Below are 109,126 nucleotides of genomic sequence, written 5' to 3'. Positions count from 1 at the left end.
GCGCCCGCCCCGCGAAAGCGAGCCCCTGCAGCGGAAATCAACTGTCCCGCTCTAAAGTGCATTTTTTGAACAGCTTATTGTCAGGATTTCATTAAAGGACGCATTAATACAAAATGAACATAAAGGTTTTAACTTCTAGCTTTTTTGCCCTTTCGTTATCGTGGGATTTCTCTCTTTCTCATCATTTATTGAAACTCTTCCCAATTCAACATTGCACCTTAATGTTAACAAACCATTAAATTAAAAATACCACTTGCTATAATAGGTGAATCATTGTATATTACCATCTATATCAGTACCCGTTTATCTTTTGCATAATAGGAAAATACAATTATAGAAGAAGAATAAATTTCTCAATAAAGAAAGGATTCTCTCGAATGAAAGTCGGCGCCCGTATGCTGAAAACAGGATTGGCAATCATGCTTGCCTTATTCCTGACCCCCCTTCTCGGCCTAGATTCTCCGCTGTTTGCTGGTATCGCAGCAACATTTGCAATACAGCCATCAATATATCGCACATACAACACATTAATAGACCAGGTGCAGGCCAACATGATCGGCGCCATCGTGGCGATTATTTTTGTTTTAGCATTTGGAAATGATCCGTTTATCGTTGGCCTGGCAGCCATCATCGTCATCGCCATTAACGTAAAACTGCAAACTGAAAACATGATTTCCATAGCCCTTGTTACACTCGTTGCAATCATGCAAAGTCCATCGGAGGATTTTATCAATTATGCACTTGTCCGTTTCGGAGCGATAATGGTGGGGATTTTCTCAGCCTTTATCATTAATCTCGCCTTCATTCCGCCGAAATATGAAAATAAACTCTATCATAAAATCAATGAAAATACAGAAGGAATCATTAAGCTGATCAGATTGCTTACGAGGCAAACGTTGGAACATAATGCGTTAAAAGAAGAAATTGAGCGGCTCAAAGACAGCATGATCAAAATGGATCATTTTTACCTCCTATATAAAGAGGAACGGAGCTACTTCAAGAAACAGCAGTACGCCAAGGCCCGGCGGGTTGTTTTATTCAGGCAAATGCTGGTTGCAACCAATCGGGCGCTTGATATTTTGAAAAAACTCCACCGCTATGAAAATGAATTTTCACAGTTACCCGATAATCTGCAGACGATCATCCAGGAACAGCTCGACAGTTATCTCCATTACCATGAGCAGATTCTAATGAAGTTTGTTGGAAAAGTAAGGCCTGATCTTCCAGATGAAATGGAGAGTCAATATTATGAACGGAGAGAGAATTTAATAGAAGCTTATATAAAGTATTATCAGGAAGAGCAGTCTGTGCACCACGAAGACTCTCTCCACCTCTTTCCTGTCATTTCAGCCATTGTGGAGTACGAAGAACAGCTGGAGCGCCTCAGTAAACTGATGGACAGTTTCCAGACCTATCATAAAGAAGAAAACGAAGTCACCATCACGGACAGGGAAACAGAGTTTTAAAGATAAGAAAAAACCAGCCGCTTCAGGCTGGTTTTTTAATGTTTCATCCGCGGGTCAAGCGCATCGCGCAATCCGTCACCCATCAAATTGAATCCCAATACGGTAAACATGATTGCCAGGCCCGGGAAAATCATTGTCCATGGTGCCTGGATCAAATAAGCTTTTGAATCAGCCAGCATTTTGCCCCATTCAGGCTGCGGCGGCTGTGCACCGAGTCCGAGGAAGCCAAGTGCTGCCGCTTCAATAATTGCTGTCGCAATCGCAAGGGTGCCTTGCACGATAATTGGCGCCATGCTGTTAGGCAGAATATGATGGATCAAAATCCGCCTATCACTCATTCCGATCGCCCTGGCTGCCATCACATACTCTTCCTGCTTGACACTCAGCACTTTTGAGCGGATCAATCGGCCAAAGTTCGGCACATTGATTACCGCAATCGCAATAAGCGCATTTCTTAACGAAGGGCCAAGAACCGCTACAATCGCAATGGCAAGCAAAATGCTCGGGAACGCCAGCATAATATCAAACAGCCTTGAAATCAAAGTATCCACCCATCTGCCATAGTAGCCGGAAATGATACCAAGGACACTTCCCACTACAACCGATCCCAGTACCGCAAAAAAGCCGATTGTGAGGGAAATCCTGGCACCGTAGATGATACGGGACAAAATGTCCCGGCCGAAATCATCCGTTCCAAGCCAGTGTTCCGATGAAGGCGCCTGCAGCCGGTCGCCGAGTTCCTGCTCATTGACCCCTTGCGGTGCAATCACAGGTGCTGCCACCGCCAGGATGATAAAAAACAGAACGATCCCGGCTCCGACGAGCGCCAATTTATTTTTCTTGAATCCGTTCCAGGCTTCACGCCAGGGGGAGGATACCTTTTCCACTTCCGGTTCAGGCTGTACTGGCGGCTGGCTTTGTGCAAGTTCTGCCATGAAGCTCACTCCTTCACCTTTTAGTTGTATTTAATTCGTGGATCAACCGCTGCATATAAAAGGTCGACGATTAGGTTGATGAATACGAAGATTGTGGCGACAACCAGAATACCGGATTGGATAACCGGATAGTCGCGGTAACCGATCGCTTCATAAATGTAACGCCCGATTCCCGGCCAGCCGAAGATCGTTTCAGTCAGGATGGCACCGCCAAGCAATAGGCCCATCTGTAAACCGATGACCGTCAAAACCGGAATAACCGCATTTTTCAATGAATGCTTGTACACAACCCAAAACATGCTCATTCCTTTGGCCCTTGCCGTCCGGATAAAGTCAGAACGCATGACTTCAAGCATGCTTGACCGGGTCATCCGTGCGATAATCGCCATTGGAATCGTAGCCAGGGCAACCCCCGGAAGGATCAAATGCTTGAAAACTTCAGTGAGCTGTTGGGTCCGCCCCTGAATTAATGTATCGATAACATATAAGTGCGTTATGGCATCAACCGGATTTCGAATGTTTTCGCGCCCTGTCGTCGGCAGCAATTCCAGCTTGATGCCGAAAACCCATTGTTCCATCAGACCAAGCCAGAAGATTGGCATGGAAACTCCGATAAGCGCAATGACCATTGCTGCATAGTCAAACCATGAGTTCTGGAACCATGCGCTGATGATTCCGGCGTTGACCCCGATTACAACCGCAATAATCATGGCAAAGAGTGACAATTCCAGTGTCGCGGCCAGATAAGGCCAAATTTCTTCACTAATGGGCGAGCTGGTCCTTAAGGAAGACCCGAGATCTCCTGTCAACACACCTTTCAAGTAGTCGACATATTGGATGTACCAGGGCTGATCGAGACCCAGTTCTTTTGATAAAGCCTCTATCGCCTCTTTGGTTGCCTGCTGTCCCAGAATGACCTGGGCGGGATTTCCGGGAATGGCGCGGATCATCGAGAAAACGATAAGCGTCATTCCCAAAAGGACTGGAATGAGTTGCAGCAGCCTTCTGATTGTATATTGCAGCATCATACCCACCTCTTTTCCTTATATGTAAGAGAAGGGGAGCAATGCTCCCCTCCCTCGCTCCTGGACTTATTCAAATACGACTTTAGTCAATTTGTCAGAGCCAGTTGGATGCGGGAAGAAGTTCTTGATGTTCGCTTTTCCGCCAAGTGCAGGTGTAGAGTGTACAAGCGGAATCCACGGTGCATCCTCATGAATGATTTCCTGTGCTTTTTTATAAAGCTCTTCACGTTTCGCCTCATCAACTGTGGATTGGGCTTCAATCAAGATGTCGTGAAGTTCATCATTTTCATAATATGTGTAGTTGTTGCTTCCGATGTTGTCCTTGTCAAGGAGGACATAAAGGAAGTTGTCGGCATCCCCGTTATCGCCAGTCCAGCCCAGCAAGAAGGAATCCGCTTCACCATTACGTGCCTTTTCAAGGTAAGTGGCCCACTCATAAGACTTGATTTCAGCTTTTACGCCGATTTTTTCAAAACTTGCCTGGATGACTTCAGCCACTTTTTGGCCGTCCGGCATGTAAGGACGCGGAACCGGCATTGCCCACAGTTCCATTTCGAATCCATCAGCATAGCCGGCTTCTTCAAGAAGCTGCTTCGCTTTATCAAGGTCATAAGGATATGCCTCTACATCATCGTTATAGCCTGCGATTACAGGAGGCATCGGGTTTTTAGCCGGTTCTGCCTGGCCTGCATAGAATGCATCAATGATCGCCTGCTTATCAACAGCATGGTTGAGAGCCTGCCGGACTTTCTTGTTATTCAGCGGCTCGCGGTTTGATGTCAAACCAAGGTAGCCGACATTCATGGAAGGACGCTTGAACACTTGCAGGTTGCTGTCGCTTTCAATCTGCGCAACATCTGTCGGGTTGACGCCGTCAGCAATATCAACTTCGCCAGTTTTCAATGCATTCAGACGTGCAGAGTTATCAGGGATCGACTTGAAAATGACGGAATCCAGTTTCGGATATCCTTCCATCCAGTACTCTTCATTCTTTTCAAGGACGATTCTGTCATTCCGCTTCCACTCTTTGAAGACGAATGGACCTGTTCCTACAGGGTTTTCAGCGAACTTGTCACCTTGCTTTTCGATTGCATCCGGACTTGCGATACCGAATGGGGACATGGCAAGGTTTTTCAAGAACGGAGCCTGTGGACGTTTAAGCGTGAACTCAACAGTGTAGTCATCAACAGCTTTCACTTCTTTGATGACATGCCCTTCATCACCTTTAAATCCCCCGAACATGGAAGCATAGTAATAGAACTTGTCTTTCGTGCCGTTCATCCAGCGGTCAAAGTTATAAACGACTGCATCTGCGTTAAAGTCTGTTCCGTCATGGAATTTGACTCCTTCGCGAAGCTTCAGTGTATACGTCAAGCCATCTTCTGAAGCATCCCACTCTTCCGCCAGCGCCGGCTGGATTTCTGTGTCCTGATCGCCGTAGTCTATCAGTGTATCAAATACGTTTTTCGTTACTTTAAAAGACTCACCATCAGTTACCGTAATCGGATCCAGTGCGACAGAGTCACCGCCGCGCCCAAAGATCAATGTTTGCTCCGGGCTGTCACCGCTGCCGGCATCTTTCACCTTGTCGCCTTCACCGGACGTTTCGTCTGAACCGCCGCAGCCGGCCAGTACAAGGGACAATACCAGCGTCAGCATAATTGACCAAACTAAACCTTTCCTCTTTCTCATACAACCCCTCCTAAAAAATATCTATTTATGCTTGCTTCCTGCCTTCATTAAATAAATGGCAGGCGGCATAATGCCCTGGTTCAACTTCCCTGAATTCAGGTGTTTCGGTTTTACAGATATCCATGCACGCCTGGCATCTTGTGTGGAATGCGCAGCCTGCAGGTGGATTTGAAGGACTCGGTATGTCCCCTGTAAGAATAATGCTGTCCCGCTTGAAATCCGGGTCAGGTACCGGCACTGCTGACAGCAGAGCCTGTGTATAAGGATGAAGCGGATTCTTGTACAATTTTTCGCTGTCTGCGAGTTCGACCATCTTTCCAAGATACATGACACCCACCCTGTCGCTTATATGCCTGACGACACCGAGGTCATGGGCGATGAAAATATAGGTGAGATCGAACTCTTCCTGAAGTTTTTGCATAAGATTGAGCACTTGCGACTGGATGGAAACATCCAGTGCCGACACCGGTTCATCGGCAATGATGAGCTTCGGTTTTGTCATCAGCGCCCGCGCAATCCCAATCCGCTGGCGCTGGCCGCCGCTGAATTGGTGCGGATAGCGCTTTGCATGATAACTGCTTAAGCCTACCGTTTCCAGCAGGTCCCGCACCATCTTTTTTCGTTCGGAAGAATTACCGATGCCATGGACGATAAGCGGCTCTTCCAGGATTCTTTCAACTGTATGGCGCGGATTCAATGATGCAAATGGATCCTGAAACACCATTTGCATCTCCCTTCTCAGTTTACGCAGCTCTTTCTTTGATAGACTTGTAACTTCTTTATCTTCAAATCTGACAGACCCCTCAGTAGCTTCGATCAGCTGTAGAAGCAGCCTGCCGGTTGTAGATTTGCCGCAGCCGCTCTCCCCGACAATTCCGAGCGTTTCACCTTTCCGGACTGTGAATGAAACACCGTCAACCGCCTTTACAGCTGCTACCTGGCGCTGCAGGACACCGCCTTTTATCGGGAAGTGTTTTTTCAGGTCCTTTACTTCAAGCAATGTTTCCGTCATGCACCTTCACCTTCCTTGCTGCTCTCTTCATCATGTAAAAAGCATCTGGCGCGGTGCCCGTCCAGCCCGTATAAATCCGGGCTCTCATTCAAGCATCTGTCCATAACATATTCGCACCTTGCAGCAAACCGGCATCCGGTCTTAATGCTGCCCGGCTTCGGCACGTTTCCTGGGATTGAATAGAGGCGCTCCTGTTTTGTCCTCATATCCGGCACAGACTGGATCAGCCCTTTTGTATACGGGTGTTTCGGTTCTTTGAAAATGGTCTGTACATCGCCTTCCTCCACGATTTTACCGGAGTACATGACGGCAATCCGGTCGCAAACCTCCGCGACAACCCCCAGGTCGTGCGTGATCAGGATGATGGATGTATCAAGCTCTTTGTTCAGCTTTTTCATCAAACTGAGGATCTGTGCCTGGATGGTTACATCAAGCGCGGTTGTCGGCTCGTCCGCAATGAGTACTTTCGGGTCGCAGGCCATTGCCATCGCAATCATGACACGCTGCCTCATCCCGCCGGAAAGCTGATGCGGATAATCATTCAGCAGTGCTTCAGCTCGCGGGAGGCCGACCATCTTCATGATTTCAACCGCCCGCTTTGCAGCCTGTTTTTTATTCAGTTTATTATGTAACCTTATTGCTTCGATTAACTGATCCCCAATTGTAAAGACAGGATTCAGTGAAGTCATCGGTTCCTGAAAAATCATCGCAATGTCGTTTCCCCGCAGCTGCCTCATTCGTCTTTCAGTTGCTTTGGTTAAATCTTCATCACGGAACAGGATCTTTCCGCCGACAATTTTTCCTGGAGGACTTGGTACAAGCCCCATGATGGACAGTGATGTTACGCTTTTCCCGCAGCCGGATTCCCCGACAATGCCGAGAATTTCACCTTCGTTAACGTGAAAATCAACATCATCTACCGCTGGCACTTCTCCGTCATCTGTGAAAAATGTGGTACGCAGCCCTTGTACGTCTAATACAGTATTTTCAGCCAACGTTATCACTCCTCTTAGCTGCCCTATTGACAAAATTTTCTCACAAAATTATTTATTTATATTATAACCCGTCAAAATTTAAATACAATAGTGAATTTTAAGAAAGTTTACAGGGTGAAATGTTTTTGTCATACAAGTAATTTAGTCATTTAAACCGTTGATACATTAAAGAAAACTCGCCGTTTGGCGAGTTTTTAAGCGAAGGCAGAGGTGTCCTTATCTATATTCATATAATTGACCGCTGTGTTCGAAATGCTTCCTTGCTGACTATTTATGCCATCCTGAACTGCAAAAAAACCTTGCAGCCATTTGGCCGCAAGGTTCTATTCAAGCTGCTGGACATGGAAGAGGCGTGAATAGCCGCCCGCTTTGTCCATCAGTTCCTGATGTGTCCCCTGTTCTTTGATTTCACCGTTTTCAATGAGGACGATCCGGTCTGCATGCGTAATGGTCGCAAGCCTGTGTGCGACTATGAACGTTGTCCGCTCACTTGCCAACTTTTCAAGCGCCTCCTGGATCAAGTGTTCACTTTCGAGATCAAGAGCAGAAGTGGCTTCGTCGAGGATGAGCACAGGCGGGTTTTTTAAAAACACCCTGGCTATCGCAACCCGCTGCTTCTGGCCGCCCGACAGCTTTACGCCCCGCTCCCCGACTTTTGTATCATAACCGTTCGGGAGAGCCATGATGAACTCATGGGCATTGGCTGCTTTAGCCGCCTCAACAACTTCCTCATCAGATGCATATGGATTCCCCATTTTGATGTTGAACTTGACGGATTCGCTGAACAGGATGTTGTCCTGCAGCACCATCCCGATATTATTGCGAAGGCTTTTGGCTTCATAGTCACGGATATCGTTCCCGTCCATCATAATCCTGCCTTCAGACACATCGTAAAAACGGGGAATCAGGCTGACAAGCGTTGATTTCCCTCCGCCGCTCATGCCTACAAGCGCAACCGTCTCACCCGTCTTTACGTGAAGGTTGATGTTTTTCAGGACAGCCATATCCCCTTCATTATAAGAGAAAGAAACATTTTCAAACCTGATATCGCCGCTTGCCTTTTCGAGCTTTTTAGCATCCCGATTATCGCTGATGTCGTATTCCTCATCCATGAATTCAAAAACCCGGTCCATGGAAGCGATCGCCTGGGTCAGCGTAGTCGAGGAATTGACAAGCCTCCGCAGCGGATTATAGAGCCTGTCCATATAGGTGACAAACGCAACGAGCGTTCCGATTGTAACAGCCCCTGTCACCGCCTGGTACCCGGCGTAAGCCAGCACGATAAGCGGGGCGATATCCGTAATTGTATTGATGACGGCATATGTCATGGCATTCCAGCTTGTATGCGTAAGCGCCTTATCAAGAAAATTGCTGTTTTGCCGGTCAAACTGTTCCTGTTCATAGTCCTCAAGTGCAAAACTCCTGATTACAGGCATCCCCTGGACACGTTCATGAAGATGGCCCTGCACCTGGGCAAGCGCCTGGGAACGCTGCCTTGTCAAACTGCGCAGCCTTCCATAGAAATGCTTGATTGAAAAACCGTATAAAGGAAATAAAATAATGGCGGCAATCGTAAGCTTGATGTCCATGGAAAGCATAATGGCAATAGCGATGCCGATTGTTGCCACATCCAGCCAGAGGTTCATCAAGCCGGTAATGACAAACGACTTCGTCTGCTCCACATCGTGGATAACCCTTGAAATAATTTCACCTGTTTTTACATTGGAATAATATTTCAAACTCAGTTTTTGAATATGGGTAAACAAATGGTCCCTTATATCATAAAGAATTTTGCTGCCTGTCCACTGGGCGTAATATTGGCGGTAGTATTCGATTGGCGGGCGAAAAATGACAAAGACGACAAACGCGATGCCCATTATCGTCCAAAGTTTGGTCAATCGTTCATCTGCCGGCACTTGCGTCGCTCCGACAATGTCATCAATGACATATTTCAGCAGAAGGGGCATCAAAAGAGGGATGCTGAATTTAACCAGTCCTACAATGACTGTGATGATGATTTGCCACTTATACGGTTTAACAAAAGCAAGATAACGTTTTACACTATCCAGAACAACCACCTCGATGTAATCTGTGCCTCGTATCGTGCAGGGAATTTTGGTTCTTGATTCTCTCCAGGCGCTGCCTGCCGCCGGGGTGTGATTTTGGGACTATTGAAAAAACCTGTTGAAAACCAACAGGTTCAGGAACGGTATGTAAGAAACCGTTCATACCATGTATCGATGAAAACCGGGTCGAACGGCCCTTTTCTCTGGCGGATCCAGCCAATCAAATCTTTCACATTCTGCTTAAGGATCGCATCGATAACAGATGGGTAATTCATTTCTCGTTTATGTTTCTCGTATTCATCTTCATCCAGCAGGATATATGTCCTGTCAGGGAAGACCTTGACATCAAGGTCATAGTCGATGTATTTCAGCCCTTCCTCATCTATTGTAAAAGGAGAGCTGATATTACAGTAATAATAGACACCGTCCTGTCTCAGCATGGCAATGATGTTAAACCACTGGCGGGCATGAAAGAAGCAGATTGCCGGCTCTCTTGTCAGCCATGACCTTCCGTCAGATTCCGTTACAATCGTGCGGTCATTGGCGCCGATGACAACATTGCCGGTGCGTTTGAGCAAGGTCGTCTCTTCCCAGGTACGGTGATGTTGGCCGTTATGTTTATAACTATGTATTTGTATGTTTTCTCCTGGTCCGGGAAGCTTCATGTTCTTCTCCCTTCCTAGCGTTTCCGGCTGCTTATTCAAGCTTTGCTTGCGATTCTCATCTATTCATTATAACGTTACTTTTTCCATTTGGAAACAAAAGAGTTACTTGACAGGAAAGAGACTCCATTTGACTCTCCCCTAAAAGCACAGCTGTTAAACCATTGTAAAAGGGATTCCGAACTCTTCCGGCGGCAACCCTGTGACCGCTGGTTTCTTACCCTTTTCTCCTATTCATTCCGGTTAAAAGGAACTGATCACAAGGTTCGTCTGCTTTTCAAATAACTCCTGCAGCCTCTGCAGCTCATTTTTTTTATTTTCGAGATCTTTACATACCGTATCCAGCCTTGCTTCCGTGCTTTCACAAATTCGTCCGGCACGCCTCATATCATCCTTTACGCACAGCAGCCTCTTCATTTCTTCGCTGCAGCTCTCAACCTCTCCCTGCAGACAAAGCAGTTTATCAATAATTTCCATTTGAAGCGCCAAATTACTGGAAAAGTCGCCCATTCACTTTACCCTCCTGGTCTTTGGACTGTCCCCCTTCGTTCAAAAGTATTTTCGGTAAAAACGCTCGTGCTCCCTTTGACTTTATCTGCTGATTTTTAAGAAGTTTTGTCAAATGGGCCGGATGCACTGCGGCGTATCATTTTGCGGAGAATTGACCAGGTCAGATACTTCATAAGCTTCCAGGTTTTCTTCGGGATAGATATCAAGCAAATGCTCTAAATAGCGGGGATCCTGTATGTTCGGATCAAGCCATTCATGTTCAGCCTGCCCGGATAATATGACAGGCATCCTGGAATGAATCGGCTCCATGAACTCATTGGCAGCTCTTGTCAGAATTGTGCAAGTGTAGAGCGCTTCCCCTTCTTCCCGTTCCCACTTCTCCCATAGTCCTGCAAATGCAAAAGGTGCTCCGCTTTCCAGCTGAATTCTCATCGGAATCTTTTTATCGCCGGTTTTCTGCCATTCATAAAAACCATCAGCGATGATCAGGCAGCGCCGCCGTTTGAATGCATTGCGAAAAGCCGGCTTTTCCGATGCAGTTTCAACTCTGGCGTTTATCATCTTATTTCCGATTTTTGGATCCTTTGACCAGGAGGGCACCAATCCCCATTTCAAGAATCCTGCCCGTCTTTTCGCCCCATCATGGATGATGGAAAGGATTGGTTGTGAAGGTGCAATATTATAGGCTGGCTCGATACTCAATTCCTTCATATTCGGCACTTCGAAACGATCTGACAGCATTTCGGCACTCGCTGATAATGTAAAACGCCCGCACATCTGAATCTCTCCCCTTCATTTGGGTTTATCTTTATATGATTTAGTATGCACATAATCCTGCTGGACTTGAAAGTGATATGCATATTCAACAGTTTTTGTCTTGTTGCCTCCTATTTGCGGGGCAACGAGGCCTTTTTCAGGAAACAGGATATCTCCGTTTACAGGTCCAGGGCCTTACTCAGAGGTTCAAACTTACGTCCAGAAAAGCAGTTGCCTGGTGACCATATTTTCGATAACTATAAGGATCAGAGCATTATTTCCCGTGCTTACTGTACAGCGTAACAGGCATGGTGGACCGTCTTGTACGTGCCTATAATCAGAGGGTGTACACCATTACAGGCACGGGCGGACACTTCTCATGCCTATAATCAGAGGGACTACACCTTTACAGGCACGGGCGGACGCTTCTCGTGCTTATAATCAGAGGGACTACACCTTTACAGGCACGGGCGGACGCTTCTCGTGCTTATAATCAGAAGAACTACACCTTTATAGGCACGGGCGGACGCTTCTCGCGCTTATAATCAGAGGAACTACAGCTTTACAGGCACGGGCGGACGCTTCTCGTGCTTATAATAAGAGGGACTACACCTTTATAGGCACGGGCGGACGCTTCTCGTGCTTATAATAAGAGAGAAACCACCATTACAGGCACGCGAGCCTATTTACAGGGACTGAATTGAGGTTCTGCACCTTTATTTTCACCCATCTCCAAATCAAAAAACAACAATATCCCCTGTTGCCAAATCATACCCTGAAAAAAGCACACTCCCTATCCTATACGGATAAGGAGTGTGCTTCGGGTGCTGATTACTGTTGTGGGCGCTGTGCGCCAGCAGAATTTTGCTGCTTTTTAGACTCAGCTTGCTGGTTTTGCTTACGAACTTCCTGAGCGTTCGTCTCGCTTGCAAACTCAGCGCCGAACTGTTGTTGCTGCTGTTGTTGGCCGGCACGAGCAGACTGAGCATTCTGCTGCCTAACTTCTTGTGCGTTAGTTTTGTTTGGCTTTCTGTTCATCAGTATCACCTCCACAGAGGTTAATTTAACCTGAGCGAAGGGTTGTTATACGCAAGAAAAAAATTGGATTTCGAGTGAATTTTTTTACTGTAATAACTTGTAAAAATCCCAGCATTCATGCACTTTGCCGGGTAGTTTATAAAAGCAGTGACCTTCCGCCGTCAACGATGATTGTCTGACCGCGGATCATATCGGCTTGCGGCGACAGCAAAAACAGGATTGTATGTACCAGGTCTCCCGGTGTCACAATCCGGCCGGCCGGTGTCTGGCTTGCGGCATCCGCGAGGACTTCTTCACGGTTCGGGAAATGTTTCAATGCATCCGTATCAACCGCACCGCCGGATACGGCATTCACCGCGATGTTTTTCGGCGCCAATTCGACTGCAAGGTAACGGGTCAATGCTTCCACGGCCGCTTTTGATACTCCGACAGCCGTGTAATTCTCCAGGTACCGGATCGATCCAAGCGAACTGAGGCTGACAATTTTTCCGCCGCCCGTTTTTTCCATTCTGCGGGCAGCTTCCTGGGCATTGAATAAGAGTCCTTTACTGTTGATGTCCATCGTCCAGTCCCAGTGAGACTCCTCTAATTCAACTGCCGGTTTGAGCACACCAGATGCCGCATTATTGACCAGTACGTCAAGGCGTCCGAATTCTTCATCAATCTTTTCGTACATCTTTTTGATTTTCTCCGGATTGCCGACATTGGCTTTGACAATGACCGCTTTCCGGCCAAGTTCTTCAATCATTTTGGCCGTTTCTTCGGCACCGCTTTTACTGCGTGCGTAGTTAACGGCAATATCATACCCCTCACGGGCGAGAGCAATCGCTGTTTCCCTCCCGATTCCGCGGCTGCTTCCTGTAACAAGTGCCACTTTTCTTTCCAATGATTTCAGCCCCCTTTAATTGTTTTTGCCGAATAAGCATCATCCGGCGGGTGAAAAATAATAGTGTTCGTCCTGCTATAGCTCTATGATGATACGAAAGGAGCAACAATCCATGTATGTAGGCCGTGACATGACAGAACTTTCGATGATTTCCAAAACAGAATGGCGTGACAGCGAATTGGCTCATTTTCACCGCAACCTTCAGCAGGTCGTCCCTTACCTGAATCAGGAAGGCGCCTCAATCCAGCGTGAAATTGTAAAGGAAATCGAGCGCCGCGGCGGTTTTCAGCGTAATGAAGCCACATGGACCTCCGGAACAGAGATCATCAGTGATTGACCAATGCCAGGCAATTGCCTGGCATTTTCTTTTTTTAAAAGTTCATTTTCGATTGGCCGCCGTCTGTGTTCAGTGTTGCGCCAATGACCCAGGAGGCACGGCGTGAGGCCAGGAATACGGCGACGTCTGCAATTTCATCGGCGGTGCCGAATCGGCCGGCCGGAATTTGCTCTTCGACAAATCGATTTATTTTTTCCGGATTTTCATCCAGGCGCTTTTGCCAGTTTCCTGTCGGATGCAAAATCGAACCGGGTGCGATGCCGTTGACGCGCACTCCGAATGGAATGCATTCATCAGCGAATGCTTTTGTGAAACTGATCATTGCTGCTTTTGAAGCATTGTAAGTCGGCTTCCCTCCCGATTCACGGCCGAAAATCGATGTGATATTCACGATTGCTCCTGTTTTTTGTCTTTTCATCTCAGCGGCCGCAAGTTTGCTTAAGTGGACGGCCTGCAGGAAGTTCAACTGGATCGCTTCTTCAAACAATTCCACATCTGTTTCCATTGCCGTTCCGCCGTTGCTGCCGCCAGCGTTATTTACCAGTATATCAATTTTGCCGAACCTTGAAACGAAGCTGTTGAAAACATCTTCCCTCACTGCTTTGTCAGTAAGATCACCGGCAAAATAGGCCTCAGCCCCGATTTCCTCACTTGCCGTCTTCAATTCTTGTTCGTCTCGAGCACAAATCCCGACAGCTGCCCCTTCTTCCGCAAACCGTCTTGCAATCGCTTTGCCGATTCCTTTTGATCCGCCCGTAACGAGTACCGCTTTGCCGTTAAGATGTAAGTCCATTTTCATCCTCCTTCAGCACAAGAGCTTTCATTATTTTTTGATGCGAAACCGGAAACGGAAAATTTGTGATGTCCTGTCTGGAAACCCACTTCGCATCTGCAGCTTCCTTCAGGACGCCTTCTGCAGAAGTTCCTTCATAAACCGAAATATGCCAGACAAGATGCGAAAACACATGCTTGATCGCTGTTTTATATTCAAGAGCGCCTGGCTCAACACCATAATCATCAATTAAGTATGAAGTGAGCTGTTCCTGCTGGATCACTTCCGAAGGCTGTGTTTCATGATTAGGGAATTCCCATAAGTTTGCCAGCAGTCCTTTTGCCGGCCGCTTATGGATTAATACTTCACCCTTATCATTCCAGATGACCGCAGCCCCCATCTCAAGCGGACGCGGTTCTTTTTTCTTGCTTTTAACCGGCAATTCATGCTGGACACCTTCATGAAATGCCCTGCAATGTTCTCTCACCGGGCAAAGCAGGCAGCTGGGCGACTTAGGTGTACAGACAAGTGCGCCCAACTCCATGATGCCCTGGTTGAAAGCGGATGGATCTTCCTTTGAAATAACAGATCTGATTGCTTCCTCGAACAGCTTCCTTGTTTTTGGCCTGGCGATGTCATCCCAGATGGACAGCACTCTCGACATAACCCTCATGACATTGCCGTCAACTGCCGGTTCAGGCTTCTGGAATGCAATGCTTGAAATGGCACCTGCTGTATAAGGTCCAACCCCTTTTAAGGAAGAAATTTTACGGGGATCGTCCGGCACATTCCCGCCATATTGTTCCATCACTTCCCGTACGGCACTCTGGAGGTTTCGGGCTCTTGAATAATAACCGAGCCCCTCCCATGCTTTCAGGACTTCTTCCTCTTCAGCCTGTGCAAGAGCAGCGGGTGTCGGGAATTTTTCCATGAACCGGAGAAAATAAGGAATGACAGTATCGACCCGTGTCTGCTGCAGCATGATTTCCGAGACCCAGACCCGGTATGGGTCCCGGTTTTCCCGCCACGGCAGCTGTCTTTGTTCCCGTTTGAACCATTCGATTAAATCATTCTGAAACTGCCCGGCATTAAATGACTCAGGTAAAACAAACATTTCTTGTGACAATATTGTTCCTCCATAATGGAATTTTGTGTTATAAAAAGACTGCTTTCGGGAAAAGAATCTTTACAAATGGCTTTTTAAAACGAGCCATATCAGTTGGCTCATGCACTAGTTCGTTAAGGTTAAAAAGGCATCTCTTGAGAGGCCCGGCATGAGTTCGGATGTTTTTAACATTTTACAGTATTTTCATTAGAATGAATAATGAGGACAGTGCTATACTTAACATATACGGAATCATATACTTGTCCAGGTAAGGAGGCTGACATGCATGGATACTGGCACCCATTTTGTGATGGGAATCGCACTGGGCGGGCTTGCTACATTAGATCCCGTGGTTGCCAGTGATCCGGTAACTGCGCAAACTGTATTGATCGGAACGATTCTTGGATCACAGGCACCTGATTTGGATACCGTTTTAAAACTCGTAAATAACGCTGCATATCTTCGCAATCACAGGGGCATCACCCATTCTATCCCCGCTGTCTTGCTGTGGCCTCTTCTTATCAGCTTCTCTATATACGCATTTATTCCAGAAACGAATTTACTGCATTTATGGCTATGGACATTTTTGGCTGTATTCCTGCATGTATTTGTTGATATTTTCAATGCTTACGGAACGCAGGCTATTCGGCCGCTCAGCCGGAAATGGGTCGCACTCGGCATTATCAATACGTTTGACCCGTTTATTTTCTTCATTCATATTATCGGCATCATCATCTGGCGGTATGGCTATGATCCGGGTTATACCTTCCTCATCATGTACGGCGTCATTTTTGTGTATTACTTATGGCGAACGTACGCACGAATGAAGGTGAAACAGACTGTCAAACAGAAAATCCCTGATGCGGTGGAAATCCTCATCTCGCCAACATTCCGGTGGTCTCAATGGCATGTTGCCGTGAAAACAGACGAGATGTTCTATGTGGCAAATGTAAAAAACAACGACATCGGGATTCTTGATTCTTTTAAGAAGAAACCTGTCCCTGAATTGCCCTCCATACAGGCAGCCAAAGAAGATAAAAACCTGTCCGCATTCCTGTCCTTCTCACCGGTATACCGCTGGGTTGTCCGGGAATACGATGATTTCATTGAAGTGAAGTTCATCGATTTGCGCTATTGGAGTAAAGGACACTACCCTTTTGTAGCAGTTGTCCAGCTCTCCCATACAATGGACATTCAAAGTTCCTATACAGGATGGGTATTCAGTGAGGAAAAACTGCGGAAAAAACTTGACCTGGTACCGGGCTAAAAAGCGATGACAGCATGCTGTCATCGCTTCTTTTAATGCTTTAAGCCCCTGTCTTCAAACAAATGGGAGAACTTCGGGTTATCGCTTTTGAAATCATGAAGCGCAGGTCCATATTGGCGGATCCACTCTCTCACCACGTGCTCCGACACTTCTTTCCCTTTATAACTGCGTCCGGCTCTTGCCCGTGTCGTTTCAAAATCCTCCCACAGCACTTCAACCCATGTCCGGGCCTGATAGTAGGAAAGCTGATTGTTCACATACAGGAGATCGTTGGCAAGCCGTTCAAAAATATCTTCCATAACATTCCCTCCAGTCCAGCTATGCTTACATAAATAGCCGGTTATTTATTCATACTATAAATGAACCCAAATCAAAAGGAGGTTCATGAGATGCGCAATAAAGAGCAGGGTTTCCCTCCAAACATGTCACTTGACGGCGAACCGCGCGCCAAAGCCGAATATTCTTCCCGGCGGGCGGATGGCACAATCAACACCAGGCCGCAGGAACGCATGAGAAAATCAAACCAGACACGCACAAAGGAATAAGGAACGCATCTTAAATGGAGGTGTTTCTATTGAGCAAACAGAAAAAGTTCTTTGACAACATGCACCAAAACCCTTTTCAGTCACCGCGTGCCAATCCGAAGCATGCATTTGAACAGGTAAACGGCGAAACTGAAAAATCCCTCCACAATTATATACTGGAAAAACAAACAAGAAAACGTTCGTGATTTTTTTAGAAATGCGAAGAGCACCCGCTTAGCGGCATATGCATATGCGGAACCTTCTCAGGAAGGGCGGTCTTCCTTCAAAAGGATGAACCGTTTATGCCGCCAGCGCTCGAAATGAGGAGAGCACCCGCTTAGCGGGCCCTGCTCTCCTTTTATTTCTTCCGATTTACTTCGATTGTCTTCAGCAAAGAAATCGGCAGCGCTTCTTCCTTCTTTTTTACATATAGCCGGGTGCCCCATGCAAAGATGCCGTTTAAATAATTTATTTTAAAATAAGAGCCAGGATCATTAGCGATTTCATATACTTCCCCAGGATTGTAATTAGACGGGTCAAGCAAGTACGATTTCGCCATATCAATTTTCCGCTCGTATACGGCAAATTCGTTTACCATTCCCATCTGTTCCGCTTTTCTCGCTTTTTCGGTAAGATTCGCAATTTCCTGCTTTAATTCGTATTCAGTCATCTGGCTGTATCTCTTTTCCATCCTTTATCCCCCCGGATATGATACTGTCGCTTCTTTTTTAGTATAGGGGATAAAGGCCGAGAAACAAACTGTTCTGTGTTAAGATAATGTAGAAGTTTGTCTAATTATGTACATGGATAGGAGGCTTTTCATATGGCAAATATTCTTATTACCGGTGCTGGCACCGGGCTCGGAAAAGAACTTGCCCTTCAATATGCCGTACAGGGCCATACACTTTTTCTTCTCGGCAGGACCAAACAGAAACTGGACACCGCCAAACAGCAAATCGAAGAAAAAGGCGGAAAAGCGAAAGTGGTTGTGTGCGATCTGGCTGACCGCAAGCAGGTTAAAGATACAATCGGCATGATCACCGAAACAGACAGCATTGACTGGCTGATCAATAATGCAGGTGCAGGCCATTTCGGAGCTCTTGCAGATTTAACAGATGATGAAATCGAGAAGATGATTGATACGAACATGCGGGGAACCATCTATATGACCAAAGACTTGCTTCCCCATTTACTTGGCCGTCCTTCGGCAAAGGTCATGAACATCATTTCAACCGCCGGCTTGCGCGGCAAGGTAAACGAATCGGTATACTGTGCCACCAAATTTGCGGTAAGGGGATTCACCGAAAGCCTTGTCAAAGAACTTGAAGACACGCCCGTAGCCGTTACAGCTGTCTATATGGGCGGGATGGACACGCCCTTCTGGTCAGAAAGCGACCATGTCAAAGATCCATCCAGGCTGAAATCACCGGCAGCAGTGGCTGAGATGATTGTCAGTCAGGATGATGGGCAGGCGGAAATTTTTATAGATAAGTGAGCGGGGAAAGATCCTGGCTTCAGGATGCTGCCTCTGTTAGGGGCAGCTGAACGGTGGTTCAGTGCTTGTAATGATGGGGTTCCTGGAATTATGGGCACTGAATGGGTATTCCGTGCTCATTTTGATATGGTTCTCAGGATTATGAGTACTGAATAGGAGTTCAGTGCTCGTATTGATTTGGCTCTCGGAATTATGGGCACTGAATAGTAATTCAGTACTCTTATTGATGGAGTTCCCAGAATTAGGGGCACTGAGTGAAGGTTCAGTGCTCGTATTGATGGAGTTCCCGGATTTAGGGGCACTGAATAAAAGTTCAGTACTCGTATTGATGGAATTCATGGAATCATAGGTACTGAATTGGGGTCCAGTGCTAATAATGATTCTTTTCATTTTCCTCATTACAGGCATTCAATAGTGGTTCAGTACTTTAGATGCCCTCCGGAGGGGTCTTAGATGTCCTGCTGTTCCCTGCTTATGGGATTATCCTCCTCTGTTCAACCGTCCCCTTCCTTTTTTTCCTCAATAAACCTGTCAATCTCCTCCATGGAGAAACCCTTTCGGAATAAGAACTGTTTCATGCGCTTTACATACTCCCACCCTTCATACTTGCTGTACCTGCGATGGGCTTTGTTGCCCTGGTATTCAAGAGCTTCATTGCGTTCTTCTTCCCCTGTGCCGGTATCTGCCTGTTCGGCAGCAGTCCGGATCACTTCAGACGGGTAGCCTTTTTGCATCAGTGCCATTTCAAGTTTCTTGCGTGTTTCTTTCGGGGAATTTTTTTTATTTTGTGCCGCTTTTTTGCGGGCGAGCTTTACGGCGTTTTCAACCTGGAGTTCCGATGGGTATTCGGCTAAGCCTGCCTCAATTTCAGCTTCTGACAAACCCTTTTTAATTAACTCCTGCCTGATCGCGCCCGGACCTTTCTGAGTCGTCCGCATCTGGGTCCGCACGTACGCGACAGCAAACTCGGCATCATTGATGTAGTTCATTTCCGAAAGCTTCTGTATTGCGCGCTCCGTATATACAGCCGGGTACTCCTTTTCCGCCAGATAGTCTTTCAATTCTTTGCCCGACCGCATGCGATGGCCGAGATATCTGACTGCAGCAGTGTATGTTTTTCGATATTCCTCTTCATCATGCAGTTCTACAATTTCTTCTTCTGTCAGCTCTTTCCCTTTGCGCAAGTTGAATTTGATCAGCACATCCTGGTCGACCCCAAATCCGAATTCTTCTCCGCCGCCTTTATCAATATAAACATTAAAACGCTCGTCATTTTTCTTCTGGGCCGTAATTCTAGTTATCTTCGGCATAGCGATTCACCTCATATTTAATCATATCATGCCGTTAAACCCTTCTGTAAAAAGGAATATTACCCTCAGTACAGAATTAAAGAAGAGAAGCAGATTCCGGACAATCACCGCTCTTCCAAAGGAGGAACAAGTATGCGTATCGTCATTGCCGGCGGCACCGGATTTGTCGGGGCTGCCCTTACAGAATATATGGCGTCACAGGGACACAACTTGTTTATTTTGACGAGAAACCCCGCCACTAAAGGGACAAAGAAAAATGCAACCTATGTTAAGTGGCTCACCGGGGACAGCAACCCTGAAAACGAACTGAAAAATATAGACGCTGTCATCAACCTTGCCGGTGAATCAATTAACAGCAGATGGACAAAAGAGCGAAAAAAAGAAATCTACGACAGCAGAATCGAGACAACGGAACGAATCCTCGAACTCATAGAAAGAATGTCAAAGCGCCCGTCCGTTTTCATTAATGCCTCTGCAATTGGATTTTATGGAACGTCGAAAAAAAAGACCTTTACAGAAGAATGGGACGAAGCCGGCGGTGACTTTCTGGCAAGGACCGTTAAGGCATGGGAGCAAACCGCTTCAAAAGCTGCGGCCATGGGAGTCAGGACAGTGTTTGCCCGTTTTGGCCTCATTTTAAGTGATACCGGCGGGGCATTGCCGAAGATGGCTTTGCCTTACAGATTGCATGCAGGCGGGAAAGTCGGCAGCGGCAAGCAATGGGTTTCCTGGATTCATTTACGGGATGCAATCAGAAGCATTGATTTTATCCTGTATAAAGAAAAGATAAGCGGACCGGTCAATATCACAGCGCCTAAGCCTGTAAAAATGAATGACTTCGGCAAAAAACTGGGGGAGGCACTGGATAGAAAACATTGGCTTCCGGTTCCAGGAATTGCATTAAGGCTGCTTCTTGGTGAAATGAGCATGCTGCTGTTATCAGGCCAGAAGGTGCTCCCGAAAAAACTGGAGGACGCCGGCTTTACCTTTCAATTCCCGACGCTGAAAAAAGCGCTGCGTGACTTATTTTAGAGGGGGTTAACTTCTTGATTGATGCGGGTAAGCAATACTCGGCGTGCGCATCTTTGTGATTCCCCGGCATATGGCCGAAGCGAACAGGAACGCATGCAGCACTAGTACCTGTAGTGAAAAGGGCACGTGCAGCGGAGATCGACTCCCTTTTTAAGATTAAATAAAAAAGCCCGGGGATCAGCCGCACTCCTGTAAATATTAACGTGTAACGGTCGAGAAGTTCATCGGCTGATTCCCTCATTAACTGCAATCTCGCCTGAAAAGCCGATTTGAAATCATGGTGATTATTTCATTCCACGAAGGGACGGGAGACCAGATATGAAAACTCTTTTTAAAAACGCAACCGTTATCCCGGTGACTTCTCCGATTATTCAAAATGGAGATGTGCTGATAGATGAAGGAAAAATATCTGCAATAGGCCGGACATTGATTCCGGATGAAAAAACTGAAGTAATCGAATGCCGGGGGAAATACTTGCTGCCCGGCTTCATCGATGTGCATACACACCTCGGCCTGTATGATGAAGGGACAGGCTGGGCCGGCAGCGATGCCAATGAAACAATCGAACCGCTCACACCGCATATCCGCGCAATCGACGGGGTCCAGCCGCTGGATATCGGCTTCCGTGATGCAATCGAACACGGCGTCACTGCTGTACAGGTACTGCCGGGAAGCGCCAATGTTATCGGCGGGACAACAAGCGTCATAAAAACATCCGGCAAAAATATCAGCAAAATGATGTTAAGGGAGCGGTCCGGACTGAAAATCGCCCTTGGCGAAAACCCGAAGCGCATGCACAGTGAATCATCCCGTGATTCAGTTACGAGAATGGGGATAATGGGCATGCTCCGGGAGACATTTTACAATGCCCTTCACACGGACAGACCGGAGGAATTCCGTACAGCTCCGATCGTCGCCGCCCTGAAACGGGAAATACCGGTCCGCATCCACGCTCACCGTGCCGATGATATCATGTCAGCTGTACGTTTCGCGGAAGAGTTCGACCTTGATTTGCGGATCGAGCATTGCACAGAAGGCCATTATATTGCTGACGAACTTTCCGGACTTAAGGTTTCTGTCGGACCGACTTTTACAAGGAAGTCGAAAATTGAACTGAAAAACAAATCATGGAAGACCTATTCGGTTTTGACCGATCATCATATTGAAGTATCGATCATGACTGATCATCCTTATACACCGATTCAATATTTGAACATCTGTGCATCACTTGCCGTTCGTGAAGGCCTCCCTGAACAAAAAGCACTCGAAGGCATCACCATTTTACCTGCCAGGAACCTCGGTGTAGACGACCGGGTCGGCAGCATCGAAACCGGAAAAGATGCAGATTTGGCCCTCTGGAGCGGGCATCCGTTCGATTACCTGGCGAAGCCTGTCCTGACAATGATTAGCGGCGAAAAAATTTATAATAAATTAGGGTAAAAAACAGTTCACTTTTTGTAAGAAATTGAGTAGAATACGATTAGGAAATAATCATTCCCATTATTGAATTGTTGGCCGTTTACAACGACAATCCGAACGTCACATGAACGTTTTGGTAAATACGGGAAAGGCAAATGGTGCGCCACCAGTCTGACTGGTTCTAGTGGGTTCGATTCCCACCCCGAATTTTTTTAGCTTTCATCGAAAAAATTCGAGGGTGGTAAAGCCCGTGGCGTCTGTCCACCCTCGCAGGAGGGATTTTTTTATGCTTAAAAAACGCGACCTGGCAGACTCTCATACCCTGTATGATCTGATGGTGCACCCTGAAGTTTTTCCATACGTCCGTCATAAGGCTTATTCCTATGATGAATTCCTGTTTATGACGAAACAGACAATCGAAGCCGAAGAACGCGGCGAATTGATCTCAAGGACAATTCTTGATGAATGGGGATACCCAATCGGAACGATCAATCTGTTCGACGTCCAGGAGAAGTCCGGCTTTCTCGGCACCTGGATCGGCCAGCCCTATTTCGGCAAAGGCTATAATCAGGAAGCAAAGAAACACTTCTTCAACGAATTGTTCTACGAACTGGACATCGAAACCATTTACATGCGCATCAGATTGCAGAACGTCCGTTCAACTAGAGCCGCCCAAAAGCTGCCTTACGTTGTCCTTGCCAATGAAACAAAAACACACATCTTTGAACAGCTCAACGCAAACGGACTCACCTATAACCTTTTTGAAATCCCAAAAGACCAGTACACACTTCATACGATGCGGTCAATCGAGGAAGAAGTATCCGAACAGCGTCTTGAAGCTTGAAAGCCTGCCCTGTGCAGGCTTTTTTACATTGCGCAAGAAGTATACTTTCCCAGCCGGAGAGAAAAGCTAAAGATAAATCCTACATAAAGGCAGGTTGAGTATATGGAAGCAAAGCGGAAAAAGGAAAAAGCCCAGCGCAAAACATTGCGAAAAACACAGGAAGTCTTATACGGCCATGAATTCAGGGCAGCTGACCGCGCCGGCGGAAAATAAGATTACATCATCAACACGGCGGGTAAAATCATAACATGGACAAAAAATTCCAGGAACTCAATTCCTGAAAAGGAGTGGATATCATGGACGAGAAAAAACGAAATGAACAGGCACCGGATCCGAATGATGTCATGAGATCGAATAAAACCCCCGATGGTAAAGACATCGAATTCTCCCAGGAGTTAGCCGACCAGGAAGACCGCGAAGCGCAGGAACGCTCAAGAGAAGCTGATCAGCGGGCAAAAAAGCATGATTAAGTTAGGAGATAGGTTCCCGTTTCCCGGGGACCTTTTTTGTTTTGTATTCAGGATTCAGAACCAAAACGATTTACGCCTCCACTTCTGTTGATAAAAGTTATCCACAGAGGTGTTAACAATGTGGATAAACCGTTTTCTTTCGTGTTTTAATGCCTCACTTTTATTCGGTGGATTTTTGTGTATAAGACCCCTCTCTATTGTGGATATTGTTAATAACATCGTATAATGCTGTTGATACACAGATGCATTTGTGGATAAGGATGTGTATATCTCTCTGACAGGCAATTATACTATTACCACTGCCCGTGATTTGAAAAACAAACTTCCATTAGAGGCGATCATCCACCGCAGAAGATCCGAGGTTATTGACATTGTCTCAGAATTTATAATAAAGACCATTAACTCAAGACAAAGGCAATATATAAAATGTCAATTTTGCTGAAATAAAATACCAACAGAACACCGGTTTGATAAAAAACTGTCACGGGTGTGCACCACAGCAATATGGGGTCGTATATTGAAGATAAAAAGCCGGACACTCAATGCATATAAGCATGAGTGTCCGGCTTTTTTATTTTCTGGAATATATGCTGCCCCTTTCAGAAAAAACCGGGAGAGCCAAGTTTTTACTTCCGCATCTCAAACACCGCCACCACTTCAATATGCGCCGTATGCGGAAACATATCCACCGGCTGCATGTACTTCACGTCATATTTTTTAGCCAGCTGGGCCGCATTTTTGGCAAGTGTTGACGGGTTGCATGAAATATAGACGATCCGTTTCGGCTTTACTTTCAAAATGGTGTCGATCAGTTTTTGGTGCAATCCGGAGCGGGGCGGGTCGACCATCACGACATCCGGCTTCCAGCCTTTATTGACCCATTCCGGAAGCAGCTTTTCTGCTTCGCCTGTATAGAACTCCGCGTTTTTTATGCCGTGGCGTTCGGCATTCTTTTTTGCATCTTCAATTGCAGGTGCGATCGTATCCATTCCGCGGACTTCTCCGGCTTCATCTGCTACCCACATGCCGATCGTGCCGACACCGCAGTATGCATCGACAACTTTTTCTTTGCCGGTCAGTCTGGCAGCTTTTTTGGCCTCGTTATAGAGGGTGACGGTCTGTTGCGGATTCAATTGGAAAAACGACCGTGCCGACAGTTCAAAAGAAAAGTCGCCGAGCTGTTCCTCTATCACTTCGTCGCCGTGCATGTGGACCATTTCTTCACCGAAAATGACAGATGTTTTTTTGTTATTGACGTTTTGCATGACTGACGTGATATCCGGAAGCCGTTTTTTCACTTCTTCTATGAATAGTTCCTTTTTCGGAAAATCGGTTTTTGCCGTTACCAGGACAAGCTGAGTCTGGCCGGTCGCAAAGCTTACTCTTGTGACGATCGTCCGAACAAATCCACGCCGTTTTTTCTCGTTATAGGCAGGGATATTGAGATCCTGCAAAATGTCTTTCACCACTTCGGTGACCCTGTTTGACTCAGGATGATGAATTTTGCATTCCGTGATGTCCACAAGTTCATGGGAGTTCAACCCATACAGTCCGGCAAGGATTTTCCCTTCTTTGTTCCCTGCTTGCAGCTGGGATTTATTCCGGTATCCCCATGGGTTGTCCATGCCGATTGTCTTCCTGGTTTCAAGCTTGTCGGCCGGGAATTTTGTATAGCGTTCAAACGCCTGTTTCACCATATCCCGTTTCTGATTAAGCTGTCCTTCATAAGACAAATGCTGAAGCTGGCAGCCTCCGCAGCTTTCATAGACCGGACAAGGGGCGGCGACCCTCTCACTGGACCGCTTGCGGATTTTTTTGATTTTGGCTTCGGCGAACTTCTGGCTTACTTTCACAGCTTCGGCCACAACTTCTTCACCGGGAAGCGCGCCGGGAATGAAGACGGCCTGCTTTTTGAAAAAGCCGACGCCTTCCCCATTGATTCCCAGCCGTTTGATTGTCAACGGAAAGGTTTGTCCCCTTTTAAGGGGCTGATTCTTTTCATCCATATTTATAACAACTCCATGTCTATGTCTCGATGCTCCTCCACAAATACAGGGAAGCATAGCTTAGATAAGGTTCCCATTCGGAACCAAGTTCTTCTATTTGGGCAGCATTTGGCTTTTTCTCCATGCCGTAAAGTTTTTTGATCGCATTTTGAATGCCGATATCCGCTTTCGGCAGGAGATTCGGCCGGCCAAGACCGAATAGCAGCATGTTTTCTGCGGTCCAGGGCCCGATCCCCCTATAAGCGGTCAATGCCTTTATAACCGTTTCATCATCCATCTGTTCGAGCTGTTTAAGCTGCAGGCTTCCTTCATATACAGCCTTTGACAGGTCAATCACATATTCAGCTTTACGGCGGCTGAACTGCAGATCCTGCAGGGCTTCATACGGAAGGTCCTTGACTGTTTCTGGCGAAGGATAAAACCAGACGCCGTCTATTTCAAAACCGAATGTTTTTTTGAAGCGCGACGAGAGGGTGTAGGCGAATGACATGTTCAGCTGCTGATGAATGATGCATTTCATCAGGCAGCCGTACAAGCTGAAATCCCGCACGAGCGGTGTGCCTCTGAATGCTTTGAATAACGGTCCGAGTTCTGTGTCCTGGAAATGATCCATGATCGGCCCGAGTGGTGTTTCCCATTGAAAAATGGCAGAAACCTGTTTCAGGGCATCTTCTTTGAGGCTCTTATCGGAACCGGATACTTTAAATTGCGGGCTGTCCGTATCGCCAAGGCTTTGCACTGTTATGACGGCTGGCACGCCGCCTGCGGCGACCGGTACATGAACGATTCTTTTATCTGCATCGTATTTGAGCAGCGGATCGATGGACATCCTGTCCAGTGCCTGGCTGAAATTGTACGGGGCATCCGGCTTTACTGTTTCTTCCCACATTCCTTTTCACCCTTTGCCAATACATAGTAGTTGTATTATAGCATGTCCTCCGTGCTGTTTCCTTTCGAGGAATTTTTCCGCCAAGAAAAAAAGCCCCCTGGTAAGGGCTCACTTATGGCACGAGGATGAGCGGGTCCTGTACCCGCTTGCGGATTGTGAGGTCATCAAGGCTTTTGAACGTATACCCTTCTTTTCTCAGGTCATCAATCGCCTTGCCGAGTGCATCGGCATTGTCACTGGAAACGGTATGCAAAAGGATGACAGCACCAGGATGGATTTGTCTCATGATATTATCATAAGCATACCGCCACCCTCTTTGGGCGTCTGTCTTCCAGTCCACAAAGGCAAGTGACCAGAATACGTTTTGATACCCGAGCTCTTTGCTGATTGCAAGGGTACGTTCGCTGAAAATTCCGCGGGGCGGGCGAAGGTAAGACATCCCTTTTTGCCCTGTCAGCTCCTCATATTTCTTTTTCACTTTATCCAGCTCTTCGCGGACGCGCTCGTCGCTCACTGTCGTCATATCAGGATGGTGCCAGGAATGGTTGCCGACAATATGTCCTTCCGCTGCCATTCGTTTTACAAGCTCGGGCTGGTCCTCCAAATAATGGCCGGTGACGAAAAAAGCCGCCGGGACTTTCTTTTCTTTCAGCACATCAAGGATTTTTTCTGTGTATCCATTTTCATAACCGTTATCGAACGTAAGATAAATATCCTTTTTTTCTGTATCTCCCAGATAAAAAGCATCATACTTTTTCAAGAGTTCATTCAACTGTGCGCCTGCATCAGGGGGCTGGTGATCTGTACTGCGCTTGAAGCCCCAGTGCAGCGCTTTATTTGAATACGTTTCAGCCGCTGCCGGGCTTGCCCCTAAAAGAACAGCCAGTAATAGCGCCATTGCTGTTATGATTGGTTGCCTTGTTTTCATCGATTAACTCCTTTGCCTGTTTTCCCTTATTTTTCTCTGCTGCATCTATGCTCATTCAGCCGATATTTTCCATCCAGGCAAAAAGAAAAACAGACCGATGGCGGCCTGTTTTCAAGATGCGTTATGACTATTTTTTATCTTTTTGGAACCGGTCGACTTTTGTCTGGATATTATCGAGCATTTCCAATAAACGGTCAATATCTTCAACATCAGTTGATTCCGGATCAAGGGAATCAATGACATCCATAAACAGTTCAAGCCGGTTTTTAAGGTAGTTGAGTTGGGATTCGTTATCTTTTACTGCCTTGCCCATAAAATGAAAGCCTCCTTCTCTTCCCCCCATGCTATCCAAATTATGATATCCAGGCAATAGGTCCATCGTGATTTTTTTGGGATTGCAGATTATTTCGGCACATCAGAAGCAGTAAACGAAAAAGAAAGGTGGTCCTGTATCGGAATCCAGGCACCGATTCCCTGCTGGGTCACATTTTTCACGACGATGCTGCGTTTATTGCCTTTCAGCTGCAGATACACTTCCCCATAGGTCACTTTTCCTTTTTCATTCACAGCCGGCACATAGGCGTTCAAATACCCGATTTTTTTCGGAGCGACATTGTAAATTTGATCTTTTTTCGTCCCTTTTCCGATAATCGTACTGAATGAAAGAGGAAGCTTCGACTGCTCCATTGCATGGAGGAGCATCATTTTTTTCACATCATCCGAATGTGGAACCTTCGTTGTAAGTGCCCCTTTTACCGTTTTTTCCTGTTCCTGCTGATAATAAAGGCGCTGTGGAGCCTTGCCGCCCCTATTATCAATCTTGTTGACATTTACTTTATGATATTCCCAGTTTGCGCTCGCTTCATCTGAATCATAGCGGAGCGGCCACTGACCGAGGTAAACAGTCGCCCGGTATCCAAAAGCGAGCGGCGCATTATTAATGGATGTTTCGTTTAAAATCCGGATGAGGTTGGGATTTGTGATTTTTTCATCCGATGTATCAAGCAGCTCCTTGGCCAGATCGCTTGGCTGCAAATACGGAAGTTCCTGGGCAGGATTCGGATACGTGTTTTCCTTGGAAATGTTGATGACGGAATCCGGGACCACCTGCTTGTTCCCGTCCGGTTTTTTGGCGGCTGCCAATGAAGGAATAAGCATCAGCATGCATGATATAAGTAACAGTACCGTTAATTTTTTTCTCATGTTCGTAAAATCTCCTTTCGTGATGGTATTCGTATTTTTTTCGAAAGGAATTGAGTTTATCCATACATGAGAAATAAAATTGGATCAGCACTCGGAAAACAGGATCCTGAAACTTAAGTCCCTTCTCCTTTATCATTGAACACCTTTACGTTTCGCCAGCCCCCATAAACATAGTAACCGGCAGCGATGAAGCTGCTGATGACCAGGCTGATACCCATCCCGATTGCGATGCCTCTCTCTCCGTACCAGTTTGAAAACAGGTACGACAGCGGATAGCGAAGCACCCAGAAAGAGATCAAATTGAGCACAAGCACCTGGAACATAGCACCTGATGACCGCACTACGCCGTTCAACACAAAGTTGATGCCGAGAAACGGATAAAAAAACGCAATGGTTTGCAAATAAAGGGCGCCGAATTCAATTGTCCCCTGATCATCAACGAATAGCCGGATCAAATACTCACCTGTGAAAAAAATGACGGCACTGATGGAAAACATGACAGTAAGGATGAGCATGACAGATTTTTGGGCGATTTCCCCTACTCGGTCCCATTTTCCTGCACCTATGTTCTGACCCGCCATACTATTCACGGCCGAACCGAGAGTAAAAGCCGGAAGCATAATGATACTGTCAATCCGCTGGGCGGCTCCGAAGCCGGCTGTGACATCTTCCCCAAAGCGGGTGACAACTGTCATAATCGCCATAACACCCGCTGAAATGGCCATCATTTGCAGACCCGCCGGCAAGCCTACTTTAAAAAGCGCATAAAGATATTCTTTTTCAGGAACATAAGGCTTGATAAACGGCACCTTTTTCTTCATGAGAGAATAAATAAGCCCATAAAAGAACGCCACTCCCTGGGCGGCAATCGTCGCATAGGCGGCACCTGCGATCCCCATATCATAATAAGAAATGAAAAGCGGATCGAAAAAAGCATTCAGTACGACAGCTGCCGTCACAAACCGGATCGGTGTGCGGCTGTCCCCAAGTGCCCGCAATACGGTTCCTATAAAGTTATAGCCGAACAGCATGATAATACCTAGAAAATTGATATGAAGGTAACTGCGGGCTAAAGGAAGGATGTCTTCTGGAGTTCCCATCAGCCTCAGAATCCAATCTGTCACAGCATAACCAATCAGCCCAAAACTGATAGACATGATTGTAAGGACTACGGTAAAAGCATTTAGTGACTTTTTCAGCCCTATCTCATCTTGCTGCCCCTTTTTCTGGGATAATATCGTCAGCGTTGCGCTGTTAATCCCGATGATAAAGGACAGAACAGTGAAAATGACCGTAGCTGAGATCGAAATGGCACCCAGCGCTCCCGCACCGAGCAAATTCCCGACCCAGATGCTGTCAATAAATTGATAAGAGGTTTGCAAAATGTTTGTTAAAAAGATGGGACCGGAAAACAGGAGCATCTTTTTCCAGATGCTCCCGGTTGTAAAGTCGTAAGCATCGGCCATTTCTCTCCCCCCTTCATTTGATAATGCTGGTGAAACGTGTGTTTGCTGAAAAAAACAATCACAACCGCTCGGCATGAGTTGCCGCCGGTTTTCCTGGCAGTGTAATTTCATTAAGTTTTCCGGCTTATTGCTGCATAACCGGGCTGTTTTATGCTGTGGACCTTGTGATTTCGCGTCACGCAACTTATTTTCATGCTGTTTTCCCGTTCTTTCACGCCGGCTATCCAGGCTTTCTCCTGCGATGGCCGGTTTTCACGCCATAATTATAATTTTTCATGCGGAAAAGTGGATTTTTCACGTCGGAGCCCCGCTTATTCGCGCCGTAACCCGGCCGTTTCACGCCGCAATCCCCGTTTCACGCCGTTACCCGGCGATTTCACGCCAAAACGCCCTATCGGCATCAAACCACAAGAGCACTTTCTCACACCCTGTCACACTTGCTTCCGCCAAGCGACAGCAAGGCCTTTTGCGGCCCGCCCCATAAAGGAAGCAAACGCTATAATCGTCGCAGAATATATTACAAACAGAAAAGCCGGTTCCCAGTTCAGCAAACCGCCTGCAACTGAAACAGGCACTCCGATAAATACGAGTAAAGTAAATACTTTATTCATTGGCTAACCTTTTTCCAACTATTTATTAGATAGCATCACTAAACAGCGAACGCTTAAAATCACCTTACCCCCTGGTTCAAGTTTCGAACCTTCACCTCAAAAAAAGGCTCCGTCATCGACGGAGCATGGGGATCAGCCTTCTATCAATTCAAAAGTTTCGTTAATCATGATGCTGTCTTTAACAGACTGGGCCATCGAACAATTCTTTTTTGCGAGTTCCATTGACCGTTCGATTTTTCGCTGTTCAAGATCCTTTCCCTTAATGATGAAATGGATGTTCATTTTTTCAATCCGGTCGGCTTCCGCTTCATTGCGTTCGACATCAGCCTGGATTGTAATATCACTGATGTCCAGCCGCTTTTTCTCAAGGATTTTTCGAAGGACGCCGCCGCTGCATACCGCTACAGATGCAACCATGAGCTGATAGGGACGAAATCCGTATTCATCCTGCCCGGCCACTTCAAGTGTGCCGAATTCCAGATCTGCCTTAAATCCTACTTCTTCTTTCATTTTAAATTCGATCAACGTCATCACTCCTGAAATTAAAATATAGACTGTGTTAACCTTTTATTTGATAAAAATGCCGGCAAAACCTTCTGCTTTCCTGCTACATGTATAGGACGGTCCGGCCTTGCACGCTACAGGGGGAAACCAGCTCACAGCTTACTGCTGTCAATCAAGCCGTCCCCGCCCTCCCTCGCTCCGCGGTTCATTGAAGAAAGCAGCCCCGCAATGAAATGTTACACAGACAGGATTATACAGTCCCTGCTGCTCCTAACAATCATTTTACCTTACCCAGCGGCCCCTTATATAAATAATGCCTACAGCGGTTCTTTTCCTTGAGGTTCCATATGGATATGGGTCGTTTTGATTGCGTGCTTGTTCTCCATAACTTCTTCAATGCAATCGGTAATATTATGGGTTTCAACAATGCTCAGGGCCGGATCGACTTCTATGACGACATCCACGACAATATCATTTCCATACTTTCGCGCCTTAAGATCATTGATTGTTTTTACCCCTTTAACCTTTTTTATCGTTTCATTATATTCTTCGAGGCGGTCCTGTTCGAATCCGTCACTCAGCATATGTGCGGTCTCCCGGAAAATATCCCACGCCGTTTTGATGATGACTGCCCCGACAACGAAAGCGGCGAGCGGATCAAGCCATACCAGCCTGAACTGGGCGCCGAGAATTCCAACAAGGGCACCGACACTGACGAGGGCATCGGAAAGGTTGTCCTTGGCCGCTGCCATGAGGGCCTGGCTTTTAGTTTTTTTCGCAAGGCTGCGGTTGTATAAAAAGACGCCCAGCATGACAATAAAGCCAATAAACGCGACGAGGGCCGCGGTCATGCTCGGCTCGCTCGCTTCCCCGTAAAACAACGCCTTGCCGGCATCAAACAAAACTTGTGTTCCGATGGAAACCATAATGAAAGAAGCGGCCAGTGACGCGATCGTTTCCGCCCGTGAATGGCCGTATGGATGATCCTCATCCGGCGGCTTTCTCGATATCTTAAGGCCGATTAAAACCGCAACCGAGGCAAGGATATCTGTCGTATTATTCCAACCATCGGCTACAAGTGCTTTAGAATCGAGTGAAAACCCATAAAAGATTTTAAAAATCGACAGGATAATATAGGCGGTAATACTGACCCATGCCCCTCTGTCCGCAAGATGACGATTTTGATTGGATTCAGTCATTTCAAGTCTCTCCCAAAAAAATTTCCTACTAAAATCATCGTAACAAACAATATACAATTGGTGCTACAGCAACCTTTTTGCCGTCGGAAACGGATAGTGGCATAAGGAAACACTTGCCCTTAAGCGAAAAAAAATTTCCCTCACGAAACTTTTGCAGAGGAACAAATGCCTGGCAATTGCCTGGCAATTGCCAGGCACCTCATGTAACATCATAATTGTTACATGAGCAAAAATTTATTCATTTATACATAGGAGCTATTTGATATGACTCATTCTGCTTACCGTTTTTGGATATTGACGATAATTGTGGCGATGTCCGGGTTTTCGCAGGGGATGCTGCTGCCCTTGATTGCCGTTATTTTGGAACAAAACGGTGTTTCATCCTCTATTAATGGATTGCATGCGACCGGCTTGTATATCGGCGTGTTGATCGCCTCTCCATTTATGGAGAAACCGCTGCGCCGGTTCGGGTTTAAACCGGTCATTGTTGCTGGAGGCCTGCTTGTCCTTTTATCGCTTGCTTTTTTTCCGCTGTGGGAATCGCTGTGGTTCTGGTTCTTCCTCAGGCTTTTAATAGGCATCGGCGACCATATGCTCCACTTCGGCACCCAGACTTGGATCACCTCGACTTCGCCGCAGCATAAGCTGGGTCGGAATATTGCGATATACGGTTTCTTCTTCGGTCTCGGTTTTACCGCCGGTCCCGTCATGACCCGCTTCGCAGAGGTGAATCCTGCCCTGCCTTTTTTCCTGTCGTCGGGGGTCAGCCTGCTGATCTGGCTATCTTTGTTCACCATCCGTAATGAACTGCCCCATAAGGATTTCGATGGTACACACGAAGGCGGTACGTTCAAACGGTTTGCCGCCGCCTGGAAAATTGGGTGGGCCGCATTTCTGCCACCATTCGCTTACGGCTTTCTTGAAGCATCACTGCACGGCAATTTCCCTGTCTATGCCCTGCGTACGGGCATTGATGTCAGCAGCGTATCGATCATATTACCCGCCTTTGCCGGCGGCAGCCTCATTTCCCAGCTGCCGCTAGGGGTTCTTAGTGACAAAGTAGGCCGCAGAAAAGTCCTTCTGTATACAATGTTCAGCGGAACGGCCATCTTTTTATCAGCAGGCTTTATCCAGGAGTCCGCTGTGTTGCTGTTTTTGAGCTTCCTGGTGGCAGGCATGCTCGTCGGATCGATTTTTTCACTCGGAATCAGCTACATGACAGACCTATTGCCGAAGCACCTGCTCCCTGCCGGCAACCTGATGTGCGGCATCAGCTTCAGTATCGGCAGCATTCTCGGTCCATTCCTGGGCGGGTTTGCCATCGAACTCATGACAGAAAGTTTCTTTTTTGTCATCAGCAGCCTGCTGCTTATCATCTCACTTCTCCTCCTATTTTATAAAAAAGAGGAACTGCACCATCGAGCAAAGTTGGATCATGTCAGTCACTAGTACAAGCAGCCCGCTTTTGCATAGGCACTATGCCTGGAACATACACTACTTACACTATACCCGTTATTATTTGACATCAAAAGCGTGCGTTACTATAATTAAAAATAGATATTAAATTAAAATAATTATAATTAACTTTCAAAGGAGTCGATGATATGAAACTGCGTGAACAAATGCCTGAACTCGAAGGCGCCACTGAGTGGCTGAATGGCGAATTGACAAAATCGGATCTTACCGGTGAACGTCCGACTCTCATCCACTTCTGGTCGATCAGCTGCGGAATGTGCAAAGAGGCCATGCCGCAGGTTAATCAGTTCAGGGATGAATACAAAGACAGGCTTAATGTCGTTGCGGTCCATATGCCCCGCTCAGAGAAGGACCTGAACCTTGAGGATGTTAAAACAACAGCAGAGGAACACGGCATTACCCAGCCGATTTTTGTTGACAATGGGCACAAGCTGACAGATGCCTTTGAAAACCAGTATGTCCCGGCATATTATGTTTTTGATAAGGACGGCAAACTGCGCCACTTCCAGGCTGGCGGCGGCGGCATGAAAATGCTCACAAAGCGAGTGAATCGTGTCCTCGATGAAGCAAGTAAAGAGGAATAAAAGCACTGCCAAAAAAGGGAATCCGCTGAACTAAGCGGATTCCCTACCATTAAACAGACGGCTGCCGGTTCACAATCACGATGCCCAGCGCTACGAGCACAAGCCCGAGCAAAACAAATGCATGAAGCGCCTCGCCAAGAAGCAGCGCAGATAAAAACACGCCAAAAACCGGAACAAGGAACAAATACATCGATACCTTGCCAACCTTATTAAACTTCATCACATTGTTCCAAATAACAAACCCTGCAGCGGACAAAAACGCCAGATAAATCAATATCATGCCGGATTTCACATTGAAATCAAACGGGAATACCCCTGCTGATGTGATGCTTGCGGCCAAGAGAGCAATGGAACCGAACAGCATCTGGTAAGCAGTCAAATACGGCACGGGCATATGCCTGCTCAAATCACGTGCATATATATTGCCAAATGCAGAAATCATCATCGCTCCCATCAGAAACAGTTCCCCGATTCCAAACTTGAGTTCCAGGGAACCTTTCGTAAGATTGACCAGGATCACACCTGTAAACCCGATGATAAGCCCTATTCCTTTACGGATGCTGAGCGCGTCGTCTTTATACAGGAAGTGGGCAAACAGGATTTGAAAAAACGATGTTGACCCAGCGATGATGGAACCCTGTATACCTGTACTGTAGCTCAAGCCGATATAAAACAAAATGTATTGGAAAAAAGTCTGCAGCGCACCAAGCTTTATAAGCGGAACCACCGTCCCCTGCTTAATTTTCATATCTCGTTTCAACAGCCTGAAGAAAACGAGAATCATAAGAGATGCGATGAAAAAACGATAACCGGCAAATAAAATTTGCTCGGCTGTTTCTTCAGAATGGATGTCCAGTGCCGAATAACTCAGCTTTATAAACGGGAAAGCACTTCCCCATAAAAAAGTGGCGGCAACAGCTGCTGCTACAACACCATATCGATTGGTAAAAAATTTTTCGGCATTCATGACTTACTTCCTTTCCTGCAGTTCGATTAACAAGGGAAAACAGGCATCTGCTGAAACCTTCATTCATCATATAAGCAAACAAATAAAAATACAAAATTAATGCATTTATTTGGATTTATACAAAATTTTCATTCACATATCAAGCATGATAAAGTAATAATGATAATAAAATAAATCACTTGTATACGTATATCGCTGCCATCTCATATGGCAGCGTTCGTTGTTTTATCGGAATATTGATTGTGATTAATATTCTCAATTAGGAGGAAGAAAAATGAGCAGTGAAGCAAGATTAATTGATAATACAACTGAATCACATAGAGCCGCTGCAGACAGCCAAACAAACGACTCTTTTTTCAGCCGGTTCCAGGTTCATCTTGAGCTTATCGCTGCACTATTGAGCGGTGTTCTAATTTTAGCCGGCTGGCTGGTCTCAAATGAAACTGCATCTGTCTCCCTTTTTATTACAGCCTTCATAATCGGCGGTTTTGCCAAAGCAAAAGAAGGCATAGAAGACACGATCGCAGATCGCGAATTAAATGTTGAAATGCTGATGATTTTTGCAGCAATCGGATCAGCCATTATCGGCTATTGGATGGAAGGCGCCATCTTAATTTTCATCTTCTCTTTAAGCGGCGCCCTTGAAACGTACACGATGGATAAAAGCAAACGCGAAATCTCCTCCCTGATGGACCTTCAGCCCGAAGAGGCGCTTCGCATTTCTGCCGGAAAAGAAGAAATTGTCCGGGTGGCCGACCTTTCAGTCGGAGACCATATCCTTGTCAAAGCCGGTGAGCGTGTCCCTTCTGACGGAACGATCATCCGCGGCCGCACCACAATTGATGAAGCTGCCATTACAGGTGAATCCGTGCCCGTCACCAAGAATAAAGACGATGAAGTATTTGGCGGAACTGTCAATATTAACGGATCTATCGCTGTGGAAATCACCAAACCAAACGATGAAACGTTATTCCAAAAAATCATCAAGATGGTCCAGTCAGCCCAGAGTGAGAAGTCACCGTCCCAGCTGTTTATTGAGCGGTTTGAAGGGCGTTATGTAAAAGCCGTACTTATCGTTGTCGTCTTAATGATGTTTTTACCCCACTTCCTGTTAGGCTGGAGCTGGACCGAAACATTTTATCGGGCAATGATCCTGCTTGTCGTTGCTTCACCGTGTGCGCTTGTCGCTTCGATCATGCCGGCAAGCCTGTCTGCCATTTCGAATGGCGCCCGGCACGGCATTCTTTTCAAAGGCGGTCTTCATCTTGAAAAACTCGGAGCGATTACTGCCATTGCATTCGATAAAACAGGCACACTGACAAGAGGCAAGCCGGAAGTGACAAATATACTTGTCAGGGAGGGACTTGACCAAGCTGATTTCATGAAACATATCGTTTCCATTGAAAAACACTCCAACCATCCTCTTGCCCAGGCGATCGTAAACTTTGCCGAAAAATATGAGGGGCTGGAGACAATCGAACCTGAAGACATTGAAGATGTCGCAGGCTGGGGTGTTAAGGCCCGGTTCAGCGGTCAGGAATGGAAAATCGGCAAACCCTCATTTATCGGAAAAGCCGAAACGGATTCCTTTCATGACGGCATTTCCACGCAGCTCGCTTCAGAAGGAAAAACCGTGGTGTTTGTAAGTGATGAAAATGGCGTCGCCGGACTCCTGGCTTTAAAAGACGTTGTCCGCGAAGAGACAAAACAGGCAATACGCGATCTGAAAGAACTCGGCATCTACACCATCATGCTGACAGGCGACAGCCACACAACCGCAAATGCAATCGCTAAAGAAAGCGGCGTGCAAGAATATGCAGCCGAATGCCTGCCTGAATCAAAAGTGGAAAAATTGAAACTGCTGAACAAGAAATACGAAGAAGTTGCCATGGTCGGCGATGGCATTAACGATGCTCCTGCCCTCGCAACTGCCAGTGTAGGCATTGCAATGGGTGAAGGCACAGATGTCGCACTCGAAACAGCGGATGTCGTCCTGATGAAAAACGACCTGCCCAAAATCGCTGAAGCCGTCCGTTTATCGAAACGGATGAATAAAATTGTAAAGCAGAATGTTGTTTTTTCCATCAGTATCATAATGGTTCTCATCGCTTCAAACTTCCTTCAGATTCTTGATCTCCCTTATGGGGTAATCGGACATGAAGGCAGTACGATTCTTGTCATTCTAAATGGCCTGCGGTTGTTGAAATAAAAGATTTTAGAGGTTGGGAGCTGCCCATTTGGGGCAGCTTTTCTTTTGGTTGTTGCGAAGGCATCAGACTCCATATGGGGTTTTGGTGGATTGGAGAGTAATTTCCCGTCACGTCAGAAGAGTTCAGTTTCAAGTGGAACGGTCCTCTTTTCACACCGCTGCTTCGTTTCACTAAACTTGTTTCAGGCTTCACCAGGCAGGAGCGGTTTTTACGCGGAATGTCGGATATTTCATGCGGAATAACAGCCTGCCTGTTTTTTCACGGCGGACATATCCCTTTTTCAACTTTTGCTTTCCTATACAAGAACAAATGCGCAAGGCGCCCGCTTAGCGGCGTACACATAAGCGGGGGTACCCGCAGGGAGGTGCTCTTTCCTCCCGGAGGGGAGCACCGCTTATGATGATAGCCGTGGCGCCTGGAGCTGGACGATTCTCTTCTGGCTTTTTAGCCACAACGCTTACATTTTATAATTTCCTTAACAATATAAAAAGACCGTCTCTAAGGACAGTCCTGTACATTAATGATAGTTGTTCGGCTTGTTGGCGCTGCTGCTTGTCTTTTTGCCTTCACCGCTTTTATTCTTTTTATTGTTTTTATTATTTTTACCCATTGCATGTCACCCTCCTTCAATTGAGAGTTGACACTATTTTGCCACCGGCGCAGGATAATATGCACACCGTTCCGCGGCGGTTTGCCCTGAACCGGCACAGGCCGGAAACCGTCTCCTGCCTAATCGATAATGCCTTCCTTCCTGTTCGTCAACACCGCATTTACTTCTCCGCCGAGTATAATGACCATCCCCGACAGGTAAAACCAGATCATCAGGACGATAATGCCGCCAAGGCTCCCATATGACGCGGAAAAATTTCCGAAGCTGCTTACATAATAGGAAAAAAGAAGTGATGATAACAGCCATCCTGCTGTTGCCACAATAGCCCCTGGAATTACACTCTTCCAGTGCAAATGTTTGTTGGGAGCAAAAAAATAGAGACTGCCAAACACAATAAATAATACAAAAAAGCTAAGTCCCCAGCGCACGACTTCCCATACCCTCAAAAAGCCTTCAGAAAGCCCAAAATAGGCAAATACCATCAAGCCGATTTTTTCACCGAATACCGGAAGGGCCAGTGCGACGATAATGACGACAATCATGCCGAATGTCAATAATATCGCAAGTCCCCTTGCAATGAAGAAATTTCTGCTTTCTCCTACGTGATAGGATCGGTTCAGCGCCCTGATCAAAGCATTGATGGCGTTGGAGGCCGACCAGATGGTGCCGATCAATCCGACCGAAAGCAATTTTCCATTTTGGGATGATAAAATGGCTTCAGTATTTTCCTGAATAAGTGTTTTCGTTTCACCGGGGGCGAACTCACTAATGAAATCCATGATTAATTCACCCGAAATGGGCAAGTAACCGACGAGTGTCATTAAGAAAATTAAAAAAGGGAAAAGGCTCAGCAGAAAGAAATAAGCCAACTGAGCAGCGAGCCCCACCGCTTCATCTTGCAGAAACTTCTTGGCGATCGATTTCATAATTGAGAAGACCCCGGTATTATTGGCAGTTTCCATATACCATTCGCCCCGCTTTTAACTTCATCATATTGAACCCGCCCGGACTTTATGCCTGATACTGCCAGCCTTCCCTTTCGATTATGAAATGGAGAAGCCGCTTCGAGCCTTCCTGGACCAGCGCATATACTTCATCGAAATTCCCCGTAAAATAAGGGTCTGGTACATCTTCAAAACGGCTTTCGGGAACGAAATCGAGCAGCCTGCCGATATATCCGGATTCGCCCATCCCTTTAAGCCTGTGCAGATTTCCGAGATTCTCGGCATCCATGGCAATTATGTAATCATACGTATTGATATCAGCTTTTTCAATTTGCCTGGCTTTAATTCCTGTATAATCAATTTCATGCTCAGCGAGGATATCCCTGGTACCTTCATGAGGCAGCTCACCGACATGCCAGTGTCCCGTACCGGCAGAATCAACTGATATCTTGCCCGCAAGCCCGGCTTCAGCCGCCAGTTTCTTAAAAACGGCTTCAGCCATCGGCGAGCGGCAGATGTTGCCGAGACAAACAAATAAAACGTTTACCATCACACTCTCACCTCTGCTCATAAACATTTCATATCCCTATCATAAAACATTTACACCCCATTGGAAAATGCCAGTGAAGAGATCTCACCGGTTAGCGAGCATTGAGGCCCTTATCCATATTCTTAAAAACGGCCACTGCGCCGAAACTCTTGCTGGCTGCCAATTTATGCTTTCTTATACGGAAAAAGCTGAAGCATATGCTCCAGCTTAAAGGACCTTGCTCAAAAACTCCTGTGTCCGTTCATTTTGCGGATTGTCGAACAGTTCCTCAGGCTTGTTTTCTTCCATAATGATGCCTTCGTCCATGAAGATGACCCGGTCGCCGACTTCTTTGGCAAAGCCCATTTCATGGGTGACGACAACCATCGTCATCCCCTCCTTTGCCAGGTCTTTCATGACTTGCAGCACATCGCCGACAAGTTCAGGATCCAGTGCGGAAGTCGGTTCGTCAAATAGCATGACTTCCGGGTTCATCGCGAGCGCGCGTGCAATCGCAACCCGCTGCTTCTGGCCGCCGGAGAGGCTGGCCGGATAGGCCTTCGCTTTATCAGCGAGCCCCACTTTTTCAAGCAGTTCAATGCCGACTTTCTCGGCTTCTCCCTTGCTCATGTTGAGTACCTTTTTCGGTCCCAATGCAATGTTATCCATTACCGTCATATGCGGGAACAGATTGAAGTGCTGGAACACCATTCCCACTTTGGCCCTCACTTTATTAATATCTACCGCAGGATCTGTAAGGTCCTGTCCAGTTACGATGACCTGGCCCCCGTTGACCTCCTCCAGCAGGTTGAGGCAGCGCAGGAGTGTACTTTTTCCTGAACCCGACGGACCGATGACACATACGACTTCCTGTTCCTTAACTTCCATATCTATGCCTTTTAATACTTCATTTTTACCGAATGATTTATGAAGATCTTTTACTGTGATAATCATCAGACATCCAATCTCCTTTCCACCCTGCTAAGAATGATCGAAGCTGGTATGGTGATAATCAAATAAACGACACCGAGCATTGCAAGGGCTTCGAACGTAGCAAATGTTGCATTATAGTATTGCCGTGCCATGAATAGCATTTCGTGTACTGCAATAACGGAAAAGAGTGAAGTGTCTTTCAAACTGATTACGAACTGGTTTCCCAATGGAGGAATCATGCGTTTGAATGCTTGAGGCCAAATGATATAGCGCATTGTCTGCTGCTTTGTCAGCCCGATTGACCGGCCTGCTTCCCTCTGTCCCGGATCAATGGAATAAACGGCACCGCGGACAATTTCTGCAATATAAGCACCCGCATTGATGGAGATGGCGATAATTGCCGCTGTCACTTTATCAATATTGATACCGGTCAGATCCGATATTCCAAAGTAAATGAATAATATCTGCATGAGCATTGGCGTTCCGCGGACCACCTCAACATAAACAGTCGAGATGCCGTACACCAGTTTATTTTTCGAGAGCCTGCCGATGCCTGCCAGTGCCCCGAGAATGAATCCGAAAAGCAAGCCGATAAGCGTGATGCCTAATGTCAGCCAGAATCCTTCGAATATAAAAGGTAAGACCTTTATATAGTGGGAATCCATATCTCGAATCTCTCCTTCATATGTTTCAAATTTAATGTTCCATATTAGAAATAGTGCCGCTTATCTTTGAACTGCAAGGGAAAAGGCACAGCAAGCCAATCAGCCCCTGTGCCTTTCGATTAGCCCCCTTGCCTGATGTTATTCTGACTTCTCGGTGCCTAATGGCCTTTCATCGAACCATTTTTCATAAATATCATCATATGTTCCGTTATCCTGCACGTTTTTAAGTCCTTCATTTATTTTATCAACGAGCTCAGAATCTTTTGGCATTGCGATTCCATACTGCTCACCCTGGAGGATATCGCCGACCGTTTTCATGTCGCCGCCGCCTTCAGTGGCAATATAATACTTTACGTTTGGAGCGTCATACAGCACTGCATCAAGGCGTCCTGCCTGCAAGTCCATGTAGGCTTCAACGATACCCGGGAAAGCCTGGATTTCTGCATCTGGATGATTATCTTTCAAGTAGTCTTCACTTGTTGTGCCTGAACGGGTGCCGACTTTTTTACCGGCAAGGTCTGCTTCAGACTTGATTTCTTCATCATCCCCGCGGACGGCAATCATCAAACCGGCATCATAATAAGGATCGGAAAATTCGATTGATTCTTTACGTTCCTCAGTGATGGTGATGCCTGCAATCCCGATGTCATATCGCCCTGACTGCATTCCGGCGATGACACCGTCGAATTCCATCGCTTCAATTTCAACTTCAATCCCCTGGTCTTCTGCAATCGCATTGATTAAATCGATATCAAACCCTTTGAGTTCACCGTCTTCTTCGTCCACAAACTCAAACGGGACGAAGCTGTTATCAGTCGCAACTGTGTATTTATCACTTCCGCAAGCTGAGAGTATTGCCCCGAACAAAAGTAAAATAAAGCCAAACAGCATTCCTTTTTTCATCATCTTTTCCCCCTCTTTAATATCTCCTTACTATTATGACAAAAATGTTAATGAATGTGAATATTCTAAAAATTGAGTATATGTCCATATTAATTTATTTTATTCAAATAGTTTCATTATTTCTTCTGATTGCTTCATCTTAATCGCTTATCCTCTTATTTGCTATCAGATAAGGTGGAATATTCAGAATATCCGGATATTTCACTTGACATTTATCCTGATGTTTCAGAATATTTTATATAACACTGCCTAATTTTTATATACTATTAGACAAAAGGAGGACATCATTAATGGAATGGATTAGTACCATCAGTGGGTGGGTCTGGGGGCCTCCTCTGCTGATCTTGCTTGTCGGTACAGGTATTTATTTGACATTGCGTCTTGGATTTTTGCAATTCCGCACTCTTCCATATGCTCTTAAGCTTGTTTTCAGCAAGCAGGATGATGACAAGACGAAGGGGGATATCTCCCACTATCAGTCGCTGACAACGGCCCTGGCCGCAACTGTGGGGACAGGGAATATTGCCGGTGTTGCCACAGCCGTCTTTTTCGGCGGTCCCGGTGCAGTCTTCTGGATGTGGATCACGGCGCTTTTCGGAATGGCCACAAAGTATGCGGAAGCCGTACTGGCTGTCAAATACCGTGTCCAAAATGAAGATGGTGAAATGTCAGGCGGCCCGATGTATTACCTCGAACGGGGCATGAATGCGAAAACGCTTGGTGTTTTATTTGCTTTGTTCGGCGCCATTGCCGCATTTGGAATCGGTAACCTGGTCCAGTCAAACTCAGTTGCTGAAGTTGTCAAGAGTACATTCAGCATCCCTTCATGGGTGACCGGCGCACTTCTTACCGTCTTCACAGCCCTTGTCATCCTTGGCGGAATCAAGAGTATCGGTAAAGTGACTTCATTCTTTGTTCCAATCATGGCCTTATTTTATTTGATTGCGGGACTTGTGCTGATGATAATGAATGCCGGCGAAGTTCCTGCAGCTGTAGTTTTGATTTTCACTGATGCGTTTACTGGCGATGCAGTTGCCGGCGGTGCGCTCGGTTCTGTCATCCGCTGGGGTGTTGCGCGCGGCGTCTTCTCTAATGAAGCAGGCCTCGGTTCTGCGCCGATCGCTGCCGCTGCCGCTAAAACAGACTATCCGGCACGCCAGGCTCTCGTTTCCATGACTCAAGTGTTCATCGATACGATTGTCATCTGTTCCATCACAGGTATCACGCTTGTAATGGGCGGATTGTACAACGGGGAGCTTCAGGGTGCGGAACTGACTTCCGCAACATTTGAGCATTTCCTTGGCGGAGCAGGATCAGTCATTGTATCGGTCGGCCTGGTATTCTTTGCTTTTTCAACAATTATCGGCTGGTCTTACTATGGCGAAAAGTGTTTCTCTTACCTGTTTAATGATTCAGCGATCAAGTATTACCGTCTCGCTTTTGTCCTTGCAGTCTTCATCGGTTCTATTTCCACTCTGGAAGCTGTATGGGGAATCGCAGACATCATGAACGGCCTCATGGCGTTCCCTAACCTGATCGGACTGCTGGGACTTTCCGGAGTCGTTGCTTCCGAAACGAAGATTTTCCTTGAACAGGCCAAGAAAGAAAAAGAAGCCGCTGCAAATGAAGCAGCAATTTAAACAAAACGGCGCCCTCACCGGCGCCGTTTTCATTTATGTATCAGGTTGGTTAACCGCGGCTTTGGTATACTCTGCAGGTATTCGTTTTCACCAGGGGGGCGAAAATGCGGCACCCGTTCTTGCCTCTCTTCGGAAGCTTTCAGAAATCAAGTGCGATTCCGAGCGTATCCGTAGCCTCGCATTAAAAAAAGCCTCCCTGACTGACCAGGAAGGCGAGTGTATGCTAGCTGCTCACTGATTGATGTGGAGAACTTGTAAGTACCGCCTGCTGAACCGCTTTATTCTCAGCCGGCTTTTTGGACGTTTGCAGGTACGTATACAGTGCTCCGACAAACACGCCTCCGCCGACAATATTTCCAAGCGTGACAGGAACAAGGTTATGAACCATTCCGGCAACGGAAATGGTTTCGGGATGCGGCAGCATTAGAGCGAGCGTGAACAAGGACATATTGGCGATGCTGTGCTCATAGCCGGAAACAAAGAAAGCAAATACAAGTAAAATCGTCATGGCCAGCTTTGCCCCGTCTCCTTTCGCCTGCATAGGAATCCAGATAGCGAGGCATACGAGCCAGTTACACAGGATTGCGCGGAAGAACAGTTCGGATGCGGTTAGGTTCATTTTCGTTTCCACAACATCCATCATCATATGATCTGGTCCAATCGCTGCAAACAAACCCGTCATGACAAATAATCCGGCAAAAAAGGTGACACCGAGAAAATTTCCGGAATAACAAAAGAACCAGTTTTTCAGGAGGTCCGCAGCCCCTGTCTTCTTCCGCAAGGCAGCGACAGTGAAATACATCGTGTTGCCGGTAAAGAGTTCAGCTCCGCCCCAGATAATGAGCATTAGGGCAATCCCGAAAGAGATGCCGCTCATTAACGGAGTGAACGGAGACTGTGCCTGATAAAATGTATCGCCAAGCCTGAAGCTTACAATAACGGCAAAACTGATGTAGATGCCGGCAAGAACAGCCCGCATTATATATTGAAGAGGATTCTGATTGAGCAGGTCCGCCTTTTTTGACGCCAGCACGGTTATTTTTTCAATTGCTTCTTTTTCCATTGTGCTCTTCCTTTCTGTTTTCTTGTCTATTATTTTATTTGTGATTTATTTCACAATTTGTTGTGCAACTATAGAGTACTCCGGAGAAAGAATGGTTTCAAGCCAAATAATGAATTGTTCTTATGATTGACAAAGCATCAAAACTGTAAGCGGTTGCCGTGAAAGTGGGGGTTGAAGACTGCTTCCGGGTGTGCTATTGAACGAGGACACACCGTGAAAGACACTGACAGGTGTGATCCATGGTATTACAAATTGTATTTCGGTGAGGGTTGGCGGAATGTCCCAGGCACGCCCTGCGGCAGAGAAGACACCGTGAATGCGGACGAGGGAAACAGGGACGGATGCCGCACTTGTACCTCTGGTGAAAGCGGGTACCTGCGGGAGACTCAGCTCCCTTTTGAAACAGCCTTCTATGATATATAACATAAGCATCTGACCAATTTAGTCCAGGAAAACTCACGAAAATCCCTGGATTTCAATTGCAGGCAACAGCCAAAACGTAAAGAAAACTCGCAGATGGCGAGCCTTTAGGCGAAGACAGAGGCGTAGTTGCCCTTATCTATAATCTTAACGTGGAAATACTCCCTTGCTGACAATTTATACTTTCCTATATGGCAAAAAAGTCCGGCCAGTGCCGGACTCCCTCACGATTCTATTTCTTCTTCCAATATGAGCACAAGGGTGCCGATTGCCGGAATCACCGCCTGTTTCCCTTCTATTTTAGCGATTTCCTCATACCCGGCCTTTTGCCCGTTGACTGCGATCTTCCAGATTCCGTTTGCAGGTAATTCCAATTCCATTCCGATCCGGTTAGCATTGTGCGCAACAAGGATGCACGGGGCGGGATCGCCATTGGCATGGCCGGACAACGTGAAGGCGACTGTTTGCGGCGGGCAATCAAGAAAATGCAAATGCTCCCTGATCTGTTTTTTGCTTCTCATCCTGAATGCCGGATGCTGTTTCCGAAGAGCAACCAGTCCTCTTAAATAATGGACATCCTCTTTAAAAGCGGCGCAGCGGTGCCAGTCAAGCCGGTTCACTTCATCAGGTGATTTATACGAATTGTGATCGCCATTTTTCGTCCGCATGAACTCCTGGCCGGCATGGATGAATGAGATGCCCTGGGATGTCAAAATAATACTGGAAGCGAGTCTGTGCATCTTTTTCAGCTCGGCAATTTCCGCATCAGGATTCGATGCTTTAAGCTTATCCCAGAGCGTCAGGTTGTCATGGACTTCCACATATGAAACAACCTGCCCCGGGTCTACATAAGTGGCGATTTGATCTTCGTAATCCATTCCTCCCGCAATCCCCTGTTTGACCTGTTCTTCAAGTCCCGGCCTGCCGCTCACAAATCCGTTATCATCCGCTATGAACACACTGCCTTTCAATCCGTCGCGGATCCGGTCGTCAAAATGTGCGATCCCTTCCATTTTAGCTGCGTTTTTCTGTGTCGCTTTTGTTTCGCCCGGCAATGGGGTATTGAGATCCCAGCCTTCACCCAGGACTAAAATCGTCGGATCGATCTTATTCAGCGCTTGCCTCACTTCATTCATCGTCTCGATATCATGGATGCCCATCAAGTCGAAACGAAAGCCATCAATCTTATATTCATTTACCCAGTACAGCACTGAATCGACAATGAATTTCCTCGCCATTTTCCGCTCTGAGGCGATGTCGTTGCCGACACCGCTTCCGTTTGCAAGGGTGCCGTCTTCGTTGTATCTGAAAAAGTAGCCCGGCACAAGCGCATGAAAATGGGACTCATCCACATCGTAGATATGGTTGTACACGACATCCATAATGACTCTAAGGCCGTTTTCATGGAAAGTCTGGATCAGTTGTTTCAGCTCTTTGATTCTTGTATATGGATCAAATGGATTGGTCGAATAAGATCCTTCCGGGACATTGTAATTTTTCGGGTCATACCCCCAGTTGAACTGTGGTTCATCAAGTTTCGTTTCGTCAATTGTCCTGAAATCGAAAATCGGGAGCAGCTGCACATGGGTCACGCCAAGTGATTTGATATGGTCCAGGCCCGTTTTGATGCCTTTAGGGCCTGCTGTGCCCGTTTCGGCGGCGCCAAGAAACTTTCCTTTATGATAAATCCCGCTGTCCGGGTGGATGGAAAGATCACGTATATGCACTTCATAAATGATGGCATCTTCCGGTTTGCTGAAAAACGGCCTTGGATGCCCTTCCCATCCGTCCGGATCCGTTTTTTCAAGATTAATGACAGCCCCGCGGTCCCCGTTTACGGATACCGCCTTTGCATAAGGGTCTACTGCTTCCCGCCATTCATCTGCTATTTTAACTTTATATGTGTAAAAAAAGCCTTCGCGGTCCCCTTCAAGTGCGGCTGTCCAGGTACCCTTTTCCGCTTTTTCCATGTCGGCTTCAATTCCTTCATCTGAACCGATATCTTCATAGCAAACAACCTTCGCCTCTGCAGCGGTCGGTGCCCAGAGCCGGAACGTCGTTTTTTCCGGTGTGAAGAGAGCACCAAGGTCATTGCCGCTGTAATAATATTGCTCATCAAAACCAAGCGTCCGAACGTGTTCATGCATATCCGCCATTCAACCCCTTTGCTTCTGCGTTCCTATTGCCAATATAATCAGGCATCGAATAATTGGTGCCTTCTTTAACCTTCATATAAGTGTAAGTTTTTCATCCATCAAAGCTACCCAACCCGAATAGAAACCCGCAAGCTTGGAAAAGCTACTATTTTGATTGGAGGGAATAAAAATGAAAGTCGCAATTATGGGCGCAGGGCTTGCTGGACTTTCCTGTGCCGTTACACTTGAAAAATTCGGTATCACCCCGCATGTATTTGAAAAACGAGGCCAGGTCGGTGATCGTTTTGTAATGTCCGAACTTATTTTATCAATGATGCATCCGCCTATTAAAGACAGTATCCGCTATTTGGCCGAAGAACACCAGCTATATATCAGGCCGGTTTCAAATTTGAGTACTTTATGGATTCATTCTCCAAACGAGTCAGTTGCAATAAGAGGGAACCTGGGCTTTATCAATGTGAGAGGCAAGCACCCAGATGCTTTTGAAAAACAGCTGGCTTCAGATCTGAAAGTCCCGATTACCTTTCACTCGGAAAACTCTTATGAAAAGCTGCTGCGTGAATATACTCATATCATCCTTGCCACAGGTGATGCTGCCTACACAGAAAAAATCCAGCAATTGGACGTTGCCTATACAACAACTTTAAGAGGGATGACAGTATCAGGAACGTTTAAACGAACGGAAGGCCAGGCCTGGTTTGACAACCGCTTTGCGCCCAAAGGAATGGGATATTTACTCCCTTTCTCCGATACGAAAGCAATGTTGGTCCTGGCTTATCCTGAATATCCTGAAATCAAGGCTCTCGACGAGGAAAAACTATGGAAAACCTTTATCCATACCGCTAAGAACACACTGAATCAAAAACTTGAAGTGGTCGATTCCTTTCATATCAATAATTACATCGTCGGAAAATCCGGACATGCCCGGATCGGCAATACTTTTTTCACTGGAAATTGCTTTGGGGGTATAATGCCCTTCATGGGTTTCGGCCAATTCGAGTCAATGTTAACCGGCATTTATGCAGCCTATGATCTTGCAGGCAAAGGGAATTATGACGACCTGACTGCACCGCTTAAAGAAAGCTACCGCCTTTCCCTTACCCTCAGGCACGCCATTGAGCAGCTTGATAACGCCGGACTCGACAAGCTGGTAAGGTCACTTAAAAACCCGGCCGCACAAAAAATACTGTTGAATGACAAACTTCACTCTTTGAAATGGGCGGCCCGATTTGTCAGAATGGGGCAGTTTTTAAATTGATATTCAAATCACTGTGCGGGAGTCAAGACCGGCAGAAAAAGCCAGAAAACTGCTGGTCCTTTCCTCTGGAAGCTCTTCCTTCAAATTAATCGCCTGACAAAAAGGCCAACAGCATCGAAAGGATGACTTACCGGCCTTCATAAAGAATCCCTTCCCCGTTGACCACCCAAGTACGGCTATCCCGGCAAGAATCCGGCTGCCGAAGTGATCATAGACCTCTTTACACTTGGCAAGAAGCCTTGAGTACTTCACTGGACAATAAATACAGCCCCAGTGAGGAAGGCTTCCATCCAGCATTTTTTATGAATGAGCCTGTCCTCTGACTAATTGCTATACCCTCTCATTACCCAATTTAATACTTATTTCCGGATTTTGGTCACACATCTTTCATAAAGGTATAACAGCACTTTTACTCTATTCTGATATGATAAAAGAGCAGTACAGAAATACACATACCCCTATATCCATTCAAGAAATTGTCACACTTTGTGAGATATATCACATTTTTGTCACAGACATACCGATAGGGGTTAAAGTAAGATAAAGGTGTAAAGAAAATATGAAGAAAAACCAATTGGTTAAAGGAGGTTCCACTATGGAACAACAAGTACCTTCAATGGCAATAATTCTTTTATCAGAGGATATCGAAAAGGTTCATGCCGGCGCTCTTGTAGGCTCAATGGCTGCGATGTCCGGTATGGAAGTCAACCTTTTTGTGACAATGAATGCTTTGAAGCCTTTCCTTAAGAAAAGTGTCGAAAACAAAGACTTCAAAACTGGCGATGTCGGCAAAGCACTTATCGAGAAAGACGCTCCTTCCTTCGACAAACTGATCCGTGAAGGACGCGAAATGGGTACGCTTAACGTTTATGGATGTGCACTTGCCCTTGATGTAATGGAATGGAACAAAGACGACCTGATCGATGTGTTTGATGACATTATCGGTGTTACTAAATTCCTCGGCATGGCTCAGAATGGTCAAGTCGTAACTATGTAACTCCATAGATTCGGATAAATACTTTTATGATTTATTTTAAAGGAGGATTTCACAATGAGTGAAGTACAAGTAACAAAATCAGTAGATGCCCGCGGTTCTTACTGCCCTGGACCATTGATGGAACTGATCAAAAGCATAAAAGCTGTTGAAGTAGGCAACGTAGTAGAAGTCATTTCAAATGACGAAGGTTCAGCAAAAGACATCCCTGAATGGGCAAACAAAATGGGCCATGAAGTGGCATTCAACGATGAAGTAGAAGATTACTGGAAAATCGGCGTCCGCAAAATGCGCTAAAGGGGTACTGGGAGAAAGGAGGCTTCACACCCATGAAGAAAATTGTAATTCTTGGAGGCGGAACAGCAGGCACAATGGTGGCCAACCGCCTTTCCCGCCAACTGGGCGATAAAATCAAAAACAAAGAAGTCGAAGTGCTGCTCATTTCCAACACAGATAAACACATTTACCAGCCGGGCTATCTCTTCATCACTTTCAATGAAAAAATGCCTGAACACTTCACGCGCAAACAGCAGGATCTCCTGCACCGCAACGTGAAAATGGTATATGATGACGTGAAAAAGGTCGAGCCGGAGAAAAACCGCCTTGTTTCTGACAAAACAACGTATAACTATGACTACCTTGTTCTTGCAACAGGCTCTGTTCCGAACTTTGACAGCATTCCCGGCTTGAAAGATGCCGCACACAACTTCTATACAATGGACGGTGCAATCAAGCTGCGTGATACACTCGCTTCATTTGAAGGCGGAAAAATCCTGCTTGCAGTCGATGTTCCGCACAAATGTCCGGCAGCACCGCTTGAAATCACATTGATGATGGATGATTACTTCCGCAAGCGCGGTATCCGTGACAAAGTGGACATTCAATACACCTATCCGATTGGACGGATTCACTCCCTCCAGCCGGTTGCAGAGTGGGCAAACCCTGAGTTTGCAAGCCGCAACATCAATGCCGAAACATTCTTCAACATGGAAGAAGTCGATCCGGAACGGAAAGTCGCCATCACAATGGACGGCAGCGAGCATTCCTTTGACCTGCTCATTTCCGTACCGGCACATACAGGTGCAAAAGTCATCCTGGATTCCGGCCTCGGTGATGAGGGAGGATTCATTCCGACTGACCGCCATACACTGAAAATGGAAGGATCCGACAACGTTTACGTTCTTGGTGATGCGACAAACCTTCCGATCAGTAAAGCTGGATCCACTGCACACTATCAAAGCGAAAGCCTTGTGCCGAACATCATCAACCGCATCAACGGAATTGCAGAAACGCACATGTACGACGGCAAGGTAGCTTGTTTCCTTGAAAACAGTCTCCATGATGCAAGCTATATCACGTTTGACTATAACAATCCTCCAAAGCCGGCAACAACGTCCGAGCTCCTTCACTGGTTCAAGGGCGTATACAACGAGATCTACTGGCTCAATGTGAGAGGAATTATGTAAGGGGGTGTCACACATGGAAACTCCTACCACTTCTAAGGAAAAAGACCGTTTAGAAGATACAAAAGAATTTGCATCTGTAGCCCTCAATTCCTTAACAAATGAAATGGTAACAGATCTTGCCGGTAAAGCGGTTCAAGCAGTTGAACTGATGGATGACATTTTACAGCCGGAAACTATTTCGCTTATGAAAAAACTCCCTGAGGTGAGCAAAAGCCTTGAAGGCACACTCGCAACCGTCCAGCGCCTTGAAGAATCAGGCACGCTGCAGACACTCAGTGAAATGGGCGAAATGGTCGCAACGATGAAAGCATCCATGACTACACCGATGATCACCGATATGGTTGAAAAAGCGATCGGCGGCGTTGAAATGGCTGATGAAATCGTCCAGCACGGTTCACTTGAACTCGTTCAGGGCATGAGCAAAGCATTCGCTGAAGCCCGCCATGACCGCGAAACAGCTGATAAGCCAATGACTACAATGCAAATGGTCAAAATGATGAAAGACCCGGAAGTCCGCGAAGGATTAAGCCTATTCCTTACATTCGTGAAGCACCTCCCGGGTGAACTGAACTTGAAAAAATAAAAACCATTTGAAAAACTGCATCCGTTTGGATGCAGTTTTTTTATCTTGTGCGCTAACGGGCACAGGCGGCACTTTTCGAAAAAAGGACTGGCATTCCGGCAGTTTGAACACGTCAAAACACACCTGCGTCTAGATATGTTACAGAAGGGAACGTAAATCAAACTAAAAACTGTAAAAGCCGCGAAATTTATCTATTGAATGGGAATCGGCCTGACTCAGCATTAAGAACCTATTATTTGCATGCCGGTTATGCCCCTTTATTTTCAAATTTGAGTATTTCTCTTTTTTATTCTGTAATTTATCTTTTGAAAAGAACAATTTATTTTCGAATTTCGCCGTTTTTCTTTTTTTACTCAAAATCCTCATCGTTTCCTTGCATGCTGATCCAGATTCTGACCCAGCAGCTGCAGACGCGCTATTCTAACAGCACCGGACACACGTTTCTATCCCCAACCAGGACACCGTCCGCTGCCCTCCCATAAAACGTCATAAAGAAAACTCGCCGATTGGCGGGCCATCAGGCGAAGACATGCGCCGGTATACTTCCTTGCTGGCATTTTATGTTTTCCGATAAAAAAGAGCTGCAAACTGCAGCTCAGCATCCGCCAGCTCACGTAAAGCCTGCTGAAGGGGCCGATGGAGCACTGGCGGCTCCCCCTCCTCTTACTGGTCCTTTGATATTCGCTTTGTATATTCGTTCATGATCAACACTGCCGCAGTCCGGGCAGCCCGTTTCTTTCAGTTTTGAAAACGGGACCATTTTTTGAAATTCATTTCCGCATGTTTTGCAGCGCAAATCGAATAGAGCCATGCTTCCTTCCTCCTTGATTATACTTCCAAGGGTATTTTAGCAAATTCCTTAAGATTCGGCAATCCGTCAAGCTTTGCAAAAAACCCTCACAACAGGGAATAGCTTCATAACCCACTAAATTCCGCGCTCTAAAAAAAGAGTACCTTTTGGTAAAAAGGGAAAAAGTGAACGAGGAGGTTGGACATCATGCCATCAACTAATGAACAAACCATAAGCCAAAAGATGTGGCTCATCCCCTTGCTGTATTTCGCCGGGGCAGTCATTCTGTCTGTCATCACTGCCTTTATCGATTTTAATGTCAGCCGGGTAAATATGCATGAGATGTTTTTGACTAAAACGGATACGGCTCGAGCGATCCACAGTTCGCTCGTGAGGGGGATTCTCACGATGACGACTATCACCTTCTCCGTCACTATGGTTGTGCTGACCACCTATACATCACAGTACTCACCGAGAGCATTGCAGGATTTTTTATCAGAAACGTTCACTCAGCATGTACTCGGGGTGTTTTCAGCGGGTGTCATCGTTTCCTTATTTAACATGCTCACATTACCGGATAAAGAAAAGGTCTTTTTATCCCCTGTTATTGGAGTCCTGGCCGGTACGGTTGCTCTCGGCTATTTCCTTGCCTTTATCAATCATGCCGCCAATTGGCTGAAAGTGAATAAGCTGATTGAACGGATTACCCTTGAAACCGTCAGCTGTATCCAAACAGAGCTTGAGCCCGCCGGTGCACCTTCTCCTTCCCCATGGGAAAAGTGGGAGCTGGACGATTTGCAGGAACAAGAGCGCTTTCTAGTAAGGGCAAAGAAATCAGGATACATCAAAACGATAGATGTTGAATATTTAAAAAATCTGTCGCATCAGGACAACACCGTCCTCCGCCTTGAGGCAGACATCGGTGATTATATCGATAAAGGCATGCCAATCCTTTCCTATTGGAATTTCCCTCCAGTCCAGCTTCAAAAAACCAGTTATCTTGAAGCTTATAATGTTGGCAGCGAACGGACTCAGGAGCAAGACATCAGATTTGGCATTCAAAAGCTTTCCGACATCGCGGTAAAGTCACTCTCTTCTGGTGCCAGTGACCCCGCTACCGCCATTGAAAGCATCAAACGGATCGGTACGGTACTGGCTGTTCTTGGCCAGCATGAACCGCGGAAGGCCCATATTTTCGATGAGCATAAACAACTGAGGATTATAAGGAATCCGATACAGTTTGAGGGTTATTTGCACCTCGCTCTTTATCAAATACGCCATCATATAAAGGGAGACGTTTCAGTGATGAGTGCAGTCATTGATGCTTTATATTCAGCGGCATCAGTGAACGGCACTGCAGTAAAAACGGCGATATGGGAATATTTCAGCTGCATGCTTGAAGTGTTCGACATAAAAAAAATCGGATCATATGAACGCGAGTTTTTAACTGGAAAAATCGATAAGCTGAAAGCTGTATGCCTGTTTGATAAAACCTTTCACAAGCTGCCTGAAACCGAACAGGGAAATGAAGAGTAAGGAAAAAGCAGGGGGTGTCATCCCCTGCTTTAGTTCTGCCTTAATTTAACTTGTCCATTCACCACTGCCTTAATGTATTCCGCGGTCTGTGCCGGTGACGGGAGACTTCCGCCGCTGAATGCGTCTACTGTGGCATCAGGCTGCTCCATGAATACACTTGGCTGGTACACGTAAAAGCCGTCACTCTTCAATGTTTCAATGTTCCGCTGGACACTATTTTTCCGCCACATGCCCAGGTACATGCTCGGAAAAATGATGGTAGGCTCATTCGCGGCCAGGATGGCGGCAGAAACAATCTCATCAGCGAATCCTGAAGCAACCCGGGCAATCGTATTTGCTGATGCCGGCAAAAGGATGATGGCATCAGCCCATTGGCCAAGCTCAACGTGAGGCATTTTAAATTCTCCATGTGCTTTCATGTCCGTAAAAACATCTCCATCAATGCTGTGCATCAAAGTGCTTGCCGGCATGAATGATTGGGCGCCGGGGGTCATCATGATATGCAGCCGGCATTGCATCTCCTGCTGGATGGCGCCGATATACGGAAAAATATTAGCTACGTTGATTGACCCTGAAATTCCAATTAACAGGTTTTTGACTTGGCTCACCGTTTACAGCCTCCCTTAAATATGGACTAACTGCTAAAACAGCTTCATATCTTGAGAGGGGCCTTCCCCCTCCAGGAAAAACAGTCTTTCAATTGCCATTATAAATGAAATCTGCTGCCATTCCGGTGGATAAAAATTGAAATTTTCATTCGAAAGGATCTGTTACCCGCGGATATTGATTTCCCTTGCAGGCATCCGCTTTCACCAGGGGCACAAGTGCGTCATTTGTTCCCGCTGCTCCAGCAGAACGTTGAATAAGCTCCCTCGAATACTCACCGGACGGCGGAAATGCGTGGCGTGTACGAAGAGTATCCACACCCGCACCAATCAACAATTTGTAAAATCAACAACATCCTTTAACATACCATCCTAAAAAGAAGAACACCCTGAAAACGGCTGCCCCGAATGTCGCAAAGACTTATTCCACACTGCTCGATAAATTAAAATAATCAAGGGCCTGGCTCAAATGGGTGTACGTCCGATAATTGGAAAAACTTCGCCCCTTTGTGACTGTATCCCTGGCAAGATCCGGCTTTATTCCGGTAATCACTACTTCAATCCCCATCATATTCAAAGTTTTCAGAAGCTGATAAAAATGTTCACTGTCTTCAGAGGAAGTAAATGGTATGAAGGACATATCAATCGCAAGTTTTTCGATTTTCTGGCGAACCGCATCATCAAGAATTTTGGAAAGTTGGATATCCGGTTTCAAGTTGTCGGAAATCATCTCAAGGGGCCGCAAAGGAAGAATACCGGTCTTCAGTGACAGAGGAATAATTGTTGCAGAACGCTCCGTTAACATGTTCACCAGCTTTTGTTCCCTTCTGACAAAGTCGGTGATGTCATTGAATTCGGTCATGGCTCCGATGACCTTCCCCTCTTTTTTTAGGAGCTTTGTTTCCTGCTTCAAGTACTTATCATATTTGCCCCATTTATAGGGAAGCACTTCATGGACAAACTCTTCATTTTTTTCAAGAGTGTGCTGAAGGGCCCGAGTGTGCTCGGGAGGATTATCAAAAAACTCATCAATGTTTTTTCCGAGGGCGTTTTCACGTTTAATATCAAGAATGGCCTCACACATTCTGTTTAAAAAAACGATTTTGAAATCGGCATCAATGATCATGACTCCCTCATCAACCCTGTCCAACGCCTGTTCGAGCATTTTATCACCCTCATTCTTTATAATCTTTACATTCCGATTACGCTTACTTTTCATCATAACACGATTAAACATGAAAAAACGAATTTACCAGGTTAGCAGAATATCTTCTTCTCCATTGACCAAAAGCGCAAGGCGCCCGCTTAGCGGCGTACGCATAAGCGGGCGTGCCCGCAGGAAGGTGATCTTTCCTTCTGAAGGGGATCACCGCTACGATAGCTGCTGGCGCCTGGAGCTGGATGACTCCCTTCTCCCTTTTTATCCACAACGCAAAAATTTTATAATTTCCTTAATAACAAGAAAACTCGCCGATTGGCGTGCCTTAACAGGCGAAGACAGAGACGAAGCTGCCCTTATCTATATTTCTTTCCTCTATGATTAGGAGTATCACTGGCCTGGTTTTTATCGGACGGGTCTCCTGTTGAAGGCAATATTCAATAACCGCAGCAATTCAGCATAAAGAAAAAGGGTGACCGCCAGCAAATGGCGGCCCCCTTTTTGGCCGTACAGGAAAGTATAAATTGTCAGCAAGGAAGTGTTTCGGCTCAGTGGCCAATTTTAATAAATTCCCCTTTCTTCAGCTTCCAGAAAAACCTGCCAGCTCGTTAAAGGCTGCTGAATCCGATTGGCTGGTATTCGTGCGAAGGAGTCCTACAAATCATACCTCCACCTATCTACTAACTGCCAACAAAGAAACCACTTATTTAAGCAGAAGTTCCTGGACGATTTGCTGCGGGGTTTTGGAAACCAGGTTCTGGCTGCTCGTTTTCAAAATCTGCACATAAAGCGTTCCCTGAAGCAGCGGAAGCATATCGGGAACACCGGCAAGATACACCCCTTCCCATCCTTTTTCGTAGGCGGTTTTATCAATTTGATGAGCAAGTGCTTTGAATTCGCGGACCATGTTTTCATGAAGCCTTTTATCATAGCGGTCACGGTCATGGTGTTTCACTTTTCCATTTGTGATGGAAGATGGAGCCCGTCCCTCAATTTTGCGCCAGTTTTCCTGGTCCACTTCCAGGTCATAGAGCTGAGAATCCTTCACTTCGCCCAATTCGACATCAAGAATTTGTGCATGTTCATGGTTAAAAGCGACGATGCCGGAGCGCGGAAATTTTTTATAAAGGCTTTCCAGAGGATCGATGACAGGCTCGTCACGCCAGTAGAACTCATTGTCCACCGGCACCTGGAGGTCTTTATATACGACTTTGTCCTGACTTGCGAATAAAACGAACCCCCGCTTGAATTGCAGTTTATGTTCATTCAATTCTTTCTCGACTTTTTGCTTCACAAGGCGGAACGACTGGATTTCAATACTGTTTCCGACAGCCATAATATTTTTCTCGATATCTTTGAGGCCGTTTTTCAAATGAATCCGCCAGATATCCCTTTTCTGGTAATCGTTGCTGTGATCATTGCTTAAATACAGGGACAATACCATTCGACTGTTCGTATACAGACTTTCAAGGCCTTTGAGCTGCTTAACAATCTCCATACATTTTTCCTCCCCGTTTCCCTTAGATCACAATGCGGCGAATGAATATACAACTACTATATAATTTATACATTCATACCCTTTATTCCTTTAATACAAACCGAAATACTGCTTCCTATTCTTCCCACTCGTTTAGGTTTGTTTTAAACCGGGAAAACAAGTAGGCGGAAGTATAGTTCTTGAACGGAGGGAACACCATGACAGAAGGGCGCTCTTTTTTGGAAAAAATAACAGACCGGCTTAAAAAGACCCCACCTGTATCAAATCAACAGCAAAATCACAGCGATGAAAACAGAGTCATGAGGCACATGATTGTCCATGGGAAAGTCCAGGGCGTCGGATTTCGGCATTTCACAAAGCAGCAGGCTGACTTTTCCGGCATAAAAGGCTGGGTGCGCAACAACTCGGATGGAACCGTTGAAATCGAAGCTTCAGGTACGCTTGAAAATATCGAATCATTCACGGAAGCGCTTAAAGAAGGAAACGGATTTTCAAAGGTCGATAACATTGAGACAATGGAATCCGATAAAGCACGCACCTATCAAAAATTCCAGGTGAAATATTAACCCCCGGCGCCTGTCCGGGGGTTTTGCCTCTTGCGTTTCTTATATTGTTAGTTTGCAAAAATAGCCGCTGCGCCAAAATAATTCCTTCATGAGTTAAGCGCAAGGCGCCTGCTCAGCGGCGCATAAACAAGCGGGGCTGTAGAAGAAAGGGACAGCCCCGCATAGGCGATAGCAGCCGGTGATCAGGCTGGACTGCTAATCTGAACGTACAATGACGTCTAATATAACGGTATAAACATAAATCACTTAAGAGAAGGCCCCAAAATTTAAAAGAAACTGCTTTTATTCTCCGCTTTTTTCAAGCAGATATGGCATGAATCCCCTGCTTCATCCCAGTCAAGGAAAGGCTGCCCGCAAGACATGCATGTTTTTTCTATTATGCTGGCAATACCCTCTTCCCGCGGGGCGATATGCTCTGTCACTGCTGCTGCATTTTCCCGGCAGGCGTCCACGCATAATTCACAGCCATTGCAACTTCCTGGAGAAATCCGGAGCTCTCCCCTTTCCCTGTCAACGGTAAATACCTGGTTCGGACAGAGCTTAAAGCAGACCTCGCACAGTGTACAGGCTGCCCTGTCCAATTCCACCCGGTAAAACATCCATTCCGGAAAAGCCCGGTTGATCGAAAAGGATTGATGATTATAGCGCCATTTTGCGGGAGTAAGGGACGACATTGCCAGTACCTTGCTTTCCTTGCCGACGAACCGAAATAAATCACGGCGGGACATTTCTTTTTCTTCCGGAACAGGCACAGTATCAGTCAATGCAATTTCCGGTTCGCCCATTTTGGAAAGGATTCGGTTTGGCTCATGAAGGCTCTCCGGCCAGCTTCGGCTGTGCAAGCCGACATGGAGTACTGCCAATTTTTTGATTCCTTTACTCGCGTAATACAGCCATTCACCGACAGACGGAGGGACCACCTCCGCATTTTGAATCATTGTATCTTCAATCACATCACGCCTTGGCACACTTCCCTCTATTGCATGAACCGGGCAAACTGTCATGCACTTGCCGCACGAAGTGCAGTGCTCCTCGGTAATTTCCACTTTTCCATTTGTTATCTTAAGTGCTTCTTCCTGGCATACCTCAATACATTTTTCACATGTACTGAAAGGACTCATCTGCCGCAAACATCTCTCGCTTATTTCAACTGATTCGGCGAGGCTTTCAAGCCATCTAGTCAGCAGTGACATGCCTTATTCCCCCTGTCTTTTCAGGTTCATTCCCTTTTTCATAATAAGATCTGTTTATTTTATTAATCGAAAAATCGGAGTCAAAGTCTCGGGACGGCTGCTTCCAGCGCCCTGCATATTAATGTCCTGCAGTATGGAACGGCCAAGGAGGCTTATCACGAAATCCGACTTTACTATTTAAATACACATTCATGCCAAAGGAACGACATTTATAAACTTTCATACATGCAGTCTATGCTTACCCTAATTATAAAAAGAAATTCCGCCCTATTGGCCGCCCGTTTCTTACAATTACGGAAACGATTCAAACTAATAAAAGGAAAATTCCGGATCAGAGAATGTTTATGAAAACGATTGACTACCTGGTCAACGAAGAGTACAATATAAGTATCGATTGACCTACTGGTCAACAGATAGGGAGGTATGATCTGTGAGTGTAATTGATATCAAAAAACTAACCAAGTTTTATGGAAAAAACCGCGGCATTGAAGATGTCACTTTCTCTGTTGAAGAGGGAGAAATTTTTGGCTTTATCGGCCCGAATGGTGCAGGAAAAAGCACCACGATCCGGACGTTGCTTAACTTTATCTATCCGAGTGAAGGATCGGCTTCCATCCTTGGCCTTGATATTGTCAAAGAGTCTAAAGAAATCCGGAAACAAATCGGTTATCTGCCGTCTGAAGTCCATTATTATGATGACATGAAAGCCATTGAACTTCTGAAATACTCAGCGGGCTTTTACGGCGGAGATCATACTAATAAGATAATAGAACTTGCAGAAAGGCTTGACCTCGACCTCAACAGGAAAATTGAAGACCTTTCCTTTGGAAACAAAAAGAAGATCGGCATTGTCCAGGCCCTGCTTCATGATCCAAAACTTTTAATATTGGATGAGCCAACTTCAGGGCTTGACCCTTTGATGCAAAATATCTTCTTTGACTTACTGAGGGAAATGCGGGCTAACGGCACAACGATTTTCTTCTCCTCCCATTATTTAGGGGAGGTCCAGAAGCTTTGTGACCGGGTTGCCATCATCAAAGAAGGAAAACTTATCAAAGTGGAAAGCATTGAGGACTTACGGAAAAACCAGTTTAAAAATGTCAGCATCCTTTTTGATGATGACCGCGATTACGATCCCGGCCTTGAAGGGATCATCCAGAAAGAAAAAATTGCACATGGTGTGAAGTTCCTCTATAGCGGCAACACCCATCTTTTGCTGGAAAGACTGCAGAATGTGCCGTTCCGCGATATCTTAATTGAAGAACCGTCGCTTGAAGAAGTATTCATGCACTATTATGAGAAGGATCAGTAAGGAGGGCTGAATGATGATTTATAAACGCGAAGTATTAAAGTCCCAAAAATCCCTCTGGATATGGGTGGCGGCGCTGGGAGGGCTGATCTTTTTGATGCTCAGCATTTATCCCGAGTTTGCCAAACAGCAGGAGAGCATTGAAAAAATGATGGAAGCCTATCCGGAAGGAATGCTCAAAGCTTTCAATATTGACGAGCTTGGCTTCTCTACTGTTCTTGGCTTTTATGCCATTGAGGGCTATCTTTTTGTAACACTGTTCGGAAGCATTTACGTCTCAATCATGGCTGCCAACATGCTTGTAAAAGAAGAAGGTGATAAGACAGCTGAATTTCTGCTGTCAAAGCCTGTAACGAGGACGAGAATTGTCACCGAAAAGCTGCTCGCCGTCCTGACAAACATTTTAATTTTCAATGGGGCAATCAGCTTGATCAACTATCTCGGTTTCAGGATGTCAGGTGATGACTCAGTGGACGCCGAAACATTCGCATTAATATCTGCTGCACCGCTTCTCCTTCATCTGACTTTTGGCGGCATCGCTTTTATGGCCTCAAGCTTCCTGAGGAAAAACCGGATGGTCGTATCCCTGTCGCTTGGACTTGTCCTTGTCACCTATTTCCTTGATATTGTCCAGGGACTGGCGGAGAAGCTGGAAAACTTGAAGTATCTCACGCCGTTTGAATACGTCGACCCGGCATACATCATCAACAACTCTGAGATTAAGCCTTTGTATCTGGCAATCATGACAGCTATAATAATCCTAAGCACAATTTCAGCTTACATGATTTACCGCAGAAAAGACATTACGGTATAACTTAGAAGGTGTTTATGTTGAACACAGCATTTATGAACTTGCCGGAAGAAAAAAAGAATCGGATTATCCAGGTCTGTGTGGAAGAGTTCGCCAGGCACGGCTATAAGAATGCATCCACAAACACCATCACCAGCCGTGCCGATATTTCCAAAGGCATACTGTTCCATTATTTTAAAAACAAGAAGAACCTGTATCTTTTCGTCGTCGAACATTCGATCGATTTCATTTTCGGTAGAATAATGAAAGATACGAAGTCCCTTGAAGATGACAGTGTTGATTTTTTTGAAAACGTCAAGAGTTTCATCATAAGGAAACTGGAAATGGCCGTTTTATACCCGCACGAATATCAAATCATCATGACCGCTGTATACCAGCCGCCGCCTTCCCTCAAGGATGAGCTGATGCAATTGATCATGTCCAAGCGGGAAACGATGGAACCGGTCAACACCCAGTACATTTTTCAATTCCTGAAAGATGATATGCTTGTTGACGGACTGCCGCGTGATAAAGCAATTGAAATTACGATGGCTCTGTTCGAGTATCTCGGGAACAAATACGGCGAATTCTATAAAGAGCATCCGGATGAGTTAACCAAAAAGCCGGATGCATTGTTAGAGGACCTCGACCTGTACATCCACGTGCTGAAACACGGTATATACAAAACCCCGGAAAAGTGACTTCCGGGGTTTTACTTTTTATTCACCAGTTATGGAGATGCCTGTACCGATTTGCTGCAGGGAGAAGTGTCAAGAAAACGCAAGTAAACTATTCATTTTGATGTTTAGATTTTTTTTATCAGGGAATAGAAAAAGGCAGGAGCATGGTGCACCTGCCTAATTTCATCTTAGATTCTTACTGAGCCAGCTTTTTCGCGCCGAGGTAACGCGGGCTCCAGTAAGGATTGTCCATGCTTGAAATCGTTACGCCACTTGAAGAACCCGCATGAATGAACTTGTTATTTCCTAGATAGATTCCCATGTGGGATGGTCCCGGCTTGTACGTTTCAAAGAATACAAAGTCGCCGACATTCGGTGAAGACACGCTCTGCATGCGGTCCCAGTAGCCTGCTACGTTTGTGCGTGACATGCTTGTCTGCTCATTGATTACATAATGCATAAAACCGCTGCAGTCAAAAGCGCCCGGCTGTGAGCCGCCCCATACATATGGTGTTCCCATATGAACTTTTGCATCGTTGACCAATTGTGATGCACTCAAAGCGCGTCCATCGGCAGAGGTATGCGTTACTGTAGATGTTGATGTTGTGGAAGCTGACTTCACGACAGTTCCTCCAGATACTTTAAGCGTCTGTCCAGGATAGATCACTGTTGAAGAAAGATTGTTCCACTTCATGATTGAACGGTAAGAAACCCCATACTTCGCACCGATCCCGGAAAGTGTGTCGCCTCTTTTTACAGTGTAAACAGAAGATGATGTGCTTACTTGTGCCTGTCCGTCTGGAACAGTCAGAGTTTGTCCGATATAAATTGTATCTGAGTGTAGTCCATTTATGTTTTTAAGTTCTGAAACGGTTGTTTGATAGTTTTTAGATAGTCCCCATAATGTGTCTCCGCTTTGTACTTTATAGCTGGCAGCTTCTGCTGAACCCCCGAACAAAGCTAACCCTAGAACTGCACCGCTTATCGTCACAAGATGTTTTTTCATGTTGTTATTCCCCCTAGCTTTTTTCTACGAGACTAACATTAAACCATCAACCAATAAGTGGCAATGCCCCCTGCCGACTTGTAATGCAACTGTAATTCTATCAGTGTCTATTATACCAAATCATTCTATTTATATGGGTAAATAGACCTTAATTCGCTGGTGATTGTTGTGTCACCTCTGCCATTTATTAGGATAATCAGGCAATAATTCGTGGTATAAAAGTTCACAATTTTGCCACTTATTTATAAAATAGTCGGACCGTTTTTATGTCCTTTCCAAGAGACGGAAGCGCCTGGTGCTTGCTCACGAGGGCTTTGAATAGTTTTCTCCAATAGTAAAAGAACCCGCTGCAATTGAACTGTAACCTATAAAATGGACATCTAAAAAAAGCACTAGGCTGTCAAAAGATGACTCCGGTATTGAGCCGGGGTCATTTTTTGTAAACTCCACTGATATCTCTGTGTATTATATTCTTCTATGTAACGATCCACCTGATGGTTTAATTCATCAAATGTCCTACAATCCCTGTAGTCCAGTTCGTCCTTAAGGTGGCCAAAGAACGACTCCATTGGGGCATTATCCCAACAGTTCCCCTTACGTGACATGGACTGGATAAACCCTAATTCCTTCACCCGCTGTTGAAACACGGGATGAGTATAATGCATCCCTTGATCTGAATGGATGAGGGCTTCGGGATGCAGGACTCCATTTAGTGATTCTATTAATTTATCAAGTGTGTGGTAAGCCAGTTCCATTCTGAGAGTAGTGGAGACATGATAGGCAAGGATTTCACGTGTCGCCCCATCCTTCACACAGGACAAATAAGCCAGCTGCCCTTTGCCGTAAGGGAGATAGGTGATATCCGTAAGCAGGACTTTTCCAGGCTCTCCTTGATTAAATTGGCGTTGAAGGTGGTTTTCACAGGATCTGTGCATCTGGGTTGCCTTCGCCATTTTACGGTAAGGATTGGCCTGGCGCACCTTCGCCACCAGGTTGAACTTGCGCATGATCCGCCTGATTTTCTTATGATTCATCACAATGCCGTAATCATTTTCAAGTATCATTTTTATTTGAAGGGCTCCAGCCTTCTGCTTTTTCTGATCAAAGATTGCCCTGATCAGAACGGAATCTTCCTTATCGTTATTCTCTTTCCGTGCCCTTACCTCCTCTGCCTTCAGCCATCTGTGGTAGCCACTCCTACTAACTTCTGCCAGACGGCATAAATACCCATCCATACCTCTCAATTGATGCTTCCGAATGGTTTGGTATATGAGCTGGAATCTGTCGGATTTCGCTATTTCTTTTTCTTCGCCTGCCTTTCGAGTTCTTCCAGCTTTTTTAGGAAGTCGTTTTCCGCCTCAAGAAACTTAATGCGGGCCTCCGCTTTCTTAAGCTTCTCCTCAACTGAGAGCTTCCTCGAAACTGGCCGGCCTGAACTGCCCTTACCCCTGCGTTCATGATCAAAGCCATCGTTCCCATACTGTTCAAAGGCTTTGCGCCACCGCCTGAGACATTGCTTCGGCTTATCCTTTCCGATCATCTCAATGTCAAATCCATGGTCCAAAAAAATCTGTGTAGGCCCTTTGCCTGCCCTGAGTTCCTCTACCGCCTTCTTCTTAAAATCAGGATGGTAGGATATTGACCTGTCAGAAACATGAGACACATTAGGGTTGGCCTCCAATTGTTTAATCTGAAATTCATTGAAGAGGATCTTACTCACTGATATTCCCCCGTTCTCTTCATTGAGTTGATTATAACCGGGTTCTTTATCGTTGAACACAAAAAACCCGAATAAAGGACCTTTTTTCAAAGTGTCCATTATTCGGGTTACAGTTCAAATACAGAGGGTTCTATGTTAGACGATTGTATATTTTATCTTTATACGCTGAAAAGGCCCTCGATCTTGAGAAAGACCTTTTTTCCATTATGGATGTAAACCTCAGCATCTTCTCGTTCAATCTTTTCTCCAATTGCTGTTTTTCCTTTTCGTCATCACAGGCATCAATCAAGTCCTGGATCGTGACCATGTCTTTTTTCAACTGGACTTCTTCAGGAAGCAATCCGGCATTTTTTAAAATTTTATATCCTGTCCGCAGTTCAGCTGGAACCTGAGACATGTCCTCAAGCTGCAGCGGCTTCCCTTTTCCTGGCAAATCATCAAATTCGCCGTCCTTAATGGCATTCTTAATTCGTTCCTCTGCAAAAATGGCTGCGTAGTCCATGGCCACCCTCCCATTTACAAAAAGTTCCTTCATCCCTATTGTATTGCAGCCCCGGCTGTTTGACAATTTATCGGCTGGATGAAAATATTGATTAGATTTCCGCAAAAACGGCAACATTATTTTCATGGAATACCCAAGCATGCTGACAGGCGTTCCATTTCTTCTTATGTAAATCTCTCAAGTTCCTTCCCAACAAATATTCACATTTTCGCTCATCCCCAGCTTCCAGCAGACTCAACTTAATGTCCTTTGAAAAAATTCTCAATAATTTTCAGATGGTCGATTACCGGAAGCGCGGCTTTCCTGACGAAACACTATTGATAGGATCATAGCTTTTGAGCAGAAAGGACATAAAAAATGCCAACTAAGCGATTGAGCTCCTTTTTAATCATGATACTTGCAGCTGCGGTTTTGCTTCCTGCTAACCCGGCTTCTGCCGCAGTTTCCGGGGAAGACAAGCCTGATATACAAAGTGAAACGGCCATATTGGCGGATATCAAATCAGGCACTGTACTCTTTGAAAAAGATGGCAGCCGGTCAATGTATCCGGCCAGCATCACGAAAATCGCCACTGCTGCACTGGCGATCGAAGAAGGCGACCTGGATGACGTTATCACGGTATCTAAGGAAGCGACCGAAGTTGAAGGCACAACGGTGTACCTTGAAGAAGGCGAAGAGGTACCATTAAAGAAGCTGATTCAGGGCATGATGATCAATTCGGGAAATGATGCTTCCTATGCGATTGCCGAGTATCTTGAAAAGAACGGTGAATCGTTTGAAAGTCAGATCAATCATTTTCTTCAGGAAAGGGTGAAGGTGGAAAACACATACTTCACAAATCCTCATGGACTGTTTGAAGAGTCACACGTTACTACAGCGAAAGACATGGCAATGATTACAGCCTATGCGATGGAAAACCCTGAATTCAGGGAAATTTTCGGTACAAATGAACTCCCCTGGAAAGGAAAAAGCTGGGATACCACTTTGTTGAATCACAATAAGCTGCTCAGGCTATACGAAGGAGCAACCGGGGGGAAAAACGGCTACGTAAGTAAAGCCGGATTCACCCTTGTTACGACAGCAAGCCGCGGCAATTCTGAATGGGCTGCAGTGGTAATGAACGCCCCGTCAAGCAATGCAGCATACAGGGATACAAGAGCGCTGCTTGACTACGGCTTCGACCATTTTACAACCCATTCAATTGATGAAGGCACGGAACTCACCGCAGCCGGAAACAAAACGTTCAAAGTTGATGAAACTCTTTATTACACAGCCGGGCTGAATGAAGAAACGGACACATCTGTCAGTGAAAGCGGCATACTGACAGTAACAGGCGAGGGCGACCGCACCCTGTTGAATAATCAGCTGAAACGGCCGGCTCCATCTGATCAAAAAAGCACACCTGTCAACGGGGAAACAACCGGCTCAACCGAATCGTCATCCCTGTTTTCCACCCTATGGAGCCTGAAAACCGCCGCCCTGGCTGCTGCAGCTGTCCTGTTCCTATTCATCATGAAGCGAATTATCCGGCTCATCCGCTGACAAACGCTCCTGCAGCGATACAAGGTTGGGTATTAAGACCTATGATTGCCTGGCAATTGCCAGGCAATCCGGGGCATTTCGTATGAATCTTCATTTCCTTTTGCTGCACTCTTTCGGTCAGAATTCACGGATGTTAGAATGGGCACCGGCTGGATATGTAAATATCTTAAATTCTGATCAGAAAGGGTGTTTGTTTTATGCATCAAGGAAGCAAAGGCTGGTACGTCAGCGAATTGAAGAAGATCGGCATCAATCGCCTTCAAGAACGAAAAGTGGAGAGCTACAAAAAGCATGTTCTTGCCAACGTGCTTGAGCAGCAAAAGGGATAATCCCGGCTGCTGCTGTATCCATTTGTCCTTTTAAGCAAAAGCGGGGAGCACTCAATGTGCCTCCCGCTTTTTCATTATTGTTCGATTACGTTGCGGGATGCGACGACAATTCCGTCCTCATCCGCGTATACATAGTGCCCCGGTGTCCATTCAATTTCCCCGAAAGACAGGACGATGTCCCGCTCGCCCTTCCCTTCCTTTTTGCTTTTCAGCGGAACGGTGCCGAGCGCCCTGATCCCGACCTCAAGTTCATTGAGATCAGCCGAATCCCTTACACATCCATGGATAATGACACCAGCAAGCTTCCGTGAAACCGCGATGTCTCCAAGCCGGTCACCCATCAAAGCCACATTTCTTGAACCGCCGCCGTCCACAACGAGTACAGACCCTTCCGGCACTGTTTCGAGCGCTTCTCTTACAAGCACATTATCCTCAAATACATCCACCGTATGGATCGGCCCGTAAAATCGCTTAACCTTGCCGAAATGTTTAAACTCCTTCTTGCAAATGGCAAGTTCACTGGCATAGTCGTCACACAGATCAGCAGTTTTCACATTCATATTCAGTTCCTCCTCTCTACTCTTTATAAGTTAGACATTAGACAGAATCTACCTGCTTGTTTTTTCTTTTGCCAGATCACTACTGGATCGCTGAGCATTTTTCTATATCACATTATTTAACTTAGGGACCCTTTAATGGAATAACCTCTTACAAAAGAAAAGCTCAGCGCTCAAATTTGCTTCGTTTCTGATTTAACCTGTGAATTCAATTGTGATTAAGCGTTATATTTTGATTTTCTCCACAATAACTGTCAAAACACTTCTTTGCTGACAATTTTTATTTCTAATACGGTAACAAAAAACACTTCCTTCAAAACAGGAAGTGTTCGGGCTCAGACTGGCGGCTCCACATCGCCGGGCTTTTTTGTTTTTATTTTTTTATCTTTGAACAGAAATGGTGCATATAACAATGCAAAAGAGCCAAACACAATCAGTTCCAGATGCACGTAGTACCATACCCCGCTGCCAAGATAGTCAAGCGGCGTCTTCACTTCGGGTGCTCCGGCAAGGAACAGGTAGTTGGCGCCGATCAAGCGATTCACAGCAAAAATCGGAATGGCATAGACATTCAAAAACAGGATCGATTGAAACAATGAACGCCAGGACGGCCTATATTGATAAACAAACATGAAAAAGAATACAGTGAGTGGAATGATCATGTGCTGCAGAAAGAATCTCAGGAACATGTAATGCGGGAAACCGTAGTATAATTCAGGAGTCAGCATGGCAAGCATAGGCGGAAGGAGTCCAAGGAAATAAAAATGGCCGAACCACTTTTCTTTTTTTGTCAGCAATATAAAAAGGGCAAAATAAGTGCTTATTGAGCAAAGTTCGATTGGGATATACTCCCTTGCATTCCATACCCCGGCTGCAACAGCCCATATTTGAAAAGAAACCTCGGACAGGACAAGGGCTGTGAAAAAGGTACAGCGCGTCGTCTCTTTTAAGAATGTACTTTCCCGCAGTCGGAATCTGAATAAAAGTAAGCCTGCGGCAGCGAGAATAAACAAAACCAATACAGCAATATGGCCGGGGCCGAATAGTTCAAATGGTGTTGAAACATAAGGTGAAAACATGGATATCGCTCGCTTCCTCTCGGACCAAGGCAATCAAATTACGCCTTTTTGGACTTACACGTTTCTGCATCATTCCATAAGGTTCCTTCATTATCAATGGCAGCAAGAAATTCACTAAAAGCACAATAAGCGGGGATTTCAATTTCTCCCCCCTTTTCCATAGAACGCCGTCATCGGACATGAATGCAATCCTGCTTGATCCTCCGTTTTTCTTTATACATGAGAGCATCTGCAGTCTTCAGTTTCTCTGCCAGTTCAACATTATTATAAGCAACCGAGACGCCAAGCGACACTTTCAGCGGCCGGCCGAGGTATGAATAGCCTTCAAGTTCCCCGCGCAGGACGAGTTTATTTCCTTCAAGCTCGGTTGCCGATCGAACAGCAGGATACAAAAGAATGAATTCATCTCCGCCCGTCCGGAAAGCGAGAGCATTTCCATTGGCGATTTTTTTCAGAATCCGGGCGACATTTTTCAAGTATTCGTCCCCGCTGTGATGCCCAAACTGATCATTGGTCACCTTCAGATCATTGATATCGCACATGACAATACCGAGCGGGAAAACACCTTCATCAGCCTTCCCTAAATATTCTTCAAAATAATTCCGGTTATACAAGCCTGTCAGGGAATCAAAATAGCTCAGTTTTTTTAGTTTCTGCTCATTCCTGACCTTTTCGGTAACATCCCTTGCTATTCCGTTGATTCCTTTTACATTACCTTTCCGGTCATAATACCGGCTGATATGTGTCTCAAGCCAGCACACTTCACCGTCCATTCTGGTCCACATGAATGTTCTGATATCCGTCTTTTGTTTATCATTGAAAATCATGTCATACAACTGATTGAAGTATTCCGGTGCAACTTGATTGAAAATGATATAGGGATCTTTTTTCAGTTCTTCTGGTGAGTATCCCATGGTCTTATGCACAGCGTCTGCTATGTAAATAAACTTAGGTTCCGGCTTAAGCTGAAGCCGAAATACAATATCACTTGAAGACTTCAATTGATTATAAAAATGCCTCTTTAACATTATGAGCTCATATGCGATGAAGAAACCTGCGGCAAACAGGATAAAAAGTATACCTGTCCATAACCCGATCACTCGGCATCATCCTTTACTTTCACCTTCGACTAATTAAGTCTTTTGGACCATATAACATTTTCATTATATCAGAAAGAGGAAAAAATTTTGTAAATTTATAGGGAAAAAGTCTGTTCGATCTTTCTTCTTTTCCCTTTGCCAAATTTGCCTAAAACCGATTCCCCCCAGAAAAAATATTTTCAGCAGAAATATTATGCTAAAAGCTGTTTAAAAGGATGATTATAAATGTTTGGAAATGAAGAAATCGGGATCGATTTAGGTACCGCTAATGTACTTGTCTATCATACCAGCAAAGGAATTGTATATAACGAGCCTTCAGTGGCTGCAGTCAATGCATCTACAAACGAAGTGACTGCCGTCGGCACAAAAGCGAAAGAAATGATCGGAAAAACCCATGGCGATCTGCTGGCAATCCGCCCTCTTAAAGGCGGAGTCATCGCAGACTATGATATTACAATCAGCATGCTGAAAGAAATCATGAAGGTCGTCAGTAAAAAGATCGGCATGTCAGTGAGAAAGCCAAATGTCGTCGTCGCCATACCGTCCGGATCGACATCTGTGGAAAGGCGCTCAATCCAGGATGCCATTAAAAGCTTCGGGGCAAAGCAAGTCGATGTCATAGAAGAACCCGTGGCCGCGGCGATCGGTTCCGGGCTGCCGGTTGATGAACCGATCGCCAACGTCACTGTCAATATCGGGGCCGGCACGACCGAAGTCGCCATCATTTCGTTTGGAGGCGTTGTGGCCAGCCGGGCTGTCAAAGTCGGTGGTGACCAGCTGGATGAAGACATTGTTCATTACATCAGAAAGAAATATAATTTGCTGATTGGCGAGCGGACAGCAGAGCAAATCAAGATGGAAATCGGATATGCGCCGATTGAACATGAGGAAATGACAATGGAAGTCCAGGGCCGCGATATGATCCAGGGGCTGCCCCGGACGATCACCCTTTCTTCAGCCGAAGTCCAGGAAGCAATCAAAGAGTCTGTTCTGCAAGTATTGGAAACAATACGGAGCACGCTTGAAGACTGCCCGCCCGAGCTGAGTGGAGACATCGTTGATACCGGCGTCGTCCTTACCGGCGGGGGATCCTTGCTGAAAGGGTTGGAGGAATGGCTCAGCCAGGAAATTGTCGTTCCTGTCCAATTGGCAGCCGAGCCTCTTGAAGCTGTCGCTATCGGCACAGGAAAGTCTTTGACATTCATGAAAAGAATGCGCAAGGTGAAGGTTAGATAAACATCTGTTTAAGCAGCTTGCCTGACGGAAATTGGGCGCAGGTAAGTCAGGGGTTTGGAAACCCCTGGAACAAACTCAATGTTAATATTCGGGCTTTTTGAGGAGTCGCAGTGGCCCCTCCTATTGCCAGAACAAGACTTTCAGGGACGATTCAGGGCGAATCGTCCCTCCAATTTTTTAAAAACATTATTCACAGGACGTTTTAGCGGGGATCGTAATCCCCTGTGCATATACGGCCCTGGGGATAACCTCCAGCTTGCGGCAGCTGCATATAGGCGCTTTCATAATAATTATGTTCCTGCTGTTTTGCCATTTCCGCCACTTCCTGTCATACAAAAATTTTTCGTTTTACACCTATGTAAAACAGGTCAAAATATGAGGTGAAACTCTGAATGCCATACTCCTATCTTTATCGGCCAAGGCGCCTGATTTCTTCAAGTACAGGCATTTCTTTCTGTTCTTCCTCAGTCACCCGCTCCCAGAGAATGCCTTCAGGTTTTTTGTATGGCGATTCAGTTTTAATCAGTTCTCGTTCTGTCGCAATCCAATCCAATGTCACATCATAAGGATCCCGCGGCACGTCCTCTTTCGACAACTGGAGGCTGTGAACAGTTCCGACAACCGGAACTGGGCGATTGCCGAGTTCCCTGATGATCGCATATTCCCTATCGGCAAAACCTGCCCCTTTTCCGATACGCCTTCCGTCCCGGTGAACAGCAACGGAACCGACGACAATCAAATCGATTTCCGGCATTTCCGAAAGCGGGATTTCCTTCCCATAGCTTTTCATATGTTTCAGGCTTGCAGCTTTCCGTTCTTCCCCGTCCGGTACATTTTCCGGGTCGATCCTGATGAAACCGGCCTTCAGGCGGGGAGTCGGAATGAGCAGCACTTTGCCGTCTTTCAGCACTTGGGCCCGTAATGGAAGCTGCGGAGCATCCGGATTCACCTTTACGACAGCAGCCTCTTTATATGCATCGAGCGTTACAATATGGCCGGCTGCTTTTTCAGCACCCTTGAAATTCGGTATTCTACCTGCAAGCGGAAAAGGAAAGCGGCCCGCCTTCTCTTTTTCCATCTGCCGCCATACTTGCTGGCGGATTTCATCTTTGTTCATTTGTTTCAGCTCCTTTAGCCCTGCATCCGAGATAACCCCCCGGAAATATATCGGTGTAAATGCACGGTTTTACTTTGTTGAGGGCCGGGTCTCTCCCTCTCCATCCGCACATGAAAAACAGAGAAGTTTTCCGCTGTCATCTTTCACGCCATTCAAAAATCCTTCCAGACAATAAATATCTTTCCCGCATTGATCGCATTTGCCTACAAATTCTTTCATTATATAACTCCCCCTTATCGATTCAGCCAGTCTCTCAGGACAATGGCATGATTATGGCACTCGTCCTTTGCGCTGAAAATGAGTGTAATTTGCTGATATAAAGCCTGTTCCTTCACTGTTTCCGCCAGTTCCATTTTTTCTTCGTCATTGGCCAGTTCTTTTTCATATTCTTCTTTGAATCGTTCAAACCTCCCCGGGTCATGGTTAAACCATTTTCGCAGCTCAGGACTCGGTGAAATATCTTTCATCCAGCGGTCGAGAGCCGCCTTTTCCTTCGAGACGCCGCGCGGCCATACGCGGTCTACCAAAATCCGGATCCCATCCTTTGGGTCAGGCTGTTCATAAATGCGTTTTATCTGGATACCAGGCAAACGGCTTCACCCCTTTTGCTTGTTGGCGATTCTTTATTTTCACTTTAAAACATATTGGAATTGCGGACAATTGGAGCAGCCTGAGACCCTGTTAATGGTCAACAGTCACCCAACAGAGGAGCCTTCAGAGAAATAGAGTAAAAAAAGAAACTGTCAAATTTTAAAATAGATATTTCATTTTAAAAGATAACTTACAAGAAAAAAAGAAAAGCAGATGCATTTAAAAATAATTCTGCGTGGAACACCTCAACAATTGAAGCCGGATCGCCGGAAACTGCATTAGTGGTGACGGAATACGCTGTGAATTTCAGTACTGAGGACCGCTGAAGAAAGTTCGAAGGAGGCCGGAGGGTTCGTTTTATATAGAGTGCTGTTTTGGTTCATTCAACGAACGGGCTGCATTTATCCTTATTCTTAAAATTGGTCACTGTGTAGGAATGTTTCCTTGCTGATTTAATACTCCATTAACGAAAAAAGACCGCATGAATAAATCATGCGGCCGCAGTCCGTATTACCGAATAAATTGCTGAGTCCAATAGTGGCCGTAAGAACCACCGCTCACATATCCTACACCAATGTGAGTGAAACTGGAACTCATGATATTCTTGCGGTGTCCGGCGCTGTTCATCCAGGCGTTCACCACTTCTTCCGGGGTTCTCTGTCCTGCTGCGATGTTTTCACCGGCAGCTGTGTAAGAAACGCCGAATTGCTTCATCATATCAAAAGGTGAGCCGTATGTCGGAGACTGGTGTGAAAAGTAATTATTATCACGCATGTCTGCTGACTTGGCCCGGGCTACTTTGGACAGCTCTTCAGAAACTTTCAAAGGAGCAAGTCCAGCTTTTGCCCTTTCTGCGTTTGTCAGTTCAACAACCTTTTGTTCAAATTGGCTTAAAGAAGTCGATTGTGTTTCCTCTGCCGGCTGTTTCTCTTCAGGCTGAGGTGCCGGCTTGGCCGGCGCAGGAGCAGGTTCGCTTATTTCCTGTTCTGGAACTGGCGCTGGTTCAGGCTCGCTCGTTTCCTCTTCTGGAGCAGGTGCCGGTTCTGGAGCAGGCGCCGGTTCTTCCTTCTCTACTGACTGACGGCTTTGATAATAATCGCCAAATACATCCTTCAATTTTATGTCGTATTGGGCCAGAAACTTCTCCAGCTCGCTCCAGCTGTTGAAAGTATAGGTTTGTGCTGAAGTAGAACCTGGAAGCATGCCAAAAACAAGAATTGCTGCAAATAAAATACTCAGTAATTTTTTCATTACAACTCCTCCTCTCACTACTAAACTTCGAAATGAGCAAGAAGGAGTTTGAGGTAGAATCTAAACTACCACCAATTGGCAATAGCTAGTTGCAAATAATGCCTGGCAATTGCCTGGCAATTGCCAGGCAATCAAACCGGCTTGCCGATCCTCTTTTCATATTTGCTGTGACCGCCGAAATAGGGTGATACCCCTTTGAAGGGAAAGATTCGCTTGTAGTAGGCATTAAGTGATTCGTTTGAAGCGAGGCAATCGAGCCGAAGCCGTGTTTTCCCCTGTTGTTCCGCATGGTCTTCAGCCCAGTTCAGGAGTTTTTCGCCGATTCCCCGGCCGGCATAGAAACGGTTCACAACAAGCCTGTGAACATATGCTGCATCAGCACCGGAAGCTTCTTCCTCCCATACTCCACGGTCCCACTCACCCGGTGATGTCTCAACTGTAATTGTGCCCGCGTTCACTAGGCCGTCCTTTAGAAGATACGTACTCCCCCTTTCGATTGATTCAATCACGTCCGCCGTATTTCCATCAATGTCGTGAACATAGTAATCCCACTGTTCAAGACCTTTTTCCTGAAGCCACTTCCCGGCCTGGACGAGCAGTTCCTGAATATTTGCCAGGTCATCAATGCGGGCTTTTTCCAGTGAAAGTCCCGCCATCTCCGTATAAATTTTTTCCAATTCAGCTTCCCGCCTTCCGCTAACATCAAATTAAAATCCCATGTCCTCCTGATTCTATATATATAAAATAATTCCTTTCTCTCATTTGAAAAGAAGCGGGAGCTTTAAACTTGTTCAGGAAATACCTTACAGTTAAACTATATTTTAGATATAAAAATACATACTAATTCGTCATTGGAAAGAGGTGCATGCTTTGAAAGCCAGAAAGCTTTTGCTTGCAGCCTTGATGATTTTTGTTACAGGGGCTTGCAGCAATGAAGCAGTTGATGAACAGAAGCCTGACGAACAAGTTAAGGGGACAGTGAGTGAAAACGAGGCCGGACAGGACAGCAGCAGTGACAGTGAAGATTCTGAAATACTTGTTCCCATCAATGACATGATCCTCCAGGAAACCATCGAAGACCTGCAAAATTCAAAACCGGGAATTCTCACGTCAGAATTCAGTTTTGAAGATGAAACCTCCCACTGGGCTCCGGTTAATGCCCTAAAAGGAATTGAAGAAGAAACAAAGCGAAAATTAGCTGAAACAGCAGAGATGACAGACGATCCCGGCCAATTATACAAGGCTCTCCTTTACCATCTCGGAAGTAATGCCTATGCCAGCGCGGCAAATGACCTGGCAGGGATTGAGCCGGACTTTGATGAACCGATGTTTCCCGAACTCGATCAATTGATTGGCTCCCCGGAAGTTAATCAGCAAGAGAAAGGAAAGGCGATCATTTTATTGGACGCAAGCTCCAGTATGCTGCTTGATGTGAAGGGCGAACAAAAAATGAAGACGGCCAAGCGGGCGGTCAGAAGTTTCGCAAAAACGATCGGCAGTGATAATGAGATGTCACTGTTTGTATACGGCCATAAAGGCACCCAGGCGGATAAGGATAAAACCGTTTCCTGCAATGGGATCGAAGAAATATATACCATGCAGGATTACAACGAAGAGCAGTTTTATAAGGCTGTCGCCAATGTCGATGCAAAAGGCTGGACGCCCCTGGCTGCCGCCATTCAAAAAGCAGGCGAAGCGGGCAGCCAATACAATGGGGATCTTACCATTTACATCGTGAGCGATGGCGCGGAAACCTGTGATGGCAATCCGATTGAAGAAGCCAAAAAGTTTGCAGAAGCCAACGATGGCCGTAACGTGAACATTATCGGATTCGATGTCGATCAGGAGGCGGAAAACCAGCTGAAAGAAGTTGCTGCAGCAGGAAACGGCGAGTATCTCCCAGCCGATAGTCCCGAAGAACTGAACGATCAAATGACTAAAAAATGGGTGCCCCGGTGGGTTGATATCCATAGTGTAAGAAGGCAATCTCCAAAAGGGACATTTGCCATCTCTTTTCAAAAATTGAACATCGACAAAGCAGCCATGACGCTTACCGGGGCCGTTAAAACCGAAACATCCCGTATGCTGCATGCAATACGGATGATGAAAAATGAGGATATGATTTCCGACGGACTTTCAGAGAAATTGACCACAATGAATGAAGAACGGAAACAATTGCTGCTGAGCATGGTTGAAGATGAGCAAGCAAAAAAGAGGGAAGAGATCGACAAAGAAGTCGAGAGAATCGATCAAAAAGTGCAAGCATATGCAGATAAGCTGGAAGAGCTGAGGAATCAGGGCCAATAATTTTTCCCTGAAAAAAATCCTGAACATCCAGCGAACTCATTAAACAGCCTGAAGCCTGGTCACGTCAGGATTCCAGGCTGTTTTCTTATTTTTCGATGACGATTGGGGCACCTCGAAAATGCACCCACTTTTTCTCGTTGCAGGGATAGCGGACCAGGGGAGAGTGTATGTGACGCTGAAGAGGCTCCAGGATTCCTTGCGGATAGCGAGTGCCGAACTGAATCAGCAACCCGTTTGATGGAGCTTTTTTAAAATTGCTGTAACGTTTTCAGTTTCTTTTCGCCTTATAACTAACGAGATAACATGAAAGGAATGAAAAATGTGAAAAAGCTGCTGATTATGCTCGCTGCCGCTTTTCTGTCATTTTGGCTTTTAACAGCATGTAATCAGGAAAAGAAAACAGAAACCCCCGGTGAGATTACCGGAAATGAGGCCGATGCAAGCAGAGGCACACAGCTCGCTGATTCCCTTGCCATCACCGAATCAACGCTGGGCAAAGTTAAGGCTGATTATGAAACCAGCGAGCCGATTGCACTTGTGAATACGGATCTTGATGACCAAAAAATCACGCTCATCTTTCAAGCCGATTCCGCCACTGATGAGTCACAAGCTGAAGAAATTGTCGGGCAGGTGCTGTTGGAAATTTCAAAGAAAACCGTTGACAGTGAACAGCTTGAGGGGGGATATGCGACGGTTTACAATCAGTATGACGTTGATATCATCATACAGGACACAAATACAAATCCGCTGCTTACAGGCAAAATGCCAGCAGGTACACAGCAAATCGAATGGAAATGAAAAAATGATAAGCTGAAAAAGAAGCGTACCTCTCTGATGAGAACCGTACGCTTCTTTGCTTCACCTAATTTATCGGCTTCTATATGTTTGTTTCCATCAGTTTTTCCAGTTCGGCAAACAGCTCTTCTTCCATGCCTTCAAGCTTTTCTTTTTCGAGCTGAAGTACATGAAGGCGCTCCACATTCTGTTCCTCAGCCATTTCACCATTCAGTGCTGACAGCCTTATTTCAATTTCCTCTAAGCTGCTTTCCAGTTCTTCGGGTGTCTTGCCTTTATTTACGGATATCTGCCCAGCGTTAACAGCATGGGCCGGTTTTGAGGTTCCTCTTTCCTTTGCAGATGCTTCCTTTTCTCTTTTTTCCTCCATCTTGGCGCGCGCCCAACTGTAATTCCCGCCAAATGAGTGCAGGCTTCCAGCCTCTATCCAGTATATCTTTTCAAAAAGTTTATTTAAAAAATAGCGGTCATGTGATACGGCAAGCAAGGTGCCGTTGAAATCCTCAAGCGCCTCCTCAAGAACCTCGCGCGACTCAATATCAAGATGATTTGTCGGCTCATCCAGAATGAGCAGGTTGATATCCTGGTACATGAGCTGAGCAAGCCGGAGCCTCATCCGCTCCCCGCCGCTGAGCTGGTTCACCCTGCGGAAAACCGCATGGCCGTAAAATAAGAACCTGGCCAGTATATGCCTGGCATGCCCTTCCGTCACCGCCACTTGTTCACGGAAAGCTTCAAGCACCGTGACATCCTTTTCGCGATCATAAACATGCTGCGACAAATAACCGGCTTTTACATTGCTGCCGAGCCGGACCGTGCCGCTGTCAGGTTCCATTTCACCAAGAATCATTTTAAGAAGCGTCGATTTACCTGTGCCGTTCTCTCCGACAATCACCGCCCGTTCCCTGAATTGCAGCAGCAGGTTTGCCTGTTTGAACAGCTCCCTGTTTCCGAATGACTTTGCGGCATCTCTCATTTCAATCACATCTTTATCGCTCCTGTCTGCCGCTTCAAGCTGGATGCCCATTTTTTTGCGGTCGAGGGCAGGACGGCTCAGCTTCTCCATCCTTTCGAGTGCCCGTTCCATATTCCGCGCCCGCTTGTGAAGTCCTTCGTTCGGCGGATTGGCACGGTTGGCCCACTCCTTCAGGCGCTTGATCGCTTCTTTCATCTTCTTGATTTTTTTCTGCTGTTCTTGATAGGCCTGGAACTCACGGAGCAGCCGCTCTTCTTTTTCCTTCACAAAGCCTGAATAATTTGTGTGATACGTATGAATCTCACCATCCTCGAGATCGACAATCTTATTGACGACTTCATCAAGGAAGTAACGGTCATGTGAAATGATGACAACTGTGCCGGTATAGTCACATAGAAACTGCCCGAGCCACTCCACTGCCATTAGATCCAGGTGGTTGGTCGGTTCATCAAGCAGGAGGAGACCCGGCTTCTTGAGCAGGATCAAGCCGAGGCCGACCTTTGTTTTTTCCCCCCCGCTCAGCAAGCTGAACGGTTTATCCAGAAGACCTGTGATTTGCAGGCCGCCGGCGACTTTATTCACATCCGACTCGATTTCGTATCCACCCAGCATCGTGAATTGCTCCTGCAAGTCCCCGTAGGCAGAAATGAAACGTTCCAGCTTGCCGCTGTCCTTTTCCTGCGCCATCTTCCCTTCCAGATCTTTCATTTTTTCCTCCATATTAGTCAATTCAGAAAAAGCGGTCAGTAGCACTTCTTTCGCGGTCATTCCGTCTGGATAGTCAGGTATTTGTGATAGATATCCAAGGGTAAGGCCCTTTTTCCAGTGGATTTGCCCGCTGTCCGGTGTTTCCGTTCCGGACAGCAGCTTGAACAGCGTTGTTTTGCCGCTGCCGTTTCGGCCGACGAGGCCGATTCGGTCATGTTCGTGTACTTCTACCGAAAGCTTTTCAAAAACGAGGTTGCCCCCGTACATTTTACTGATTTCTCTTGTATTGCATGTAATCATATCGGATCTTCCTTTCTTTGTTGGCCGTATAAGTGAAATAAAAAAAGCCGCAGGAGAGCATACACTCACCCACGGCTGCTGTACACCCCCGGACAAGCCGGATGGATGTACGAAAAAAAGAGGGCAAAGATGCCCTCTTTCATTACCGTCATCAATATTGGCGGGTAAAGAGACCTCTTATCGTTCTGTTACCATGATTCAGTTGCTGAAAAAGGGCATACGTATCCCGTCAGCAGACTGATCATGAAAAATCGCACGGCACAAATACAGAAAATCCATCTCCTGCCCGCGATTCATTACAGAACGATTCATCTCTTCCCCACCTCCTTGTCAGAATTGTTATTTTAATTGTATGCGTTTACGGATTGGATTGCAAGAGGCGCCTGGAAATGGGCCTGCACATTTTTTTCCTGTTGAGTCTGGGAATGGGCCAAAACCTGGAGTATGGTCGACATTTAACTTGGAGCTGAAGCAGATATTGGGCGATAGACTATGGTGCATAATTTGGAGCGGAGCAGGTATGATCCGGATAGTGGTGGGCTTGCAGGAATCTCGCGCCTTACTGGTTAGGCAGTGAGTGTCGCCGGAGGTAAATGAGAGAGCAAATAGCTTAGTTTGACGGAAAAATCATGGTATCGGCTGCTAAGTTGCTAGATTTAATAAAAAGAGTCGGGTGCAGCCGGCGGAAGTCTTCATCCTGCCTGGCGTTTCACGCCAAAGTAGGGACGTTTCTTGCTGAAGACAGATTGTTTCACGCCTTATACCGAAGTTTTCGCGCTTGACCGCTTTGGCTTCTTCGTTTTCACGCCATATCCCCTTCTTTTCACACGGAAGTGTTAACATTTCGTGCCGATTTGAAGATAATTCACGCTGAACGCATGTTTTTTCACGCCAAATCAATGGTTTCACGCCGTTCGGTCCGATTTTCACGCCAAGGCGAGGGCGTTTTACACCAAACCGAGCCCTGTCCGGCTCTGGAAGGCGCGGTTTCCTTCCGGGTTGGATCACCGCCTTTGGCGATAGCCGCTGGCGCCTGGAGCTGGACACTGATCTTGCCTGAAAATTTTCTTGCCCAATAAAAAACGGCTGAATGCACAGCCGCTTTTTTCACCCAAAATAAACCTATCTTTTCCCCTGGTGCCTTCCTGCATCAACCATCCGGCCCCTGTGCATCTCCTGTTCCTTGAATTCCACACCGAGCTCGCGGGCCATTTTATTCACGAAGCTTTCTTCACGTTTGGTAACAAGCGAAACGGCCGTGCCTTTCGCCCCCATGCGGCCGGTGCGGCCGGACCGGTGGATGTATTGATTGGCGGTACTCGGGAAGTCGAAGTGGAAGACATGGGTAATGCCTTCGACATCCAACCCTCTTGCCGCTACATCAGTCGCGAGAAGCAGGCTGACATCACCTGTCCTGAAGCTTTTAATCGCGCGTTCCCTTTCGGCTTTGGATGATTCGCCGTCCAGCACTTCGAATGGGACGTGCTTATAGCGGAGCTTTGACTCAATTTCACCAAGCGTTTCGCGGTTGTTGGCAAATACGAGGCCTTTGACTGCCCTGTCATTCACAAGCTTGCGCAGCGTATCGACCTTGTCCCTCCGTTCGACCGGCAAATACAAATGCTCAGTCGTATTCGGCATCTCCTGGCCTGAACGGATTCGGATCAATTCAGGATCATCCATCAGCTTTTCCGCCTGTTCTCTGGCCGCCTCAGGCAACGTCGCCGAGAAAAAGACAAGCTGCCGGTCTTTCAATGTCGATTTGATGATGGCCTGCAGGCTGCCGGAATGTTCGGAAGACGCAAGCATATCAAATTCATCAACTGCAATCAGCTTCACTTCATGCATTTTCAGCTTTTTCATCTTGATGAGCTCCTGGATCCTCCCCGGCGTGCCGGTTACAATTTGCGGGTGTTTCTTCAGTTTTTCCAGCTGCTTCTTCACGTTTGCCCCGCCTATGAATGCCGCACTTGTTATTTCGGTCCCCTGCTTCCACTTTTGAATCTCTTCGTGGATTTGCATGACCAGTTCCCGGGATGGAGCGAGTATCACCGCCTGCGTCTTTTTACTCTCAGAATTGATTTTATCCAGAATCGGCAGCAGGTAAGCCAGCGTCTTCCCTGTCCCGGTCGGTGATTCGCAAATGACATCCATACCGTCCAATATGACTGGAACCGCTTTGGATTGGACAGGGGTCGGTTCAGAAAATCCGCTTCCCTCCCAGTTCGCTCTTAAAAAGTCCTTCAGTTCTGCTGTAAATGATGCATCGTTTGTCATCTATAAAAATCCCTTTCTTTTCGTAAGTTCATCCTTACTGATGGATTGTTTTCACCCTTCCGACCTGTCCGCTTTCCAGGCGTACTTTTATGCCGTGCGGATGGTTCGGGGATTTCGTCAAAATATCCTTCACAATCCCGCGGGTCGTTTTTCCGGTTTTTTGATCCTGTTTCAATACGATATCCACTTCCTGGCCCGGTTGGATATCAGCGCGGACGGTTCCGTTTCCCATTGTTATCCCTCCTGAAAAACACTCAATATATACCATTATTACCCGTTTGTTGTCAAAAACACTACCCGTTATTTGCCAGCCGTTTTATAATGAAAACAAGCTCTAATCTTTGTTTATATCGTTTCTTTCCTAATCATACACTGTTGTTCAAGAGAGGATTGATTTTTTGTTTACTTCATTGCATAAATTGACGGTTTTTTCTTTTCTGGTTTTATTATTTGCCGGACTGATCGTTTCCGGACTCGTCTTCACCGGCCCGTCGCCAGATAAGAAACCAGTTTCCTATGCCCCGGGTAAGCAGATTGTTACCCGCCATCTGGAAACAACCGCAGAAAGCTTTCGCGGTTCTCAGCAAACTGTGCAGAAAGAACCCCGGACTGCAAAACAAACATCCGCTCTTTCACATGATGAGATCCAAGAAACAGATCATTCCAGTCGTTCATCAAGTATAGCTGCTGCCGTGGAAACAACCGGAGAACCTGACCCGGAGAACAGCAAAAACGCTGAAAACGAATCAGCTGCCGCTGCGGCACATCAGCCTGTAAAACTAGAAGTTGTGGCTGTTTATAACAATGAACAGGGACTGAATAAACTGCTCCAAGACGGCAGGGAACCAATCCATCAATTCAAGTCGCTTCAAGCTGTTACCGTAGCATTGACGCAAAAGGAAATCGACAGGTTTTCCATTGATCCCGATATCGATTATATAGATGTCAATACTTCTGTAGAATTGGTAAGTACGCCGTTTGAGACAATCGATCAAACCAAACTACATGCGAGCAGTACAGGCGGCACTGTACCGCCGGAAGAATCGGAGTGGAGCCTGCAGGCCGTTAAGACACCAGCTGCCTGGGATGAAGGCTTTGATGGCTCCGGGATAAAAGTTGCTGTCATAGACTCAGGCATTGCCCAGCACCCTGATTTATCTATTGCCGGCGGTGTCTCAACTGTAAGCTATACGGCCAAATGGACCGATGACCACGGACATGGCACCCATGTAGCCGGAATAATCGGTGCCAGGCGAAACAACACAGGCATTGCAGGTGTGGCGCCCGGCGTAAAACTGTATGCTGTCAAAGCTCTGGACAAGCAGGGTGAAGGGAATTTGCTTGATATCCTTGAAGGCATCGATTGGTCGATTGCAAATAAAATGGATATCATCAATTTAAGCCTGGGTACAGATACGGATGCCCGTGTATTCCGGGATCTTGTTGACAAAGCGAATCAGCAGGGAATCATCCTTGTGTCAGCAAGCGGAAACACCGGCGATGCTTCCGGAACCGGGAATACGGTTACTTATCCTGCCGCATATAATAGTGTGATTGCTGTTTCAGCCGTAGACCGTTCATTTAATAGAGGTTCCTTTTCTTCAACGGGAGCTGAAGTCGAATTTACGGCTCCCGGTGTAAATGTCGTCAGTACTTACCTTAACAGCCGGTATGCATCCACAAGCGGCACTTCCCAGGCTGCACCGCATATTTCGGGAATAATGGCTGTTTTAAAACAAAAATATCCCGGCAAGTCGAGTCAGCAGCTTCGGAGTGAGCTTACCGGATATGCCAAAGACCTTGGAGCGCCTGGAAGAGATACCTGGTATGGATACGGAATGGCCCAATACAAAAATATGGATCAGCAGCCTTCCGATGAAGAATTGCTCGATACAATCGAACGTGCTGTCAACAGCCTTGCCCTTGCTGATGAGACCCGCAAGCTGTGGGATTACGATACTGCACGCCATGTCATAAGCCTGCTGCCTGAGGCAGAAGAAAAGGCTGGCCTGACATTGCAGCTTAACAATCTGCAAAATGCTCTCGGGCTAGTTGAGTTCCAGTCTTTGCTGAATGTCGATCGAAATAAAAGTTTCCTCATCACATTTACACGCGATATAGACGCAGCAACCATTTCTGACCGGAATGTGTTTATCCGCCGAAATGGATCTTTTGTCAACGGCCTTTCTGCTTCTCTTAACCCGGATGGCGAAAGCATTACCGTAAAAGCGCCGCCTCAAGGATATGTTTCAGGCGGAACTTATTTTCTCTATGTTGATAAAACGATTAAAGCACCAAACGGCAGAAACCTGAAATTCCCTGTCATCGTAAGGTTCACTGTGAAATAAAAGGAGACGCATCATTCGTCTCCTTTTTTTATTCCAATCCTTTTCTATCACGTAACGGAATTCCCACGCTCCAGCGCCAACAGCTCTTCCTTCACCCCCGTGCGGCTGCCCGCATAACCAACGAGGCTGCCATTCTTGCCGATCACGCGATGGCACGGAATGATGATCGGCAATGCATTGGCACGGTTTGCCTGTCCGACTGCTCTCACTGCTTTCGGTTTCCCGATGGCTTCGGCAATATCCGCATAGCTTCTCGTCTCACCATATGGGATTTGTTCGAGTGCATGCCAAACTTGTTGTCTGAACGGGGTCGCTTCGATGGAAAGCGGAACCGTGAAGGTGACTCTTTTCCCCTGAAAATATTCATCAAGCTGCATGATGGCCGCTTCACACAGCTTGCTGTCTTCTTCAAGCTCCGGATGGCGGTCCAGATAGACCTGCCAGTCTTCTTCGAATAGTTCGATGCGTTTTACCCCAACTTCATCTGCCACAACTAAAATCGGGCCGATCGGTGATTGATATATTCCATAGCCCCTTTTCATCTAACTCCCCCTGTCGTTTTGGGCCAGCTGAATGCGCTCCTCTTCTTGAAATCCATTATACCGTTAAAGCCGCCATTTTTTATACTTGTTGTTTTTACTGAAGAACCTAAGCTGGCCTTTTTTCAAAAACTGGCTGGCATGCATATTAATGCCTGTATACTCAAACATTACATAAAAAGAGAGGAAAGAGGTTCGCGTCCCATGGGCTTTTTCAAAAAGAAGATGCAACAAAATGAAAACTATCCCCGTGAAGACCCTATTACAGAAATCGACGATCTGAGCGGAACGGACTATGGCCTCCTCAGCGAATCAATGGATGAAAACCTTTCTTTCATAAAAGAAAGCCTGGGCCATACCGGTGACTTAATCATAAGGAAAATTGAAATCGGCCTTCCGGAACAGCCTTATGTGAATGTGCTGTATATCAAAGGACTGGCAGATGCTGAAAAAGTCTCGAAGTTCGTTATCGAGCCTCTTGCATCAAAACCTCACATAGATCATTCCGGCGATTCATTCGAATATATCGAAGAAGCGCTGACAATCGGCGGGAACTTTGAGTATGTCACAAAGTTCGGCCAGCTCCTTTCTTCACTTCTCAGCGGAAATACGGTTCTGATGCTGAACCATTTAAATAAAGCTCTTTGTGTAACGACAATAAACCTTCCCGAGCGGGCCATCAGTGAACCCAAGTCCCAGAATGTTGTCCGGGGGCCCCATGAAGGGTTCACTGAAAGCCTGATCACGAATAAAAGCCTGGTCCGAAAACGGCTGAAAACCCCACACTTGAGAAGCGATATGAAGGTGGTCGGACGATATACGAAGACTAAAATCTCCATTATGTATATTGACGGGATTGCGAACGAAAAGATCGTTGAGGAAGTACAAAACAGGATCGATAAAATTGATATCGACGGTATTATTGAAAGTGCGAATATTGAAGAACTGATCCAGGACAGTACATTTTCGCCGTTCCCGACCATTTTTAACTCTGAACGGCCGGATGTCGTCACTTCCGGATTGCTCGAAGGACGGGTCGCAATTCTTGTGGAAGGAACACCATATGTGCTGCTCGTTCCGGCCCTGTTCCCGCAATTTTTGCAAGCTGCAGAAGACTATTATCAGCGGTCGGATTTTGGGCTCATGCGTATGCTGCGTTTCCTGGCGTTTTTCCTGGCGCTTTTGAGCCCATCGATATTTGTCGCAGTTAAAACATTCCACCAGGAACTTCTTCCGACACAGCTTATCATCAACTTCGCTGCCCAGCGTGAAGGTGTGCCGTTTCCTGCTTTTGTCGAAGCGCTATTGATGGAACTCACGTTTGAAATTCTCCGGGAGGCCGGAGTCCGGATGCCGAGAGCAGTCGGCCAGGCGATTTCCATTGTCGGTGCTCTTGTCATCGGCCAGGCTGCGGTTGAGGCGGGACTCGTCACCCCTGCTATGGTTATCGTCGTCTCCATAACAGCTATCGCATCATTCGTTTTCCCGGCATACAACCTGGCAATCAGCATCCGCGCGCTTCGTTTCGGTTTCATGTTCCTTGCCGCTTCATTTGGCCTGTTCGGGATTGCAGTCGGAATTTTCCTCCTCGTGCTGCACTTGTCAGGGTTGCGTTCGTTCGGTGTACCTTACCTGACACCGCTCGCACCTTTTAACATGACTGACCAGAAGGATACAGTTCTTCACTTGCCGCTTAAGTTCCTGCGAACCAGGCCAAGGCTTGTCAGCCAGGAAAATAAGACACGGCTGCAAGTAAATGAAAAGACGAATAAAGAATAGACCGTTTCAGGAGGTGGCATATAAATGACCCGATATCGAAAAATAATTCTGATCATTTTGGCAGCTGCCGTCTTCCTGACCGGATGCTGGAATCGACGGGAATTGAATGAACTGGCTATTGGTGTGGCCATTGGAATCGATAAACAAGATGAAGGGTACAAGTTTACCGCGCAAATCATTAACCCGGGCAAAGTTGCCGGCAAAGAGGCAGGCGGAGACTCAAGGACAAATGTCCAGACGTTCATCGGTGAAGGAAAGACTTTATTCGATGCCTGGAGGAATCTTACCAGGGAAGCTCCCAGAAAAATGTACTTCACCCATGTCCAGGTGGTGGTGATCGGCGAAGAGTTGGCCCGGGAAGGAATAACCAGGCCTCTTGATCCGATGTTGAGGGATCATGAATTCCGCCAGGATTACTATCTATTGATTACATCTGAAAACCAGAGAGCTGAAACTGCCATGAACATTCTCACTTCACTTGAAGAGGTTCCGGCCCTCAAAATTACCGGAATGCTTGAGGCATCCAGTAAAAATAACGGAGTCGGCACGATATACACACTCGATGAAGTGGTCGGGGATCTGGTGTCGGACGGAAAAGAACTTGCTTTATCAGGTATATTGGTCGAAGGAGATCCAGAAGAGGGGGAAACGTTAAGCAGCCTTGAACAATCGAATCTTTCATCCAAGTTGCTTATCAATGAGCTTGGCATTTTTAAAGAAGACCGGCTGATTGGGTGGTTGGAGGCAGAGGATAGCAAGGCATACAACTATACGCAGGGCAACGTCAAAAGCACCTCCGAACAAATCAAATGCAATGACGAAGGGAAAGGAATCATTTCAATTGAAGTCCTCGAGAATAACACCAAGATCAAAACCGAAATCAAAGATAATGTCCCTGAGGCAGTCATCAATGTTGATATTAAGGGGAATGTCGCAAATGTCGAGTGCGAGAAGGATTTAACAGACAATAAGGAACTGGAAAAACTGGAGAAACAATTTGAAAAGCATACTAAAAAAATAATTGAACATCTGATTGAAATTGTCCAAACGAAGAAAAAGACAGATATCATCGGAATCGGAGAAGCTGTCCACAAATACAACCCCAAGTACTGGAAAAAAAACAAACAAAAGTGGGAAGAAATTTACCCTGAAACAAAGATAACAGTGAACGTAAATGCAAGCATCCAACATATCGGAGCCACCGGCAAGCCACCCGCAAGCGGAGGAGGGCAATAGTCTTGGTCGATCTCATTATCATTATCATCCTGGCCGTGCTGGTAAGTTACAAAGTCACCAAACCACTCGTCAGGAGTAAACAAAAAAAAGAGCTGATTATATACTATACCCTCCTTTTTTTCGCTTTAGGGCTTGTGACAATGCGGGCCTTTGATATAAAAATCCCAAATCCGGCTGATGTGATTGTCGTTTTCTTCGGACCTGTAACTAAAAGGCTCTTAAAACTCATGAACATAAAGGGGGGTTAAAATGGAACCGAATCGAATACATATTTCGCCCTTCCAGTTCACGCTGCTCGTCTTCATGTTTGTGACGGGCAGTTCCATTCTACTTACCCCGCTCCCGCTTATCAAGGCAGCCAAACAGGATGCATGGATTGCCGCTGTTGCCGGGGTATTGATGGGATTGGCTGTAATAGCTCTTTATATTTATATCGGAAAATCATATCCGGGCAAAACGTTTTTTGAATTTATTGATGAGATTTTCGGCAAATTTTTAGGGAAAGTGATTACAGGAATGTATCTGTTCTTTGTTTTCCTGCTATCAGCGCAGGTTTTGAGCAATCTGGGCGATTTCATCGTTTCACAAATTATGATTGAAACACCGAAAGAATATATTCATGCACTTTTCCTGGTACCGGTGCTCTATGCAGCCGTACTTGGGCTTGAATCCTATTCACGGGCGGCAGAAGCCCTTCTCCCCTCCCTGCTTCTATTAATTATCATCTTTATGTTGGTCCTGCTTCCCGATATTGATTTCAGCAATTTAACACCTGTCAATGGAGAAGGGGCCCTTGCGATTTTCGAAGGTTCATTGGCAGTATTGCAATTCCCCTATATCGAAATGTTCCTGCTGCTGGCCTTATTTCCTTTTGTTTATTCACCTGAAGAAGCAGGAAAAGCATTTATGATAGGAGGAATCGCCGGAGGATTCATCTTGATTATTAACCCTCTCTTTATCACGCTTGTACTCGGATCTGCCTTTGCAGAAACGGTACTGTACCCAAGTTTCATTCTCGCTAAAAAGGTTAGCATCGGGGATTTCCTGGAGCGTGTGGAGGTGTTGCTGGCGGCGATTTGGATCATAACATTATTCTTCAAGCTCATTGTTTGTTTCCATATTACAGTTAAAGGAGTTAATTATCTTACAGGGCTCAAAAGCAGCAATCTGCTTATTTTTCCCATAGGGATTATTGTGTGGGTCACGTCAATAATCGTTTATCCAAATTTCGCCTACTTCCAATCAGTGGTGGCTTCCACCCTTTCTTATAAATTGGTCTTCGGTCTCATCCTCCCGGCAGTAATGGGAATCATTACCTTCGTTAAAAAGAAACAAAAAAATAAGCAGCCCGCCCAAGGTCCGATATCATAATAGCAAGTCACCTGGAAAAGCCGGCTGCCAAACGGGCTTTTTTTGCACGGCAATCTGATCCCCTGACAAACCGGCTTCTCTTTATTCAGTCCGCGCCAAGTTCCTTTACCCGTTTCGTACATGCATCCATCGCTGCCAGCACCGCCCCTCGGAATTGACGCTGCTCAAGCTCGGCAACAGCCGCAATCGTTGCACCGCCGGGTGAACAAACCTGATCCTTCAATTCACCCGGATGCTTACCTGTTTCAAGAACCATCTGTGCGGCACCCATCACCGCCTGAGCAGCAAGACGGTATGCCTGATCGCGGGCCAGCCCTTGCTTTACACCGCCGTCTGCCATCGCTTCGATCATCATATATACATAGGCTGGTGATGAACCGCTGACCGCCGGGACGGCATCCATCTGGCTTTCAGCAACAACCGCCGCTTCACCAAAGCTTCTGAAAAGCCCGAGCACTTCCTCCAGTTCTTTTTCCGTTACGTGTTCATTTGCACATACCGCACTCATTCCTGCTCCGATGAGGGATGGGGTATTTGGCATCGAACGCACCACTTTCACACCGCCTGCAAAGGATTTTTCCACATCCTGCAGCGTGACACCCGCAGCCACCGTTATCAAAATGACTGATTCCTTTACCGTATCTTTAATTTCCTTGATGACCAATCCGTAATCGATAGGAGGCACCGCCAGGAATAAATAGTCCGCTGTACGGGCGACATCCAGGTTATCAACTGTCGTCCTGATTCCAAGTTTTTCTTTTACTTCTGCAAGCTTTTTATGTGTCCTTGAGCTTGCCGTAATGTTATCCGAAGCAACAATTCCATCATTTATCATTCCTGCGATCATCGCCTGTGCCATTTTCCCACAGCCTACGAAGCCGATTTCCTTGTCCATGCTGCCACTTCCTTTTCAAAATTGTTTTCTCTCACAATAACTATAGACAAGTATTTCAAAATAGCTGCTAAAATGCCAGCGGGAGAAATAAAGTCCGCTTACAGTAAATGAAAAGTTGATTGCCGGTAAGCGGCGCCGTGTAAATTGGTAACTTGCACACTTAAAAAATTTCCAACTTTTTCTTTACTTCTGTTCAAAACCGGCATACAATACTAAGTGTATTATTATAAATAGTACACCTAACACAGCTTTCCATGACATGCACATCCCATCACACTACATACCAATGAAAAGAGGGAGGCTTACATGTTTGAACTGGATGTCCGAAGCCGGAAACCGATTTATGAGCAGCTCGTCGATAAAGTGAAAGAGCTGATCATTCACCAGGTGCTGAAGCCGGATGAAAAGCTGCCGTCGGTCCGGGCGCTTTCCGGGGAGCTGACGATAAACCCCAATACGATTCAAAAGGCCTATCGGGAACTGGAGCGCCAGGGCTACATCTATTCGGTCAAGGGCCGGGGGAACTTTGTATCTCCGATGGAAATCATGCCGAATCAGGAAAAACTTGAGGAACTAAAAACAGAGATTGCAAAGCTTGTAGACGAAGCCGTCTATCTCGGCTTAAAACGGGAGGATTTGCTGGAGCTCTATCATGAAGCATCGCTGAAGGGAACTGAGGGGGGACTGACTGGTGATTGACCTGAAAAATGTAACGAAAACGTTTGAAGAAGAGGAAGCTGTTGGCGAGTTGAATCTTTCTGTCAAAAAAGGCTCCATCTACGGGCTGCTGGGTTCGAACGGTGCCGGGAAAACGACCCTGCTGAAATTGATCGCCGGTATATACAAACAGGAAAGCGGTTCGATTACAATCGGCGGGAAACCGGTGTATGAGAATAGCGCGTTGAAGGAGCGCATGGTTTTTATTCCTGACGCGCTTTACTTTTTGCCGCAATCGAATGTTGCCCAAATGGCTGACTTTTACCGGCATTTTTACCCGAATTGGAATGAGGATCGGTTCAACCGGCTCAAGCACGTATTCAACATCGAACCTGACCGGAAGATTCATCGCCTTTCCAAAGGGATGCAGCGCCAGGTTGCCTTCTGGCTTGCGTTTTCCTGCATGCCTGATGTTCTCATCCTTGACGAACCGATCGACGGACTGGACCCGGTGATGCGGCAAAAGATAAAAAACCTGCTGTTTCAAGATGTCGCCGAACGGGAGATGACAATCATCATTTCGTCCCACAACCTCAGGGAAATCGAGGATATTTGCGATCATATCGGCATCATGCATAAAGGCCGTCTCCTCATTGAAAAAGATCTTGATGACCTGAAGGCGGATACGCATAAAATCCAGCTTGTCATTGATACAGAAAAACAGGAACAGGCGATCATGAGCGGCTTGAATGTTATGCATAAAGAGAAACGGGGCAGTGTGCTCGTTTTAATTGTCCGCGGACATGCAGACGAGGTGGAAAACATAATCCATCCTGTCAAACCGGTTGTATTCGACCTTCTGCCGCTGACACTTGAAGAAATTTTTATTTATGAAATGGGGGATATCGGCTATGAAATCGAAAATGTCCTTCTTTAACCGGGGAGTTATGAAGCAGGACTTCAAACAGCACGGCTGGATCAGCCTTTTGTTTTTTGTCGGGTTATTTTTTATCTTTCCGCTTCAGTTTTTGATGGCGGCTTCAAACGATGACCATATCTATCATTACCTGAAAAATATTTTTGATGCTGGTTTTGAAATAAGTGCAGTGGCAACAATTGGAGTTTCAATCGGAGCCGGTATTTTCCTATTCCGTTATTTGATGATGAAGGACGCTGCGGATATGGTGCACAGCCTGCCGATCAGGCGTGGAGGATTGTACATAAATCATGCCGCCAGCGGGGTTCTGCTCCTTATGATACCGATCTGGCTGAATGCCGCAATTACTGCACTCATTTTGCTGGGAACGAATGTATCACCGATGCTCCAACCTTCAAGTTTGCTGGAATGGGGCGCTATTCTAACGCTTATCAGCGTGTTCTCCTTTTTATTTACAGTGTTTGTCGGCATGTTGACAGGCATGTCTGTTGCACAGGGAATTCTAACAATCATTTTTCTGTTTCTGCCGGCCGGCCTTGCACTTCTCGTAAGCTATCAATTGAAAATCTTCCTGTACGGATTTTCTGAACGGTATATTGAAACGTCCCGTGTGGAAAATTGGTCTCCTGCGATCAGGTTCATTTCAATCCGACCGGAGAATCTTCTGACATCGGCGGAACTGGCCTATTATATCGCGCTGATCGTTATATTCTTTCTAGCAGGGTTTGTACTGTATAGGAACCGCAGCCTTGAAACTGTAACGCAGCCGTTATCATTCCGGTTCCTGAGGCCGATTTTTCTTTCCGGTGTCACGTTTTGCGCCATGCTTTTGGGTGGTACGTATTTCACTGAATACCAGCAATATAATACATTCTGGCTGGTTTTTGGCTACCTGTTCGGCGCTGCCGCCGGCTACCTTGTTGCGTATATGGTTTTGCAAAAGTCCTGGCGGGTGTTCCAGCTTCGCACAGCCGGCGGTTTTGCCGGTTATGCCGCCATCATTGCGCTCTTATTGTTCAGTGTACAGGCCGATGTATTCGGCTATGAGTCAAATGTACCTGCCGCTGATGAAATAGCAGGTGTGTATTTTGGCGAAGATGCGTATCAATTACACCAAAAAATTGCTGAAAACAGGACTCCTTTTTCAGATGACCAACAGTACATCCAGGCTGTCCGCACCCTTCATGACCAGATAGCCGCCAGGCAGCCTGAAGTATCCGGCCACCCGTCCACTTTGAGGCCCGTATTCATCGCCTATGATTTGAATAACGGAGAAAAAATAGTCAGGGAGTACACCATTTCGCTTGATATGTTCCAGTATGAACTGAAGCCCATCCTTGAAGCCCGGCCGTATAAACGGGACCGGTTCGCGCTGCATCAGCTCGATATGCCGGTTGATAAAATAACGTTTCTCCCTGTAGAACGTTATGATGAAGGAATCACGATTGTCGACCAGGAGGAAATATCTGCTTTAAAAGCCTTATTGAAGCGGGAAATCTTGTCCCTTTCCGTTGATGAAATGAATGATAAGCGGAAACGCTGGGGGGACATCGAATTTTTATTTTCGAATGATGACCGCCATCACTATGCTTTTGCCAAAGCCCACGATGAAATTGAACAGTGGCTCGCCGACAAAGGCTATCTTGAAAAAGCCAGGTTGAATGCGGATGAAGTTGCTTCCATGGAAATATTCCAGCTTAAAGAAAAAATCGATATCAATTATCCGGAACCGTTGGAAAGTAAATTCGAGGACTATTCCACCGATAAAAATACAATGAAAGTTGAAGAGAAACAATTGATTGAGGAAGCACTCCTTCTATACAGTGATCCTTATGAAGCTCCAAAAAGCGAATACGGTGTGAAATTCACGATGCATGACGGCATGCGCTTTATCGGCGTGTTTGCCGATGAGAACCTTCCCTCCTTTATAAATGAACACTTTTGATACTGTGTCTATTACTCTAGTAAACAAAACAAGCTGCAGTTCCCATTTTGGCGGGAAGCAGCTTGTTTGCATTTATCCGTTATTCCGTTCAACAGTTCCATGGTTGATTTTCTGGACAAGTTCTGTCAGCAATTGGGAGAATGTGCTCAGCCGTTCTTCAATCCGGCCCGGGAATTCTGCCTGGATAAATTCCAGGTTGTCCTTTTCAGGCACATGCCAGATTTCCCCGTGTTTTTCTGTCTGTGTGTACCCATCCAGGTCACCCAGTTCCCAGTTGGTCGCTTCCAAATAAGCATAAGGGATACCCGCTTCCTTGAACGGTGCGTGGTCGCTCCAGTCACCCGTCGTGCCTGCCGGATAATGCTCATTCAGCCCCGGGTTCGTGCCGACATCAAGCTTGCGTTTTTTCGCGATATCCAAGGCAAGATCACGGACCCAGCCTTCTTCACCGTCATTCCCGTATACATGCATGTTGTCACCGGCAGCCAGGCTGTCCAGATTAATCATTGCGACCGTATTGTCAATCTCATTTTCGCTCATCTGTGAAACATAATGCTCAGAACCGACCAATCCCAGTTCTTCGGCACCGAAGCCGATAAACTTGATTGTGTACGGTGTTTTCAAATCCTTTAAGTTTTCGGCGACTTCAAGCATGACACCGACACCAGAGCCATTATCATCAACGCCCTCCACCCCATCAACTGTATCGTAATGAGCGCCGATAATGATCTGTTTATCTGACCTGCCTTCTTTCACGGCAATCACATTCTGGGAATCTACCAGATTCGCATCATGTTCAAAATTGAATTCTTGATACTCGGGCCCATATCCAAGTTCCGCAAACTGGTTGTAAATGTAAGCCGCGGTCTGTTTCTCATCTTCCGTTCCCGCCGGACGGTCCCCAAACTCACCGGCAAGGTATGTAACATGCTCGTAAGCAGAAGTTCCCGGCGTCTCCTTTGATGCTTTGTAATAGTTTTTCGCCAGGGCGGGCGAAGCCAGTAATGAAATAACCAGAATAAATACCGCAGTAAGAAGAAATCCTTTCTTGTTCAACATGCTCTCATCCTCTCCCTCTTTTGATTATTACACATAGAAATCGTTACTGTTTTCCCTTTTTGTCCGCGGTAAAACATAACTTCAGCCCCATTGTTTTCCCTTTTTGCACATTCATGGCATATGCCCTACGTAATCTTATAAAACCTCCTGTAAAAGGAAGGATGTTTGTCCTATAAAAACGTTCCCTTTGTCCTCTTTTTTTGGAACAAATTTCTTATTTTTCAGTAATTTTCAACGCATGGGTTAGCCTGATTCCATTATGATGGGGGCTTCGGCTATTTAAGTTCTAAAGACCCAGACTGCACCCCGAGTGTAAAGCCAGGGGTTGAACGGAAGCGATCTCGCCTGAAACTATGAACACCTCCTCCAAAACTAAATGCTCAAAGCAGCTTTTAAAAGAATGGCGTCCCGTTTAGAGCCCGGGGTTTCAGGTAATGAAAGTAATGAAGAGTATCAATCTGAGAAATGTTCCATTTATCAGGAGGGATTAGATGTACTTGAATGAGTTGAAAGACCGGGAAGTCCAGGTTAAATTCAAAAACCTGCCCGAAGGATTAACGGGACAGGTGACCGGAATATACTACCCTGATGACTGGCTAATTGCAAAAATGGTGAATTCAGACAGCTATGGGGTCTGGCTCGAGAATCCGCACTACCGCCGAAAGGTTACGCACAATCCGGATGGCAGCCAGCTTCCTGCGGATGAACAGAAAGAAAACAAAACAACCGCCCACATGATGATCAGGTGGGAATACATTGCATCAATCATTACCTGCCCGAATGAAGCTACCCTTGGGACAGAAGACGCAAAGACGATTGGATTCAAGGCGGAATGATAGTTGGGGCTGGCCACTTAAAAGGGTCAGCCTTTTTAGACAAACCATAAGAAAAAGGCAGGATAATCCCCGCCTTCTACTCTCAGTTTCTTTAGAATAAATAACTGTTATTTTTTGATAATCGGAATCCATATTTCACTGCGGTAGTCTTCATCCGCCGGGTTGCCCGGCAAATATAACTCCAGTTCCGGAGCTTCCGCATGGGCATACCCTGTGGCTGGAAACCATTCCGAAAAAATACGGCCCCATACTTTCTGCATAGCATCCGGCATTGCTCCCCTGACATCAAAAACCGCCCAGGTGGACGCGGGAATTTGCTTCACCTCAAATTCCGCCGGCACTGTCCCGTCGGGTTTATTTCCTGCTATAAAATACGTGAACTCTTCCAGATCCCGGTCAAACTCCATGCATATCCCGTACATCACATCTTCACTATCCGGCTTGCAAAGCTTCACAGACGTGCCGTTCTTGTTCATTTCATCCCAGAAAGCAGGAATCGTTTTCATATTTTCTCCGTTTGCCGTACGTACCCGCTTTCCTTTCCCAATCACCTCAAACGCTTCTTTTTCAACAATCCGGTAATTCATATCTTGATCACCCTTTATTTGGATTTGAAAGGACAGGCGGGGATAGGCCTTCAGCCTCCTACCAGACTCCCGTGCCTGGGACGGGCTCATGCCGTGCATCTTCCGAAACGCTTTCGAAAAAGATTCCGGTGTCTCATATCCGTACTTCAACGCCACGTCAATGACTTTTATTGAAGTCGACGACAGTTCCTGTGCCGCTACTGTAAGCCGCCTCCTACGGATATATTCAGCCACCGTCACACCAGTGATGAACTGGAACATCCGCTGGAAATGAAACTTGGACGAACAGGCCGAAGCCGCAACTTCCTCAATCGATACCTCCTGGTCGAGCCGGTCTTCGATAAAATTAATGCTGTCCATCATTCGCTGAAGTTCTTCCATGGTACTGCCCCCTTCCTTTCAATTTCTATCCTACGCTCTCTTCGAATAACCAGCCTGTCATTTTGTGCTGTGTTGGAACAGGTGGTTTGCTGCTGTCACTTTTTATATACTGTATGGGTGCTGGTAAGTCCTTTTTTCTTACGCTTTTTTGCTTTTGCCCCCGCTGCATCTAAAAAAAGAAAAACTGCGGAAATTAAAAATAAATTGCCCATTTAAAAAAATAAAACTCAAGACAAAAAGATAAATAGCTAAATTTGAAAAAATTCAGGCGAGTCTTCAGTCAAAGACCATGGCGCAGCTGGCCATTGCGTCCAAACACTTCCTTGCTCACTGTATACTTTTCTTTCCGGCAAGAAAAGCGTAAGACGCCTGCTTAGCGGCGTACACCGAAGGCCTTTTCGGGAGCACATGGGCTCGATTCGTTCCCTTATTAGTGCTCCGAAGGCCTTTTCAGGAACGCATGGTCATTAGCGGGGATTCCTGCAGGAAAGCGGTTTTCCCTTCCGAGGGAATCACCGCTTATAGCGATACCCGCTGGCGCCTGGAGCTAGACACTAATCTTACTTGAAAACCTTATACTTTCTTGCCTTACAAAAAGACCGGCTCCCTGCAAGGGAACCGGCTTATCCACTCATCTATCAATTCACTTTTTCATGCGGTTTTATCGCTTCAACACCTTCCCGGTTGGCAAGGAATTCCGGGCGCTCCTTCTGGCCTGAGAATGGCGAAACAAGCTGGTTCTCGATGGAATTATAAACAAAGAAAACATTGCTCCGCGGAAAAGGCGAAATGTTTCCGCTTGAACCATGCATCGTATTGCTCTCAAAGAAAATGACGGAACCTGCCGGGCCGGTCGCCGTATCGATTTTGTTGCCGGCTTCTTCTGTCAGCCATTTCAGGCTGTCTTCATCCGGCACACCGACTTCCTGCTTTTTCAAAGACGATTTGAAGTTATCCTCCGGTGTTTCACCTGCACAAGTGACGAACCACTTATGCGAGCCCGGAATAAGCATGAGCGGGCCATTGAATTCGTGGTTGTCCGTCAGGATGATTGAACAGCTGAGCGCACGCATATTCGGCATGCCGTCTTCCACGTGCCAGGTCTCAAAATCGGAATGCCAGTAAAACTCTTTCCCTTTGAAACCCGGCTTGGCATTGATTCGCGATTGGTGGATGTATACCCCGCTTCCAAGCAGCTGCTCCGCAACTTTCACGAGCCGGTCATCCTGCGATAATTCCTTGAAGAAATTTTGGTTTTTATGGACTTCAAACACCGACCTTACATCATCGCTTCCCGGCTCCTTAATGACATCTTCGGCATTCCGGCTCCGGTTTTCATGCATTGTCTGCTCCAATTCCTGCTTCATGCGGGCCACTTCTTCATCGTTGAAAAACTTTTCGAACATGATATAGCCATTTTGTTCATAGAAGTTCAGCTCCTGTTGACCAAGCGGACCTACTCCGGGGGACTCGTTATGAATTACAGGATCTTTCCGTTCAAAAACCTCCACATGTTCACCTTTCCTGGAAGGATATTTATCTGCTGCCATATGATTCACCCCTTATAAATTCTTCTGTAGAGTGTCTTACCCGGGACTTTTTTATTAAAACTTAATTTTTTTAAAAAACCTTTAAATAATTTTCACTTTCCATAAAAAAAGAGCCCTGTTTCCAGGACCCAGCTTTTAAGGTTTGGCTTTTCTAATGAAAACAACCTTCAAATAATCTCCTTCAGGAAATGACTTGATCGTACGAAAGTCTTCCGGAAGGGAAAACTCCTCAAGTATTTTGTATTTCCCGCCTGTTTCCTTGAATGCCCGGTCAATGAATCCCTTGAACTTGTCCATGCCGAATGATGCAGCATTTGTGGAAGCGGCGATGATGCCGCCTGCTTCTGTAATGGCGATCGCATCTTTTAGCAGATCCTTATAGTCTTTGGCGGCACTGAATGTATTCTTCTTCGAACGGGCAAAGCTTGGCGGGTCTAGGATGACCATATCAAATTTGAGGTTGTTTTTCTTCGCATAGTTGAAGTAGCGGAAAACGTCCATCACTCTGATATCCTGTGCTTCATGGTCGATCCCGTTAAGGCTGAATTGTTCGATCGTTTTCGGCAGGCTGCGGTTCGCCAGGTCTACGCTTGTCGTTTTCGCAGCGCCTCCAAGAGCCGCAAAAACAGAAAACGCGCCGGTGTAGGAAAAAGTATTCAATACCCTCTTGCCTTCTGCATACTTATCGCGGATCGCCTTTCTGGCCTCGCGCTGGTCAAGAAACACACCGACCATTGCGCCTTCATTTAAATAGACGGCAAAATGGGCGCCGTTTTCTTTCACGATCAACGGGAATTCTGCCCGTTCGCCATCGACAAAGTCATCGTCGTCAATGTACTGCCCTTTTGCGTCAAATCGCTTTTTCTCGTATATCCCTTTATAGTCCGCAGATTTTTTCAATGCTTCAATGACTTCTGCCCTGAACGTATAAATGCCGAGACTGTACCAATTGACCAGAAAATATCCGTCAAAATAATCGATCGTAAGGCCCCCGATTCCATCTCCTTCGCCATTGAACACCCGGAAAGCGGTTGTATCCGGATCATCGTAGAGTGAGGATCTGTAATCAATTGCTGCCTTTATTCTGCGATCAAAAAATGTTTGGTCGATTGCTTCGCTTTCTTTGCGGCTCAGCACCCATCCGTATCCTTTATTCTGTTTCCCATAATACCCCCGTGCGACAAATGAACCGCTGCTGTCTTTGAGAGTAAACAGCGATCCTTCTTCCTTGAGCGCCGAAATGTTTGAAACTGCCTCCTTGAAAAGCAGCGGATAACCGCTTTGATATTTTTTTACAAACTTTGCCTGGACGTTCAATCGTATCTCATTTCTCATGTTATCTGCTCCATTATCATTTTTAGGTTTTTCCCGTTTCGCTTATTCCTCATTAAAACACACTTTCCGCCTGAATTCTAATTTCCGGGGACTAGATGAAGGATGAAAAGGGAATAGAGTCGAAGAACGTTTAGGAAGGCGCTGGCTGCCTTATGAAAGAAATGCTTCCCGGCTTTGCAGCCGCAGCAGTCAGCAGCAGACAGCCAAAAATACATAGGAGGAGATGCACATGCAGCAAATCCAGTTGGCAAGAAGACCAAAAGGAATGCCGGTTTCTGAGGATTTCCGTTTTGTTGATGTTCCCGTGCCGGAAATTGATAATGGCAAGGTTCTGGTGAAAACCCTCTATATGTCCGTTGACCCTTATATGCGCGGGCGTATGGTAGATGCAAAGTCTTATATCGAACCATTTCAACTTGATGAAGTGATCAGCGGCGGAATTGTCGGTGAAGTTGTGGAATCAAAATCCGAAAAATTCCGCCAGGGTGATATTGTGACCGGAATGCTTGGCTGGCAGGAATACTCGGCAGCTCATGACAGAGAAGTCCGAAAAGTGGACCCGAATCTGGCCCCTGTCACGACAGCACTGGGGATACTCGGCCTGACTGGCTTGACTGCCTACTTCGGAATGCTTGATATCGGCAAACCGAAAGAAGGCGAAACAGTTGTCGTATCAGGTGCAGCAGGGGCTGTGGGCTCAGTTGCCGGCCAGATCGCCCGCATCAAGGGAGCACGTGTGGTCGGTATTGCAGGAACGGATGAAAAAACGGGGTACTTGCTGACGGAACTCGGTTTTGATGCAGCAATTAACTACAAGACGACCGAATACCTCCATGAAGCGCTCAGGGATGCCTGCCCGGATGGCGTTGATGTCTACTTTGACAATGTCGGCGGCGTCATTTCCGATGCGGTGATGGATATGCTGAACAAGCATGCCCGCATACCGGTGTGCGGAGCCATTTCATCTTATAACGCTATAGGAGAAAATCTTGGTCCGCGGGTCCAGAGCAAACTGATTAAATCAAGCGCCCTGATGAAAGGGTTCATAGTCGGTGATTATTCCAATCAATTTCTTGACGGTGCCCTGCAGCTGGCCGATTGGCTGAAATCAGGAAAGTTAAAATATGAAGAAACGGTTATAGACGGATTTGAAAATATTCCGCAGGCCTTCATCGGGTTGTTTGAAGGAAAAAATCTTGGCAAGCAGCTCGTCAAAGTCGCAGATCCTGAATATACAAAGCTTTAATAAGCTAAGCCGCTTTCAGGATGAGAGCGGCTTATTTTCGGGGAATCACTAATGCATGCCGCCGTTTTCTATACCGTCTGCACACGATAACCTCGCTTTACAGAAAGGGGAAAGATTCATGACCTTTTATGAAATGCTAACCGAAGCCTATGATGTCATATTTCCGCTTAATCCGAAGCAAATCGAATTTATCGCTTCCCATATTTCCCCTCCCGCCCGTGTAGTTGATGTCGGGGCAGGAACAGGGATCGCTGCTGTCGAACTGGCAGCGATGGGTTTCGAAGTGACGGCACTCGAGCCTGAAGCTGGCTTTGCCGAACAGATAAAGGACAAAGCAGCCAAACAGCAGGCTGCAGTAGAGGTCATCCAGGACGATATGCGCCGGCTAAAAGAAAATGTCACGGGCCGCTTTGATTCCATTATCTGTATTGGCAACACGCTCGCCCACTTGCGGGACAGAGGCCAAATAAAACAAATGCTGGCTGATTTCCACTCCCTTTTAAAAGAATCGGGCGTGCTGATTATCCAGGTGGTCAACTATGATCACGTTCTTCAATATGAACAGTATGAACTGCCAGCGATCAACCGCCCGGGGCATAACGTTTCTTTTCAAAGGACGTACGATGTCGGTGAAAACGAAATCCATTTCCATGGAAAACTTACAGCCGGCGGAACAACTGCTGAAAATGACCTGACCCTTTTCCCGCTTACTAAAGAGATTCTTCATAGCGGTTTTGAGGATGCCGGCTTCACCTCAATCCGCTATGCCGGGGCATTTGACGGCAGGCCGCATACACCTGATGCCCCGGCATTGATTGCTGTTGCAAGAAAGGAAAAAGTAAGAAGATAGCATGTCGGAAACCCGTTATGAAAACGGGTTTTTTATGTGAAAAAAGAACGGGGAAAAGGAAAATGCCAATCTTTCGTGAATACCTTAGGAGAAACAGCAGAATATGACGGGGGGATAACGTTTTGATTGAACTGAGAAAGATGAGTGACTGTACATTTTCAGAGGCATTGCAAGCCTGGAATAAGGGATTTGAAGGCTACTATCTTGATATGACGATGGAGATTGGCCCTTTTCTGAAACGGATGGTGAATGAGGATTTGTCTCCTGAGTATTCCTGGATCGTTTTTTCTGAAGGGTCACCTGCCGGGCTTATCCTGAGCGGAATCAGGACAATTAACGGGGAAAAAAGATCCTGGAACGGCGGGACAGGCCTCGCTCCTGAACTGCGTGCAAAAGGGACAGGCAGATTGCTCGTGGAAAAGTCGCTGGAAACCTATGAGGAAAACAGCGTCGATGTATGTTTCCTGGAGGCAATAGCTGATAACAGCCCTGCTATATCCCTTTATAAAAAAATGGGATATGAGGTGGTGGATGGACTGATTTTTTTCCAAAACCGCAACTCCCTTGATGATGCGGCTTTCAAAACAATAACAGATTATCGTGTAGAGCATATCCCCGTTCATGAAACAGCAAACCTTGACTTTTACGAGGCGGAAAATTCGTGGCAAACGCTATATCAGAGCGTCAAGTGCGGGAAAGCAGTCATCGCCTATGATGATCAAAACGAAGCGGCCGGTTACGCTCTTTTTACAACACAGTACAAAGACAGCGGGGAACTTGCCGCAATCACCCTATATCAATGTGAAACCAAACCCGGGAGAAACGATGAACAACCCATCCTGAACAGCTTGCTGTCGGCGGTATTCAGCCCAAATTCAGAAAAATGCGTGCGCTCTACGGTCAATACATCAAAAAAGTCAACGTCACTCATTGATATTCTGAAAAGATCAGGATTTACAGCAGCAATCGAACAAGTCCATATGAAAAAAACGCTGCAGCCGACTGAATAATGTACTGTAAATAATTTTTGATTGCCTGGCAATTGCCAGGCAATTGTGAAGCAACTAAAGCCTCTTTGAATTCAGATACATGTTTTTCTCTTCAGATGGGGAGATTATGGACAATGTGGATGAAATCGGGAGGTTTTTCATATGAGCAAAAAACACGAAAAAAAACCAGCGATGCCGCGGTTCCCTGAGCCTTATTGGCGGGAAAATATGCATCTGCTGCCAGAGTTCGAACAGCTTGATATAGACCTGACTGTCGATATCGCAATTGTCGGCGGCGGAATCACAGGCATCACGGCAGCCTATTTACTGACGAAAAACGGCTTCAAAACGGCTCTGATTGAGGCCGGAAACCTGTTAAACGGAACAACCGGACACACAACCGCAAAAGTAACTGCACAGCATGGACTTATTTACGATGAGCTTATTCAGCATTTTGGAGAAATAAAAGCTCAGCAGTACTATCAGGCTGCAGTTGATGCCATGGATTTCATTAAACAGACTGCAGAAGAGCACAACATTGATTGTGACCTGACCGAGGAAGACGCCTATTTGTATGCAACCACGGAAGAATACAAAACCAAGCTGCAAAAAGAGCATGAAGCATATAAACAGCTCGGAATTAACGGCAGGTGGCTTGAAGAAATTCCATTTGATATTAAAATAACCGGCGCACTCGCAATGGAAAAGCAAATGCAATTCCATCCGCTGAAGTACCTTGCACCGCTTGTCTCGTATATCCAGGAAAACGGCGGACTTATCTATGAAAAAACAACGGCTGTCGATGTGGAAGAGAACGATCAGCCCGAAGTGATTTTGCGCAACGGCAAAAAAATCACGTGTAAGCATGTAGTAGCTGCATCACACTACCCTTTTTATGACGGCGGCGGTCTATACTTCACCAGAATGCACCCTGACCGTTCTTATATCATTGCCGTAAAAGCCGAAAAGGAGTATCCCGGCGGCATGTATTTGAGCGTGGACAATCCCGTCCGTTCCTTAAGGTTCACTGATTTCAACGGCGAAAAACTCATTCTGATTGCAGGAGAAAACCACAAAACAGGACAGGGCATTGACACGATGGAACACTATAAGGCACTTGAACAGTTCGGCCAAGAAGTGCTCGGCATTAAGGAATATCCGTACCGATGGTCTGCACAGGACCTTATCACCCTTGATAAGATTCCATATATCGGCCAGATCAAGGATGGCCATCCTAATATATATGTTGCAGCAGGCTATCGAAAATGGGGAATGACAAACGGCACGCAAGCTGCATTGCTGATCACTGACTTGATTATGCACCGCAGCAATCAGTACCTGGACCTTTATTCTCCGTCAAGGGACGTAAAAGCCGATCCGGCCATCAAAAAATTCATCAAAGAAAATACGGATGTCGCCGGTGAATTGATCGCTGGAAAGCTTGATTTCAACCGAAAGCGGATCGAAGACATGGAAATTGGCGAAGGCGCCATTGTGACAGTAAACGGCCAAAGGGCCGGCGCATATAAAGAAAATGAATCGACCATCCACATCGTCGATACAACCTGTCGGCACATGGGCTGTGAAGTCAAATGGAACGCAGGAGACCGGACATGGGACTGCCCTTGCCATGGTTCCCGCTATTCCGCTGACGGAACCGTCGTTGAAGGCCCTGCCGAAGAACCTCTCCCGCCTGCCGACAGCTCCGACAGGTGACAGGCACCCGTCGAATATTGTCGAAAAAGAAAGCTCTGCCACATTGTGGCAGAGCTTGTTATCATTCATTCATATCTCTGTAATTATAATCGTCTGGGTTTACCGGTTCGAAACCTTCAGGCTCATAGAAGCGGAGCAAGTCTCCGTAGACGATCCGGTCGGACAGTTCAAGCATCTGGGAAGCCTTATCGCCATAATACGTACACTTGCTTTCATCTATCAATTCACCCGTTTCGTTCTCATAGCATTTGCTGTCAACCTGGGTGTATTCCGGTGTTACAAAATCACCATTGCGGAACGGCACCAATTCTTTGTGCTGTTCTGACAGCAAATCGGTTCCGAGTGAAATATAGTCTTTCGTATCGACACCAAGCAAGTGAAGCATTGTCGGTCGAATATCTAGCTGACCGCCGTACTCATCGACTTTTTCACCTTTCACGCCCGGAATGTGGATGAAGACCGGCACACGCTGAAGCTGGGCATTTTTATACGGTGTGATCTCTTCACCCGTAATTTCTCCCATTGCCGTATTATGGTTGGACGAAATGCCGTAATGGTCTCCATACATGACAATCATTGTATTGTCATACAAGCCGGAAGCCTTCAGGTCGTTAAAGAATTGCTCCAGTGCCTGGTCCAGGTAATTCGCAGTCTGGAAATAGTAATTCACAACATTATCGTTTGTATCTTCAGCAGGGAAAGGTGTATCCCCTTCATCCATTGTAAACGGAAAATGATTGGTCAAGGTCAGGAACTTTGTATAAAACGGCTGCGGCAGCTCTTTCAAATACGGAATGGATTCTTCAAAAAACGGTTTATCTTTCAGCCCGTAGTTATGGGTTGCCTCCGGCGTCATATTGTAAGAAGCAGAGTCATAGAACCTGTCGACACCAAGGGATTTGTACATTTCCGAACGGTTCCAGAACGACATGTCGTTGCCATGGAACGTTGCGGAAGTATATCCTTCCGATTTCAAAATGGCCGGAGCTGCCTGATACACATTCTGCGCTTTGTTGATGAACACAGAACCCTGCGGCATTCCAAACAGTGAGTTGGCGATCATGAATTCTGCGTCCGACGTCTTGCCCTGGCCGGTCTGGTGGAAGACATTTTCAAAGAAAAACGTATTCGGGTCCCTTTTCAGGGAATTCATAAACGGTGTTACTTCCTGCCCATCTACGCGGTAATCCAGTACAAAATTTTGTAATGACTCAAGCGAAATATAGATGACATTCATGTCTTTCGCTTTTCCGAAATACTTCGGATTTGGACGGGCATGGTTTGCCTTCACAAAGTTTTCGACTTCGGCGATATCATTGCTGTCAGCCATCGCTCGCTGTGTCGTTGATTTCGTATTCAAGAAGATATCATAAATGGTAAAGTTATAGGCTCCTAGATATTTAACGATATAGTTACGGTCAAACGTACGGGTCAGCAGCTGAGGGCGGTCAATATTTGCCAGCCCAAGGTTAACTGAAAAAATGAGCATCGCAGCAACAAACAGACCCGTAAGCGGGCGAGCCGCCAGTTTCGGCTGCGTCTCCACCTTTTTCATCAGCACGATTGCAAGCAGCAAGATCGTATCGGCAAAATACAGAATATCCAGCGGTGACATCAGCGCAAGTGCACTGCCGCCCAGCTGGCCGCCGTTTTTCTTCGCCTGCATGAGAACCGGAACGGTAATGAAATCATTGAAAAAACGGTAGTATGCAATATTCGCGTATAGAAGAAATGACATCAGGAAGTTAATCGCCACAAGGGCATATTGCTGCGCTCTTCCTGAAAACATTAAAGCGAATGCAAAAAAGAACAGAGCTGAACTGACCGGGTTCAAGAATAAAAGAAAATGCTGCATCAGACTCTCAACGCCCAGGTTGAATTCAATCAAATAAGCGGAATACGTTTTAAGCCAGAACAGAACGAAAGCCAAAAGAAACAGGCTGTATTTTTTTGTCCGCAGTGTATGATATGTCTCTTTGAGAAGCTTCATTTACGTTCACCTCTTTGAGTTTACAAAAACCCTCTACATGATATCCTTCGTGCAACTCTTTCATTATATAGGAATGGTTTATAGATTAGTATATCTTATTTTTTTGAAAAAATGGAATATTTTCCTTTTCACGGTATGAGGGCCATGTTAAAAAGCGTGATCAAAACCGTACACTTTCCGCACTTACACAGGACGTGCCGCCTCTGCACTCCCGCAGAAGGCGGCGGCTTTAAAGGGGATTTTCAGCTATTCACCGAGACTTCACGCTCTAACTGGCTGCGAATTCTTCTTAGCTATTTTTCCGAAGCAATCCTAATCTATATCTATTGTAATCCTCTTTACAGCTTTTTAAAAGAATTAACGAGCAGGAACATAGAACGCCCCCTGCTCGTTATTATATTACCGCACATTAAGGATATGAAACTGATGTAACGGTTTTATAAATGTTTTGTTAAGTTTGTCATTTTTTATCAAGGCCCAGTTTTTTAAGCTGTTCTGCCAGCGCATTGTTGATGGGTTCGTCGCTGTCTTGCTTTTTTAAATACTTGTTGACGTCGCGCTTGGATGCTTTGTTCTGCTGCTGTTTTTTCCTTCGCTCCTGGAAAGCCGACATTTTTTCTCGGTAGCCGCAGCGGCAGACGAATGTCTGGCCTTCGCCCTCACCGCGCAGCTCCATTTTCTTTTTGCAGTTCGGGCAGCGTGCGTTTGTCACTTTGGCCACATTTTTCCGGTGTCCGCAGTCGCGGTCCTGGCAGACAAGCATTTTTCCTTTTTTCCCTTTCACTTCAAGCATCAACTTTCCGCAGTCAGGACATTTTGTCCCCGTCACGTTATCATGCTTGAATTTTTGATCACTGTGTTTGATTTCATTCACGGAGGTTTTTGTATATGATTTGATTTCCTGGATGAACGAGTTTTTGGCAAGTTTTCCTTTGGCGATCGATTCAAGCTGCTGTTCCCACTGTGCCGTAAGCGCCGGCGATTTCAAATCCTCCGGCACAAGATCAAGCAGCTGTTTGCCTTTTGAGGTAATGAAAATTTCACTGCCGCGTTTTTCAATCAGGAAACTGTTGAACAGTTTCTCGATGATGTCCGCCCTGGTTGCGACCGTGCCAAGCCCTCCGGTTTCACCGATCGTCTTGATCAAGTCCTTGCGTTCGCCCGGCATATACTTCGCGGGATTTTCCATAGCTGACAAAAGCGTTCCTTCGTTGAACCGTTTTGGCGGTTTTGTTTCCCCATCGGTCATCTTCATTGAAACGACCGGCAAGCGGTCTCCTTTTTTCAGAGGGGGCAGCTCCTGGTCTTTCAGCCCGTCGTTTTCCTCTTCATCGTCGGCAGCAAGGTCATACACTTCCTTCCAGCCGTCTGCAAGAATCCCTTTCCCGTTCGCATAGAATATCTCCCCGCCGATGTCCGCTTTCACGGTAGTCTGTTCATATTCAAACGGAGGATACAGAACAGCGAGGAACCGTTTCACAATCAACTCGTACAAATTCCGCTCTCTGCTGCTCAGTGAACTGAGATTCGCTTTTTCTTCCGTCGGGATGATCGCATGGTGATCAGACACCTTTTGGTCATCGACAAAAGACTTATTCACTTTAATGGGCCGGCTCGCCGCTTTTGCTGCAGCCTTCCGGTAAGGCCCGGTTTCACAGGCCTTGATGCGGTCTTTCAGCGTATCGGTAATGTCACTTGATAAAAAGCGGGAATCCGTACGCGGATAAGTGACAAGCTTATGCTGTTCATACAACTTTTGCAGGGTGGATAACGTTTCTTTCGCCGAAAAACCGAATCGTTTATGCGCATCCCGCTGCAGTTCTGTCAAGTCATAAAGCTGCGGTGCGTAGCTTTTCTTCGGCTTCTTGTCGACTGCCACAATTTCAGCGTCCTTATTTCTGATCGATTGCAATATGCGTTCCGCTGTTTGCTTGTTGAACGTTTTCGCATCGTTCGATTTTTTATCCCGCCATGTGAAAGATACCTGGTCTGTAACAGCACTGATTCCGTAATACGGCTTCGGAACAAAACGCTTTATTTCATCTTCACGGAGGGCGATCATGCCCAGTGTCGGCGTCTGAACCCTCCCGCACGAAAGCTGGGCGTTATGCTTCGTTGTCAGAGCGCGGGTTGCGTTCATGCCGACATACCAGTCCGCTTCCGAACGTGCAACTGCCGACTCATACAAGTTTTCATATGCTTTGCCGTTTTTCAATTGACTGAACCCATCTTTGATGGCTTTATCCGTCACAGATGAAATCCAGAGCCGCTTGATTGGCTTGTTCACTCTCGCCTTTTCGATAATCCAGCGCGCCACCAGTTCCCCTTCACGCCCAGCATCCGTGGCAATGACAATTTCATTTACGTCTTTGCGGGCCATCTGTGCTTTCACAGTGCTGAATTGCTTCCCGGTTTTACGGATCACCTGGAGCTTCAGCGGTGACGGGATCATCGGCAAGTCTTCCAGTTTCCACGTTTTATACTTATCATCATAGCGTTCCGGCTCAGCCAGCTCAACCAGATGCCCAAGCGCCCATGTCACAATGTATTTTTGGCCTTCAAGAAAGCCGTTCCCCTTTTTGGTGCATTGAAGCACCCTTGCTATATCTCTTCCTACTGAAGGCTTTTCAGCAAGTACTACTATTTTGCCCATCATTCCATTCCTTTCTGTTTGGCCGGGGAAACTTCCCCGTCCTGTCTTCCGTATTGTTCCCTTGAATTATTCCATCCTTGAGCAGCTATTTAACAAGTTCCAGCAATATGGCATTCGTTACACCGCAAAGCGATGCAGGGGAAATTTCAACCTGCAGGCCGACTTTTCCTGCGCTGACAATGATGTTTTCAAGCGATTCCGCCCTTTTATCGATGTAAGTCGCATACTGCTTTTTCATCCCGACCGGGGAGCATCCGCCCCTTACATAGCCGGTCAGCTTTTGGATATCTTTTACCGGAATCATTTCCATCTTTTTCTCGCCGGAAGCTTTCGCCGCTTTTTTCATATCCAACTCGGCGGCAACCGGGATGACGAATACATAAAGTTCCCCGCTTGTCCCCCGGCACACTAGCGTTTTATAAACAGATGCAGGATCCTTCCCGATTTTGCCTGCTACAGAAACCCCATCTATTTTACCATCCGTTTTATCATAGCTGAGGATGCGGTAATCTATCCGATTTGCTTCAAGAAGGCGCATGGCATTGGTTTTCGGTCTATTTGCCATTCCGTTTCACTCCAAGCCGGTTCATATAATATCCATACCATCATACCACGATTCCGCCTCGAGAAAAAAATCCCTGCCGGCTGTCGGACCTGCATGGACCATGTTAATTAAACGTTTATTTAACTCTGGCTTTGTCAAATCGGCAAGGTAAATAGCATTGGGGTTAGCACAAGAATCCTAGAGGAAGAAAACAATAAAGTGCCTGCAGGCGGAAATGGTTTGGGCAGTGGCCCGGGTACAGGGCATTGAATTGTGGCTTAGTGCATGTATTGTTGCCGTTTGCATCGTTATAGGCACGGGAAGCAGAGGGGCGTGCCT

The 109,126-nt window shown here is 46.2% G+C and carries 106 protein-coding genes and 2 pseudogenes; 45 read left to right on the top strand and 63 right to left on the bottom strand.

Going from position 1 to position 109,126, the window contains the following annotated elements; all coding sequences use genetic code 11:
• Positions 1-377: 377 nt before the first annotated feature.
• On the top strand, positions 378-1,466 hold the full coding sequence (locus A4U59_RS13440) for an FUSC family protein (protein WP_070121085.1): 1,089 nt from the start codon (positions 378-380) through the stop codon (positions 1,464-1,466).
• 35 nt (positions 1,467-1,501) lie between these two features.
• On the opposite strand, the gene nikC is transcribed toward A4U59_RS13440, so the two are convergent.
• The 11 genes from nikC to fabL form a co-directional block, all read right to left on the bottom strand.
• Positions 1,502-2,401, bottom strand: a complete 900-nt coding sequence (nikC, locus tag A4U59_RS13435) for a nickel transporter permease (protein ID WP_070121084.1) — start codon at positions 2,399-2,401, stop codon at positions 1,502-1,504.
• A gap of 20 nt (positions 2,402-2,421) precedes the next feature.
• Positions 2,422-3,426, bottom strand: coding sequence for an ABC transporter permease (locus A4U59_RS13430; protein WP_070121083.1), 1,005 nt, complete (start codon positions 3,424-3,426; stop codon positions 2,422-2,424).
• Positions 3,427-3,492: 66 nt separating this feature from the next.
• Positions 3,493-5,118 carry an ABC transporter substrate-binding protein gene (locus A4U59_RS13425; protein WP_070121082.1) on the bottom strand — a complete coding sequence of 542 codons (1,626 nt, stop codon included), beginning with the start codon at positions 5,116-5,118 and terminating at the stop codon, positions 3,493-3,495.
• A 25-nt stretch (positions 5,119-5,143) separates the two neighbouring features.
• Entirely contained in the window at positions 5,144-6,130 is a 987-nt protein-coding gene (locus tag A4U59_RS13420) for an ABC transporter ATP-binding protein (RefSeq protein ID WP_070121081.1), read from the bottom strand.
• A complete protein-coding gene (locus A4U59_RS13415) occupies positions 6,127-7,125 on the bottom strand; it encodes an ABC transporter ATP-binding protein (protein ID WP_070121080.1) in 999 nt (332 codons plus the stop codon). Before A4U59_RS13415 ends, A4U59_RS13420 begins: the two co-directional genes overlap by 4 nt.
• Before the next feature lie 323 nt (positions 7,126-7,448).
• Positions 7,449-9,194 (bottom strand): ABC transporter ATP-binding protein, encoded by a 1,746-nt coding sequence (locus tag A4U59_RS13410; RefSeq protein ID WP_070121094.1) that lies wholly within the window; start codon positions 9,192-9,194, stop codon positions 7,449-7,451.
• A gap of 131 nt (positions 9,195-9,325) precedes the next feature.
• Positions 9,326-9,856: a nucleoside tri-diphosphate phosphatase gene (gene ntdP / locus A4U59_RS13405; RefSeq protein WP_070121079.1), complete on the bottom strand. Its 531-nt coding sequence runs from the start codon at positions 9,854-9,856 to the stop codon at positions 9,326-9,328.
• Positions 9,857-10,096: 240 nt separating this feature from the next.
• Entirely contained in the window at positions 10,097-10,363 is a 267-nt protein-coding gene (locus A4U59_RS13400; protein ID WP_070121078.1) for a YgaB family protein, read from the bottom strand.
• Positions 10,364-10,471: 108 nt separating this feature from the next.
• Positions 10,472-11,140 carry an SOS response-associated peptidase gene (locus A4U59_RS13395; protein ID WP_070121077.1) on the bottom strand — a complete coding sequence of 223 codons (669 nt, stop codon included), beginning with the start codon at positions 11,138-11,140 and terminating at the stop codon, positions 10,472-10,474.
• A gap of 810 nt (positions 11,141-11,950) precedes the next feature.
• The gene (locus A4U59_RS13390) at positions 11,951-12,157 is read right to left on the bottom strand and encodes a gamma-type small acid-soluble spore protein (RefSeq protein ID WP_070121076.1); all 207 of its coding nucleotides are present in this window, start codon (positions 12,155-12,157) and stop codon (positions 11,951-11,953) included.
• A 136-nt stretch (positions 12,158-12,293) separates the two neighbouring features.
• A complete protein-coding gene (gene fabL, locus A4U59_RS13385; protein ID WP_070121075.1) occupies positions 12,294-13,043 on the bottom strand; it encodes an enoyl-[acyl-carrier-protein] reductase FabL in 750 nt (249 codons plus the stop codon).
• Between the two features lie 112 nt (positions 13,044-13,155).
• On the opposite strand from fabL, the gene A4U59_RS13380 reads away from it, so the two are divergent.
• Positions 13,156-13,380 carry a hypothetical protein gene (locus tag A4U59_RS13380; protein WP_070121074.1) on the top strand — a complete coding sequence of 75 codons (225 nt, stop codon included), beginning with the start codon at positions 13,156-13,158 and terminating at the stop codon, positions 13,378-13,380.
• 34 nt (positions 13,381-13,414) lie between these two features.
• Here the strand turns inward: A4U59_RS13380 and A4U59_RS13375 are convergent, their stop codons facing one another.
• Both A4U59_RS13375 and mutY read right to left on the bottom strand, forming a co-directional pair.
• Positions 13,415-14,173 carry an SDR family NAD(P)-dependent oxidoreductase gene (locus A4U59_RS13375; RefSeq protein ID WP_070121073.1) on the bottom strand — a complete coding sequence of 253 codons (759 nt, stop codon included), beginning with the start codon at positions 14,171-14,173 and terminating at the stop codon, positions 13,415-13,417.
• Positions 14,157-15,266, bottom strand: a complete 1,110-nt coding sequence (gene mutY / locus A4U59_RS13370; RefSeq protein ID WP_070121093.1) for an A/G-specific adenine glycosylase — start codon at positions 15,264-15,266, stop codon at positions 14,157-14,159. The genes A4U59_RS13375 and mutY overlap by 17 nt, the downstream gene beginning before the upstream one ends.
• Positions 15,267-15,543: 277 nt before the next feature.
• Between mutY and A4U59_RS13365 the strand changes: the two genes are divergently transcribed.
• A complete protein-coding gene (locus tag A4U59_RS13365) occupies positions 15,544-16,524 on the top strand; it encodes a metal-dependent hydrolase (RefSeq protein ID WP_070121072.1) in 981 nt (326 codons plus the stop codon).
• A 32-nt stretch (positions 16,525-16,556) separates the two neighbouring features.
• Here the strand turns inward: A4U59_RS13365 and A4U59_RS13360 are convergent, their stop codons facing one another.
• The gene (locus A4U59_RS13360; RefSeq protein WP_070121071.1) at positions 16,557-16,823 is read right to left on the bottom strand and encodes a YfhJ family protein; all 267 of its coding nucleotides are present in this window, start codon (positions 16,821-16,823) and stop codon (positions 16,557-16,559) included.
• 90 nt (positions 16,824-16,913) lie between these two features.
• Between A4U59_RS13360 and sspK the strand changes: the two genes are divergently transcribed.
• Both sspK and A4U59_RS20930 read left to right on the top strand, forming a co-directional pair.
• A complete protein-coding gene (gene sspK, locus A4U59_RS13355; protein WP_070121070.1) occupies positions 16,914-17,069 on the top strand; it encodes a small, acid-soluble spore protein K in 156 nt (51 codons plus the stop codon).
• Between the two features lie 29 nt (positions 17,070-17,098).
• Entirely contained in the window at positions 17,099-17,254 is a 156-nt protein-coding gene (locus tag A4U59_RS20930) for a YpzG family protein (protein ID WP_281183669.1), read from the top strand.
• A gap of 152 nt (positions 17,255-17,406) precedes the next feature.
• On the opposite strand, the gene A4U59_RS13350 is transcribed toward A4U59_RS20930, so the two are convergent.
• Positions 17,407-17,739, bottom strand: a complete 333-nt coding sequence (locus tag A4U59_RS13350; protein ID WP_070121069.1) for a YfhH family protein — start codon at positions 17,737-17,739, stop codon at positions 17,407-17,409.
• 132 nt (positions 17,740-17,871) lie between these two features.
• Here A4U59_RS13350 and A4U59_RS13345 point away from each other — a divergent pair, with 132 nt between their 5' ends.
• A complete protein-coding gene (locus A4U59_RS13345) occupies positions 17,872-18,543 on the top strand; it encodes an SDR family NAD(P)-dependent oxidoreductase (RefSeq protein ID WP_070121068.1) in 672 nt (223 codons plus the stop codon).
• 223 nt (positions 18,544-18,766) lie between these two features.
• A complete protein-coding gene (locus tag A4U59_RS22415) occupies positions 18,767-18,892 on the top strand; it encodes a hypothetical protein (protein WP_281183668.1) in 126 nt (41 codons plus the stop codon).
• 145 nt (positions 18,893-19,037) lie between these two features.
• Here the strand turns inward: A4U59_RS22415 and recX are convergent, their stop codons facing one another.
• Positions 19,038-19,853 carry a recombination regulator RecX gene (gene recX / locus A4U59_RS13340; protein ID WP_070121067.1) on the bottom strand — a complete coding sequence of 272 codons (816 nt, stop codon included), beginning with the start codon at positions 19,851-19,853 and terminating at the stop codon, positions 19,038-19,040.
• Between the two features lie 132 nt (positions 19,854-19,985).
• Here recX and A4U59_RS13335 point away from each other — a divergent pair, with 132 nt between their 5' ends.
• The 5 genes from A4U59_RS13335 (at position 19,986) to A4U59_RS20925 (ending at position 23,618) form a co-directional block, all read left to right on the top strand.
• Positions 19,986-20,885 carry a TIGR01777 family oxidoreductase gene (locus A4U59_RS13335; protein WP_070121066.1) on the top strand — a complete coding sequence of 300 codons (900 nt, stop codon included), beginning with the start codon at positions 19,986-19,988 and terminating at the stop codon, positions 20,883-20,885.
• Between the two features lie 318 nt (positions 20,886-21,203).
• Positions 21,204-22,325, top strand: a complete 1,122-nt coding sequence (locus tag A4U59_RS13330) for an amidohydrolase (RefSeq protein WP_070121065.1) — start codon at positions 21,204-21,206, stop codon at positions 22,323-22,325.
• Positions 22,326-22,590: 265 nt separating this feature from the next.
• Positions 22,591-23,148 carry a GNAT family N-acetyltransferase gene (locus A4U59_RS13325; RefSeq protein WP_070121064.1) on the top strand — a complete coding sequence of 186 codons (558 nt, stop codon included), beginning with the start codon at positions 22,591-22,593 and terminating at the stop codon, positions 23,146-23,148.
• A 102-nt stretch (positions 23,149-23,250) separates the two neighbouring features.
• Positions 23,251-23,361, top strand: coding sequence for a YfhE family protein (locus tag A4U59_RS13320; RefSeq protein ID WP_070121063.1), 111 nt, complete (start codon positions 23,251-23,253; stop codon positions 23,359-23,361).
• A gap of 131 nt (positions 23,362-23,492) precedes the next feature.
• A complete protein-coding gene (locus A4U59_RS20925; protein ID WP_245680559.1) occupies positions 23,493-23,618 on the top strand; it encodes a YfhD family protein in 126 nt (41 codons plus the stop codon).
• A 626-nt stretch (positions 23,619-24,244) separates the two neighbouring features.
• Here the strand turns inward: A4U59_RS20925 and rlmD are convergent.
• The 9 genes from rlmD to A4U59_RS13275 all read right to left on the bottom strand — a co-directional run bounded on the left by rlmD (position 24,245) and on the right by A4U59_RS13275 (position 32,424).
• Complete coding sequence (gene rlmD, locus A4U59_RS13315) at positions 24,245-25,624, bottom strand: 23S rRNA (uracil(1939)-C(5))-methyltransferase RlmD (protein ID WP_070121062.1); 1,380 nt, start codon at positions 25,622-25,624, stop codon at positions 24,245-24,247.
• Between the two features lie 19 nt (positions 25,625-25,643).
• Positions 25,644-26,513, bottom strand: a complete 870-nt coding sequence (locus A4U59_RS13310) for a DNA-3-methyladenine glycosylase family protein (protein WP_070121061.1) — start codon at positions 26,511-26,513, stop codon at positions 25,644-25,646.
• A 112-nt stretch (positions 26,514-26,625) separates the two neighbouring features.
• Entirely contained in the window at positions 26,626-27,441 is an 816-nt protein-coding gene (gene pdaA / locus A4U59_RS13305; protein WP_425388903.1) for a delta-lactam-biosynthetic de-N-acetylase, read from the bottom strand.
• 127 nt (positions 27,442-27,568) lie between these two features.
• Entirely contained in the window at positions 27,569-27,754 is a 186-nt protein-coding gene (locus A4U59_RS13300) for an SE1561 family protein (protein ID WP_070121060.1), read from the bottom strand.
• 89 nt (positions 27,755-27,843) lie between these two features.
• The gene (locus A4U59_RS13295) at positions 27,844-28,644 is read right to left on the bottom strand and encodes a YfkD famly protein (RefSeq protein ID WP_070121059.1); all 801 of its coding nucleotides are present in this window, start codon (positions 28,642-28,644) and stop codon (positions 27,844-27,846) included.
• A gap of 113 nt (positions 28,645-28,757) precedes the next feature.
• Complete coding sequence (locus A4U59_RS13290; protein ID WP_070121058.1) at positions 28,758-30,110, bottom strand: MATE family efflux transporter; 1,353 nt, start codon at positions 30,108-30,110, stop codon at positions 28,758-28,760.
• A gap of 431 nt (positions 30,111-30,541) precedes the next feature.
• Positions 30,542-30,721 (bottom strand): hypothetical protein, encoded by a 180-nt coding sequence (locus tag A4U59_RS13285; protein WP_070121057.1) that lies wholly within the window; start codon positions 30,719-30,721, stop codon positions 30,542-30,544.
• A 132-nt stretch (positions 30,722-30,853) separates the two neighbouring features.
• Positions 30,854-31,243: an OsmC family protein gene (locus A4U59_RS13280; RefSeq protein WP_070121091.1), complete on the bottom strand. Its 390-nt coding sequence runs from the start codon at positions 31,241-31,243 to the stop codon at positions 30,854-30,856.
• A gap of 299 nt (positions 31,244-31,542) precedes the next feature.
• A complete protein-coding gene (locus tag A4U59_RS13275; RefSeq protein ID WP_070121056.1) occupies positions 31,543-32,424 on the bottom strand; it encodes a cation diffusion facilitator family transporter in 882 nt (293 codons plus the stop codon).
• Positions 32,425-32,688: 264 nt separating this feature from the next.
• Between A4U59_RS13275 and A4U59_RS13270 the strand changes: the two genes are divergently transcribed.
• Positions 32,689-33,873 (top strand): MFS transporter, encoded by a 1,185-nt coding sequence (locus tag A4U59_RS13270; protein WP_070121055.1) that lies wholly within the window; start codon positions 32,689-32,691, stop codon positions 33,871-33,873.
• Positions 33,874-34,028: 155 nt separating this feature from the next.
• Complete coding sequence (locus A4U59_RS13265; RefSeq protein ID WP_070121054.1) at positions 34,029-34,484, top strand: TlpA family protein disulfide reductase; 456 nt, start codon at positions 34,029-34,031, stop codon at positions 34,482-34,484.
• 49 nt (positions 34,485-34,533) lie between these two features.
• Here A4U59_RS13265 and A4U59_RS13260 read toward each other — a convergent pair whose 3' ends face one another.
• Complete coding sequence (locus tag A4U59_RS13260; protein ID WP_070121053.1) at positions 34,534-35,451, bottom strand: DMT family transporter; 918 nt, start codon at positions 35,449-35,451, stop codon at positions 34,534-34,536.
• Between the two features lie 274 nt (positions 35,452-35,725).
• Between A4U59_RS13260 and A4U59_RS13255 the strand changes: the two genes are divergently transcribed.
• The gene (locus A4U59_RS13255) at positions 35,726-37,660 is read left to right on the top strand and encodes a heavy metal translocating P-type ATPase (RefSeq protein ID WP_070121052.1); all 1,935 of its coding nucleotides are present in this window, start codon (positions 35,726-35,728) and stop codon (positions 37,658-37,660) included.
• A 730-nt stretch (positions 37,661-38,390) separates the two neighbouring features.
• On the opposite strand, the gene A4U59_RS13250 is transcribed toward A4U59_RS13255, so the two are convergent.
• The 5 genes from A4U59_RS13250 to A4U59_RS13230 form a co-directional block, all read right to left on the bottom strand.
• Positions 38,391-39,233 (bottom strand): YihY/virulence factor BrkB family protein, encoded by an 843-nt coding sequence (locus A4U59_RS13250; protein WP_070121051.1) that lies wholly within the window; start codon positions 39,231-39,233, stop codon positions 38,391-38,393.
• Positions 39,234-39,282: 49 nt separating this feature from the next.
• Positions 39,283-39,765: a low molecular weight protein-tyrosine-phosphatase gene (locus tag A4U59_RS13245; protein ID WP_070121050.1), complete on the bottom strand. Its 483-nt coding sequence runs from the start codon at positions 39,763-39,765 to the stop codon at positions 39,283-39,285.
• A gap of 207 nt (positions 39,766-39,972) precedes the next feature.
• Positions 39,973-40,695, bottom strand: coding sequence for an amino acid ABC transporter ATP-binding protein (locus tag A4U59_RS13240; protein WP_157888181.1), 723 nt, complete (start codon positions 40,693-40,695; stop codon positions 39,973-39,975).
• A 2-nt stretch (positions 40,696-40,697) separates the two neighbouring features.
• Positions 40,698-41,342, bottom strand: a complete 645-nt coding sequence (locus A4U59_RS13235; RefSeq protein ID WP_070121048.1) for an amino acid ABC transporter permease — start codon at positions 41,340-41,342, stop codon at positions 40,698-40,700.
• Between the two features lie 138 nt (positions 41,343-41,480).
• Positions 41,481-42,245 carry a glutamine ABC transporter substrate-binding protein gene (locus A4U59_RS13230; RefSeq protein WP_070121047.1) on the bottom strand — a complete coding sequence of 255 codons (765 nt, stop codon included), beginning with the start codon at positions 42,243-42,245 and terminating at the stop codon, positions 41,481-41,483.
• Between the two features lie 290 nt (positions 42,246-42,535).
• Here A4U59_RS13230 and A4U59_RS13225 point away from each other — a divergent pair, with 290 nt between their 5' ends.
• Both A4U59_RS13225 and A4U59_RS13220 read left to right on the top strand, forming a co-directional pair.
• Positions 42,536-43,885 (top strand): alanine/glycine:cation symporter family protein, encoded by a 1,350-nt coding sequence (locus tag A4U59_RS13225; protein WP_070121046.1) that lies wholly within the window; start codon positions 42,536-42,538, stop codon positions 43,883-43,885.
• The gene (locus tag A4U59_RS13220) at positions 43,869-44,123 is read left to right on the top strand and encodes a hypothetical protein (RefSeq protein WP_070121045.1); all 255 of its coding nucleotides are present in this window, start codon (positions 43,869-43,871) and stop codon (positions 44,121-44,123) included. The genes A4U59_RS13225 and A4U59_RS13220 overlap by 17 nt, the downstream gene beginning before the upstream one ends.
• On the opposite strand, the gene A4U59_RS13215 is transcribed toward A4U59_RS13220, so the two are convergent.
• Both A4U59_RS13215 and pulA read right to left on the bottom strand, forming a co-directional pair.
• Positions 44,109-44,948, bottom strand: a complete 840-nt coding sequence (locus A4U59_RS13215; protein WP_070121044.1) for a formate/nitrite transporter family protein — start codon at positions 44,946-44,948, stop codon at positions 44,109-44,111. The two genes, A4U59_RS13220 and A4U59_RS13215, sit on opposite strands and share 15 nt — an antisense overlap.
• 644 nt (positions 44,949-45,592) lie before the next feature.
• Positions 45,593-47,503 (bottom strand): annotated as a pseudogene (pulA, locus tag A4U59_RS13210) (type I pullulanase); the annotation flags it as partial.
• Between the two features lie 190 nt (positions 47,504-47,693).
• Here pulA and A4U59_RS13205 point away from each other — a divergent pair.
• From A4U59_RS13205 to A4U59_RS13185, 5 genes are all read left to right on the top strand, one after another.
• Positions 47,694-48,782: an FAD-dependent oxidoreductase gene (locus tag A4U59_RS13205; RefSeq protein ID WP_070121042.1), complete on the top strand. Its 1,089-nt coding sequence runs from the start codon at positions 47,694-47,696 to the stop codon at positions 48,780-48,782.
• Positions 48,783-49,377: 595 nt separating this feature from the next.
• Complete coding sequence (locus tag A4U59_RS13200) at positions 49,378-49,779, top strand: DsrE/DsrF/DrsH-like family protein (RefSeq protein WP_157888180.1); 402 nt, start codon at positions 49,378-49,380, stop codon at positions 49,777-49,779.
• A 54-nt stretch (positions 49,780-49,833) separates the two neighbouring features.
• Positions 49,834-50,073, top strand: coding sequence for a sulfurtransferase TusA family protein (locus tag A4U59_RS13195; protein ID WP_070121041.1), 240 nt, complete (start codon positions 49,834-49,836; stop codon positions 50,071-50,073).
• A gap of 32 nt (positions 50,074-50,105) precedes the next feature.
• A complete protein-coding gene (locus tag A4U59_RS13190) occupies positions 50,106-51,242 on the top strand; it encodes an NAD(P)/FAD-dependent oxidoreductase (protein WP_070121040.1) in 1,137 nt (378 codons plus the stop codon).
• A gap of 13 nt (positions 51,243-51,255) precedes the next feature.
• Entirely contained in the window at positions 51,256-51,825 is a 570-nt protein-coding gene (locus A4U59_RS13185) for a helical membrane plugin domain-containing protein (protein WP_070121039.1), read from the top strand.
• Between the two features lie 610 nt (positions 51,826-52,435).
• On the opposite strand, the gene A4U59_RS13175 is transcribed toward A4U59_RS13185, so the two are convergent.
• Positions 52,436-52,636, bottom strand: coding sequence for an FmdB family zinc ribbon protein (locus tag A4U59_RS13175; protein ID WP_070121037.1), 201 nt, complete (start codon positions 52,634-52,636; stop codon positions 52,436-52,438).
• A gap of 186 nt (positions 52,637-52,822) precedes the next feature.
• Here A4U59_RS13175 and A4U59_RS13170 point away from each other — a divergent pair, with 186 nt between their 5' ends.
• Positions 52,823-54,151 (top strand): DUF2254 domain-containing protein, encoded by a 1,329-nt coding sequence (locus A4U59_RS13170; protein WP_070121036.1) that lies wholly within the window; start codon positions 52,823-52,825, stop codon positions 54,149-54,151.
• Positions 54,152-54,180: 29 nt separating this feature from the next.
• Here A4U59_RS13170 and A4U59_RS13165 read toward each other — a convergent pair whose 3' ends face one another.
• The 3 genes from A4U59_RS13165 to A4U59_RS13150 all read right to left on the bottom strand — a co-directional run bounded on the left by A4U59_RS13165 (position 54,181) and on the right by A4U59_RS13150 (position 57,413).
• Positions 54,181-54,759 carry a flavoprotein gene (locus A4U59_RS13165; RefSeq protein WP_070121035.1) on the bottom strand — a complete coding sequence of 193 codons (579 nt, stop codon included), beginning with the start codon at positions 54,757-54,759 and terminating at the stop codon, positions 54,181-54,183.
• 418 nt (positions 54,760-55,177) lie between these two features.
• On the bottom strand, positions 55,178-55,993 hold the full coding sequence (locus A4U59_RS13155; protein ID WP_083270839.1) for a PAS domain-containing protein: 816 nt from the start codon (positions 55,991-55,993) through the stop codon (positions 55,178-55,180).
• A 625-nt stretch (positions 55,994-56,618) separates the two neighbouring features.
• The gene (locus tag A4U59_RS13150; RefSeq protein ID WP_070121032.1) at positions 56,619-57,413 is read right to left on the bottom strand and encodes a VLRF1 family aeRF1-type release factor; all 795 of its coding nucleotides are present in this window, start codon (positions 57,411-57,413) and stop codon (positions 56,619-56,621) included.
• A 197-nt stretch (positions 57,414-57,610) separates the two neighbouring features.
• Between A4U59_RS13150 and A4U59_RS13145 the strand changes: the two genes are divergently transcribed.
• The gene (locus A4U59_RS13145) at positions 57,611-57,979 is read left to right on the top strand and encodes an acylphosphatase (RefSeq protein WP_245680557.1); all 369 of its coding nucleotides are present in this window, start codon (positions 57,611-57,613) and stop codon (positions 57,977-57,979) included.
• 266 nt (positions 57,980-58,245) lie between these two features.
• On the opposite strand, the gene A4U59_RS13140 is transcribed toward A4U59_RS13145, so the two are convergent.
• Complete coding sequence (locus A4U59_RS13140; protein ID WP_070121031.1) at positions 58,246-59,172, bottom strand: 4Fe-4S dicluster domain-containing protein; 927 nt, start codon at positions 59,170-59,172, stop codon at positions 58,246-58,248.
• Between the two features lie 430 nt (positions 59,173-59,602).
• Here A4U59_RS13140 and A4U59_RS13135 point away from each other — a divergent pair, with 430 nt between their 5' ends.
• From A4U59_RS13135 to A4U59_RS13125, 3 genes are read left to right on the top strand one after another with little or no spacing between them, the layout of a single operon-like run.
• Entirely contained in the window at positions 59,603-60,484 is an 882-nt protein-coding gene (locus tag A4U59_RS13135) for an ABC transporter ATP-binding protein (protein ID WP_070121030.1), read from the top strand.
• Between the two features lie 13 nt (positions 60,485-60,497).
• Positions 60,498-61,295, top strand: a complete 798-nt coding sequence (locus tag A4U59_RS13130) for an ABC transporter permease subunit (RefSeq protein ID WP_070121029.1) — start codon at positions 60,498-60,500, stop codon at positions 61,293-61,295.
• 17 nt (positions 61,296-61,312) lie between these two features.
• Positions 61,313-61,972 (top strand): TetR/AcrR family transcriptional regulator, encoded by a 660-nt coding sequence (locus A4U59_RS13125; protein WP_157888179.1) that lies wholly within the window; start codon positions 61,313-61,315, stop codon positions 61,970-61,972.
• Between the two features lie 175 nt (positions 61,973-62,147).
• Here A4U59_RS13125 and A4U59_RS13120 read toward each other — a convergent pair whose 3' ends face one another.
• From A4U59_RS13120 to A4U59_RS13105, 3 genes are all read right to left on the bottom strand, one after another.
• The gene (locus A4U59_RS13120) at positions 62,148-62,957 is read right to left on the bottom strand and encodes a C40 family peptidase (RefSeq protein WP_070121027.1); all 810 of its coding nucleotides are present in this window, start codon (positions 62,955-62,957) and stop codon (positions 62,148-62,150) included.
• Between the two features lie 392 nt (positions 62,958-63,349).
• Positions 63,350-64,677 (bottom strand): IS3 family transposase gene (locus A4U59_RS20920; protein WP_106406341.1). Its coding sequence is split into 2 segments (ribosomal slippage): positions 63,350-64,308 and positions 64,308-64,677, totalling 1,329 coding nucleotides; the frame shifts between segments, so codons are not numbered across the junction.
• A 130-nt stretch (positions 64,678-64,807) separates the two neighbouring features.
• Entirely contained in the window at positions 64,808-65,179 is a 372-nt protein-coding gene (locus tag A4U59_RS13105) for a DnaJ family domain-containing protein (RefSeq protein ID WP_070121026.1), read from the bottom strand.
• 390 nt (positions 65,180-65,569) lie between these two features.
• On the opposite strand from A4U59_RS13105, the gene A4U59_RS13100 reads away from it, so the two are divergent.
• Both A4U59_RS13100 and A4U59_RS13095 read left to right on the top strand, forming a co-directional pair.
• Positions 65,570-66,721, top strand: a complete 1,152-nt coding sequence (locus tag A4U59_RS13100) for a D-alanyl-D-alanine carboxypeptidase family protein (RefSeq protein WP_245680556.1) — start codon at positions 65,570-65,572, stop codon at positions 66,719-66,721.
• Positions 66,722-66,918: 197 nt separating this feature from the next.
• The gene (locus A4U59_RS13095; RefSeq protein ID WP_070121024.1) at positions 66,919-67,050 is read left to right on the top strand and encodes a YflJ family protein; all 132 of its coding nucleotides are present in this window, start codon (positions 66,919-66,921) and stop codon (positions 67,048-67,050) included.
• 74 nt (positions 67,051-67,124) lie between these two features.
• Here A4U59_RS13095 and rraA read toward each other — a convergent pair whose 3' ends face one another.
• The 3 genes from rraA to A4U59_RS13075 form a co-directional block, all read right to left on the bottom strand.
• Positions 67,125-67,610: a ribonuclease E activity regulator RraA gene (gene rraA, locus A4U59_RS13090; protein WP_070121023.1), complete on the bottom strand. Its 486-nt coding sequence runs from the start codon at positions 67,608-67,610 to the stop codon at positions 67,125-67,127.
• Positions 67,611-67,942: 332 nt separating this feature from the next.
• A complete protein-coding gene (locus A4U59_RS13085) occupies positions 67,943-68,686 on the bottom strand; it encodes a YwaF family protein (protein WP_070121022.1) in 744 nt (247 codons plus the stop codon).
• 170 nt (positions 68,687-68,856) lie between these two features.
• Positions 68,857-69,786 (bottom strand): sensor domain-containing diguanylate cyclase, encoded by a 930-nt coding sequence (locus tag A4U59_RS13075; RefSeq protein ID WP_070121020.1) that lies wholly within the window; start codon positions 69,784-69,786, stop codon positions 68,857-68,859.
• Positions 69,787-70,011: 225 nt separating this feature from the next.
• On the opposite strand from A4U59_RS13075, the gene mreBH reads away from it, so the two are divergent.
• A complete protein-coding gene (gene mreBH, locus A4U59_RS13070; protein WP_070121019.1) occupies positions 70,012-71,022 on the top strand; it encodes a rod-share determining protein MreBH in 1,011 nt (336 codons plus the stop codon).
• A gap of 409 nt (positions 71,023-71,431) precedes the next feature.
• Here the strand turns inward: mreBH and A4U59_RS13065 are convergent, their stop codons facing one another.
• The 5 genes and pseudogenes from A4U59_RS13065 to A4U59_RS13050 all read right to left on the bottom strand — a co-directional run bounded on the left by A4U59_RS13065 (position 71,432) and on the right by A4U59_RS13050 (position 74,658).
• Positions 71,432-72,139 (bottom strand): 5-formyltetrahydrofolate cyclo-ligase, encoded by a 708-nt coding sequence (locus A4U59_RS13065; RefSeq protein ID WP_070121018.1) that lies wholly within the window; start codon positions 72,137-72,139, stop codon positions 71,432-71,434.
• A gap of 69 nt (positions 72,140-72,208) precedes the next feature.
• Positions 72,209-72,358, bottom strand: a complete 150-nt coding sequence (locus A4U59_RS21790) for a hypothetical protein (RefSeq protein WP_169823963.1) — start codon at positions 72,356-72,358, stop codon at positions 72,209-72,211.
• Between the two features lie 14 nt (positions 72,359-72,372).
• Positions 72,373-72,729: a DUF488 domain-containing protein gene (locus A4U59_RS13060; RefSeq protein WP_070121017.1), complete on the bottom strand. Its 357-nt coding sequence runs from the start codon at positions 72,727-72,729 to the stop codon at positions 72,373-72,375.
• A gap of 511 nt (positions 72,730-73,240) precedes the next feature.
• A pseudogene (locus tag A4U59_RS13055) lies at positions 73,241-73,684 on the bottom strand (CAP domain-containing protein); the annotation flags it as partial.
• Between the two features lie 428 nt (positions 73,685-74,112).
• Positions 74,113-74,658 carry a GNAT family N-acetyltransferase gene (locus tag A4U59_RS13050; RefSeq protein WP_070121015.1) on the bottom strand — a complete coding sequence of 182 codons (546 nt, stop codon included), beginning with the start codon at positions 74,656-74,658 and terminating at the stop codon, positions 74,113-74,115.
• 193 nt (positions 74,659-74,851) lie between these two features.
• On the opposite strand from A4U59_RS13050, the gene A4U59_RS13045 reads away from it, so the two are divergent.
• Positions 74,852-76,288 (top strand): vWA domain-containing protein, encoded by a 1,437-nt coding sequence (locus A4U59_RS13045; protein ID WP_070121014.1) that lies wholly within the window; start codon positions 74,852-74,854, stop codon positions 76,286-76,288.
• Between the two features lie 312 nt (positions 76,289-76,600).
• On the top strand, positions 76,601-77,086 hold the full coding sequence (locus A4U59_RS13040) for a hypothetical protein (RefSeq protein ID WP_169823962.1): 486 nt from the start codon (positions 76,601-76,603) through the stop codon (positions 77,084-77,086).
• Positions 77,087-77,165: 79 nt separating this feature from the next.
• On the opposite strand, the gene abc-f is transcribed toward A4U59_RS13040, so the two are convergent.
• From abc-f to A4U59_RS13020, 5 genes are all read right to left on the bottom strand, one after another.
• Entirely contained in the window at positions 77,166-79,067 is a 1,902-nt protein-coding gene (gene abc-f, locus A4U59_RS13035; protein WP_070121012.1) for a ribosomal protection-like ABC-F family protein, read from the bottom strand.
• A 198-nt stretch (positions 79,068-79,265) separates the two neighbouring features.
• Positions 79,266-79,379 (bottom strand): RAxF-45 family protein, encoded by a 114-nt coding sequence (locus A4U59_RS22410; RefSeq protein WP_281183666.1) that lies wholly within the window; start codon positions 79,377-79,379, stop codon positions 79,266-79,268.
• A gap of 574 nt (positions 79,380-79,953) precedes the next feature.
• Positions 79,954-80,178, bottom strand: coding sequence for a hypothetical protein (locus A4U59_RS21785; RefSeq protein WP_070121011.1), 225 nt, complete (start codon positions 80,176-80,178; stop codon positions 79,954-79,956).
• Positions 80,179-80,189: 11 nt separating this feature from the next.
• Positions 80,190-81,344, bottom strand: a complete 1,155-nt coding sequence (locus A4U59_RS13025) for a DEAD/DEAH box helicase (RefSeq protein ID WP_070121010.1) — start codon at positions 81,342-81,344, stop codon at positions 80,190-80,192.
• 34 nt (positions 81,345-81,378) lie between these two features.
• Positions 81,379-81,576 (bottom strand): YwbE family protein, encoded by a 198-nt coding sequence (locus A4U59_RS13020; protein ID WP_070121009.1) that lies wholly within the window; start codon positions 81,574-81,576, stop codon positions 81,379-81,381.
• A gap of 166 nt (positions 81,577-81,742) precedes the next feature.
• On the opposite strand from A4U59_RS13020, the gene A4U59_RS13015 reads away from it, so the two are divergent.
• Entirely contained in the window at positions 81,743-83,692 is a 1,950-nt protein-coding gene (locus A4U59_RS13015) for a S8 family serine peptidase (protein ID WP_070121008.1), read from the top strand.
• A gap of 47 nt (positions 83,693-83,739) precedes the next feature.
• Here the strand turns inward: A4U59_RS13015 and A4U59_RS13010 are convergent, their stop codons facing one another.
• Entirely contained in the window at positions 83,740-84,234 is a 495-nt protein-coding gene (locus A4U59_RS13010; protein ID WP_070121007.1) for a methylated-DNA--[protein]-cysteine S-methyltransferase, read from the bottom strand.
• Positions 84,235-84,456: 222 nt separating this feature from the next.
• On the opposite strand from A4U59_RS13010, the gene A4U59_RS13005 reads away from it, so the two are divergent.
• Genes A4U59_RS13005 through A4U59_RS12990 form a run of 4 tightly spaced genes read left to right on the top strand, consistent with a single transcriptional unit; the run spans position 84,457 to position 88,617 of the window.
• Positions 84,457-86,010, top strand: a complete 1,554-nt coding sequence (locus A4U59_RS13005; protein ID WP_070121086.1) for a spore germination protein — start codon at positions 84,457-84,459, stop codon at positions 86,008-86,010.
• 24 nt (positions 86,011-86,034) lie between these two features.
• Entirely contained in the window at positions 86,035-87,246 is a 1,212-nt protein-coding gene (locus A4U59_RS13000) for a Ger(x)C family spore germination protein (protein WP_070121006.1), read from the top strand.
• Between the two features lie 2 nt (positions 87,247-87,248).
• Entirely contained in the window at positions 87,249-87,494 is a 246-nt protein-coding gene (locus A4U59_RS12995; protein ID WP_070121005.1) for a hypothetical protein, read from the top strand.
• 1 nt (position 87,495) lies between these two features.
• The gene (locus A4U59_RS12990; RefSeq protein WP_070121004.1) at positions 87,496-88,617 is read left to right on the top strand and encodes a GerAB/ArcD/ProY family transporter; all 1,122 of its coding nucleotides are present in this window, start codon (positions 87,496-87,498) and stop codon (positions 88,615-88,617) included.
• Positions 88,618-88,702: 85 nt separating this feature from the next.
• Here the strand turns inward: A4U59_RS12990 and proC are convergent, their stop codons facing one another.
• A complete protein-coding gene (gene proC / locus A4U59_RS12985) occupies positions 88,703-89,512 on the bottom strand; it encodes a pyrroline-5-carboxylate reductase (protein ID WP_070121003.1) in 810 nt (269 codons plus the stop codon).
• Between the two features lie 306 nt (positions 89,513-89,818).
• On the opposite strand from proC, the gene A4U59_RS12980 reads away from it, so the two are divergent.
• Genes A4U59_RS12980 through A4U59_RS12970 form a run of 3 tightly spaced genes read left to right on the top strand, consistent with a single transcriptional unit; the run spans position 89,819 to position 93,051 of the window.
• A complete protein-coding gene (locus A4U59_RS12980; protein ID WP_070121002.1) occupies positions 89,819-90,211 on the top strand; it encodes a GntR family transcriptional regulator in 393 nt (130 codons plus the stop codon).
• Complete coding sequence (locus A4U59_RS12975; RefSeq protein ID WP_070121001.1) at positions 90,204-91,106, top strand: ABC transporter ATP-binding protein; 903 nt, start codon at positions 90,204-90,206, stop codon at positions 91,104-91,106. Before A4U59_RS12980 ends, A4U59_RS12975 begins: the two co-directional genes overlap by 8 nt.
• Positions 91,081-93,051: a hypothetical protein gene (locus A4U59_RS12970; protein WP_070121000.1), complete on the top strand. Its 1,971-nt coding sequence runs from the start codon at positions 91,081-91,083 to the stop codon at positions 93,049-93,051. The genes A4U59_RS12975 and A4U59_RS12970 overlap by 26 nt, the downstream gene beginning before the upstream one ends.
• Positions 93,052-93,123: 72 nt before the next feature.
• On the opposite strand, the gene A4U59_RS12965 is transcribed toward A4U59_RS12970, so the two are convergent.
• Complete coding sequence (locus A4U59_RS12965; protein ID WP_070120999.1) at positions 93,124-94,110, bottom strand: M20/M25/M40 family metallo-hydrolase; 987 nt, start codon at positions 94,108-94,110, stop codon at positions 93,124-93,126.
• A 491-nt stretch (positions 94,111-94,601) separates the two neighbouring features.
• Between A4U59_RS12965 and A4U59_RS12960 the strand changes: the two genes are divergently transcribed.
• The gene (locus tag A4U59_RS12960; protein ID WP_070120998.1) at positions 94,602-94,946 is read left to right on the top strand and encodes a hypothetical protein; all 345 of its coding nucleotides are present in this window, start codon (positions 94,602-94,604) and stop codon (positions 94,944-94,946) included.
• Between the two features lie 107 nt (positions 94,947-95,053).
• On the opposite strand, the gene A4U59_RS12955 is transcribed toward A4U59_RS12960, so the two are convergent.
• The 3 genes from A4U59_RS12955 to A4U59_RS12945 all read right to left on the bottom strand — a co-directional run bounded on the left by A4U59_RS12955 (position 95,054) and on the right by A4U59_RS12945 (position 98,799).
• Complete coding sequence (locus tag A4U59_RS12955; protein ID WP_070120997.1) at positions 95,054-95,914, bottom strand: AraC family transcriptional regulator; 861 nt, start codon at positions 95,912-95,914, stop codon at positions 95,054-95,056.
• A gap of 638 nt (positions 95,915-96,552) precedes the next feature.
• Positions 96,553-97,464, bottom strand: a complete 912-nt coding sequence (gene thpD / locus A4U59_RS12950; RefSeq protein WP_070120996.1) for an ectoine hydroxylase — start codon at positions 97,462-97,464, stop codon at positions 96,553-96,555.
• Positions 97,465-97,599: 135 nt separating this feature from the next.
• Positions 97,600-98,799 (bottom strand): class I SAM-dependent rRNA methyltransferase, encoded by a 1,200-nt coding sequence (locus tag A4U59_RS12945; protein WP_070120995.1) that lies wholly within the window; start codon positions 98,797-98,799, stop codon positions 97,600-97,602.
• A gap of 223 nt (positions 98,800-99,022) precedes the next feature.
• Between A4U59_RS12945 and A4U59_RS12940 the strand changes: the two genes are divergently transcribed.
• The 4 genes from A4U59_RS12940 (at position 99,023) to A4U59_RS12925 (ending at position 103,600) form a co-directional block, all read left to right on the top strand.
• Positions 99,023-100,045, top strand: a complete 1,023-nt coding sequence (locus A4U59_RS12940) for an NADP-dependent oxidoreductase (RefSeq protein ID WP_070120994.1) — start codon at positions 99,023-99,025, stop codon at positions 100,043-100,045.
• A gap of 118 nt (positions 100,046-100,163) precedes the next feature.
• Positions 100,164-100,895, top strand: a complete 732-nt coding sequence (locus tag A4U59_RS12935; RefSeq protein WP_070120993.1) for a class I SAM-dependent methyltransferase — start codon at positions 100,164-100,166, stop codon at positions 100,893-100,895.
• A gap of 122 nt (positions 100,896-101,017) precedes the next feature.
• A complete protein-coding gene (locus A4U59_RS12930; RefSeq protein ID WP_070120992.1) occupies positions 101,018-101,905 on the top strand; it encodes a GNAT family N-acetyltransferase in 888 nt (295 codons plus the stop codon).
• Between the two features lie 141 nt (positions 101,906-102,046).
• Positions 102,047-103,600 carry an FAD-dependent oxidoreductase gene (locus tag A4U59_RS12925; protein WP_070120991.1) on the top strand — a complete coding sequence of 518 codons (1,554 nt, stop codon included), beginning with the start codon at positions 102,047-102,049 and terminating at the stop codon, positions 103,598-103,600.
• A gap of 61 nt (positions 103,601-103,661) precedes the next feature.
• Here the strand turns inward: A4U59_RS12925 and ltaS are convergent, their stop codons facing one another.
• The 3 genes from ltaS to ybaK form a co-directional block, all read right to left on the bottom strand.
• On the bottom strand, positions 103,662-105,590 hold the full coding sequence (gene ltaS, locus A4U59_RS12920; RefSeq protein ID WP_070120990.1) for a lipoteichoic acid synthase: 1,929 nt from the start codon (positions 105,588-105,590) through the stop codon (positions 103,662-103,664).
• A gap of 460 nt (positions 105,591-106,050) precedes the next feature.
• The gene (locus A4U59_RS12915) at positions 106,051-108,243 is read right to left on the bottom strand and encodes a DNA topoisomerase III (RefSeq protein WP_070120989.1); all 2,193 of its coding nucleotides are present in this window, start codon (positions 108,241-108,243) and stop codon (positions 106,051-106,053) included.
• Between the two features lie 85 nt (positions 108,244-108,328).
• Positions 108,329-108,808, bottom strand: a complete 480-nt coding sequence (ybaK, locus tag A4U59_RS12910) for a Cys-tRNA(Pro) deacylase (protein ID WP_070120988.1) — start codon at positions 108,806-108,808, stop codon at positions 108,329-108,331.
• Positions 108,809-109,126 lie beyond the last annotated feature (318 nt).

This window comes from Bacillus marinisedimentorum, from assembly GCF_001644195.2.
Classification (GTDB): domain Bacteria; phylum Bacillota; class Bacilli; order Bacillales; family Bacillaceae_O; genus Bacillus_BL; species Bacillus_BL marinisedimentorum.
This window is presented reverse-complemented; position numbering and strand designations above follow the sequence as displayed.

Excerpts from the sequence above, each read along its gene's own strand:
- A4U59_RS22410 (WP_281183666.1), bottom strand. The coding sequence starts at position 79,379 with ATGAATCGTTCTGTAATGAATCGCGGGCAGGAGATGGATTTTCTGTAT.
- A4U59_RS13095 (WP_070121024.1), top strand. The coding sequence starts at position 66,919 with ATGCATCAAGGAAGCAAAGGCTGGTACGTCAGCGAATTGAAGAAGATC.
- A4U59_RS13330 (WP_070121065.1), top strand. The coding sequence starts at position 21,204 with ATGAAAACTCTTTTTAAAAACGCAACCGTTATCCCGGTGACTTCTCCG.
- A4U59_RS13425 (WP_070121082.1), bottom strand. The coding sequence starts at position 5,118 with ATGAGAAAGAGGAAAGGTTTAGTTTGGTCAATTATGCTGACGCTGGTA.
- A4U59_RS13360 (WP_070121071.1), bottom strand. The coding sequence starts at position 16,823 with ATGGAAGATATTTTTGAACGGCTTGCCAACGATCTCCTGTATGTGAAC.
- A4U59_RS13275 (WP_070121056.1), bottom strand. The coding sequence starts at position 32,424 with ATGACTGAATCCAATCAAAATCGTCATCTTGCGGACAGAGGGGCATGG.
- A4U59_RS12935 (WP_070120993.1), top strand. The coding sequence starts at position 100,164 with ATGACCTTTTATGAAATGCTAACCGAAGCCTATGATGTCATATTTCCG.
- A4U59_RS13150 (WP_070121032.1), bottom strand. The coding sequence starts at position 57,413 with ATGGAGATTGTTAAGCAGCTCAAAGGCCTTGAAAGTCTGTATACGAAC.
- A4U59_RS13020 (WP_070121009.1), bottom strand. The coding sequence starts at position 81,576 with ATGGGAAACGGAACCGTCCGCGCTGATATCCAACCGGGCCAGGAAGTG.
- A4U59_RS13270 (WP_070121055.1), top strand. The coding sequence starts at position 32,689 with ATGACTCATTCTGCTTACCGTTTTTGGATATTGACGATAATTGTGGCG.
- mreBH (WP_070121019.1), top strand. The coding sequence starts at position 70,012 with ATGTTTGGAAATGAAGAAATCGGGATCGATTTAGGTACCGCTAATGTA.
- A4U59_RS13230 (WP_070121047.1), bottom strand. The coding sequence starts at position 42,245 with ATGAAAAAAGGAATGCTGTTTGGCTTTATTTTACTTTTGTTCGGGGCA.
- A4U59_RS13255 (WP_070121052.1), top strand. The coding sequence starts at position 35,726 with ATGAGCAGTGAAGCAAGATTAATTGATAATACAACTGAATCACATAGA.
- A4U59_RS13000 (WP_070121006.1), top strand. The coding sequence starts at position 86,035 with ATGACCCGATATCGAAAAATAATTCTGATCATTTTGGCAGCTGCCGTC.
- A4U59_RS13420 (WP_070121081.1), bottom strand. The coding sequence starts at position 6,130 with ATGACGGAAACATTGCTTGAAGTAAAGGACCTGAAAAAACACTTCCCG.
- A4U59_RS13205 (WP_070121042.1), top strand. The coding sequence starts at position 47,694 with ATGAAAGTCGCAATTATGGGCGCAGGGCTTGCTGGACTTTCCTGTGCC.
- A4U59_RS13400 (WP_070121078.1), bottom strand. The coding sequence starts at position 10,363 with ATGGGCGACTTTTCCAGTAATTTGGCGCTTCAAATGGAAATTATTGAT.
- A4U59_RS12945 (WP_070120995.1), bottom strand. The coding sequence starts at position 98,799 with ATGAGAAATGAGATACGATTGAACGTCCAGGCAAAGTTTGTAAAAAAA.
- nikC (WP_070121084.1), bottom strand. The coding sequence starts at position 2,401 with ATGGCAGAACTTGCACAAAGCCAGCCGCCAGTACAGCCTGAACCGGAA.
- A4U59_RS13325 (WP_070121064.1), top strand. The coding sequence starts at position 22,591 with ATGCTTAAAAAACGCGACCTGGCAGACTCTCATACCCTGTATGATCTG.
- proC (WP_070121003.1), bottom strand. The coding sequence starts at position 89,512 with ATGGACAAGGAAATCGGCTTCGTAGGCTGTGGGAAAATGGCACAGGCG.
- A4U59_RS12960 (WP_070120998.1), top strand. The coding sequence starts at position 94,602 with ATGTACTTGAATGAGTTGAAAGACCGGGAAGTCCAGGTTAAATTCAAA.
- A4U59_RS13335 (WP_070121066.1), top strand. The coding sequence starts at position 19,986 with ATGCGTATCGTCATTGCCGGCGGCACCGGATTTGTCGGGGCTGCCCTT.
- A4U59_RS13100 (WP_245680556.1), top strand. The coding sequence starts at position 65,570 with ATGATACTTGCAGCTGCGGTTTTGCTTCCTGCTAACCCGGCTTCTGCC.
- A4U59_RS13200 (WP_157888180.1), top strand. The coding sequence starts at position 49,378 with ATGGAACAACAAGTACCTTCAATGGCAATAATTCTTTTATCAGAGGAT.
- A4U59_RS13265 (WP_070121054.1), top strand. The coding sequence starts at position 34,029 with ATGAAACTGCGTGAACAAATGCCTGAACTCGAAGGCGCCACTGAGTGG.
- A4U59_RS13300 (WP_070121060.1), bottom strand. The coding sequence starts at position 27,754 with ATGGGCAAGGCAGTAAAAGATAACGAATCCCAACTCAACTACCTTAAA.
- A4U59_RS13350 (WP_070121069.1), bottom strand. The coding sequence starts at position 17,739 with ATGGAAAAGAGATACAGCCAGATGACTGAATACGAATTAAAGCAGGAA.
- A4U59_RS13025 (WP_070121010.1), bottom strand. The coding sequence starts at position 81,344 with ATGACAAACGATGCATCATTTACAGCAGAACTGAAGGACTTTTTAAGA.
- A4U59_RS20925 (WP_245680559.1), top strand. The coding sequence starts at position 23,493 with ATGAGATCGAATAAAACCCCCGATGGTAAAGACATCGAATTCTCCCAG.
- A4U59_RS13190 (WP_070121040.1), top strand. The coding sequence starts at position 50,106 with ATGAAGAAAATTGTAATTCTTGGAGGCGGAACAGCAGGCACAATGGTG.
- A4U59_RS13395 (WP_070121077.1), bottom strand. The coding sequence starts at position 11,140 with ATGTGCGGGCGTTTTACATTATCAGCGAGTGCCGAAATGCTGTCAGAT.
- A4U59_RS13260 (WP_070121053.1), bottom strand. The coding sequence starts at position 35,451 with ATGAATGCCGAAAAATTTTTTACCAATCGATATGGTGTTGTAGCAGCA.
- A4U59_RS13065 (WP_070121018.1), bottom strand. The coding sequence starts at position 72,139 with ATGAACAAAGATGAAATCCGCCAGCAAGTATGGCGGCAGATGGAAAAA.
- A4U59_RS13245 (WP_070121050.1), bottom strand. The coding sequence starts at position 39,765 with ATGGTAAACGTTTTATTTGTTTGTCTCGGCAACATCTGCCGCTCGCCG.
- rlmD (WP_070121062.1), bottom strand. The coding sequence starts at position 25,624 with ATGGATGAAAAGAATCAGCCCCTTAAAAGGGGACAAACCTTTCCGTTG.
- A4U59_RS13345 (WP_070121068.1), top strand. The coding sequence starts at position 17,872 with ATGGCAAATATTCTTATTACCGGTGCTGGCACCGGGCTCGGAAAAGAA.
- A4U59_RS13130 (WP_070121029.1), top strand. The coding sequence starts at position 60,498 with ATGATTTATAAACGCGAAGTATTAAAGTCCCAAAAATCCCTCTGGATA.
- ntdP (WP_070121079.1), bottom strand. The coding sequence starts at position 9,856 with ATGAAGCTTCCCGGACCAGGAGAAAACATACAAATACATAGTTATAAA.
- A4U59_RS12940 (WP_070120994.1), top strand. The coding sequence starts at position 99,023 with ATGCACATGCAGCAAATCCAGTTGGCAAGAAGACCAAAAGGAATGCCG.
- A4U59_RS13295 (WP_070121059.1), bottom strand. The coding sequence starts at position 28,644 with ATGAGAAAAAAATTAACGGTACTGTTACTTATATCATGCATGCTGATG.
- A4U59_RS13140 (WP_070121031.1), bottom strand. The coding sequence starts at position 59,172 with ATGTCACTGCTGACTAGATGGCTTGAAAGCCTCGCCGAATCAGTTGAA.
- A4U59_RS13195 (WP_070121041.1), top strand. The coding sequence starts at position 49,834 with ATGAGTGAAGTACAAGTAACAAAATCAGTAGATGCCCGCGGTTCTTAC.
- ltaS (WP_070120990.1), bottom strand. The coding sequence starts at position 105,590 with ATGAAGCTTCTCAAAGAGACATATCATACACTGCGGACAAAAAAATAC.
- A4U59_RS13120 (WP_070121027.1), bottom strand. The coding sequence starts at position 62,957 with ATGAAAAAACATCTTGTGACGATAAGCGGTGCAGTTCTAGGGTTAGCT.
- A4U59_RS13375 (WP_070121073.1), bottom strand. The coding sequence starts at position 14,173 with ATGGACTTACATCTTAACGGCAAAGCGGTACTCGTTACGGGCGGATCA.
- ybaK (WP_070120988.1), bottom strand. The coding sequence starts at position 108,808 with ATGGCAAATAGACCGAAAACCAATGCCATGCGCCTTCTTGAAGCAAAT.
- rraA (WP_070121023.1), bottom strand. The coding sequence starts at position 67,610 with ATGAATGTGAAAACTGCTGATCTGTGTGACGACTATGCCAGTGAACTT.
- A4U59_RS12965 (WP_070120999.1), bottom strand. The coding sequence starts at position 94,110 with ATGTTGAACAAGAAAGGATTTCTTCTTACTGCGGTATTTATTCTGGTT.
- A4U59_RS13040 (WP_169823962.1), top strand. The coding sequence starts at position 76,601 with ATGAAAAATGTGAAAAAGCTGCTGATTATGCTCGCTGCCGCTTTTCTG.
- recX (WP_070121067.1), bottom strand. The coding sequence starts at position 19,853 with ATGCCGAAGATAACTAGAATTACGGCCCAGAAGAAAAATGACGAGCGT.
- A4U59_RS13380 (WP_070121074.1), top strand. The coding sequence starts at position 13,156 with ATGTATGTAGGCCGTGACATGACAGAACTTTCGATGATTTCCAAAACA.
- A4U59_RS12990 (WP_070121004.1), top strand. The coding sequence starts at position 87,496 with ATGGAACCGAATCGAATACATATTTCGCCCTTCCAGTTCACGCTGCTC.
- A4U59_RS13220 (WP_070121045.1), top strand. The coding sequence starts at position 43,869 with ATGAAGCAGCAATTTAAACAAAACGGCGCCCTCACCGGCGCCGTTTTC.
- A4U59_RS13430 (WP_070121083.1), bottom strand. The coding sequence starts at position 3,426 with ATGCTGCAATATACAATCAGAAGGCTGCTGCAACTCATTCCAGTCCTT.
- A4U59_RS13225 (WP_070121046.1), top strand. The coding sequence starts at position 42,536 with ATGGAATGGATTAGTACCATCAGTGGGTGGGTCTGGGGGCCTCCTCTG.
- A4U59_RS13235 (WP_070121048.1), bottom strand. The coding sequence starts at position 41,342 with ATGGATTCCCACTATATAAAGGTCTTACCTTTTATATTCGAAGGATTC.
- A4U59_RS13105 (WP_070121026.1), bottom strand. The coding sequence starts at position 65,179 with ATGGACTACGCAGCCATTTTTGCAGAGGAACGAATTAAGAATGCCATT.
- thpD (WP_070120996.1), bottom strand. The coding sequence starts at position 97,464 with ATGGCAGCAGATAAATATCCTTCCAGGAAAGGTGAACATGTGGAGGTT.
- A4U59_RS13005 (WP_070121086.1), top strand. The coding sequence starts at position 84,457 with ATGCAACAAAATGAAAACTATCCCCGTGAAGACCCTATTACAGAAATC.
- A4U59_RS13215 (WP_070121044.1), bottom strand. The coding sequence starts at position 44,948 with ATGGAAAAAGAAGCAATTGAAAAAATAACCGTGCTGGCGTCAAAAAAG.
- A4U59_RS13320 (WP_070121063.1), top strand. The coding sequence starts at position 23,251 with ATGGAAGCAAAGCGGAAAAAGGAAAAAGCCCAGCGCAAAACATTGCGA.
- sspK (WP_070121070.1), top strand. The coding sequence starts at position 16,914 with ATGCGCAATAAAGAGCAGGGTTTCCCTCCAAACATGTCACTTGACGGC.
- abc-f (WP_070121012.1), bottom strand. The coding sequence starts at position 79,067 with ATGATTACATGCAATACAAGAGAAATCAGTAAAATGTACGGGGGCAAC.
- A4U59_RS13365 (WP_070121072.1), top strand. The coding sequence starts at position 15,544 with ATGGATACTGGCACCCATTTTGTGATGGGAATCGCACTGGGCGGGCTT.
- A4U59_RS13010 (WP_070121007.1), bottom strand. The coding sequence starts at position 84,234 with ATGAAAAGGGGCTATGGAATATATCAATCACCGATCGGCCCGATTTTA.
- A4U59_RS13285 (WP_070121057.1), bottom strand. The coding sequence starts at position 30,721 with ATGAATAAAGTATTTACTTTACTCGTATTTATCGGAGTGCCTGTTTCA.
- A4U59_RS13250 (WP_070121051.1), bottom strand. The coding sequence starts at position 39,233 with ATGGAAACTGCCAATAATACCGGGGTCTTCTCAATTATGAAATCGATC.
- A4U59_RS13290 (WP_070121058.1), bottom strand. The coding sequence starts at position 30,110 with ATGGCCGATGCTTACGACTTTACAACCGGGAGCATCTGGAAAAAGATG.
- A4U59_RS12915 (WP_070120989.1), bottom strand. The coding sequence starts at position 108,243 with ATGGGCAAAATAGTAGTACTTGCTGAAAAGCCTTCAGTAGGAAGAGAT.
- A4U59_RS12980 (WP_070121002.1), top strand. The coding sequence starts at position 89,819 with ATGTTTGAACTGGATGTCCGAAGCCGGAAACCGATTTATGAGCAGCTC.
- A4U59_RS13390 (WP_070121076.1), bottom strand. The coding sequence starts at position 12,157 with ATGAACAGAAAGCCAAACAAAACTAACGCACAAGAAGTTAGGCAGCAG.
- A4U59_RS13175 (WP_070121037.1), bottom strand. The coding sequence starts at position 52,636 with ATGGCTCTATTCGATTTGCGCTGCAAAACATGCGGAAATGAATTTCAA.
- A4U59_RS12955 (WP_070120997.1), bottom strand. The coding sequence starts at position 95,914 with ATGGAAGAACTTCAGCGAATGATGGACAGCATTAATTTTATCGAAGAC.
- A4U59_RS13085 (WP_070121022.1), bottom strand. The coding sequence starts at position 68,686 with ATGTTTTCACCTTATGTTTCAACACCATTTGAACTATTCGGCCCCGGC.
- mutY (WP_070121093.1), bottom strand. The coding sequence starts at position 15,266 with ATGTTTGTTTTACCTGAGTCATTTAATGCCGGGCAGTTTCAGAATGAT.
- A4U59_RS12925 (WP_070120991.1), top strand. The coding sequence starts at position 102,047 with ATGAGCAAAAAACACGAAAAAAAACCAGCGATGCCGCGGTTCCCTGAG.
- A4U59_RS21790 (WP_169823963.1), bottom strand. The coding sequence starts at position 72,358 with ATGAAAGAATTTGTAGGCAAATGCGATCAATGCGGGAAAGATATTTAT.
- A4U59_RS13185 (WP_070121039.1), top strand. The coding sequence starts at position 51,256 with ATGGAAACTCCTACCACTTCTAAGGAAAAAGACCGTTTAGAAGATACA.
- pdaA (WP_425388903.1), bottom strand. The coding sequence starts at position 27,441 with ATGAAAACAAGGCAACCAATCATAACAGCAATGGCGCTATTACTGGCT.
- A4U59_RS13155 (WP_083270839.1), bottom strand. The coding sequence starts at position 55,993 with ATGTTTAATCGTGTTATGATGAAAAGTAAGCGTAATCGGAATGTAAAG.
- A4U59_RS13440 (WP_070121085.1), top strand. The coding sequence starts at position 378 with ATGAAAGTCGGCGCCCGTATGCTGAAAACAGGATTGGCAATCATGCTT.
- A4U59_RS13310 (WP_070121061.1), bottom strand. The coding sequence starts at position 26,513 with ATGTGGGAAGAAACAGTAAAGCCGGATGCCCCGTACAATTTCAGCCAG.
- A4U59_RS13170 (WP_070121036.1), top strand. The coding sequence starts at position 52,823 with ATGCCATCAACTAATGAACAAACCATAAGCCAAAAGATGTGGCTCATC.
- A4U59_RS12970 (WP_070121000.1), top strand. The coding sequence starts at position 91,081 with ATGAAATCGAAAATGTCCTTCTTTAACCGGGGAGTTATGAAGCAGGAC.
- A4U59_RS13145 (WP_245680557.1), top strand. The coding sequence starts at position 57,611 with ATGACAGAAGGGCGCTCTTTTTTGGAAAAAATAACAGACCGGCTTAAA.